Origin of the sequence: Legionella feeleii, from assembly GCF_001467625.1 — a bacterium.
GTDB classification, from domain to species: Bacteria; Pseudomonadota; Gammaproteobacteria; order Legionellales; family Legionellaceae; genus Tatlockia; species Tatlockia feeleii.
The window spans coordinates 358,271-467,695 of record NZ_LNYB01000080.1 but is presented as its reverse complement, the minus strand read 5'-3'; the positions used below and the strand labels follow the sequence as shown (position 1 = coordinate 467,695).

Sequence of the window (109,425 nt, the reverse complement as noted above, 5' to 3'; positions counted from 1 at the left end):
CTTTTGATTTCATTTCCAGCTCCTCGTTTGAGAAAGCTTAGTTTAGAAAATTTAAATTTCTCAGGTAGGTGTATTTGCCCGAACGAATACCATTAACAGAGTGGATCGACCCGATTTAAACTACCCGCCACTGACGGTGCAATATCCCGAATATATTCACGAAAAACGTAATTTATTCAATGTATTAGATGAACAGGATATTTTACTTCATCATCCTTACCAGAGCTATGGTGTCGTGATTGATTTTATTCACCAGGCAGCTGCCGATCCCAATGTTTTGGCGATCAAGCAGACTCTTTACCGCACCCATTCTGAATCAGTAATGGTTAAAGCATTGATAGAAGCGGCTCGTTCCGGTAAAGAAGTCACGGCAGTCGTTGAACTGCGCGCACGCTTTGATGAGGAATCAAACTTAAAACTTGCTAATCATTTACATGAAGCCGGTGTACTCGTTCTTTATGGTGTCATGGGTTATAAAACTCACGCAAAAATGACCCTTGTCGTGCGTAGAACGCATGGAAAATTAAAGCGCTATGTCCATTTGGGTACGGGTAATTATCATGAACAAACGGCGAAACGTTATACTGACCTCGGCTTATTAACCAGCGAACCAACCATTACCGCCGACACGCAAATTATCTTCCAGCAACTGACTGGCCTTGGAAAAACAGTAAAACTTAAAGCCTTATGTCATTCTCCTTTTACCTTACAAAAAAATCTTTTACAGTTAATAGAGGAATGTAGTCAAAGTGCTCTCGAAGGCCATGAGACTGAGATCAACATTAAGGTCAATGGGTTAACTGACAAAACCATGATTCAGGCTCTTTATCGCGCCTCTCAGGCAGGGGTGAAAATTAATCTTTTAGTACGGAGTGTTTGTTGCCTTAAACCCGGTATTCCAGGGGTCTCTGATAATATCCGCGTTATCTCAATTGTAGGTCGGTTCCTGGAACATCACCGCGTTTATCATTTCTGTACCCACAATGCAGAACATTACTATTGCTCCAGTGCTGATTTGATGGAACGGAATTTGTACAATCGCATTGAAATTATGTTCCCTATTCTTGATGAAAACTGCCAGAAACGCATCAAGCAAGAAATTTTTAAAAATTACTTACGCGACAACTGTAATGCCTGGGAGATGCAGGCAGATGGCAGTTATAAACCAATGACTAATGGTAATTACTGTGCTCAAGATAAGTTACTACAGCTCTATGCAAGCTCAACGCAATAGCCTCCCCGGTTCAAATTAGATTAAAAGTGTTTTACTGGCTTTTCCTGGTTCTTCTCGCGCTAGACGAGGAACCAGATAGCCCGGTAATTGTTTTTGTAATTGTCTATAAATTGCTAAAGCGGCTGTTTGCGGTAGGTCAAAATGTGCAGCGCCTGCTACTGTATCTAACAAATGTAAATAGTATGGCAGCACTCCACAGGCAAAAAGACGCTCACTTAATTCGGCCAAAATAGTTGCTTCATCATTAATGCCTTTTAGAAGAACAGATTGATTAAGTAAATGGCACCCAGCCTGGCGCAAAGCCGAGCATGCCTCTGCAACCTGTTCATCAAGCTCTTGCGCATGATTGCTATGTAAAACAATAACTTTTTGTAATCTGGTTGTTCCAAGTAATTTTAATAAATCCTCATTAATCCGTTCCGGCAAAACAATCGGAATACGAGTATGAAAACGCAGAGTTTGCACATGGCAGATAGCCTCTAATTGCTGTATCAATTCAGCCAATACTGCATCAGCTGCCAATAGCGGATCGCCACCACTGAAAATGACTTCCCGGATGCTAGTATCAGCACGGACATAATCAAGCACCGGCTGCCAGCCATCACGCCCCGGATTATTATTCTGATAAGGAAAATGCCGTCGGAAACAGTAGCGGCAATTGACGGCACAAGCGCCTGTTAAGGTCAGCAATACACGCCCCTGATATTTGTGTAAAAGGCCAGGAAGTGGATTACCTTTGCTTTCACTAAGTGGATCCACAACGTAACCATCCGCAACAGATAATTCATCGTCAACAGCAAGCACTTGCAAAAGAAGTGGATCGCGGGGATTTCCGCGTTGCATACGTGCAGCAAAACTGCGTGGGACCCTGGTTTTAAACTGTTTATCAGCAGCAGTACTACCTAAACCAGAAGGTAGTGCTAAAAATTCCAGCAATTCATTGACGGAGGCAAAGCCTTGCGCCAGAATCTTCTGCCAACTTATAGAGTAATCTCGCATTAATTGTACAAAATTGATAAACTGCGAACTCTAACGAAATTGCAACAAAATCTCAACAGTGGAGCACTGATGGCAATCTACAGTACCAATGAATTTAAGAATGGTTTAAAAGTTATGGTTGATAATGCACCTTGCAGCATTGTCGATTGCGAATTTGTTAAACCAGGTAAAGGACAGGCATTTACACGTGTGAAAATCCGGAATCTGAAAACAGGGCGTGTCGTTGAACGTACTTACAAAACCGGTGAAACCCTACCTTCAGCAGATGTTGCTGATGTCGAAATGCAATATTTATATACTGATGGTGAACTATGGCACTTTATGGTTCCTGACAGCTTTGAGCAATATGCTGTAACGTCTGAAGCCTTAGCTGATGCAGTACAGTGGTTAAAAGAACAGGACCTCTGTGTGGTTACGTTATGGAACAATGAACCTATCCAGGTCACTCCCCCTAACTTTGTTATTCTTGCAATCACAGAAACCGATCCTGGCCTTAAAGGCGATACTTCTGGCGGTGGCGGCAAACCGGCAAAACTGGAAACAGGTGCTGTGGTGCGTGTTCCTTTGTTTGTACAAACGGGTGAGTTGATTAAAGTTGATACCCGTAAAGGTGAATACGTATCCCGCGCAAAAGAATAGTGATTGTCTGGCTGCAGGAGACGAATTCAATCCCAATCTTGCAGCTTACTCTCATGGTAAGACAGTAAAATGACTGTCAAATTTTTGCAGCCATCTTTGTTTCTTTAACAACATATTTAAGTATTTGCCGGGCAATATCTCCTCCTGTTGCCAGCTCCATTCCTTTAAACCCCGGCGAAGAATTGGCTTCACAAATTTTAAAACCCTGGGTATCAAACAACAAATCGATTCCAGCGATTTGTAAATTAAACAAAGCAGCACAGTCTATCGCCAATTTCTCTATTTCGGGGGTAATGGCAAAGGGAGAAACTTCGCCACCTAAAGAATAATTCGCTTTAAAGCTATTTTTAGCCGTACGTTTCATACAACCAATTACCTTAGCACCCAATACAAAAACACGTAAATCACGTCCATAACTGCTAGCAACAAACTCTTGTAAAATCATCTGATGATCGCCACTATGAGTACCAATCAGTTCCATCAAATCCCTAAAACTATCTGCAGTTTCGCATAAATGAATCCCAATGCCACGCGCACCGGAAATATTCTTGATCACTAAAGGAAAACCAATTTCACGTTCAACAAGATCGATAGGAACTGGAAATTTAACCAGCATCGTTTTCGGAAAGGGTAAATCGCTTTGCGCAAATAGTTGGCTAAGGAGCATTTTATCTTTAACTATTTCAATAGCAGCAGAATTATTACAGGTATATACCCCCGATTTTTCCAATTGACGAATAATTGCTAAAGCAAAATAAGACGTTTCAGCACCTAAACGAGGCAAGAGAAAATCAGGCAATGCCACTCGTGCACCATCCAGCAAAATACTTTTCTTATCATGTTGAGTAATAACCAATTCAAATTGTTCAGGCCTATAAACATCAAGCTCTATCTGTAAACTAGTAGCAGCCGCTAATAGCCGATTAACACCATGATCGGTTGGCAGCAATTCTTGCTTGTTACGTTTGTATAAGATCCAGCCTTTCATGTAACCTCGCGCCCTGGGTATATCAAATTATATACAACAAAATCTATCTTCCAAATTGGAAAAAAAACACAGGATAGACTTCGTCCATTTTTTTGTGAGCAGATCATGACATTCTATTTTCAAAATCAATACCACTCGGCAACAAATTCATAAGTCGTTTGCTAGAGCTGCAGCAATCGTGCCAGCATATAAATATTAAAGAGAAAATGGTACAAAAAAATTAGGCAGGTTTATACCGTACTTCCCCAAACTTGTGAACCTATAAGTGATGATATAGTCGATGCTTGTAATGATGAGCAGGATTCATATGACAAGGGAGGTAGTGAGCAACTCAGAGGAGCAAAGCTGCTCACAATAAAACTTAATTGCCACAACTCGTTGCGGCATTACCAACCGCGATTATACCAGCCCCGATAGCCATAAACACCACGGTGGCCAGGCCAGCTAATATTACGCCAACCGTAACTAGAACCCCAGTAATAGGGTCTGCCCCAATAGAGAGGCTTGTTCCAGTAATAAGGTCTGTAGTTATAATAACCAACAGAATAAACATAATCGTTGTTATAACCTGGGGAATAAACTGTTGTTGGCGCACAACCCATTAAAAACAGTGTTGGAAAAAATAGACCTAAGGCAATAATTAGTTTTTTCATAGTTGCTTCCTTGCCAATAAATGCACTTTAATTATATCATAAGAATTATTTTTGAACAAAATCATGACCAATGACTTCTTGCGTTTAAACGGCAATAACCTCGCAATAAGTGCATCAAGGTGATTAGCAAAACTACTATTCGTCAATGAAGCGCCACTGCCAAACCCACTCCAAACCAATAGGCGGGCTGGTAAGTTTCGGGTTGATTGGGCTAAAACAATAGTTCAGCCTGTCGAGGTTGCGAAAAGAAGGAAAAATCTTGCAATATGACTAATCAATTATTTAATACAGGCAACGACTTCCTGAGTATCTGAGCCTTCAATGACGCTCATGGTGGCGATCTATGAAGTACTTTAGGTTTCCTGCACCACAAGCAGGTATACACACCGCACCCCAAACCAATCTCCCTATACTGAAATTACATTTTGGTTCAGCCAGGGATAGTCATTACCCATATGGTTTATAATAGACCATTCGGCGCATTTTTTGAAGCGCTCCCAAGCTATTCCTGCCTCTGTTTTAAAGCTAACTAATAGTTCAAATCAGAGGCTCTGCATGTTCTAAAGGAGAAGGATTTCTAATTTATTGAAATAAAATTGCTTTTTTAGACATTTTTTCGCCGAAAAAATTATTTGCAATCGTCGTTACGTTTGCAAATAATTTTTCCTTCGCAGTCATCATTAAAAACAAAACTGCCCAGCTAATCGCGAAAATTTTCAAACTGCAAAGGTAACTCAATGTCTGATTTCTTTAGCAAAGCTATTGTTTCTTGCAAATCATCACGTTTCTTGCCAGTTATCCGTACTTTATCCCCTTGAATAGAAGTCTGTACCTTTGCCTTACTCTCTTTAATTAACTTTACAATATCTTTTGCTGTTGGTTGATCAATACCCTGTTTAAAGGTCATTGACAAAGAGTACGTTTTACCACTATGAACGGGTTTATCTTCCATATCAACACCGGCAGCACTCACACCCCGTTTAGTACAATGGTTACGAAATAAATCTTCTAATTGTCTAACCTGAAATTCAGATTCCGATTTAAGTGTCACTGTTAAGTCCTTCAGTTCTATACTGGATTCTACACCTCGGAAATCAAAACGTGTGCCCATTTCCCGCACCGCATTTTCTACTGCATGCCTTAATTCAACTTCATTAATTTCTGAAACAATATCAAAAGATGGCATAATTGACCTATTTAAATACAAGACGCACAACACTAAGAATTTTCTAGCATTGCTGCATCGGTTTAAAAAAAGTTATTGTAACTAAAATAACTGGCTAAGGTATACCCCGTTATCTTTCCGTGGATAAAGAATATCCGCTAATATACAGAATAACTATGCCACAATTAGACGAGGGATTTTTTAATTAAATCAGGGAGTAAGATATGTCTATTGGTGAACCGGATGTTATTGAGCTTAGTCATTGCTTTCACTCGAATGCCATGGAAAAAAGCACGGCGGCATTCTTTTCTATCCTGAAGCACGAATCGTTATCTTGCAACTTTAATGCATTCATTTTTTTACCGGATTCAATGGCTATTAAATTTTAGCCCTGTTCGTCTTGATGAGAAAGAAATGGCCAAAGGCAATTAACTCGATTTATATCAATAGCAGGTAGATCATGCCGGTATTATTAGTTAAAGGACATAAGGAAGTTCTTGAACCACTGCCTAAATCCCCCGCCATAAGCTTAGGGGCTGCTCAAAAATTTTTTCTAAAGGGGGCTGCTGCAGCTAGTTATATAGTGAAAAAGCCTCGGTATCGTACTCTCATCGGTATTTTTAAAGATTCATTTCCAAGCGAGTTAACCCGCTATAAAGAATGGACTTATCTGGATTTTGAGAGTCAGCAGCCCAATATGACAATCTTGGACAAAACAAAACTTGAACCCTATGTTCGTCACCTCAAGGACTTAGCCGTTGAAGCCGCTTTCGGTGAAGTTGTTTATATGAAAATTCTCCGAGCCTTGTTCCCAAACAGTATGGAAGTCCCCGATAATTATTTACATATCGATCCGGTCACAGGCGAACCATGGATAATTTCCCGTTTGATTCCAGATTTCAACGAGTTTATTGAGAAAAAATTAACCCTATTTCTGGGCAGCTCGATGAAATCTGCTGCGGAATGGGACGAGAGGGCAAAACCCAAAAGAGCTCATTTAAATTTCAGCAATAACGAACTTTATTTACTAGGCAAACTTTATTGCACAGCACTGATAACTCATGATTGGGATGTCGTTAATAACATCATGTTATCGAATTCTGGTTGCCTGGGTGATTCTTTAACAGCAAAAAAAGTTGTAGTAGTGGATGGAGGCAATAAATTTCACTTTGGCTTTGGTGGACTTACCTGTGCTGAATCAGCTAACGAAAACCCCCAATTTAATTCCGATGCTAAACCTATTCCTGCGCACAGAGGTTTTAATTTTACCCTTCCCTTCGACATCGAAGTTTTTTTAACCTTACCCAGGCAAATTGTTGGTGATCTGTTTACTCCTGATAATGAATTTTTCATGCTAGGCGTAACCGACATGCTCAGGGAAGCAAAAGCCTCACTGGAAGCTAATCCTTCCTGTATCCAGGAAGCCGTTAATCTGGCTTATGAGCAGATTAGCGAAGATTCTGACAAGACGACCAAAGAGCGTTTAACCAATAGGGAGTCGACCCTTTTAAATCATAATTACTATCGCGGCGGCAGGCGATCTGGCTATATATTGGAAAAAATTCTTATTGGCCGTATAAACTCTTTGGATAATTTGCTAAAGCGCTTATCAGAAGGACATTCTGTAGAAACACTTAATCAGGAAACTTTGGAGTGCTATCAATCGGCACAGCGCTTTTCTTAACTATCATTCATTATAAAAATACATCTTATATAAACTGAGAAAAATACCATCCTGTTCCATTTGCTGTAATTGTTGATTGATTCTTTGAATAAAAATCATATTTTTAGGAAGAGCAACCATCGCAACACCCGCACCTAAAAGAAAAGTATCTCCGAGAGTTTGAAATTGATTATCACCATTCACTACCCAGTAATTTGCTGCGGATCGGTGAAGGAAAGCTGCTGCAATAGAACCATCTGTCAGTGCATTAATGAGGTAGTCCATATCGCGATATTCTTTAATATCAAACTGCTCTGTTCCGGTGCATAAATAATCATAAAAAACATTGTTTTGAGCCTTATCAACTAATATAACACCAACAGATTTACCATTTAGATCTTCCATGGAGTGAACACCACTTCCTTTTAGAATTAAAAATTGAGCTTTACTTATCATGTAAGGCAAACTGTAAATATAAGGCCCCAGTTGGTTTTTAGGAATAGGGATTCCAGCAAGAGCAATATCAATGTCGCCCTTGTCTAACGCGGGATAAAGCTCATCAAAACTCATAGGTACAAATTGACAGTCCTCTTGCAAATTTCTGCATAGCATGTGCATCAGATCGATATCAAACCCTTCCTCGGTCGATATTACGTAGGGCGGGTAGAAATAAACTGTGCCCACCTTAACATTGGCATAAACAACAATGGGTAACGTTGCAAGGCAAAGAAATAGTATCACTCTTAGAAACCACATTTTCAGCACCATCCGTTGTGTGTTTCATTTGCAGGTCATATTTTGTGCTTAGTTATAATATAGCCCAACTAAACGACTTACCGGTTCTAGCGAGTAATCTAAGTAAACAAACTTATATTAAGCACAGACTTCTTTATTAGGTGCTCTTTTTTCTTGTAGAAAATGATTAATTGATAATTGCAGTTCCTCTTGTAATGAGTAAGGGGGAACCCAATTGAGTAAGGTTTTTGCCTTGGTAAAATCTATTTCGATGTTATACAGCAGTTGGTCTGCCAATCGAGATAGCCCTATTATTTTAAGCATTAGCTCTAAAAGTTTGTGTGGAATCGGAATTAAATAATTTTTTTTATCCATAGCCCGACCAATTTGATTAACTAGAGCCGTTGTTGATAAAGCTTCACTATCTGCGACAAGAAAAATCTCATTTTTTGCCTTTTCTGCCCAAACACACAAAATAATAAAATCAACAAGGTTATTGATACCTATAAAATGACGTTTATTTTTTATCGCACCTAACGGTAAGGGTAATTTCTTATACACTAATGAAAATAGCTTTTTGAAATTGCCTTTCACTCCCGGGCCATAAACCAATGGTGGTCTTATAATGACTAATTCTATCCTATCGGAAAGTTCCTTTAATGCTTCTTCAGCCCTTAATTTCGAGATCCCATAAGGTGTTATTGGCAACAATGCTGTTTTTTCAGTAAAGGGAATATATCGTTTCATATTACCAAAAACACTCATGCTGCTTAGAAATATAAAACGACGAACTCCATATATAGCCGCCTTATTAGCCAAATTCATGGTTGTATCATAATTGGCTTTCATGAACTGTTGCTGAGAGTTTTCAATGTTTTTTTGAGGGTGGGTTTGCGCCCCACAATGGATAACTGCATCAATCCCATCAAATAATTTATCCCACAGATCATTATCGATGACTGTCTGTATACAATAAACATCGAGATCAGGAGACACTTCTGTTTTTAAAATAGCTGCAGACTTTGTTGAATGAGTAAGAATACGAATTGGCTGCTTATTTTTTAAAAATGAGCAAACTAAGGCTCGACCAACAAAACCATTAGCCCCAGTAACCAGTATCGTATCTTTGCTCATAATGATAATCCCTTTTTATAACACTTTGATTTCATTAGTATTAATTTATCGCGCAGGCTCAGCCAGTCTTGCGTCTAAAAAAATCTCATACAGGACAAAATGGAACTCATTCCAACCATTGCTAGTCTCTCATAACAATCTTGTCATTATGAAACGGGCTTGATTATACCGTAGAGCGATAAAAAGGATAGAGATCTGAAAATTAAAATTTTCCTGCCCCAGATGCTAATCAGGTAGCACACTGATTGCTCATATCAGGGCGATTAATAAACTGCCCGTAATTGATGGGAATATGAATTTTACTCCATATTAAAAATAAAACAAACCAAAGGTAAATAGCAAAAGAATTAGAAAAACCAAATGGCGGAGAAACGAAGCTGATCAATATCGAATAACTCCAAAACACGTAACTCAGCGCCGTCAACAAATTAGGGTTGCGGTAAAAATTTCGCCATGACCTTCCGGCCACAACGCCCCATATCAAGGCAGCTAAAAAGCTAAAATAGCCAAGATCAATGAACAATGCCCCCCAAGCGCCAACAAAAAAACCATAAATATTGGCATTCAGGAGAATTTGGTAGCCGGGCTTTAAAAAATCATCTCCTCCTGGTGCAGCGCGTAATGCAGCAGCAAGAATGTCAATATGGTACCCGCCATATAAAAACTTGATATCATGCATTGAATCTAATAGCCGCTCTATCATGGATAGATTCTGAATGAAATAAAAAACAGAACTCACAACAGTTTGTGGAAGTTGCGGTTTATTTAAAGACTTGCTTATTTCTATTAAGCCATCTGTTGGCTCTACACCCCAAACCCTGGCTGCATGAGACATAAAAGCAGCCGTGTCCAAACCAGTTTTTTGTGAGCGTACTGTCCAAAGAATACTGCTATATGCAACAAATGCTATGAACAACACAGCAATACCATAACGAATAGATAACGATTTAGGCAAGAAACTTTTTCCTAAATATTTTCTTGTATAAAATGCAATCCCTGTAAATAGCAGTAAAACAAGAATAGGGCTTCTGCCACCTGCTAAAATGGCAACACCCAAGATGGTAAAAACAAAGCCAATCATCAAGAGTTTAGTGATGCGCGGCATATTTTCATAATAAAGTATACCGCTCACTAAACCTACAAAACCTGCTGGATAACATAAAAACGCTCCAGCTGAAGCAAGACCGCTATGAACCTCTTCTACACCAAGTAAGCTTTGAGCACGCAAAAGTCGCAAACTGTATATAGAAGCAAGACTAAACTCGGTCAACTCGGCAAATTTACTATAAATACTAACTAAACCACCTAGCATGCCAATTAGTAAAACGGTATTTATTCGTCGTTGTAACCGCCTGGAAATACAGCCATCCACTGTAGAATGGTGAGATTTGCCTTTACCTGGCAAAAGATGTGTGTAAAAAATGGAGCCGATAACAAACAGTAAAATATGAGCGGTCAAAAACATAACCCCACCCAGAGTAGGGGCTGGCGTTAGAATGACAGGTGCTAAAAAATAAGTAAGGAAAATTAACAACCAAAAGGAAATCATTAATACAGCTGGATGAATAAATCGTCTCATACTGACTCGGCTCTCACATTAGCATCCATGATAACTCTCCCCTTATATGTTCTGACTATCAAGTACATCAGCGCTTTAACCTATCACACAAGTCAGTACTATCCTTTCTTTCTCCAAAACCATACCGCCACGATGAATTCCCTTAGAATCAAAAATTACAGCATGACCTTTACTTGCCATTATCTTCCACTCCGCAGCTAAAATTTGTTGTGCTACGTCAGACTCTGTTTGCAGATCATTTCCAAAAGCACATTTTTTCCGTAGGAAGGCAGGTAGGGCAGAAAACAGCTGACGCGCTTTAGGATCCGTGGAAGAAAAACCAGAGGTATCGTTGATTTCCTGTATCAGATTGGCAAATCTGCCAGGCCGATTGCGGTGAGATCCTAAAATAAAAGAGAACGGTCCATTCTCTGAACCCACATCACTTAGATAGATTATTACTTTGACATCTCCTCCCGAAGCATCGCGATGGCAATAAGCTGTTGAGGGTTTTTCAATCGCTAAATCAGGAAAGAAACGCTGCCAAAAATCATCGCTGCTATCATTAATTTGTGGATTGATATCAACTACACTCACTGGGCGTCCGAGGTATTTTGCAATACCCGGCAGAATACCGCTTGCAGTCAATGCAGCTTCAACTGCGTGAAATAAATCTTTATTGACCGACCGCAGCGCCGTACTACGTGATTCAATAAACTCACGGCTCCCTTCTTTTTTTTGGTCACGAATCTGGCGTAATTTTTCCAGTAAAGGTAAGGCCAAAACATCAATTTTGTCGAACTGGTAGGAATTAATATCAACAACACAGATGCCTTGTTTATCGAGGCTAGCGGAAATCTGCTCACCTGTCTTGCTAACAGGTTTATTCTGTCTAGGCAAAAATTTATACCCAATATTCAAGGCGATCTTTTTTAAAGTTACAATAAAATCAGAGAGCGTTTTTGGATTACGCTGATCAGCCGGGATCAATTCGTAAGAGATCACTCGTTTTATTGCAACAATAAAAAAATACTTCCCAAAAAGAAGCAACGAATGAATTTTACTGCGAAAATCGGCTGTCTTAATAAAATCAGCATAGGCCAAATGAGTTTTATAATTTACCCTATCAGGTATTTTTTTACTCACGTTACTAGTAAAATTAGCCTTGCCTTGCGGTGGGGAAATGAGATTTTGAGCATTGTTTTCTATAATTCCCTCTAGATTCTGATTCATATAAATCCCCATGATATCCATTGTAACGAAGAGGTGGTTTCTCTTGTCTGTTGCATTGAAACAGCGCGATTTTACCGAGATATTGAATAAAAATACACCTTTATAAAGAAAATATTAACCATGTAAACCAATAAGCAAACGTTTAATTGAGTCTATTTATCTGAAAAAAAGCATTCTGAAAATACTAATTTTGCTTATTCTTGGCTTAGATAACACAAGGCTTCTTATATTTCACATTCAAAAAAACAAGAAAATTATCCGCCAAAAGCTCGATGAGAAACGCATCCAAACTCAACCTATCATCGCGAAACCCTCATTCCTGCAATTGCTTTTTCTGCAATTGCTGCGGAATCAAATTAAATATACTGATAATTAGCGCAGAAAAAGCAGCAATAATGTGCATTCCAAGTGCACAAGATAAACCAACAGCGACAGTTCCCCACATGGTAATCGCAGTAATCATCCCCATAAGACGCTGCTCATTGCGAAAAATAATGCTGCCGCCAATAAAACCAATTCCCGTTACTAAACCCGTTATCCCGGACATAAAATAGGGGTTATTCAAGGAAAGAGAACCATGAAGCATGGCTGCACCAAATACAGCAGAACTGCTCGCAATAGCCGCATACATTAAAGGGCCAATTCCTTGTTCGCGATGATGAAATAAACCAATCATAGCGCCTAATACCGTAGCGATAACAAGACGGAAAACGTAGACTAATTCCGTACGAGTATCACTACCACTCATAAGCGTAGAATATTCATTTAAATTTGGCTTGGTTTGCAGGGCAAAAAGCAACGAAGGTAAAAAAACCAACAGTAAGATACCCAGCACTTTTTTTATAGTCATAGTGGTATTCCTTTCCTTTTAACTAAAATCCTAAATCTGAGTAATATTTTTAATTAACCCACATGATTTTCATCGCAATTATCGAATTATTATTTTTATAAGTCTATACAATTAATTCCTCTTACCATTACCCTATTGGTAACTAAACAAGCAAGAGGGTCTATATATGCAACCTTTCAAAATACGTACATTGCTCTTAGCTTTTTTATTCATGACCACTGCAACTCTCAGCGCATGTAGTGGAACCCTATCTAATACTAGTCCTGACACAACAGCAGAAGAAGGTTATGGTGGCGGGGGACGTTAATAGAACCCCACCGTACAGGCTGTTTTCCTATTAATCCTCGTGGGGACTATAGTTGAGCAAGCCCAAGCAGAATCGCAAGTCCGAATTTGATCGCCTTGGAAAAGCTGGCGTGAAAGCTCGCCTTAAAACCACTGCGGCTTCACGTCAAGGCTTAAATACACTTGAAAAGCTACTCCTCTGACTCTCTTTAAACTCACGCCTGGCTTTCACCCATGCTTATAAAATCGGCTCATTCTGGCAAGAGGCGACCCATAATTTATTGCTATCTATCCAAGAGTTACCTGATGACAAGTGCAATGCTGTTTTGAGTGTTGGAGCAGCCGCTATAGTGACTATCCTGGCTACTACAGTGTTGGTTTGACTGCTGGCCTATAGACAGGACCAGGTGCTTTTATCACCGCATTTATGGCAAGTGAAACAGCAGCAGTAGCTGTTGTTGCAGCAAGCAGCTCTCTCGGTCTAATTCGAGGTGGTCTAACTGCCCATGGCCTATTTAAAGAATTTAATCCGTGAATTGCAAGAAATGGGCGCCTTAAATAATTTTGTGGCTGCAACAAGGGATTACACGCCCGCCCTGAAGGCCTCAATAAAATCGCTTCACAAAATTCATTATCAAATTATTTTTAATGCTATTATCTCGCTAGCAATGCTAGCGGGATAATCAGGATTCCATAACTGACAGGGAGATAGCATGTTCAGTATTTATGATATAAAACCAACGTTTCAAGCGCTGCTAAGGCCCTTGGTTAATCAAATTCATATCAAGGGATTCACTGCGAATCAAGTTACTGTTTTTACTTTCATTTTTTCAATTCTTTATGCCTTGCTTTTAGCAATTTTTATTGAATCTTCCTGGCTGTTAATCCTTTTCCCTATTGTTCTATTTTTGCGTATGGCACTTAATGCCATTGATGGTTTACTTGCCAAAGAACATCATCAAAAAACACCTTTGGGGGCAATTTTAAATGAGTTGACCGATATGGCTGCTGATGCTGCACTCTATCTACCCTTCGCGCTTTATCCCGGAATAAACAATTTTTTAATTATTGCTATTGTCGTATTGGCCCTGCTTAGTGAGGCAGCTGGTTTAAGTGGTTTACTGGTTGGTGGTTCAAGACGCTATGATGGTCCAATGGGCAAAAGCGATCGCGCTTTTATTTTTAGTTTACTGGCAATTTGGCTGGCCTTATTTGATTTCTCGGCATGGATTAATTGGCTGTTATTGATAATCTGTTTCCTGATCCTGTTAACCATTGTGAATCGTGTACGCCAAATTTTGCAGGAAGTGGAGACCCTAAATGGCACTTAATTGGACGAACCTCATTGCATTCGCCGCGCTGTTTATCATCTTGTGCATAGCCAATACCATTATTTATTTAGTTAAAAACCGTATTGACGAAAAAAATTATGTTGAACTAACCCAACGGATGCAATCCTGGTGGGTCATGGTCTTACTGCTCATTGCCGCACTCAGTATCAATCCCATGACAATGATTGTATTTTTTATGTTTGTAAGCTATCTCGCCTTGAAAGAGTACTTTACGATCATTCCCACCCGCCGCGTGGACAGGCGAGTGATTTTTATCGCCTATTTATCTATCCCTTGCCAATATTTATGGGTCGCTATGCAATGGTATGGCATGTTTGTCATTTTTGTTCCGATTTATATGTTTCTAATAATCCCTATGCGCATGGTGATGTTGCAAAAGACAGAGGGCTTTTTAAAAGCCTCTGGCACATTACATTGGGGTCTCATGCTTACCGTCTATTGTATTAGTCATATTGCTTATCTTGGAGTGCTTCCTGCCGGTAATGATTGGCGTAATGAGGGAATCAGTCTAGTTATCTTTTTAATTTCTTTAACGCAATTTAATGATGTCAGCCAATATGTTTGCGGTAAGCTGTTTGGCCACAAGAAAATCATTCCTGCAATAAGCCCAAATAAAACCAGAGCAGGTTTTTTGGGAGGAGTAATAACGACTTCTTTGCTAGCCATTCTGTTAAGCCCTTTTTTAACTCCTTTTACCTGGGCAGGCGGGTTATTTTCCGGCTTATTAATTGCCATTAGCGGTTTTCTTGGGGATCTTACCATGTCTGCAGTAAAGCGAGATTTAGGCATTAAAGATACTGGACAATTATTGCCCGGACATGGAGGGATTTTAGATCGCCTAGACAGTATTATTTTTACTGCACCCCTCTTTTTTCATTTTGCGAGGTATTTTTATTACTGATGAATACTTTATTACGTTTCCTTTTCTTTCAATTCTTTGTCAGACCAATCATTGGTATTTTGCTCGGCTTAAATGTTCGCCATCGTGAGCGTTTACCCATAAAAGGCCCTGCCATTCTGGTAGCTAACCATAACAGTCACTTAGATACCATGGTCTTAATGACTCTATTTTCATGGAAATTACAAAAAAATATCTATCCTGTGGCCGCTGCTGATTATTTTCTGAAAAATAAACTCCTCGCTTGGTTTTCACAACATATCATCGGTATTATTCCTATTCAAAGGAAAACGAAAGCCGGTAAAAATCCCTTTGCCTTGATTCAAACTGCACTCGACAAGGATAAAATTATTATTTTTTATCCCGAAGGCTCACGAGGCGAGCCGGAAAAAATGAGCGAAATCAAAAGAGGCATCGCCCATCTGGCCAAAAGTAATCCTACTGTCCCTATTTACCCCATCTTCATGTATGGTTTAGGCAAAGCGCTCCCTAAAGATGAATCATTACTTGTTCCCTTTGTTATTGACGTGGTCATTGGCACCCCCGTACTATGGACCGGCGATGCAACAGAACTATTAGACATAATTAAATCCCACTTTGAAGAACAAAAGCAGGAATTAGTCATTAATGAATGGAATTAAATGAATACTACTATGCCAGCAATAACACGGTATTTTTATACAACATAACTTAAAATTCTTTAGTTTTTTGAGGTCCATCCAAAGCCTCGACTAATGCTTGGTAACGCGGATAAACGTGACTAAACGAAGCCATCTTCCCAGGAGAAAAAAAGGTGTTATGACTTGGCTGTCCTTTTTTTAACAATAAACTTACCTCTTCTTCCAAATTAACTTCCGTTTCCAACCAGCCAGATGCATCGTGTACCAGTATGGGAAAAGCAGTAGGCTGAGATGACAACGCTTGATTTAGCTGACGAGTATATACTCGTAATTGAAATTTCATTGGATCCGCTTCACAAGTTTGCACATTATAACCTAGTGTATGCAATGCATTCGTTTGACTAGGGTTAACTCCAGGTGTTGCAATTTCTTTAAACTCGTTAAACAAAAAAAATTGCGGAACACCCTTTATGTAATTGTACATTACGGTTCCTTCATCCGTTTCAAGAACCCTGCTTCTGCCAGAGAACTTAGTATTAGAAAGCCTTTCCTCATCAAGCAAGCCCAGGATCTTTAAATCAAGCTCCCCCCAGTCCCGTTGCTTGACCAAATCAATGGTAAATTCGCCATCCATAAATTCTACTTCCCTACTAATGAAGGATAAATCGGTATCCGCGTCAGCGTGGGTTAAGCTTACATTTCCTTTTTTATCAGCGATGATGACAGCAACACAACCTTGTAGACCTACTGTTGCTGGAAAACCGCTTTGTGCCGCAGTTTTTCTGACAGTTTCATTTTGACCAGCAATCAACATTGTTCTTGGTGGGCGCTCTGATGTTTTACTACTATACATTTTTAACTCTTTGTCAGTGAATTAGTAATATAATAGCATTTTGTTTATCAAATAAACACGTTGGGTGAAAAAGAGTAGTCTCCTTTGCGGGTGGGTAGCGGAATATCAGCATAAATTCGCAAATCATCAATCGCGCAAGGACTCATTTCTACAGCGTCTAGCGTGCCATCGGCATCTCGAATCCAGACACCGGTTGCTTTAGCCGCATGGATATCGCTTTGAAAACTCCCTGCGCAATTTATTACAATGGCAGTGTCCTTCGCTACTTTATTGGGAATAGTATAAATCGTGTTTGCCACAATAAGATGTACATCCACCACTTGACCTGTTCTTCTTTGCTCAGACACCAAAACACCCTCTTTGTGATCAGCGCAAATTTCAATGCCAAAGCGAATACCGTTTTGGGTAAAAAATGGCTCTCCATGCCCAGGGTAGAACATACCTATAAATGGCTCCAAAAGCTCATTTGCTTCTATTCGCTTGCTATAACGTTTGGGTTTATGCGTTACATCTCCCGAATGGAAGAATGCAGTACTGGTATTTTTTACCAAGGTCATCCCTGCAATTTCTTGCTGAAAATCTTGTGCTGGCTTGAAATTTCTAAGTTGCCACTTTTTTATTGTGTCAGCATATTTTATCTTTTTCTTTGCATCGGCCAGATCTAGTGTTTTTTCCAGATAAGTTGTACCTGGAATAATAATGGCATTAGGAAAATCATTAACTAACTTTTGTAAGCGTTCCCCAGCCTTTTGAAACGCCTGTTTTGAATAAGAAAAACTTTTCTCAGAAGCATCCATATTAAGCAGGGAAAATTCAGGACATAAGAAAACAAGCGTATTGTCTTTATCAGGATCTCCAGCCATGGCTAATTGATAAGCCTGCTTAAATTTGGCTTCAATCAATGTAATCTTTTCATCCAGGCTCTTATTAACTAAATCATCACCTGGGTCCCACATAACAGCAGTGATTGTTTTCATAAATAAACTCAATAGCTAGTCTAAGTATAGCCAAACTGAATAATGGATTGTGTAAAGTAATATTCAACCCAATTAACAACGACCAAGAGTATTATCGTGAACAACCGTATAACCTTTTTCACCGGTAAAGACTGCTTCAAAAAATTGCCATTCAAACTCTGCCGATTGCGTAAAAGATGAAATAACTCGCTCTTGTTGTAAAGGACACATTATAGACTCAGTTAATTCTTGCGTAATTTGGGTTATAGTTTTGGTAGCAGATATAAAATTGTCGCTGGAATAAGAGGCCATCCACTTTCGATAAGGGTGATCTAAAGCACAGGTTGTAAGATCTATTCGCTTTCCTAGCTCCCTATAGATCATAAAGCAGGGAAGAAAGCTGACCACTGCTACTTCTACAGGAGCATGTTTCGCGTTAGCAAGAAGATAATCGGTATAATTAGCAATAACAGGAATTTTTTTACGAATTGCTTTATGGTTAAAAAAAGTTATTGCTGGGGACTCTGCAAGATACTTAAGATGAAATTTACGCTCTGTTTCCTTAATATAGGCTGATACCCCTCGCAATTGCTTTGCATGAACTGGATTAGAACATCGCAGTGATGTTAATCCCAGTGCATAAGAAAGCTCACGTAAATAAAGTTCATCTTGTTCTAAATAAAGCCTGAAGGTTTTCCTCGATAGGGAGCCCTCATAGAGTTTTTGATTAAATGGATGGTGGTATATTTTTGGAAAAACAGTCGAGCATCTATGCATTATTCTTGAAAATACCATCGTTTACCTCCTCAAAATAAATCGGAGGAAGTACCCAATGAGTTAATACAGAGCCCAAAAAACTCAGTTTTATCAATCTCACTCTCCCTCCGCAGGCATTACCCAGTGCAGGTTATAAGGGTCTTTCTCAGCTTTGGTAGAAACCAAAGCACCCCTGGTGAATCATTCATCACGAGTCTAACGAGCCAAGATCAGTCTGTCAATAAACATGCTTTATTAATGAATAGGTGGTCATGATGTTAAAAAAATGAATTACTTGCTTTAACTTATGGGGCAGCCGTGTCATTCAGCTTGGCTTTGCAGGACAAATTGCTGCGCTTAAGCAGATATTTTATCGCTAATAATCATCGTGACAGGTTTTCCCAACCAGATTTCTATTTTGGCTAGACAGGCTCTGAGGTGGTTAGCTTGCCTATGTTGATCAAGATGGGCTCTACTTTCCCATTTTTCAAAACAGACAAATTCGCAAGGATTATCTTGCCCCTGATAAAAATGATATTCAATGCAGCCTGATTCTTGACGCGTGGGTTTCACTAATGCTAACAACGCTTCTTTTACCTCTGACTCCCTGCCAGCTTTGGCCGTCAATGTAGCAAACACTGTAATCATCTTTTAATCCTCTTAAATTCAGGAGTTAATCTCTACTTAAGCTCCATGTGATATCATATTCGCACAAAGAGTGTAAACCAAATTATATCGAGGCAACGATTATGGCTCTGTCACTAGCAGAACAAGGCAAATTGGATGAGGAATATGATGATTTAAGCCAGCTGGTTATTGAACAAGAGCAAGACCAGTGGGCAGCAAAAAAAGAAGCTATCATCGCCCTTTGCACCGAAAATGATATTCCGTTATACAATATGGCTGCACTAAATGTTATGAAAGCCAGTGGGCTTTTAAGCCGCTTACTAAAGCTTATGGCACAATACGAAAAGTTAGAAGAAGCCAATGTCGTATGGGATCAGGAATTCCTAACCTGGAAACAGACCTTTGACACAGAGGTAAAAAAAGCAACCTTGGCTTTAGTTACTCTACATGATCAGGCTTATCTAAGCATCGCTGATCAATACCAAAAAAGAGGGGAGGTTTCTGCGCAAACCTTACTCACTATAAAAGATATGACCGATCTCTTGGAAGATCCTGATTTTATTTCTGACGACGTTTTAGTCTCAGCCCCCTTTTCACTCCTGGAAATGTCTACAGACCAGGAAGAGCAGGTAAAAGCCTTGATAGAGCGAGCTGCCAGAGAAGGAAAGAAAGTATTTTTACCGGTTAACTATGATGGACATTGGTTTTATTTACTAAAAGAAAAAGAAGGCGAGGAAGACGTCTGGTCGATACAAGACGAGCAACCTTTTATAGACGATGAAGCAGCACTTTCAATCAGACAAAAAGGAATGCTGAAACACAGCACTGCTTTGCTCGATAAATTGATTGGCAAAGACAATTATAATGAATTATTGGTGTACTCTACTGAAGATCAATTCAATGATTTTGATTGTGGCACTCGGGTAATTAACGCGTACCGAACAATAGCAGATTCCGATTATCTGGAGCATAGCCACGCAGACATCCTGGTCGAACTGCTTGAAAAACAACTTTCGCAAGAAGAATATGAAGCACTTCCTGAATTGCTTTTTAGTGAAGACATAGAACTTAGTGAAAAAGTCGATCAGGTTATCGAAGCGACTGTAGCGACTCAAAATTCAGAGCATGAGCAATTTGAGAACTATCAAACATTTGTAAAGAACACCGTTTATGACGTAATCAATAGACAAGGTTTCTTCGCCAACCTGCAAAATAGAATTCCTGTTCAGGATCTTGAAAAGGATCTGGACATCGATCTAACCCATCGAAGCGCAGAAGAGATAGAAGAAATTGACGAGGAATTTGCAGCAGCCCTTCAAGAGGCTGAATGCATAAAAGCAGGCCTTTAATCAAGGCCTGACCACAATCTTACCAATTTGTTCATTTGACTCCATATAACGATGCGCTTCGACAATCTGTCCAAGAGTAAAGGTTCGAGCAATTTTGGGCTCAAACGAGCCATTTTCTAAATGATCAAAAATATATCTTTCGGCTTTGGCACGAACTTCAGGTAAGCTAACAATTTCAAAGAGGGTGTAACCCCGCATTGAAATGCCTTTGTTTAATGCTGTAACAAGTGGAAATGGAGTCATGGGCTCCATCGACAAATTCCCATAAACAAAAAGAACTCCCCCTGGGGCCACTGTCTCTGCCAGTAGTTCAACACCCTTACCAGCAATAGGATCGAAAACTATCTTCACGCCTTTCCCATTGGTGATTTCTTTGATACGAGCAGGTAGATTTTCGTCATTTGTCACAATAACATGATCGGCGCCCAAGGCTAATAATTCTGCTTTTTTCTTGGTAGTTCGCGTCGTTACAATACTGATTGCCTTCTGGGCATGTGCAATTTGAATGGCAGCAAGCCCTACACTACTGCTTGCAGCCGTAATCAAAACGAAATCATTTTGGGCAAGTTTCCCATAATGGATTAAAGCCCCATATGCAGTCAGGTACTGCATCCAAATAGAGGTTCCTTCCTCATAGGACAGTTTCTTTGGGTATTTTGCAAGGGAAAAAGCGGGTACTATTGCCACTTCTCCATATACCCCATATTTACCAAGATTAAAACAAGGTACCGTACTGTATACCTGACCAATCATTTTTTTGTCCCCATGAGGACCAACTGCTTCGACTACACCAGACGCCTCGTAACCGATCTTGGAAGGCAAATCAGGTTGTATCAAATAGTTTCCTGTACGAAACATGATCTCAGCGCGGTTTAAACCAATCGCGTGAACACGTAAGCGCACCTCTCCCTCGCCTGGTTCTGGTAGCGGGATTTCTTCTACCTTTAGTACTTCTGGAGCTCCAATTTTGTGAAAACGGACTATCTTGACAGATGAATTCGACATGAGATTTCCTTCTATTTCTGTTGCTTGCTCAGTGTCGGCCTCCAACGCCTACATGCTTCAGCTAAGCTCTTCACTATAATACGAGCTTACTCTTATTAATCAACACATTGAATTTTTTAAATGCCGATTCTAATTTGAACATACCTCGGATAAGTGTCGAAGTACCTGGGCAGACGAGGCCATTTGTCAGCACACGCCAATATACAAATCCGATACAAAAAAACGCTAGTCAAACCCGCCTGTCACTTCATGAGGGTATTCAAGCGGCAAACTCGCAAAAACCTTGTCTAAAATAGCTGCTTTATTATCAATCAGATGATTATGATTGGCTATCACATAATTTTTACCTCTGGCAATAAATCCAAGATCTGCGAGTTTACTCGCAAAGGGTGAATCAGCGCTTGCCAAAGAGTTTAATTCAATACGTTCTGCCTTGTTTTGCCAAGCATCATAAACCAGGGCTTTTACTAGAGAATCTGCTATTTCAATCGAATCGGCATAAAGAGGTGACACGCGGTAGCATAAAGAGGTTTCACCCTCTTTATCACTCTGTTTACAGACTGTTAAAACACCATAGCCTCTAACAACTCCCTGTTCATAATAGGCAAGAATAATTGCATCAGCTCGGGCAACCCAATGGTGAATGAAATCACAAAAACCCGCCCCACTTGCACCATTGAATAATGTTTCTGTATAACCATCAATCTCGTGAAAGGAGGTAATCCTTTTAAGTACCCCCTTTTCAATAAGCGGAATAATTGCCGCTAATGGAGCCTTGTTAATTTGTTTGAGCTGAAGAGAATAAAAAATATTGACCAGCGATGTTCTTAGAAAACCTAGCCGCTCATAAAAATTAACTGCCCGAGGTACTGCATGAAAACAAACCAACATTTCTCTGGAAATAGACGCTGTGATGGCATTCTGCCATAACAGCGGACCAACAATTCGTTGGCCGCGGTATTTTTCTTTTACCAAAAAAAATCCTGCTGAACGCAGCGGGCTTCCCTGTACCCGACTTAGACTTTCATGTAAGAGTACACAGCCTGCCAATTCATCATCGACATGAATCGCATAAATTCGATTAAGGGGATAATTAAAATAACAATCTACATCATAGGTACTGTAGAGCCATCCTTCTTTAACAGCGTCTTCCAGCATTAGGGCAGATAACTCGTCTACTTTAATTGGGGTAATTGTTAAATTCATTGTATTTTCTCTAGTTAACACCTAATCACTAATATCAACAGCCCCTAATAAAATTCAGCCAATAATTTAACAACCAATTCTGTTCTATTCTTAGCATTAAATTTATATCTTAATGAATCAACTCTATCTTCAATGGTACGATAGGAACGCTCCGTTAATTGCGCTATCTCCTTTACTGTTTTTCCCTGAATAAGTAAATCAGCACAGATTTTCTCCTTTGTTGTTAATTGCTTATTATCTGATATTGATAGCGCTTTTAAAAAGGTGGTTCTCTTTTTATGCTTATTCTCAATGAAATTACTAGTATCAACTGAAACACAGGCTTTCTCTTTATCGGGATTAAAAGCAATTTCATATGCTACTGCCAGCTCCCTTCTTTGTTTTATTTGCTTATCAAAAAAAGAAATGAAATGCGTCAATAAATCAAGATTATTAATATAGATCTGATTAATGGATGGATTTAAAAGGTGCGTTCCAAAATGATAAAAATCAGTGAATTCAGTTTGGCTTTTTATAATAGTGAATATATGTTTGAAATCAAAATCAGCTGCATCTTGCATCATCGCCGCTGTTTTACCATAGCACTCAACTGCATCCCATACTAAATATTGCCCAAAATCAATCGTTTCCGGTGTAATGTTAATGCAGGGATCAGCATCGTAATATTTTCTCCTGGCATAATTGAGCATAAAATCAGGATGATTACATAATACTGTTAAGCGCTGATCCCTATAAACTCTGACATGAGAAAAAGTAGTAATATCAATGGACTCAAGAGGCTTGCATAATTTTTTTAATTCTTGCGTATAAAGCAAGGTAGGATGGCGTTGTAATTCCGCCAAGATTTTTCCCATAAAAATACCTTTATTTACTTCATTTTTGGCTACTAACTAAAGCACTAATTATAATCAACAGCTGACATACTGAACGCCGTATTAATACGGTATTTACTCTGCTAATAGCCTCTCACTAGTAATTGGATTTTTACAGGGGGAAATTTCTATCAATCATTATGCCTGCCACTTTCCAGATGAATTTTACGAAAAAACTTGTGGATGACTGGTGAAAGCATAATAACGACGATGGCAATAAAGGCAAGACCACTGAACAATGCATATAAACCAGCAAATAGCTTACCTGCGGAAGTAGTAAGTGTAGCTGCAGGCCCCATTCCTGACAGAATCATCGAAGCATTGAGAAAGGAATCAACCCAGGACATTTGCTCAAAAACATGATAGCCAAGCATACCAATAAAGAGAGCCGCGATGATAAGTATGAGACCGATAGAAGTATTACGAAGCAGGTGTAAATAAACATTTAACGGTGTATTGTATTCTTGCTGTCTTGCAGACATTATCACTCCTTTTAATCATCGATGTATACAGAATATCCTATCAATTGTTCAATCACCTCAAAATTTCGAATCCTGGGCGATCCTGCCAGGGCAAATTTTCTCGCGTACATTCACTGACGTCAGCGAATCGCGGCCCCTGCTGCAGCCAGGCGTAAAATAGCTCTAGTTGGTTTTCATTCCCACAAGCAAAAACCTCTACTCGCCCATCGCTTAAATTACGTACCCATCCTTTAAGTCCAAGCCTGTCAGCCTCACTTTTCGTAGAGGATCGAAACCACACGCCCTGAACTTTACCAGAAACATAACAATGCATAGCGAACTGTTCCATCATCCTGCCCTGTTGATTTAATGGTAAAAAATTTTATCTTATTTTGCCTATAACATGAATAAAATCTTTCCAATGCTAACTCTTGTATGTTATTTATAATTTGTGCATTCAAAAATCGTCCTATTAAATTTAATTTTTTTTCATTTTAGCCGTTAATAGAGCAAATCTATTCCATATCCTAATAGGAATTTTACGAAATGGATAACATCCACCAACTGACAGCAATAGAAATCATTCAGCATATTCAGAAAAAAACGCTTTCTGCCAAAGAAGTGATGCTGGCGCATTTGAAACAAATCGACAAAGTTAATCCTGCTCTTAATGCCTTAACCCAGCGTTTTACTCCCGAGGAATGTTTGCAGCAGGCCGTCAATGTCGATAAGGCAATTGCTGCTAAGAAATCATTAAAAAAATTAACAGGTCTCCCAGTTGCAATCAAAGATGCTTTAAATGTGGAAGGCTTAATTTGCTCTTCTGGCAGCCCTGGTTTTTATAAAGCAGGAAAGGCTCAGCAGGATGCAACGCTTGTCGCGCGATTAAAGGCAGAAGGCGCCATTGTTATTGGATTAACCAATGTTCCAGAAATGTGTCGCGGTGGGGATTCCGACAACTTAATCTACGGGCGGACTAATAATCCCTATGATCTGGATAAAACTTGTGGTGGAAGTAGTGGTGGTTCTGCCGCGTTAATTGCTGCAGGCGGTGTACCTTTTGCAATAGGCTCAGATGGAGGCGGTAGTCTTGTCCAACCTGCACATTGTTGTGGAATTGTTGCCTTAAAACCCACTCATGGACATCTCCCATCCACAGGTACTGTAGGAGGAGATTCGCCAGGCCTCATTGGTTCTATGCTCACTTATGGTCCTATGGCCCGTTCCGTCAATGATCTCCGCTTGGGTTTGTCAGTGCTTGCAGGCCCTGATCAGTTTGACCCATATACAATACCCGTCCCGATTGAACCAGCACCCCCACTAAAAAAACTGCGTGTTGCCTATTTCACCGAAAATGGTTTTACTCCCGTAGCACAGGAAATACAACAGGTTGTTAAAGCGGCAGCTTTAGCCCTGGAAGATGACGTTGCTGTCGTTGTTGAAGAACGCCCGGACTGTGTCAGTCAATCCTATGCGCTGCATTGGGATCTTTTTCTGGGAGGGGATCATGGAAGCGGCTTCAAGCAGGTATTACACCAGCTGGGTATTGAAACACTCTCCTGGGAGTTAAGAGAATTTCTCCGCCAGGCAGAAAACTGTCAATTTTCAATGACTCAATTATATAGTCATATGAGAGAAATCGATTTATTCCGCATGGAACTTTTTTCTTTCATGCACAAGTATGATGTATTAATTAGCCCAGTCTTTCCGAAAGTAGCCAAACCACATGGTATCGGGATTAAAGAAATCAGCGATTTCTCCTATGCGATGACCCATAATTTGAGCCGATGTCCAACGGTGAGTCTACGATGCGGCACCTCAGCTACAAGATTACCCATCGGGGTGCAAATCGCTGCAAATCGGTGGAAAGATACCACTGCTCTGGCAGTTGCCGAGCGACTTGAAGAATTATTAGGTGGATATCAACCCCCTATTATTTTTTAATATATAATTTTGAAATAAACAGAATGATTTGTTTCTGGGTTTATTAGAAGGCGTGGTTGCCAATTAAATTTGAGAGCCGTGAATGACCGGATGCTGTGCATAAGCACAGCATGTAGGTGAGCGAAGATAAAATCTGCAACAATGAGACAAACTGCGCCCTGTCAGATTCAACCAGGCAATTTAGCTATTTGCCCCTCTAGATGCAAAACGCATAACAGCCTTTGCCTCATCCAAATCATCTGCATTGAGTTCTGCAGGTTGGGGAAGATCTTGATTAGGCCATATTGCCTGCGAGATTTTGTTGATAATATGTTGCAGCAACTCCCTCACTGTCCTGGGATCAAGTATTTTAGCAGCCGCGCTATTTGGACAATCGATCGTTAAATCCTGCACATGAATACCTTTGGTGGTAAAGCTCATTTCACAATGAATTTTTGCATGATAAGTAGACGTGGTATTTTTTTTGTTTCCTACCACGACTGTTGGATAAGTATGATCTGCGATAATAGAAACACCACCTTTAATTGGTACAATGTTTACCTTAGATACTTCATTAGGAAATTTAATCTGTGTGTTTTTCTTTAATTGCGCATTCACCAAACAATGGTGACTCGCAAAGGGAAGTCCGCCTTGATGAAAATGAGACAAAGCATGATTAGCCAATATCTCTTTTTCTTCTGGGATTGCTTTTGAGAACAATTCCGTCGCAAAAAAAGTACGTAGTTCGTCCTGACTCTCAAACTCCTTTCCCTGTCTTAACTCACCTATAGGTCTTCCATTGATTAAAATTTGAGTGCCTTTGCCAGCTCGAATTTCTCGGTTCCAGTCACTTAGAGTTGATTCTAATGATGCGAAACCGCCCCCTTGTTCCTTATTACCATAAAAGAATCGTTGAGTAGCGCTATATTGCCAAAAACTTGCCATTGTAAACCTCTTAAAAATCAAATTGCATTATATATGATCTAATGCGCCATTAACACCCTTTTTGAATAATATTTGTTCTAAGCCATGCCCATCAAAGGTTGGCTATTTCTATCAGTCTTCATAGTAGGAAAGAATTCACCACCCACATTGGAAGCAATAGAAGCCCCCGGAGTATCCGACAGATTTCTGTCCCTAATAGACTCTTGCCCAGTAAGAAGCGCCGTTATTTGCTGATTATTGATAACTCCGGCTACTTCGAGAGGCGTTCCCATTTCCAGAGCCTGGGCGTTTCTATCTGCCCCCAACTCAAGAACTGACTGACAAAGTTCTGTTTGTTCATTAATAATTAATAGGTGTAGCGCGGTTAGGCCGTCCTTATTTGCCAAATTAACATTAATCCCTTCGTAGGCCAGCAAATAATGAACGATGTGCCAATGCTTATTGTAACAAGCGAGTAGTAATAAGGTGGTTCCATCTTTGGATTGCTGATTAATATCCCGTTGACCAGTGCTCAATAACGCCTTAACAATGTCAATATGGCCATTTTCACAGGCAACATAGGCAGGATCCAAACCCTTCGATACGGAGGTTTGACCAGGGTTGGCCCCCAAGGTAAGCAAGTGTTTTACTTTGTCGAGATTCCCATAAAAGGCTTCCATATAGAGTAACCCAACCCCATCTGCATTGATCATTTGGGCTCTCTGTTCATCCATGTCGCCTAAATTACCGAGACAACACTTAAACCTAGAAAGAACAGTCGTAGTAAAAGTCGCAGATGGGCCAATTAGCTTAATCCTCATTAAACTGGTTTCCTCATCATTAAAGCAAGCAAGTACTGCTTCAGCAATCTCCTCCCGAGTATACTCCATATAATAGTCGTTCGTTTCTTCCTCAAAATCATTGATATCTGTTAACTGCCAAAACCCTGTAGACACGTTATAACAAAGAAAAACGTCATGATCATGCGACTCTATGCAAAAACAAAGTTGTGGATAGTCTTTAACGAACTGTTGCAAATTTGCGAATAGTCTTTCTGCTTCCCTTTTCTGCATAACAAGAGTTTCCTCCTGACTTCTTAAACCACCTTTTTCTTGTGTGTGATGCGTAAATAACAATTTCTCTCGGTGATATGCCTGATACGCAAATGAACAATGGAAGACCTGAAACTGCAGTGAGTTGATCTTCGCAATAGAAACTAAAAAATTATAAATTGAAAGCAATTTCTTATCGCCATCTTTACCTTTGCCCAGGCCGACTCGTAACCGAGCCTCATTAATCTCGGCAGCAAGACTTGTCATGCTTTTATAACGGCCAATCCTGTCTAACAGACTATCCCATGCATCTTGTTGATCACTCAGATAAGCCATTGCTAAAACGGCATCAAAGCCCAGACAGGGCCCAACACCAAAATCTATTTCTAATTCAGCAGCCAAGGAAACTAGTTTTGTGATTGAAAAAGCCATTACACTATTGCCAGTAAAAAAGCCTGATTATACTTAGCAAACATTAACCAAATATTAACCACCGAGAGCTATTTATTTGCATCAGGCCACTTTATTTGCGTCGTTGACTTACTTTGACGATGGAGCTGTGTTTCAATTTCCCCCCTTAAAAGTCAAGCCATTGAGCCAGCACTCTATTGGCGCATTGATTACTATGGTTCAGACCCACATATTACAGTTTTTACCCCAGCAGCCTACAATGATGATTCAATGAGCTATTACTTTGGAAAAACAATTTATTTCTCTAAGACTAGATTAAAGGACTCTTATTATGCGCAGGAATAAAACAGATAAAGCAGTGGATAATACCCCCCAAAATAGTCAACAGGGGAAGCCAAAATATGCTTTCTTTACTGGAGAAGCAGAGAGCTCACCTGGCAAAATAAATATCTTCGTTCTGTTAGCTGAAATTAATCTATCATTTGCTCAATTTCTTGCTGAAAAAGATAAAAGTGTTTATCAAGACGGGGTTACTAAATTGAACCTTTTTCTTAAAACACTTGCGCCTATCCTGGAAGCTAATGCCATGGCAATTCACTATGTATTGGGGGCTCAAGGATATTATCTAAAAGCAATCTGCTGCCTGATTGAAGCAAGCGAAAAAAAAGCTAAGGTAAAGTATTGTGATCAAGGGAAACAATACCTTGAAAAAGCCATTCACTACGGCCTCGAAAAACACAAGGAAATAGCGATTTTCAGTGATTTTTCTAAGACCCTTAAAAAATATCAGACTGACTTAGATAAAACGGTTGGTTGTTATAATAAAAAAGTCGCACAACAAGAAGAAAAACGAAAAAACAAACAACCTCTGCTGCGAGATAAGTCAATGCGGGTCGCAGTATGTGAAGATAGATTTTTTGCTAGCTTAACAGAACATTGTGCAGTAGGCTCTCTCACACTCAATAACGAGATTCACAGAAAAGCAATAGAGATGATGAGAGAGGCGCTCACTGCCTGTAAACCACTAACACCAGAAATAATCTCAACATCGGAACTGACAATAACACCCCGCTGACAACTTGAGAGCATCGGGATGCAATCATAGCCGCAAGCCTCAGAGCATTGACCTGGGGGGTTAACTCCTTTTTTGCTTTTCCAACCAACTCTCAATTTGGGTTCTCAATAAAGGTAAACTGACGACCCCATTTTTTAGCACTTGATTGTGAAATTGGCGTATATCAAAACGACTTCCCAATTGTTCTTTGGCTAATTGACGCAAACTTTCTATTTCATTTTTTCCCAGCATATAAGCAGTAGCCTGCCCTGGCATCATAATATAACGATCAACCTCGCCCTCAATAATGTTTTCGCTCAGAGCTGTATGCTGTTTTAAATAAGCCACTGCTTTTTCTCGACTCCAATGAAAAGCATGTATGCCTGTATCAACCACGAGGCGTGCTGCTCTTAGGGTTTCATTCGACAACATTCCCAAACGAGAAATATCATCCTGATATAACTCCATCTCATCAGCCAGGCGTTCGACATACAAAGCCCAACCCTCACCAAAACCAGCATTAAACAAATACCGGTTTAGCGTAGGTATCGCTTTGTTTTCATAAAGCAGGGCTATTTGAAAATGATGACCCGGTATCAATTCATGAAAGAGAGTTGCCTCTTGATCGATACGACTACGTTTTTCAGGCTCATAGGTATTGATATAAAAAACACCAGGCTCTGTCCCCTCCTCATTAGGCGGATGGTATTCACCAGAAGCCCCTGTTTTTGCTCGATGGGCAGGATAAGGTCGTAGAATACCTTCCGTTTTTGGCCTAAGGTCAAACCAATCAGAAACTTTAGCTTTGGCCCGTTCCAGAGCGGCGACATTATAATCCAAGATATCTTGTTCCGTAGAAAAATAATTCTCTGACTCTTCTTTTGCACGCTGAAAAATTACGGTCATATCGTCAGTACCATATTTTTTCATACCAATTTCAGCAACCTCTCCAGATAATTTTTGTATTGCTTGTAAACCCAATGCATGAATTTCATTCGGCGACAGCCCCAGGGTGGTTTCTTGTTTGATTTTAGCCTGGTAGCATGCCAACCCTGCTGGTAATGCCATAACACCTATTTCATTTCTGGCTTTAGGCAAATAGTCCTTCTCCAGATAATCCACATATTTTTTAATAGCAGGATTTATAACTTTTTGAATTAAAAGGGTAACTTGCGTTTTAAACGATTCATCACCATCCCGGCGAGCAAAATCAAAATAAGGGGATGCGCCAATGGGACTATTGAGTACTATTTTAAGTTGCGCTAATACTCTCGTTACAGCAGGCTTTGGCGCAGTATAGCCAAGGCTCAATCCCAATTTTAAATTGTCGATTTGATTATCGACCACTTTATCAAAAGTCTGCCAGCGGGTAAGAGCAAATTGGCGAGACTCCGGGGTTCCAACGGGTTGTTTCTCAGCTACAATAGCCATTTTATTATGCCAACCAAAGCTTGGATTAATATCCCAAAGCTCTTCTCTACAAATTCGACTTGCTTTTTTCGCTTCCAGTGTTTCTTTTAGAAGGAGATAAGTCAGGTATTGCGACGACCCCTGCAATGCCTTTTCATCTATTCTGTACAGGGCTAATAAGAAATCGTCTTCTTTTTGCAACCATTGGTTATAAGCTTCTATAGAAGCATCCATAAAACGATCTTGTGCTACATTGGTTTTTCCCCAAAAGAGACCTAATTCCGGCGAATAATCGAATAAGCTCTTTTCATAATCGTCTGCAAGATCGGCAAATTGCTGCGACATCTTTTTTCTCTCGGTAGCTGGATAGGAGTAAGCCATTGACTTTAAAAATAATAGCGAAACCAATAGACAGAATAAGACACGTAGAAGGTTTCTTTTTAGAGACATCTAAACGAATCTCCATTAATCAGAAATAGTGAATTAGATCAATCCTACCGGTTCCCAATTCTTAAGCCAAATAAATTTTTTTCATTCGCCTTATTGATGTAAATTGGGACGAAATAAACGACTTGTTCTTTTGCAATTTAAATTGTTTTCCAAATATACTAATTCAACCTTTATCTTCTATAACGACGACCACTATGAGCCATGCACAGGATTATGTTGATGCCTTAAGATCGGGTTGTTATTTCAAAGCGCTCGAGTTGGCTGCTTTTGTTAGCCAAAAATATCAATCAATGAAAAAAGATCTCATGGGTGCTGATGAACTTGTACAATTGGGAATTTATGAATTAAGCCAAACAGATATTGATAAGAATGACATTCCTGCTATTAATTTTATATACAATTACCTGCAATACCACCGTTATCTTGTAAATGGTGAAAAGGGCTATACCCTAATGACCTTTCTATCTTTAGCCAGTCTTGTTTTGGCGGTTAAAGAAGATGAGGAACTGGAAGAAGTTACTGCAGCGACTACCATTGAAAATGCCAATCAACTGAAATCTTTTCTTCAAGATGACTCTGATTTTTCCAGATTAATAGCAAGCAACGCTGATCGCGCCAGAAAATGGATAGAACTCATGAGCCAATCTTTGGCGGAAGTAGAATTGGCTAAAAAGATAGCAACCATGGGGACCCAGAGTTTTGCTAATTTAGACAAGGAGCTTGAGCAACTGGGACAGCAACTTGCGAAAGAAAAAGTTCATTTTTTCTGCCCCTTGATACAACGAAGAAAACAAGCCCAAATGGTCAAAGAGGCTCTTGCCGCGTTTAGGGATCATTTACAGGACAAGCTTGAAAAAGAAGGGGTCATCTTCTCCACTGAGGGGGGAATGGCATTACTCGTCGAACCAACCACCAAACAGCAAAAGTTAATGAATCGCTATCAAATTATTGCTGTTCTGGTGGAGCAGATGAAAGAGAAAACTGTTTTTAGCTATGGTGACAAGCAGGTTATAGTTAAAGCCATGGAAATTTGTTACTACAATTCACCCTGCTGGCAGGAAAGAGTTTTTTTTCAAAAAGCCACCGATATATTCAGTGGTGGTCTAAAACCACTTTACCGCAGCCTATTTTCCCAGGAAAAATTCTATAAACAGAGCATAGAGGCATTAATAGCGCTCGATGAAGAAGGCGCAGGCATGCTGACACCAAATTAATGTAAATAGTGTTAGGTGACTAAGGAAAAGGGGCTTAGAAGGTGTAAGAGCCAGGTTACCAAGACAATTATCAATAGACTCACTAACAAGGGTGGTGTGTTTTTCTTGCTAAAGAAGCGATAAATACCAAACAGCAAAGCGGTGAGTAATAATAAAAGCACCCCCGTAAGCAAAATTGTCGATAAGGCTAAATACAAACAACCTGCGTTAAAATAAAAAGGCACAAAGGTTGTGGATAATCCAGCGCCCTTACGATAACACAAACTAAAAAAATAATGCCGGTCATAAAGAATTAAAAAAACCATAGCATAAACTCTAAGCGCATTGACATTGCTTAATTTTTCTCTGTAATTCATCGTCCTGCCTGCCTGATGAAATTAGTATGGAATCATACTGCCATATTCTTCCATGTCTGGAGAATACTCCGCTTCCATTGCATTTTTTATTGCCTGCTCTGTTTTTCCATGCCCGCTGATACATTGCTCAAGAACAGATTGCCCCGAGAAGTCGTTACTAAAAGCTGCTAACATTTCCCTAAACTCTTGCTGCTCATGACTACCCAACGGCTGATTGACAAAAATATCTGACAAATCTACCCGCTTTCTCTCTGCAATCTCTTTGGCAAAAGATAACATGTCAGCATAAGTTTTCGCGGAATTATCACCAATAAAAGTCGACCAAGCTGGCGGATTGCCTTGAATGTATTTCACTAAAATCTGCTTACCATTTCTAAGATTCTCGACAGTCTTTTTACACTGTGCAGGATGAGCTCCTTGTATCATTAAAGGGCGACCATAATGGTCAGTGAGCGAATTTCTTAACGCCTTGGTATCCCGTGCAGGCTCTATATCAACCATTTTTAAAGTAGAGCAAATTGTTTTTTCTGTACAGTGCAAGTAATCCAGGGGAGATAAACCATCCTTATCGCGAATTTGGGTAGATACACCCAGTTCTATAAGGCGGCTAGCCACGTCTGCACGGCCAAGGATAACCGCATAGTGAAGTGCTGTTCTACCTTTGTCATCCTGATAGTTGACGCGTAGCTCCTCTTTATAGACATCAATAAATTTATGTATTAATAACCCGCTAGAGGGCAATAGCGTCAACAGAATGAGGAGGGATTTTTTGCCGTACCGGGAACCATCACACAGATTAGGGTCAATACGTCTCGACATTAAGCTAAATAACCGTGCTACATCAATAAACCGTTCATTAGCTAGCAGGAAATGTAAAACAGGATTGTCAGGCGCCCAATCAGCATTGGGATTAAAATGATTTAAACGGATAAAAGACTGTAGCTTCTTATCAGAAAGACGCATAAAACTCAGTGAATTAAATCGCTTATTTGAGTAATAAAATGAATGCATGTATACTTTTTATTCAAAATGATTTGTGCACATTCTATGCGATTTAAATACTCCATAGCAAATGCAAGTATGAATTAGCAACAACCCATTGGGGAGCAGCCTCCATACTCGTCAGCTCAATCAACATCTCAGTATGATGATGTCCAGTATGAGCAATAAACATTTTTCCTTTGACAATCACTTTCTTGGTTAATAGAACTTTTTTCTCTTTATATTGCTCCGCCGTGAGTACCAATTGAAATTTAGTGGTACGCCGTTCAAGGCGATATAACTTATCGTTGTCGAGGCTTCGGCCTATTCCACAATAAGATTTTCCAGTCGTCAAAATCCAGTAGGTTTCAGGCTCATCACCTTTTTGGATACTTTCATAATTAGGAAGACCAGGAAAAGTTTGCACCCCAAGCTTACCTTCCAATTTGATTTCCTTTCCTTCCATCAGACAATTTTCAGCACTGGCTAATGGGCTGAAAATGAGGAAAAGATGGAGGAGTAAACAAGCTAAAATCTTCATTGATTTCTCCCTTTTACAACACTTAAATTAACGACATCTGCAGGCTCCTCTATAGAAAACAAAGGATCCTGATTCCCCATGAATGATGAGTGTTTTTGCGCCAGTTAAAATGAATTGCTGACTTTGCTCAAGAACATAGTCGACCATATCCTGGCAAGTTGTTCGCTTGCTTAACAACAATGACTTTAATATCGACTACCTCTTGTAAATGATTCATTTGATGTTGCCATAAACCGCTATCACCACTTACTCCAGGACTTAGGACCAGTGTTTGTTTCATGGCAGGCCTCCTTGCGAAAATCGGACCTTTTATGGCAACGCAGCTCAAAACTAGTATAGGTTATAGCAACTTTGCTAGCTAACTTTGCTTATTGTTAGAAGGAGTTGTTGGAATATTTTCTTCTATTCTCTTAATCATATAAGGAAAAAATGGATTCGATGAAAGACGCAGAATCGAATCCAGGCTAACAATCAGTACATTGCGTTCCCCACGAGTAGCTGTTGCTCCTAACTGAATGCCATAATTTTCAGTTGGATCAGGTTGTAAGCCATAAAGCCCATCCGTGATTGGAAAAGGTATGGCAACATGCGATAAAGAATAAACCTCTTTGGGATAAGATAACCCCAAAGGACGGCTTTGTTCATTAACAGCCCCCGCTTCTGTGATAGATTCGACCACCGCTTCACTTTCTTCGTTAACATTGGTGATAATTGTTGTCCGAAATTTCCTGGGGGGTGGATTTAGAAGGCGCGTCAATGCAGCATCCGCCGCAGGACGCAATAAAATACCGAATTTTGCAGCTCTATTGAGGTCAAACAATACCAATTCACTGCCATTAGCGGGAAGTTGAGCATAAAAAGCAGAAACAATAGCACGGGTGCTGACCGTAAAATCCATGACTGATTGGAAAGTAAGTATCGGAGGAAGTTGACTAAGTTGCCCACGGCGAATCAAGCGCAGAATTTGTTGCTGTAACTCTGTTGTTAGACAGTAAGATTGTCGCGCACCATTGATAGGAAAAGAATTATATTTAAATGGATTGAATTCAGGAAGTATGCTAAGCCATGCTGCTTTTGCAAAAGCAGGTAATAGAGCAGGCAAACCTGCAAGTCCGGCAAAACGAGCAAAACGGGTAATACCAATCATCGGCGAAATCAATATAATTTTGTCTGGGCGTGTTAGTTTTTCATCTTCAAGCGCATCGAGAGTGTACTTTAATGCCAGTGCTCCCCCATTAGAAAACCCGACAAGATGCAAAGGCCGAGACGGACCTACACGTTTCCGAGCCTCCCTGATTGCTAATCGTGTTGCTGCTAACCAATCCTCCCATTTAACATCGGTCAAAGCAGCAGGAACGGTACCGTGCGCCGGTAATCTAATCGCAATAGCCACGTAACCATGCTCACGATAACGCCGAGCAATATGGCGAAGGCTATAAGGGGAATCTGTTAGTCCATGTAAAAATACAACAGCCCCAACCGGGGGCCCCTGCGGTTCAAGTATATAAGAATGATTCCAATCATGAGGAAGTTTTCCAGGGTAAACTGGACTACCATCAAAATATCGATTTACCGGAACACGCTCTTCCCTGTTTAATTTGAGAGTAACTTCTCTCCGGACAGATTCAAATAGCGTATTCTCAGCCTTGATATATTGTGACCAATCCAATTGTTCAAGTTCTTCCGCCTTTAAGTCTTTAGGAATGTAGGTGTGCCAAATTTCCAGAGGAGGGCCACGTAGCGAATCATAGCTCCGGATGGCTAGCAACGTTACCAGGACAATGCAGAGTAATTTAAATAATGATTTTAATATCTTAAAAAATTTGGTGCGCACTGGTTCAACTCACTTTGACCATCTGGAATTACAGGCATTAACTGTTCGTTTAACCGCAACTCCACACATCCTGTTTTTAAAGATACTACCATACTTCCACTTTAAAAAACTTCCAAAATCGAGCGATGTTAAACCCTGGGATTGAAAATTTGATTCAACAACAATAGGAGATGAATCGTGGAGTTGGGGGCAGAGGAGAGACAATAGGCAGTATAACCAATCTCAGCAAGGTCCCTCCTGAAAAGTCTTAGAGCTTCCCTTATAGTCCAAATCACAAAAAGCATAAGCACAACCTATTGCTGTCCTAAATACGTCTTCTGGACAATGAATATCTTCACGTACTTGTGGTTTTTGATGTGGGAAATGGGATAACCATTCATTTATGACCTCACTACTATATTTTAGCCAGACACCTTGTTTAGAGAGATCAAAATGTTTAGTGCGATCAAGCGAAGGGGCCATGCCAGACTCTGGCTGAGAGAAAGGGGCGATGAAAACAAGGTATTTTTTACGTCACTTTTATCTTGATTAATTTCCGTGTTTTTAAAATAGTGATAACGTATCTCTTTAAAAACACTACGTGCGATGAAAATCTATCAGGAGCCCCCTTGTTTACACAATTTTTCACTATCGGGTTACTGATGTTACTGGCCGTGATGTCACCCGGACCGGATTTTGCCCTTGTTACTAAAAATACAGTATTACATTCTCGTGAATCCGGATTCTTCACCGCGCTTGGTGTAGCCCTGTCCAATTTGATTCACATTAGCTACTGTTCTCTAGGACTTGCTTTTGTTATCTCCAACTCCATCTTACTATTCAGCCTTATTAAATACCTTGGCGCAGCTTATTTGCTGTATCTTGGGGTCACCTCCCTACTCTCCAAACCTGCTATTCATTTTGTAGACAAAAAAAGAATGCAAATTAAGAAAACATCATTGCCAAAAGTCACCGCTTTTCGCCAAGGTTTCTTGTGTAATCTGCTAAATCCCAAAGCCACTTTATTTTTCCTTGCGTTGTTTACTACCATTATTAAATCGGAAACGCCAACTGTGTGGGTTTTGATTTTTATTGTTGAAATGTTTGTTATCATCGCGTTGTGGTTTTTTACCTTAACGATGATTTTGTCCCATCCTAAAGTAATAAAACTACTGGAAAAGAGCGAAAAATACATTGCCAGGATTTTAGGGGTATTCTTAGTGAGTTTTCGAGTTGCCCTAGCATTAGTAAAACGATGAGAGATGACTCGATGATAACCGTTACCGTTATTGGTTCTGGGGCAATAGGCAAATTTTATGGAGCCCTGTTTACTCTTGCAGAACTTCATGTCTGTCATCTTGAGCGTTCTGACTTCTCAATTTTACAGCAACAAAAATATTATGAACTTGAGCTGCCAGATGGCACTGTCATAGAAGTTACACCGAAACAAATTGAGAAGGATTATAAGCAACTACCTAAATCTGACATCATTCTTATTGCACTCAAAACCACTGCAAATGAAGTATTAAAAGAAATCCTGCCTTATGTTCTTAAACCTGAAAGCAAAATTCTTGTTTTGCAAAATGGGATTGGCAACGAAGAATATCTCGCCTCTTTCATCAAGGAAAACTGTTCTATTCTGTGCGGTGTAACGACAACAGGCGCCACTCGCATTAGGCCAGGATATATCAAGATAAAATACCTTGGTGAGTTAAAGTTAGCCCCTTTTCTAACTGGGCAATCAAGTGGAGAAGAGATTAAGCAACTACTTAAGTCTTCAGTCAATCATGCTATGTATCCCAAAATTCAACTCGCTGAAAACCATCGTTTTCTTCGTTGGACAAAATTATTATGGAATACTCCTTTTAGCAGTTTAGCGGTACTATTTAATACCTCTGTTGATGCCCTCGCTACACAAAGCCATTATCAAAAAATTGTACGTGCACTCATGTATGAAGTTTGTCTAGTCGCTAAACTGGATGATGCCGAAATTGCGAATAACATTGAGAAATTGCTGGCAGCGACCGCAACATTGCACGGCTTTTATCCCAGCATGTACGTTGACTTTCAAGAAGGCCGGCGGCTTGAATCTCAATATATTGTGGCTAATGTTATCGATTATGCAAGAGCACATGGACTGGATACACCCGTATTGTCCTTTATTTATGAAACACTATTAAAGCTGGAAAAAAATGGCAGAATATTCACATGCAGTGAACAGAACGAAATTTTTCGGTTAATCACACCGTTAATAGAAAGATCCAACTCCTAACTGCGCGTCTTCTGAAAAAGAAATTACCGTATGCAATGCTTACCGTTAAAACTGTTACTGTGTTCCTGGCTCCTGGTTACCAGAGAGCCAGGAAACTTAACGTGATGAAACACTGTCTTTAATAAAATAAACCAACAAAATAGCGAGTAAGAGGAAGAATGGCAGTATCCACAGATAGGTAAAAAAATCCGTAGAGAAGGCTGTTAAAAATAAAAAAGGAATAAAGAGCAACAAGGTATTAAATAAGAAAACGGCTGTATTCAATACACTAACAGCAACCCCTCGTGTTAACGCGGTTGAAATCTCACTTACTAGTGTAAAAAACAGCATTGAACCCGATAGAAAAAACCCTATAAAAAACGAGACAATTTTACTGATGACGAGGGTATTAATATTGAAATGCGGCAGATAAAGGCCTAGTAATAATAACATCGTCCCTACACAGAGAGTAACGTGTATGATCATAACTCTCGATTTTATTTTATTAGAGAGATAACCCCATAGGGGAGTTCCGACTCCAGTCCCCCCAAAGATCATACCGCCAACAATAACGGCTTGAAGATTATCTACAGCATAATAGCTCTGTACCCGCAAATACCAAAGACCTGCATAGGCTAAAAGCACCCCAAACGAAGTTGCAGCAGCAATAGAGCTCAGTAAAATTTGTCGGTTATTAAGAACAACTGCTAACGATTGCTTGAGGGAAAGCGTTGCTTCCTGCTTATAACCTGAAGGGGATTTAAGCAGGAATAAAGAGAGGAGTAATAAAATAAAGCCAAAGCCTGCTAAACCATAATATAACTCATTCCAGCGATGGGTAATTAAGGCCAACGTGAAATAATAATGAATAATAGCTGCGAAAATACAAGACAATGTTTGCGTAAAACCAAATAAAATAGGAAATTTTTCTGCCGCAAACCATCGAGCGATTAATACTGCAGCAGCTACAAAGGCAAAGGAAGCGCCTATTCCTTGTAAGAAATTGGCCAGAGTATAAACAGTCAGTGTCTCCGCGAATGAAATAATAATATTGCCCATAGTCAACAAAAGCACCCCGCTACTTACGACCAGGCGCGCGTTCCATTTATCAAGTAAATAACCTGCCGGGATTTGCATGCATGCAAATCCTAAAATAAATGCGCCACTGGCAATTGACACACCTAAATTGCTGGTATGCAGAGAGGCTTTAATTGATTCGGAAAAAACAGCAGATGCCGTATTTAAACAAAAAGAATAGACAACAAATAGGGTTACAACGAACCACACAATATATCCATAATATTTTTGCATACATTCCCTTATAAAATTAGCGCTATATTCTCTCTCTCACTTTTTTCACTCACTTCCCTCACCCAGGATCATTTAAGGCACAATTGGAAGTATTCATTTCGTACAATAGCACCTCATTTAAAATGGGCATGCGGGTAATTGATTAGCATCTGTCAACCAAAATTGATGATGCCACTTGTCATAGATTGAGACCGGCATTTTACTTTGTTTAAACTCAGCAAAAGGCAGATCACATAAAAGCCATTTCAGGAAAGCAGCACAAACCGCTGGACTAATGAGTTGGCCTTTTTGATAAATTTCTTCAAATTTTTGATGCAAATGAAAAGAGGTTGTTTCTCTTAAGATTTTTTGAATATGGGTATCAACCTCTCCCGGAATCACCGAAGAAACCCCGATATTTCTTTCCTCTAACTCTTGTCTCACGATTGCAGCTACTTCATCCAAACCCGCTTTGCTTGCACAATAAGTGGAGCCATCTTTAAGCTTCAACGTGGCAGCCCTTGATGTAAGGTACAAGATGCGGGATTCTGACGGCATTTGGCTAGTAAGCAGCGCAGTTAATTTCATTGGCGCCAGCAAATTAACCATGAGCACTTCATCAATACTCCCGCAAGTATATTGCTCCAAAGGTCGTGGCGGGCTTTTCATTCCCGCATTTTGCACAGAAAGATGCAGGGGCAAACCAGTCTTCTTAATTGTTGTTGCTACATTCTCTATATCATCATTCTGGGTAAAATCGGCCTGAATAGGAATGAAATCGGGAAAAAGAGCCTGTGTAGTTTCCAAACTCGCAAGATCACGCCCTGTCCCAAAAACAAGCCAGCCATTGCTTAATAAATTCTTACTAAGCGCCAGTCCGATTCCATGAGTAGCACCTGTGACTAAAGCTGTTTTTTCCATGGTTAGTAATCTAGTCAAAAGATACAATCTACGAAGTTTAAAATAGAAAATCAAATTTTAACCATCGCTCATACTGTTACCCAATGTTTGTATTTATCCTCCCAAGGAAAAGGCAGATTTCTGCCTATTTATGGATATTTTGCATGGATTTTAATCTTTTCTAACCATAAAATACGCGCTGCAACTATTTTCTCGCCACAACCAATAGAATTCTCCGGATAAACAGAGGAATACTTTTTTATCTAGCCTAACTCAGAGTATAATCCTCGGTTAAGCCGTTACCATCAGGATGATCATGAGCTGTTTATTTTGCAAAATTGTAAATGGAGAAATTCCATCGAAGATGGTATTTGAAGATCCGGAAGTTATCGTCATTCATGATATTAGGCCACAAGCGCCAACACATATGCTGATAATTCCCAAGCAACACATTGCAACAATTAATGAAGCCGATAGTAAGGATGAGCAATTATTAGGCCGCATGATACTTACTGGAAAGAAAATGGCTAAAACTGAAAAACTAAGTGACGATGGATATCGATTAGTTTTCAATGTTAATTCCGGTGGCGGGCAGGAAGTTTACCACATTCATTTACATCTACTGGGCGGTCGTCAGATGACGTGGCCCCCGGGCTAGGACTCATTACAATGCAGGAATTATATAAAGAAATTATTAAAAGACTGGGTGAGGACGTGAACCGCGAAGGCCTGCGCGACACCCCTGAGCGTGCTGCAAATGCCATACGCTACCTTACTAAAGGGTACAATGAAAATCTTGAGGACATTATCAATAATGCCTTGTTTGAATCCGATATGAGCGAGATGGTCATTGTAAAAGAAATTGAAATGTATTCCATGTGTGAACATCACTTATTGCCCTTTTTAGGAAAATGTCATGTAGGCTATTTGCCTAATGGTAAGGTTTTGGGTTTATCTAAAATCGCACGTATCGTTGATTATTTTGCTCGCCGTTTACAAATTCAAGAACGCCTGACTAGTGAAATTGCTTATTGCATTGAATCAATAACAGGTGCGCGTGGTGTAGCAGTAGTGATGGAAGCAAAACATTTATGCATGATGATGCGAGGTGTAGAGAAGCAAAACTCAATTATGACAACTTCAGTTATGCTTGGTGAAATGCGTGATAATCCCGCCAGCCGAAGTGAATTTTTGCGTCTTATTAGCCGAGCCAGCAGTTTATACTAAGCCCTCGTTTACACTGAATAAATTTAAAAAATATAAAAATAGCAGCGCGCTTCAATAAACACGCTGCTGTACGATTTACTCTTCTTCTGTTGAGGAAGGCTGAACTTCGCTATCTAAAGATTCGTCGTCCACTGCTTCCACTGGTACTGATTTTTCATTACCAGCCGCAGCTGCTTGCGGTTTGTCTTTCCACTCCAGCTTGACTCGTCCTTGCTTATCAACACCTGCCACAAAGACTTCTATTTCCTGGCCCTCACCTAATACAGATTCAACCTTCTGAGAGCGATCGGAACAAATCTGAGAAATATGTAAGAGACCATCTTTACCAGGCAATAAATTGATAAAGGCACCAAAATCGACAATCTTGCTGACTTTACCTTTATACGTTTGCCCTACCTCTACTTCAGCAATCAGCGCCTTGATTTGGCGTTGTGCTTCTTCCAAGGCTTCAGCGTCAGGAGAAAATAGTTGAACAGTACCACTATCATCAATATCAATAGCTACACCAGTACTTTCAATCAAGCCTTTAATTGTAGCACCACCTTTCCCGATAATAGTGCGAATTTTATCTTCAGCAACTTTCATAGTGGCAATTCTAGGCGCATGCTGGGACAATTCTTCACGGTGCTCAGACAAGGAATTGTTCATTACACCAAGAATATGAATCCGTCCAGCTAAAGCTTGATCCAGAGCCTGCTCCATAATCTCTTTGGTAATCCCGGTAATTTTTATATCCATTTGCAGCGCAGTAATACCTTTTTCGGTACCTGCAACTTTAAAGTCCATATCACCTAAATGATCTTCATCACCCAGAATATCAGTTAAAACTGCAAAACGATCACCTTCTTTAATCAACCCCATGGCAACACCAGCAACAGGTGCTTTCAGAGGTACACCAGCATCCATTAAAGCCAAGCTGGTACCACACACTGTTGCCATCGAACTTGAGCCATTGGACTCGGTAATTTCAGAAACAACACGCAACACATAGGGAAACTCAGTCGCAGTTGGGAGCACCGCTATCAGGCTGCGTTTAGCTAAACGGCCATGACCAATTTCTCGTCGCTTGGGACTACCAACCATTCCTGTCTCACCAACTGAATAGGGAGGGAAATTGTAATGCAGCATGAATCTGTCTTTGGATTCACCACTCAAGCTATCCAAAATTTGGGCATCACGCTCATTGCCCAACGTTGCCGCAACGATCGCCTGCGTTTCTCCACGAGTAAACAACGCTGACCCGTGTGCTCTCTCCAGGCATTTTGTGCGAATCGCAATGGGACGTACAGTTTTCTGATCGCGCCCATCAATACGTGGCTCTCCATCCAGAATACGGTTACGTACAATCGCTTTTTCCAAATTCCATAGTATATCGACCACAGCGTCTTTATTAACTTCCTCTTGTTCGCTGCTGATTTTTTCAACGATTTCTTGTCTTATTTCAGCAAGACGCTGATAACGTTGTTGCTTATCCTTCAACAAATAAGCCTGGGTAACTGCGGAAGTAGCCAATTCGGCAACTTTCGATTGCAAGGCTGTATCTGTCGGAGGCGCAACCCAATCCCAAGCAGGTTTACCAACTTCTTTGGCGAATTCCACAATTGTCCTGATAACAGACTTCATCATTTCATGGCCAAATAATACCGCGCCAAGCATCACTTCTTCGCTTAGCTCTCGTGCTTCTGATTCAACCATCAAAATAGCATCATGTGTACCTGCAACAACCAAATCAAGCTCAGATTGTGCAATTGCTTTATACCCCGGATTTAACAGATAGACACCATCTTTATAACCCACACGTGCGGCACCAATAGGCCCTTGGAAAGGGACACCTGAAATCGCGAGGGCTGCGGAAGCAGCAATCATTGAAACGATGTCAGCTGGTACTTCAGGATTCAACGACATGACCGTTGCAATAATCTGCACTTCATTGTGGAAACTCTCCGGAAATAGGGGACGAAGAGGTCTATCCATCAAGCGGGAAGTCAAGGTTTCACTTTCGCTGGGACGTCCTTCACGTTTATTAAATCCACCAGGAATCTTTCCTGCTGCATAAGATTTTTCCTGATAATTAACAGTCATAGGGAAAAAATCATTCCCTTCAGCCCCATCTTTCTTGGCAACTACAGTAACGAGAACCTGCGTTCCGCCCATACTTGCAAAAACAGCGCCATCCGCTTGTCTAGCTATTTCACCAGTTTCAAGTACTAGCGTGTGTTCACCGAATCGTATTTCTTTAGTGATTTTAGCCACGTAACTCACCTCTTTGAATTGTTATAATGAAAAAAAAGGCGCAGAAAACTGCGCCTTTCATTTGACCTGAGAATCGAGCAGACTAGTCCCATTAGCATTGTTCCAAACGCTCAATAGGAATCCCGTAAGCCCAGATTTTGAATCAATGTTTGATAACGAGCCTGATCTTTTCTCTTCAGATACTTCAGCAACTTACGGCGCTTGTTTACTAATTCTTGCAAACCACGTCGTGAGTGGAAATCTTTTTTATTGACTTTAAAATGATCGGTTAAGTATTTAATCCGACTACTCATTAGAGAAACTTGAACTTCAGGCGAACCAGTATCTTTATCAGCTCGCTTATATTCGTTAACAATTTCTGCTTTTTGCGCGCTAGTTAGCGACATTATTCACTCCTGAGGATAAGCTAAGTGTTCATTCAAAGGGGAGCATTCTATCAAGGCCAGCCCTTTGACACAAGTATTAGCAGAGAATTTGTGCAATATTTATTGACCTTTCCCTGCATAAAAAATCTATAAAGCCATGACACAACCGATTCTCGTTGTTGGCAACATTGGGCTTCTTTCAAAGCTTGCTGGCAGAATATTACTCAAGTCCTGCAACAGTCTCGCTAGTCAATAAACGTTTTACTGTTAAAATACCTGTCGCCTGAATTTCTCCCAATCCCACAAACCGGTCCTCATCATCGTGAAGGCGAATACAGCTGCTATTCAAATTGGAAACCTTCTTATCAACAAGCACTTTTCCCTGCCTTAGAGCAACGACTTCTTCTCTATTTAAAACTAAAACAGGTAAATAGGATACCGCTCGTTCCATGGGCAAAAGGCAAGCTAATCGTTGTTCAGCTGTTTTATTCTGTAAATCATCTATATCGTACATTGGCTCATCAGCAAACCCTGCTGTATGCACACGATGAAGCCTGGTCACATGCGCTCCAACCCCCAGTCTATCACCAATGTCTTCAATCAGATTACGGATATATGTTCCTTTGCTGCACGATACTTTAATATCAAATTCCTTATTGTTAAATCCGGTTAAATCCAATTGATGAATAATAATCTCTCGTGCAGCACGCGCAACATCCACACCTTCACGTGCATATTTATAGAGGGGAGTACCATTATGTTTCAAAGCCGAAAACATGGAAGGGACCTGTTGAATCTTGCCTTTGAATTGCTCAAGGACAGTCAATAGTTGAGCGTCTGTCACTGTAAAATTAGAGATTTCCTGGGTGATCTCACCACAAGCATCGGCAGTATTCGTTTTGATACCCAATAAGCCGCTCGCTTCATAGCATTTGTCAGCATTGAGAAGATATTGGCAGAATTTGGTCGCCTCACCAAAACAGATCGGCAACATACCGGTAGCCAATGGATCCAAACTACCTGTGTGCCCCGCTTTTTTTGCTTGAAATAATCTTTTAACCTGCTGTAACACAGCATTAGACGACAATCCTTGTGGTTTATTAAGCAGCAAAATACCGTTTACAGACTGCTTATTCTCAATCTTGTTCATCATCAGCGTCTGAGGGATTAGCTTCATCAATCAATCGACTTAACCGCCTGCCATATTCTATTGACTCATCATATACAAAATGAAGCTGAGGAACCGTACGCAATTTCACTGATCTTGCCAAGGCAGAACGCAAATAGCTTGCAGCCGCATTTAGAATTGCTGCAGTTTCCTTCACGTCATCGTTGAACACGGTAAAATAGACCTTTGCGTGTCCCAAATCCGCAGAAACCTTTACAGCTGAGATAGTAATAAAAGCAGGCAATCGCGGATCTTTGATTTCCTGCTGAATAATTTGCGAAAGCTTCCTCTGCATCATCTCTGCAACGCGGTCGGTTCGCTTAAAATCCTTACTCATAAATCACGCTTTATTTCAATTGTCTCAAATACTTCAATCAAATCGCCGGCCTTAACATCATTGTAATTCTTCACCCCGATACCGCACTCAAATCCTTGGCGAACTTCAACAACATCATCTTTAAATCGTCTTAATGATTCCAGCGTACCCTCATAAATAACGACGTTATTTCTGAGTACACGAATTGGATTATTACGCTTGATCATACCCTCAACAACCATACAACCAGCGATAGCTCCCAGCTTGGGTGAGCGGAATACGTCGCGTACTTCTGCAATACCGATAATCTCTTCTTTAAATTGGGGCGCCAGCATACCCGATAGCGCACCTTTGACTTGATCAACGATGTCATAAATGACGCTATAGTAGTGCAAGGAAACAGCTTCCTGTTCAGCCAATTTCTTAGCACCGCTGTCAGCCCGGACATTGAACCCAATTAAAATTGCATTGGAAGCGATAGCTAAATGGACATCAGATTCCGTAATACCACCAACACCACTTGCAATAATTTCAACTTTCACTTCGTCAGTTGATAATTTAACCAACGCATCAGCAATTGCTTCAACTGAGCCCTGTACATCAGCCTTCAAGACCACATTCAACACTTTTGCTTCTGCAGTCGTCATGGTTTCAAAGAAACCATCCAGAGAAGATTTTTGTCGTCTAGCCAACTTAACATCACGGAATTTTCCTTGACGGAATAAAGCCACTTCTCGGGCTCGTTTCTCATCAGGGACAACAACTGCTTCATCTCCAGCGTGTGGAATAGCCGATAACCCAAGTACCTCAACAGGAATGGAGGGACCAGCACTGTCCACCAGGCTGCCATTATCGCTGACCAAGGCGCGAACACGACCATACTGCAAACCAGCAAGGATGATATCCCCTTTATGCAAAGTTCCATTTTGTACAAGCACAGTAGCCACAGGACCACGTCCCTTATCGAGTCGTGACTCAATAACTACCCCTTTTGCTGCACCATCAGTATTTGCTGTTAATTCCAACACTTCCGATTGCAACAAAACAGCATCCAGTAATTCGTCGATACCTAATCCGGATTTAGCCGAAATTTTTACGAACATTGTGTCTCCGCCCCACGACTCAGGAATTACATCATAGGCTGATAGTTCGTTCATAACCCGATCAGGATCAGCATCAGGTTTATCCATTTTATTAACTGCGACAATAATTGGCACATTAGCCGCTTTGGCATGTTGTACTGCTTCAACAGTTTGTGGCTTAACACCATCATCTGCCGCTACAATCAGAATGACGATATCAGTAGCCTGCGCTCCACGAGCACGCATTGCGGTAAAGGCAGCATGGCCGGGGGTATCAAGAAAAGTAATTTCACCTTTAGGTGTGCTCACATGGTAAGCACCAATATGCTGGGTTATTCCACCCGCTTCGCCGGCAGCAACCTTGGTACGTCTGATATAGTCAAGCAAAGAAGTTTTACCGTGATCCACATGACCCATAATGGTTACAACGGGAGCACGAGCTTCTGTTTTACTTCCTTTATTCAAGACATCGCCAAGTGTATCTTCTATAGCATTTTCTTTTACTATTTTTGACTTATGACCCATTTCTTCAACAACAATGGCAGCCGTATCTTGATCGATAACCTGGTTGATAGTAGCCATAGCACCAAGGCCCATCATCACTTTAATCACTTCAGCAGCTTTTACCGACATGCGTTTAGCCAATTCAGCTACAGTAATTGTTTCTGGTATTAATACTTCATGTACCATAGGTGCAGTCGGCATAGCAAAACCATGGGTCAATGCCTCTTCGGCCTCACGATATTTCTCTGATTTTTCACTACCCTTGCGCCTTTTAACTTTATTACGCTTATGACGCATTACAGAGCCTTCATCATCCTCACGCTCAGGAGCCTGATATTTACCTCTCTTGCCAGCACGCCCTTTCTTGAAATCTGACTCAACCTCAGAATCAGTCTTCTCGCTTTTATCACCGTGCTTCTTTTTAGAAGCCTTCTCAACCTTTTCTTCAGCAACAGGTTCCGGCAGAATTTGATCGGCTATGGGGAGAATTTCTGGGATAATCGCTTCTTCTGCTTCAGCAACTAATTCCGGCTCTTCAGCAGCCAGCTCTACTTGCCCATTTTGCTCTTCAGGTAAAACTTCAATTTCAGCGCCAGACTCAGCAATCGCTTCAGCTTCGGAGATTTGTGCAACGTCTTTCGTTACAAGATCTTCAACTGGTGCAGCAATATCCTCTTCATGCTCAGTTTCACTTTGCTGATCAAGCAAGCTACTTCGTTTGACGTAAGTTCGCTTTTTACGGACTTCGATATTTACTGTTTTGCCACTGTGTACGTCATGGCCAACAGTCACTTGAGAAAGGCTCTTACGGCGAAGAGTAATTCGCTCCGGAGTTGTGCGTGTTTCTCGGTTAGAGCTACCTTTAAGATGAGTTAACAGAATACGTTTCTGCTCTTCGTTGACTGTCTGTTGTTCATCACTAAAAGATAACCCTGCTTCCTGTAACTGGTTCAATAGGCGTTCAACAGGGATACCAACGACTTGAGCCAATTGTTTAACCGTCACATCCGCCATAATTTAATCCCCTTTCAGCAATCCCACATAGAAACTGCTCTAATTCTAAATACTATGAGCTCAAAATTCACTGTATAATCAACGCATTATAAGCAAACGCCTTGATAATCTGGTAATGCATGAAGTTGAAATTTTCCAACCCCGAACAATCTAATTAATTCTTATCGAAACCACGGCTCTCGTGCTGTCATAATCAGTTTGGCAGCTTGCTCTTCTGTCATACCATGAATATCAAGCAACTCATCAACCGATTGTTCGGCAAGCTCATCCATTGTTGTAATCCCTTTAGCTGCTAAGCTAATAGCTAAAGCCTCCGTCATCCCATCCATTTCCAAAAGTGACTCGGTGGGAGTGCCTGACAGGCCTTGCCCAGAAGTTAACGCCTGGGTCAATAGCGTATCATTTGCCCTGTTTCTTAGTTCATCAACAATTTCTTCGTCAAATTCTTCAATAGCAAGTAATTCTTCTTTGGGAACGTACGCAATCTCTTCCAGAGAAGAAAATCCATGTGTCACCAAAAGATTGGCAATTTCTTCATCAATTTCCAACGTTGTGGTAAAGAGATTAACAATTTTGCTCGACTCTTCCTGGCTCTTGTTATTAAACTCCTCAACCGTCATTACGTTCAAAGTCCAGCCTGTCAGTTGACTGGCCAACCTTACATTTTGCCCGCTTCGGCCAATTGCCTGTGATAACTGATCTTTCTGTACTGCCAGATCCATTGTATGGCTATCTTCATCAACAACAATCGAGGTGATATCTGCAGGTGCCATCGCATTAATGACTAATTGTGCTGGATTGTCGTCCCATAAAATGATATCCACACGCTCACCACCCAATTCACCAGAAACAGCCTGAACGCGAGCGCCACGCATTCCTACACAAGCACCTACTGGATCAATACGACCATCATTGGTCTTAACAGCAATTTTAGCGCGATTGCCTGGCTCTCGGGCAGCAGCTTTAACCTCAATAACATTCTCACCAATTTCAGGTACTTCGATACGAAACAGCTCTACCAACATTTCATTGCGAGTACGGCTAACATACAATTGCGGCCCACGTGCCTGAGGTGTTATCTCATATAAATAGGCACGTACTCTGTCATTCGGTCTAAACATTTCATTAGGTAGCATTTCGTTACGCGGCATAAAGGCTTCTGCTTTACCGCCCAAATCAATAATGATGTTATCTCGTGTGACTTTTTTGACTGTACCATAAACAAGTTGACCCAGTTTATTCCTGAATTGATCAACCACTTGTTGCCTTTCTGCCTCACGTACTTTTTGCATAATAACTTGACGTGCGGTTTGCGCGGCGATGCGACCAAATTCAACTGAAGGCATCGGCTCTTCAATACGTCCACCGATCTCAATTTTTGGCTGGCGCTCCTTGGCTTGAGCAAGCGTTAATTGCCGCTCAGGGAACTCCATCTCTTCATCAGCAACAACATCCCAATAACGGAAAGTTTCATATTCGCCAGAACGAGGATCAAGCTTTACTCTCACCCCAATATCTTTATCAGTGAGTTTACGAGTGGCAGATTCAAGCGCTGCTTGGATTGCTTGCAATACAACTTCTTTGCTCACACCCTTCTCGTTAGATAATGCCTCAGCAACTAATAACAATTCTTTGCTCATTGTTCGCCTCACTCGCCTGTCAAATTTGCTTTTACTATTTGTGAAAATAGTACTTCCAGTTGCTCATCACCCACTTTTAATATCAACTGATCATCACTAACAGTCATAAGAGTACCAGACAGTTTGCGTCTACCTGCTACGGGTTTAAACAATTTTACCTGGATATCGCACCCCAGATAACGCTTATACTGCTCTTTATTAAACAGCGGGCGAGGTATTCCTGGAGAAGATATCTCTAAACTATAATTTCCCGAGATGGGATCTTCCACATCGAGGAGCGCACTAACCTGTTTACTAACTCGCTCACAATCCTCGATACCAATGCCATCGACTTTATCTATATATATACGCAGCAGCGAATGTTTCCCCTGTGATAAGTACTCACATCCCCAAAGCTCGTAACCCAAATCCTCAATCACCGGCTTTAATATTTGTTCAATTTCGCTCTGTATCATATGCTACCCGACCACCTACTTTTCCTGGATTGACATTGATTCAGGCATATTTTTCGAAATGACTATTTTGGGAACTACTCTATGAACATCATTGCCCACGGCCCCAAATATAATCTTAAAACAGAGCTTGAGTAATTCACCATCGCCTGACTGATAGCTTTATATTGCTCATTACCTGTTTGAGCATAATAAAAAACCCCAATGATGGGGTTTTTAATAGTGGTAGCGGGGGCAGGATTTGAACCTACGACCTTCGGGTTATGAGCCCGACGAGCTACCAGGCTGCTCCACCCCGCATCAACTGAGGGCAAGTATACTCACCCTCCCTTTATTTATCAAGCTTTTTTTATCAGTTGGAGGATATTAAGAAATTAATTATTCCTTCAGTATTTGGCTTGTTGCGATTTCGCTAGCCTGAGTGCTTATAGCCTGATATTGGGGCACCTCAGCCGTATCCCCTTGACCGACATGCTCCCATGGACCATTGCGCGAATCCTCCAACCTGCACAGCTTATGGCTTGATATTAGAGCTTCGCAGCGAAGTGCAGAAAATCAAGCCATACCTGACAAGGTAGAAATCTCAACAGCCTCTAACCAGCAAACGCGTTAATACAAGCGGTTATTAGCGCTGAAGGGAATATACCCAGGAACAGAAGAGACAGGCAATTCAAGGAAAATATAATTTGGGTTGGCATAGAAAATCGCACTGGGGTGCTATCACTAGCCTCATCAAAGTACATCACTTTAACAATACGCAGATAATAATAAGCACCAATGACAGCGAAGAAAAGGCCAAGTACTGCAACCCAAGTCATGTTAACATCAACCAACGCCTTCAAAACCAGTAATTTGGTAAAAAAGCCCACGGTAGGTGGAACTCCTGCCATTGAAAACATGACTATCAAGAGCATAAAGGCAATCCAGGGATTTCTCTTATTTAAGCCTTTCAAATCATCGACCTGATCTATTTCGACACCCTTATTTGATAAAATCACAATCAATCCAAAGGCAGCAACCGTCATTAACGAATAGACCAGTACATAATAAAGCGCTGCAGCATAACCAGCATCACTCGCTGCCAAGAGACCAAAAAGCGAGTAGCCAATATGGGAAATAGCAGAATAAGCCAAAAGCCGCTTAATGTTAACTTGAGTAATTGCCAACAAATTACCTAGTCCGGTTGATAGCAAAGCCATTATCAGCAGTAACTGTTGCCATTGCGGTGAAATACCCGCCAAACCTAGCGTTAACAAGCGCAATGCCATGCCAAGCGCGGCTATCTTAGGCGCAGCACTAATAAAAAGGGTGACTGCACTTGGCGCACCTTGATAGACATCCGGTGCCCACATGTGAAACGGCATTGCAGCTAATTTGAACCCTACACCCACCATAATAAATACTAAAGCAAACGACAATAAAGTACTGTCCTGCTGCCAATTGGCAGCAACAGCATTAGCAATATCAAGCAAATCGAGTTTCCCTGTAGCACCATACAACAAGGATAAACCATACAAGAGCATGCCAGAGGCAATCGCACCCATCACAAAATACTTCATGGCTGCCTCTGATGCGTCGCTGTTAGTGCGACGGATTGCAGTCATCGCATATAAAGGTAAGGAAAGTAACTCCAGACCTAGATAAATGGTCAGTAATGAATGAGCTGAAACAAGTACCATCATTCCTAACATGGAAAACAGGCCAAGGACATAGTAGTCGCCTGCAGGCATCTGACGCTCATCGATATAACGCTGCGAATAGAAAAAACAGAGAAAAACGCTAAGATAAATAAATAATTTCATCAGCTGTGCAATATCGTCACTAACATAAAGACCGCCAAGGATTACTGTCTTGAAACTACCAAGTAGCATAAAGCTTACACCAGCAGCTAAAGCCAGCCCTGCAATTGCGCAGGCAAATGCAATCGAAGCGTAGCGATGTCGGAAAAAAAGATCACCCAACAAGGCTATACAGGCGGTGACTAACACAATCATCTCAGGTAATGCGATGTGTAGATTCTCAAGTAATGATACTGTCATGTTTATTTAACCTTGCTAGTTATAATTTTGATTTATCAGCCTGAGCCAAGGTGTAGCTGACTGTTTGATGAATATAATTAAGTACGGGCTTTGGATATACACCCATTGCTACCACCATAAAAGCAAGGAGTGCATAAGCACTGATTTCGAAGCCGGATATATCACGTAAGGATGCAACCTTTTGATTAGTTATCGGACCAAAAATGACGCGTTTGTACATCCACAAAGTATATGCGGCACCAATAATCAATGTTGTAGCAGCCCAAAATGCGATCCAGAAGCCTGCTTTAATGCTTCCTAAAATCACCATAAATTCACCAACAAAACCTGAAGTTCCGGGCAATCCTGCGTTTGCCATAGCAAAAAGCATGAAAAAGGAAGCGAATATTGGCATGGAATGGACTAACCCACCAAAATCTTTAACTTGACGAGTATGCATTCTGTCATAAATATAACCTACGCCGGCAAACATGGCACTGGAGACAAAAGCATGGGAAATCATCACAATAATGGCTCCTTCAAGAACCAAACCCGCATTACTCAGTCCTGACTGTTTCGCTATAGCAAATACAGCAAAACAACCAAGGGTTACAAAACCCATATGGGATATTGATGAGTAGGCAATAAGTCTCTTCATATCCTTTTGGATAATAGCGACCAAGCCCACATAGACTACCGCTATTAATGAGAGGGCAATCATAACCATCGCGTATTTACTACAGGCATCAGGTACTATCGGCAAGGAAAAACGAATAAATCCATAAGCACCCAGCTTCAACAATATTGCCGCCAGAACAACTGAACCACCGGCAGGCGCTTCGGTATGGGCATCTGGTAACCAGGTATGCACGGGGAACATTGGAATCTTGATTGCAAAACCAAGGAAAAAAGCAATAAAGATGAGCGTTTGGGCAGTCATCCCTAATTTTACGGCATAAAAAGCTTCAATTTTAAATGACCCTGCCTGATAGCCTATATAAAGGAACGAGGCCAGCATAAGCACAGAACCCAAGAAGGTGTATAGGAAAAATTTTATTGCTGCATAGACGCGATTATCTGAACCCCAAATACCGATAATCAAATACATAGGGATAAGCGTTGCTTCCCAGAATATATAAAAAACAATTGCATCAAGTGCTGAAAAGACACCTACTAACAAACCCTGCATAATTAAGAATGCAGCCATATATTGGCCAACACGCTGATGGATACTGTCCCAGGTTGCGAGGATCACAATAAGATTGGTAAAGATGCTCAGGATAATTAATAGCAGTGACATACCATCAATTCCCAAGCTATAGTTAATTCCTAAAGCTGGCATCCAGGTTATTTCATCGAGATGTTGCATACCCGGGGTATTGACGTCAAATCCGGTTACCAATGGTATACAGATTAGTAACGTGAGTATAACCGTAAATAAAGATAAATAACGTGATACATTCGGGTTATTATCATCGCCAGTGAGGAATACAAAAACCCCTCCGATAATGGGTAACCAAATCAATAAATTGAGCAAATGATACATACCTTCACCTTATAATCAGCCTAGCAATAACCAGCATAGGAAAACAAAAAGACCAAGTACCATCACTGTTGCATAATGGTACAAATAGCCACTTTGGATAGCGCGACCTTTTTGTGCGAACCACCTAATCGTACGACCTGCACCATTTACGAGCATGCCGTCAATAAGCCGTTGATCACCTGTTTGATAAAAGAATTGCCCCATAGCTTTGGAACCACGCACAATGACGAGATCATTGAATGCATCAAAACCATACTTGTTCATCAGAATACGGTATGGCCAAGCTAAGGTCCTGGCCAAAACGCCAGGGATTGAAGGCAAGGCAATATAGCAAACCCAGGCAATCACAATACCGGCAATAGCTAACCAGAACGTTAGTGAACCGACTGAATGCAAGGCTGCTTGCCAAGGGGAAGAGACTTCCTTTGCTAATTCAGCAAGCACATTATGCTCAGGTAAAACAAACAAGGATTTTCCAAGGAGCGTCGGTGTATCATAAAGCATTGGCATATAAAGGATATATCCGATAATGACTGAAGGAATTGCCAACATCACTAATGGGAACCATACCACCGAAGGCGACTCATGCAAGTGAGAAAGCGTATGCTCATCCGCGCGAGACTTTCCATGAAAAGTCATGAATAAAGCACGGAAAGTATATAGCGCGGTAACCATGGCACCTAAAGCCACACAAAAATAGGCATAACCACTGCCAGGAATTTCTGAGAGTTTTGCTGCTTCTATAATCGTATCTTTAGAGTAGAAGCCTGCAAAAGGAGGGATAGCACAAAGCGCTAGACTGCCAATGACAAAAGTGGCATAGGTAATTGGCATTTTACACCATAGACCGCCCATTTTGCGCATATCCTGCTCGTGGTGCATACCAATAATGACCGAGCCTGCGCCTAAAAATAACAGGGCTTTAAAGCAAGCATGCGTCAATAAGTGGAACATTCCAGCACTATAAGCAGAAGCGCCCATCGCAACCATCATGTAACCTAATTGTGATAAGGTAGAATAGGCAACAACTCGCTTGATGTCATTCATCACCAAAGCCAAAATTCCAGTAAACAGAGCCCCTGTAGCACCGATAATCAGAATGGTGCTCAGTGCGGTAGTTGACAATTCGACCAAGGGGGAAATACGGGCAATCATGAAAACCCCGGCGGTAACCATTGTTGCCGCATGGATCAATGCGGAAATGGGAGTAGGACCTTCCATTGACTCTGGCAACCATACGTGCAGGGGAACTTGAGCTGATTTACCCATAGCCCCTACATAAAGCAGCAAACAAATCACCGTAAGCAATGACCACGGATGGCCGGAAAATAGCTCCACAGTAGTGCCAGACAGATGATTTGCACTTTGGAAAACCGTGTCGTAATCCAAACTACCGGTATAAGCCAAGACCATGGCTATCCCCAGCACAAAACCAAAATCCCCTACCCGGTTGACTATAAAGGCTTTCAAACCGCCTTCAATAGCTGACTCTTTGTCGTACCAAAAGCTGATAAGTAAATAGGAAACCAGACCTACGCCTTCCCAACCGAAAAACAGCTGCAAAAAATTATTGGCGGTAACCAGCATCAACATCATAAAGGTAAAAAGGGAAATATAACTAAAAAATCGCTGGTAACCATCATCATCGGCCATATAACCAATACTGTAGATATGAACTAGCAGAGATACAAAATTTACCACAACCAGCATTACTACAGTCAGGGGATCAATTAAAAACCCAATATGGAACGCATATGGGAACAAATCTCCGCCGCTAGCCCATGTATAAACATTACTATTAACCGAATCAGCCGAACCAGTTAATATGAGTACAGCAACATAAAGCGATAATAGAAAAGATAAACCAACACCAGCAATGGTTACGGAATGTGCACCCGAACGACCAATCTGGTTGCGGAAAAACCCCGCAATGATTGAACCGAGCAGCGGTGCAAGAACAATTATAAGACATAGTTGTTGAATGCTCACGTTGTTAACCTTTTAAATGATTCATCTTATCGACATCGATATTGCCCCTGTTACGGTAGAGCAACATCACTATAGCCAAACCTATCGCTGCTTCAGCAGCGGCAACCGTTAGGATAAAGAATACAAATACTTCACCAGCAACCCCACCATAGAAATGGGAAAAGGCGACAAAATTGGTGTTGACTGCCAGCAGCATCAGTTCAATACAAACCAACAGCAGTATTATATTTTTGCGATTAAGCATGATGCCTACGAGGCTCAAACCAAACAAAATCGCAGCCAATATCAAATAATTGTTTACTGGTATCATCTATGTTCCTAGTGTTTATTTCTCGGGCTTCATTTTGACAAGTTTGACCCTATCCTCGCGACGAGTCATAATCTGCCCAACAATATTCTGTCGTTTAGAACGAATCGCTCCCCGATGCGCCAAAGTAATTGCAGAAATAATTGCCACTAAAAGCAGGACTGCGGCAAGTTCAAACGCAAAAACATAATCTGTATAAAGGACCATTCCTATTTTTTCAGTATTGGATAATGCTTTCACTGGCTCAACTACATTACTCTCGTCTATTGTTGTGTTTGGGCTTGTTTGTGCACTCAGTGCAGGTTGTTCAATGTCAGTTTTAAAAGTGTCTTCAGGGACGGCAATCAAGAGCAACCCTGTCAGCAATGCAACCAAAATCAAACCAAATGGCAGATAGCGAACAAAATGTGCTTTCATCGACTCTGTATCGATATTAAGCATCATGACCACGAATAAAAACAGGGTCATCACAGCACCAACATAAACCAAGACAAGTATCAGTGCCAAAAACTCAGCTTCAACGAGTATCCAAAGCACAGAGCTTGCAAAAAAGGTCAAGACCAAAAACAAGACGCAGCGTACTGGATTATTTTGTGTAATAACCATCAGGGCAGATAGTATCGACAACCCTGCAAATACGTAGAAAACTATGTCTAAAAATAATTGATGCATTTCTTACCCCATTAGCGCCATTCTTTATCAGCGTCTCTGTCTGCGGCCAATCTCTTTTCCATTAGGCTACCCACTGCAAGCAGTTTCTCTTTCGTCATAATATTCTGACCACGCTCACTAATATGATAATGGTGGATCGGTGTTACCACGATTGAATCGACAGGACAGGACTCCTCGCACAAACCGCAATTAATACATTTAAACATATCAATATCGTAGCGGGTAGTCCGACGCGAACCATCCTCTCGTGGCTCTGATTCAATGGTAATAGCAAGTGCAGGACAAACTGCTTCACATAATTTGCAGGCTATACACCTTTCTTCGCCATTGGGATACCGCCTTAATGCCAACAAGCCGCGAAAACGAGGAGATAGCGGTGTCTGTTCCTCAGGGAATTGCACTGTCACTTTCTTTTTAAAAAAATATTTCCCTGTTAGCTTCAAACCGGATAGTAATTCCAGAAGCAGGAAGCTACGAATATAATGTCTGATATATCGATATACTTGTTTCATTCGTTTGCTCAGTTGACTGGTTAAAACCAAGGTTTAAGTTCAGCTACAACCATTAGGGCTGTAACAATAACCCATACAATGGTCACCGGGATCAAAACTTTCCATCCTAAACGCATGAGTTGATCATAGCGATAACGTGGGAAAGTGGCGCGGACCCATAAATAAACAAAAAGAAAGAATGAAATTTTTGCGAGTAACCAAACAAACCCGGGGACAAAAAAGAAAATGTCACCAAGTACCGGCATTCCCTCAAAAGGTGATAACCAGCCACCCAAAAATAAAATAGCCATGACCGTGGAAAGTAAAATCATGCTGGCATATTCGGAAAGGAAGAATAAGGCAAAACCAATTCCTGAGTATTCCACATGGAACCCAGCAACGATTTCTGATTCTCCTTCTGCCAAATCAAAAGGTGCTCTGTTTGTTTCAGCGATCCCCGCAATCCAAAAAACAATAAACAGGGGCAGTAAAGGTAGAAACCACCAATGCCAAATGCCGCCACGTTGTGATAGAACTATCTCACTTAGATTCATGCTGCCAGCTGCCAGTAAAACGCCAACAAAAGCGAACCCCATGGCAATCTCATAAGATACAGTTTGCGCCGCGCTACGCAGCGAACCAAACATGGCATACTTTGAGTTTGAAGCCCAGCCGGCTATCAATACTCCGTAAACACCAAGGGAACTTAGTGCAAAGAGATATAAAACACCAGCATTAATATCAGCTAAAACGATTCCCTGCGAAAAAGGTATAACAGCCCAGCCTGCCAAGGCAGGAGCAAGTGCAAAGAGGGGTGCTATAACAAACAGGTATTTATTTGATCTGCTAGGAACAATAATTTCCTTAGTGATTAGCTTGAATAGATCGGCAAAAGGCTGCAGTAACCCCAATATACCAACACGGTTGGGTCCTATACGGACTTGAATATAACCGATTACCTTGCGTTCAGCATAGGTTAGATAAGCAACTCCAATAAGGAGTGGAATCACTATAACCAGGATCTTGATAATGATCCAGAGCAAAATGCTGATATCTTGTAGCATATTTTTACCTGTTTAGCGCTTGATAGTTATTGCAGCAAAAGAGTGCCCTAAATCTGCTGTTTCCGGCATTGCGTTTGCTACCCATACAACATCGGGTGCCATGCGCTCGTCACGTTTAAGCGGCAATGTTATCTCAATATCACCTTGAGATACAGTGGCAACCTCATCTAATTTCAATCTGTTAGCAGTCGTTGGATGAATTCTTATGCAGGCCGATTCAGATGCTGCACATAACTGCAGTGCCTGTGCATGACGCACGATGCTGTCACAGCGGTATAAAGGCCATTCACCCACACGCACCAACTGCTTATTGATCACAGGCAACGATTCCGGATAGTACGGTTGATATTTACTTTCCGCAACCATTCCTGCCAATGATTTTATTTCTGCCAATACTTCTTCAGAGGAAACCTGCTGGAAATCTTTGCATTGCAATAAATTTGCAAGTACACGCAAAATTTTCCAGGCTGGTCGGGCTTCGCCATGTGGCAACTTTGCACCCTTCACGGTTTGCCATAATTTATCAATATTAATATAAGTACCAGACGTTTCAGCATAAGGTGCCATTGGCAAAATGACATCTGCGTAATCTTGCATGGACTCATTTTGGAATGCCGAAAGCATCACTACAAATTCAGCACCAAGCATAGACTGCCTGGCACGATAAGGATTAGCAAAATCAAATCCGGGCTCGACTGCAAGTAAAAAATATCCTTTTAATTTGGCATCCAGTGCAGCTTGCACATCCATGCCACTAGTCTCTACAGCTTTTCCTGCAACAGTACGGTGCGGTAACATGCCTGCAAGACATGCACCTGCGCTATTTGCGCCCTGGGTAAGCCTTAAAACGCGGACACCAGCCTTTTCTTCAAGTAAATAAACCAAAGTGCGCAGCAAAGAGGCATCAGGATGGTTTTCACATAACGCGCCAGTAATTATGGCAGCATTGGGTTGGCTCAGTGCGTTAGCCATTGCCTTGGTTGTCTCATCAATTTCTAAGCCAAGCAGGAGTTTCTGTACTTCTTCCGGTAATTTTTTGACGTCTTCAGTCATTGCCAATACTAATTTGGCAAGTTGCATAGGCATTTCCTGTGGAGAAACAACCGCTTTACCGGCGAGATCAAAATGGTAATCATAATCCACTGGATTGATGGCAAACAATTTAGCTCCATTTCTGAAAGCCTTACGTGCCCGAATACCAGCAAGTGGTACTTCCCGGTGAATGTTACAACCCAGCAACAAAATCGCCTGCTGATTTTCCAACTCAGCATATTTCAGAGAGCTGGTAGGCATCGTTCCTTGATTGTTTTGATCACGGAAATCGGTTTGTTGTAGACGATGATCTAAATTGTTAACCCCTAATTCCCGCATGAATTTTTGCAACAGATAAAGCTCTTCCAAGGTGGAGGAAGGCGACGCAAAGGCAGCAAACTGCTCTGGACCATGCTGTTTAATAATGCGACTTATTCCTTCAGCAGTAAATTTAAGCGCAGTTTGCCAATCTACCGTTTCCCATTGACCGTTTCTTTTAATCATCGGCTGGCTTGCACGTGCTTCGCTGTTCAGCCCTAAGTAGCTAAATCGGTCTCTATCAGATATCCAGGTTTCGTTAATCGCTTCGTTTTCTTTAGGCACCGCACGCATTAACTCTTCACGACGGATATGCAAATAAACATTTGAGCCCAAACAATCGTGAGGAGCCAAGCTATCGTGCTGAGTCATTTCCCAGGCTCTGGCAGTATAGCGATAGGGTTTGGAAGTCAGTGCGCCCACTGGGCAAAGATCGATAACATTGCCTGATACCTCTGAAACCAGGCTGTGCTGAATGTACGTGCCAATCTGCATTTTTTCACCGCGCCCTGTCGCACCCAACTCAGGGACCCCAGCAACTTCATCCCCAAAGCGTACACAGCGAGTACAATGGATACAGCGAGTCATTTCGGTAGCTATCAATGAACCCAAATCATCGTCGACGACAGAACGCTTGGTTTCTTCATACTCGGAAGCATCATAACCAAACCCCATGGAGATATCTTGCAATTCGCACTCGCCACCCTGATCGCAGATAGGACAATCCAGGGGATGGTTGATCAACAAAAACTCCATCACTGCTTCTTGCGAACGGATAGCCTCTTCTGATTTTGTAAACACTTTCATGCCGTTAGTAATCGGCGTCGCACAAGCAGGGACTGGTTTACGTCCGTTTTCGACTTGGACTAAACACATACGGCAGTTAGCTGCTACTGATAATTTCTTGTGATAGCAGAAACGGGGAATATAGATTCCCGCCTCATCAGCAACCTCGATGATCATTTTGCCGTTTTCGACTTCAAATGTTTTACCGTCAATTTCAATGGTGGCCATTGTTTAAACCTTCTTCAATTATGCTGCGACGACCGAGCGTTTATGCTTAATGAAATAATCAAATTCATGATAAAAATGCTTTACGAAACTTTGTACCGGCCACGCTGCCGCTTCACCAAGTGCACAGATAGTACGACCTTCAATTTTATCGGCAACGTTTACCAGCTTTTCGATATCACCTGGTTCACCGTGTCCTTCTTTGATTCGGTGGATTAAGCGAACCAGCCAACCTGTACCTTCACGGCAGGGTGTACATTGTCCACAGGATTCGTCCATATAGAATTCGGAAATACGATAAAGAGCATCGACCATACAGGTGGTCTCATCCATTACAATGACTGCACCGGAACCCAAACCTGAACCCGCTTTTTGGATACTGTCATAATCCATATCCAAGTTCATCATAATATCACCTGGTAATACTGGCATCGATGTCCCACCAGGAATGACTGCTTTGATTTTTCTCCCTTCACGGACGCCGCCTGCCAATTCCAATAAGGTTTTAAATGGAGTCCCTAAAGGTATCTCAAAGTTTGCTGGCTTGTTAACATGGCCGCTGACACTGAAACACTTTGCGCCGCCGTTATTCGGTTTACCTAACTGGAGAAACCACTCGCCCCCTTTCTCCATAATGACCGGAACAGAAGCGAATGTTTCCGTATTATTAATCGTTGTGGGTTTACCATAAAGGCCATAGTTGGCTGGGAAAGGCGGTTTAAATCGCGGCTGTCCCTTTTTGCCTTCCAGGGAATTCAATAAGGCTGTTTCTTCACCGCAAATATAAGCACCAGCGCCCAGATGATTATAAAGATCAAAATCAACGCCAGAACCTAAAATATTCTTGCCTAACAATCCTGCTGCATAAGCCTCTTTCAGCGCGGATTCAGTTCTTAGGAAAGGCTCCCAGAACTCGCCGCGAATGTAGTTGTAGCCTACGGTTGCGCCCATCACATAGCCCGCAATAGCCATTCCTTCGATTAATTGATGCGGGTTACGGCTTAAAATCTCTCGATCCTTACACGTACCCGGCTCTCCTTCATCAGAATTACATACCACGTATTTTTGGATCTGCGCATTACGATTCATAAAACTCCACTTCAGGCCAGTGGGAAATCCTGCACCACCACGACCACGTAAAGCAGACGTTTTTAATTCATCGATGATCTGTTGCGGAGGTGTCTGTTCTTTCAGAATACGCCGCCATGCACTATAACCGCCGATACTTTGATAGGCAGCCAAAGTCCATGGTTCTTGCAAATGGAACGTACGGTAACAGACTTGATTTTGTTCAACCATGACAACCACCTCTATCATTCATTGGTATTGTTCCAAGACTTTATCAATCTTATCAGTGGTCAGATTCTCGTGATAATCTTTATCTACCTGCATCATTGGCGCATTTACACAAGCACCAAGGCATTCAACTGACCTTAACGTGTATCGACCATCAGCAGTAGTTTCACCCAAGTTAATCCCTAGTTTTTTCTGCAAATGCTCCACAATCTTTGATGAACCACACAGTTTGCACGAAATATTGGTGCAGACATTTACCAAATGCCGTCCCGTGGGTTTGAGTTCATACATCGTGTAAAAACTTGCTACTTCGTAAACTGCAATAGCCGGCATTTCCAAATAATCTGCTACCGCATCCATGAGCTCAGGAGTCAACGACCCTTGCTCTTCTTGGACAATCATCAATGCACGCATCACAGCAGATTGTCTTTGATCTGCTGGATACTTGGCGATCCAATGGTCAATTTCATCCATACCCGTGGATGAAACAAATTGACGAAGTAATTTAGCTGAATTCTCAGACATTCTTTCTAACCTTTAATGTGTTAATAATGAGACCACGCTCATTAGACTTCTTTCGAAACTCTACTTCATTGGAGCATTGCTTCGTCGATACGTTGCTCGAATCCTCATGTACTCGCATGCTCGCTGTTGTTCTGCGCGCCGTTTTCTTCTCCCCTGCTTTCAAGGCAGCCAGTTTCGAGAGAAGTCTATTAATCTATCGGTCAATCTCACCAAATACAATGTCTTGACTTGCAAGAATCGCAACTCCATCAGCAAGCATATGCCCTCTCACCATCGCATCGAAACTTGATAAGTGAGCAAACCCCGGCGCACGAATCTTCATACGATAAGGCTTGTTAGCGCCATCTGACACCAAATAAATACCAAATTCACCTTTGGGAGCCTCAACCGCACTATAGACTTCACCTTGTGGCAAACAAAACCCTTCCGTGAAAAGTTTAAAATGGTGAATCAATGCCTCCATATCATGCTTCATCTTTTCACGCTTTGGTGGCGTAATCTTGTTATCATCAATTTTTACCGGGCCAGGATTATCACGCAACCATTCAATACATTGCCTTATAATGTTATTTGATTGCCGTAATTCTTCTACTCGTACTAAGTAGCGGTCATAGCAATCACCTGTTTTGCCAACCGGAATGTCAAAATCCACTTGATCATAAGCAGCATAAGGTTGTTTTTTACGCAGGTCCCACGCCACACCTGAACCACGTAACATGGGTCCAGTAAATCCCCATTGTAATGCCTCTTCAGGTGAAACAACACCAATATCCACTGTACGCTGTTTCCAAATACGGTTATCAGTGAGCAGGGTTTCATACTCATCAACACATTTTGGGAAACGTTCGGTAAAAGCCCACAAGAAATCCAATAAACTACCTTCTCGGTGGACATTCATTTTTTCAACTTCACGCTCATTATGCCAACGCGATGGTTTGTACTTTGGCATCGTATTGGGTAAATCACGGGCCACACCGCCGGGACGATAATAAGTAGCATGCATGCGGGCACCGGAAACAGCCTCATAGCAGTCAAACAAATCTTCACGCTCGCGGAAACAGTAGAGAAATACAGTCATTGCGCCAATATCTAAGGCAATAGCTCCTAACCAGAGCAGATGATTCAGAATACGAGTCACCTCGTCAAACATAGTGCGGATGTACTTTGCTCGTAAAGGGATATCTATACCCAGCAATTTTTCCAGAGCAAGAACATAGGCATGTTCGTTACACATCATGGAAACATAATCAAGCCTATCCATGTAACCTATGCTTTGTATGTAAGGCTTGGTTTCAGCCAATTTCTCAGTGGCGCGATGCAGCAATCCAATATGTGGATCGGCACGAGTAATGGTTTCACCTTCCAACTCAAGAACAAGGCGCAATACCCCATGAGCTGCCGGATGCTGTGGACCAAAATTGAGCGTGTAATTCTTTAATTCAATCATTGCTCGCTCCGTTTTTGTCAAGATAGCGATTGTCGTTTCGTATTACCTTAGGAACCAGAATTCTTGGTTCGATATCTACTGGTTCGTAGATTACTTTTTGTAACTGTGCATCATAACGCATTTCTACATGGCCACTAAGTGGAAAATCTTTACGGAAAGGATGACCAATAAATCCATAGTCAGTAAGAATGCGTCTTAGGTCAGGGTGGTTTTCAAATAAAATTCCATATAAGTCATAAGCTTCACGCTCAAACCAATTTGCACCCTTCCAAATATCATGTACTGAAGGAACAACTAAATGGGTTTCCTCAACAAATGCTTTTACGCGCACTCGGTGGTTCTTTTTAGTAGATAATAAATGGTAAACGACTGCAAAGCGTGGCTTGGTCAATGCGTAAGCTTTTGCTTCCTGTCGTTCTACCCCACGCGAAAAGCCACTTTCTGTGGCTGACTCTGTCTCCCAATCGTATTCGCCGTACGACAAATAATCGACAGCGCACAGATCAATGAGTTGATCAAACAAAAATAATTCATGACTACATAGTTGCTGTAAGGTCGTCTTAAGCTTGCTAACCTCACACTCAAGGGTAATCTCATCGTTGGCTACAATAATCGAAGAAAACAAGCCATTCAATTCTGAAGTTAATTTTTCAGCCAAATCGGTTAATTTTGTCATCTGATATGCACCTGTGCTGGTCTCAAGCCTCAATTATCTGTTTGCGCCTGATTTTGTTCTGTAGCTGAATAATGCCATAGAGAAGCGCTTCGGCAGTTGGCGGGCAACCTGGTACATAGACATCCACTGGGACAATGCGGTCACAACCTCTCACTACCGAATAAGAGTAATGGTAATAGCCACCACCATTTGCGCAAGAGCCCATAGAGATAACCCATCGTGGCTCCGGCATCTGATCGTATACTTTACGCAAGGCAGGCGCCATTTTGTTACATAAAGTTCCAGCTACAATCATGACATCTGATTGTCGCGGGCTAGGTCTAAAAATAATGCCAAATCGGTCCAAATCATAACGGGCAGCCCCGACATGCATCATTTCTACGGCACAACAGGCAAGACCAAAAGTCATAGGCCACATTGAACCGCTACGCGCCCAACCAAGCAGTTTATCCACCGAGGTTGTAACAAAGCCAGTTTTTTGCAATTCTGCAACCGCCATAGCAAGCCTCTAAATATTCTGGGTTAACAAATAATAACGTGGTGTTACTTTTCTACAAAACGAAAACACTCACTCCCATTCAAGTGCGCCCCGTTTCCATTCATAGATGAAGCCAATCACCAACAGGCCAAGGAAGATCATCATCGCAGAAAAACCAAACCACCCAATCTTGCGCAACACCAAGGCCCAAGGAAAGAAAAAAGCAGTTTCCAAATCAAATATGATAAATAATATAGCAATTAGATAGAATCTTACATCAAAGGGTAAATGCGAACTTTCGAAAGCACCAAATCCGCACTCATAAGGCGAATTTTTGGCAGAGTCAGGGTTATGTTTGCCAAGCAAAGAACCTGCGGTCAACATTGCAAGACCTATAACAAGCCCGATTATAATAAAAATAAGTACTGGTAAGTATTGTGATAGCATCATTTCGCATTGCTCGGATTAATGGTGCCGAAGGCCGGACTCGAACCGGCACGGCTTACGCCACCGCCCCCTCAAGACGGCGTGTCTACCAATTCCACCACTTCGGCATGTTAGTTATTATTTTCCGCTCTTACTGCTATCAACCGGTACTGGAATTTTATTTTCCGGCACACTGGTTTGATGAGGGATAACTTGTTGTTCCGCTTTTTTATACTGTGTTGACACTATGTATGACAATGACAAACTAGTGACAAAGAAAGTCAGAGCCAAACCACCGGTTAATTTGAACAGAAAAGTACCTGTCCCCTGGCTGCCGAACACAGTATTAGATGCCCCGGAACCAAATGCTGCACCGATATCGGCACCTTTCCCATGCTGAATCAAAACCAAGCCAATTAAGACCAGGGCGACCAGCATATGAACCATTAAAATTAATTGATACATTTCAAGATATCCACAAACTGTTGGGCATTAAGGGATGCTCCACCAACTAAACCACCATCAACATCCGGCATCGCAAACAGCGAGCGCGCATTCTTTTCATTCACACTACCACCATAAACGATGGTTAAATGTTTCGCATCATCAATATCAAACTCAGCGACCAAGGTCCTGATTGCAGAATGCACTTCTTGCACCTGCTCGGGGGAAGCTGTTTTCCCAGTTCCTATTGCCCATACCGGCTCATAAGCAACAACACACCCGTTAAAACATCGCTTGCCAACACTTGTCACTGCGAGTAATTGTTTGGCAAGAACTTCTTGCGTAAGCCCTTGCTCACGCTCTTTGATAGTCTCACCCACACAAAGAATCGGTATCATACCATGTTCTTTTACATGGTGGAATTTATCTGCAACAAATTTTTCATCTTCACTAAATAGGTGTCTACGCTCTGAATGCCCTACTAAAACATATTGGCAGGCATAATCGGTAAGCATAGGACCGGACAATTCTCCAGTAAACGCTCCGGCATCTTTTGGGTAAACATTCTGAGCGCCCCAACTGATGTTGCTGCTGTGCAGATAGTCTTTAACCAATGGCAAATAAATAGCGGGTGGCATAACAACACATTGAGCCCCTAATGCCTCTCCCTGGGTAAGTGCTAGTAATTGTTGCAATAGACGTTTTACCTGATCGCATCGACCATTCATTTTCCAATTGCCAGCTACAATTTTTTTCCTCATTTGCCCCCCAAATCACCGTGCGGAATATACAACAAAGTACTGTGAAATCCTAGCGTTAGATTTGCCTTTTATTAAACTGTGTTGATTCTTTAGTAATTACAGGCTGCTTGCCTCTTAAATCAGTTAAAATTTGCGCGGATTAATCAACTTGCCCACTCAAAGAGGTGTTCCAGCAATTTTTTGCTCAATATGCCTTATTTCAGCGCTCAATTGCTCGGCCTGCGATTTTACTTGATGACTATCAATACCTTCAACCATCACACGTAATAAGGGTTCAGTCCCTGAGGGACGTAATAAAACCCGCCCTTCACCCTGTAATTGGTTGCTTAAAGCAGCAACAATTTCTAAAACCCGGGGATCTTCAGCCAGTAACACTGCTTTTTCGGTTTTAATATTGACTAGTGATTGCGGAAATAATTGAACACCCTCTACTAACTGTTGTAGGGTTTTTTCCTGTTTTACCATACAAGCCAAGACTTGTAAGGCAGCAATGATACCATCACCTGTGGTTGTTTTATCGAGACAAACAATATGGCCCGAGGATTCGCCACCAATTTTCCATTCTTGTCTTTTCAGGGTTTCCAACACATAGCGATCGCCGACTTTTGTACGCAAAAAAGGTACGCCCATCGCTGTAATTGCCTTCTCTAAACCATAATTACTCATTAAGGTCCCAACAACACCACCTTGCAATGACCCTCTTTGAAACCGATCTTTAGCAATAACATAAATAACCTGATCACCATCCACTATATTGCCGACTGCATCAATCATAATCAGTCGATCGCCATCACCATCTAAAGCAATCCCAAGATCGGCACCTTTGGCCAAAACATGCCGTTTCAAAGCCTCTGGCTCTGTTGAACCACACTTCTGATTGATATTAAAGCCATCAGGCTTATCCCCGATAGTAATCACTTCCGCTCCAAGCTCACTGAATACATTGGGAGCAATGTGATAAGTCGCACCATTAGCGCAATCCACCACTATTTTAAGACCCGACAAGCGAGTCAATGAAGGGATAGTCGATTTACAAAATTCTATATAGCGGCCAGGCGCATCATTAATACGCATAGCTTTTCCTAATTTTGCTGAGGCAACCGTTTGTAATGGTTTTTCCATTTCAGCTTCAATTGCTAATTCCACCTCATCCGGTAATTTACTACCATCAGCAGAAAAGAATTTAATTCCATTATCTTCGAAGAGGTTATGTGAGGCACTTATTACGATTCCCGCATTAGCTCGCAGGGTTTGGGTAAGGTAAGCAACCGCTGGAGTTGGCATTGGCCCTAGCAAGCTAACATCAACACCTGCCGCTGAAAGCCCAGCCTCCAGTGCCGACTCAAGCATGTAGCCGGAGATACGCGTATCTTTCCCAATAATCACTTTTTTACGCTGCCCATTCGCAAGGACCCGCCCTACAGCCCATCCCAGCTTCAACATAAATTCTGGGTTAACATTGGATAAACCAACCTGTCCTCGAATCCCGTCTGTACCAAAATATTTTCGTTGATTCATCCGCATTTCCTCTTTCGTTATTCTTTATCAGCCTGATTAATAGCGTGCATTGTTAGTAGGGCTTGATAGGTTTCAGCAACATCATGGGTTCTAATAATGCCAACCCCCTGTAACATGGCAAAAAGAGCAATTGCCAAGCCACTGGCCAAACGTTGGTTAACTGGCTTGCCCGTCAAATAGCCGAGTGTACTTTTGCGCGATGCACCGAGCATCAAAGGCAAATTATGTTGCTTAAAAGCAGCAAGACGTTTAACCATGAATAGATTATGCTCCGGTGTCTTTCCAAAACCAAAGCCAGGATCAAGAATAAGGTGCTTCGTTTTGATTCCAGCCGCAAGACAACATTCTACACGTTGCTGAAAAAATAAGTTCACCTCATCGACGACATTCCCACTGTAATGGGGATTATTTTGCATACTGTCAGGCCTCCCCTGCATATGCATCAGGCATACGGGTACGCCTAAAGTAGCGGCTGTTTCCAATGACTCATTACCTGCTAAAGCACTGATATCGTTAATCATAGAAGCGCCCGCAGCAACTGCATGTGCCATAACGTCTGCTTTAGTAGTATCGATAGAGATACACACATCACTTTCTGCTCGCAACGCTTTGATTAAGGGAATCACTCTTGCCAATTCCTCGGCACTGCCAACAGGCGAAGCACCAGGTCTTGAAGACTCCCCCCCGATATCAATAATATCGGCACCTTCTGCAATCATTTGTTGCGCGCGGGCGACTGCTTTTTGCGGTGCATTATAGTATTGTCCGCCATCTGAAAAAGAATCAGGGGTAATATTCAAAACGCCCATAATCAAAGGTTTTCGCAACACCTCTCTGTTATTGGTAGATTGGTGAAATTCGCACCATTGTTCAAGCTGTTCTCTATTCACTATAATATTTCTCAAAAAAAAAATTCATCAAGCCCTTTACCAGCAGCTTGATGATAATAATGATTAAGATTGGATTTAGTGTTCCCCAGCCGGGTGATCCACTGGTTTGCCATTTACCGGTTTTGATGTGGGATCTTCGCCTTTTTTATCCTTCTGTGTAGCCTTGGTTGCTTCCCAATCATCTGGTGGAGAAGGCTCATGACCTGACATAATTTCCTGTATTTGCTTCGCATCAATAGTTTCATACTTAATCAAACCATCAGCCATCAAATGCAACTTATCCAGATTCGCATTAAGAATTTCTTTAGCCCGCTGATAATTCCTGTCTACAATCTGTCTGACTTCTTCATCAATCTGTTGCGCTGTTTTGTCAGAAATTTCCTTATGCTGACTAACACTTCTACCGAGAAATACTTCACCTTCCTCTTCGCCAAAGGTCAGCGGACCAAGCGTTGACAATCCCCAAGTTGTAACCATCTTACGAGCAATTTCAGTCGCACGCATAATGTCGTTTGATGCCCCTGTCGTTACGCTTTCAACACCAAAAATTATTTCCTCCGCGATACGACCACCAAACAAGCTGGATAACTGGCTTTCCAAACGCCGTTTACTATGGCTATAGCGATCCTGCTCGGGCAGAAACATAGTTACACCAAGTGCACGACCACGAGGAATAATGGTTACCTTATAAACAGGGTCATGTTCAGGAACCAACAAACCCACAATAGCATGACCCGCTTCATGGTAGGCTGTTAATTTTTTCTCGTTCTCATCCATGACCATTGAACGGCGTTCAGCACCCATCATGATCTTATCTTTTGCTTTATCAAGCTCAATCATGCCTACCTTGCGTTTATTAGCACGCGCAGCAAATAATGCAGCCTCATTTACCAAATTCGCTAAATCTGCGCCAGAAAAGCCTGGTGTACCTCGAGCAATAGGCATTATTTCAACTTGCTTATCGATAGGCACTTTTTGTAAATGCACTTTCAGAATCTGTTCACGTCCACGAATATCCGGTAAAGGAACAACAACTTGACGGTCAAAACGGCCAGGACGCAACAGAGCAGGGTCAAGGACATCAGGTCGGTTCGTCGCTGATACGACTATCACACCCTCATTGCCTTCAAAACCATCCATTTCTACCAGTAATTGGTTCAAGGTTTGCTCACGCTCATCGTGCCCTCCACCAAGGCCGGCTCCACGATGTCTACCCACCGCATCGATCTCATCAATAAAAATAATACAAGGCGCGTGTTTTTTTGCCTGTTCAAACATATCTCGGACACGTGAAGCACCGACACCCACAAACATCTCGACGAAGTCAGAACCAGAAATAGTGAAAAAAGGAACTTTTGCTTCGCCAGCTACTGCTTTCGCCAACAAAGTCTTCCCGGTACCAGGGGGACCAACCAATAAAACCCCGCGCGGGATACGGCCACCAAGGTTCTGAAATTTACTGGGATCACGCAGAAAATCGACAAGCTCTTTCACTTCTTCTTTAGCTTCATCAACGCCAGCTACATCAGCAAAAGTAACTTTAACCTGATCTTCACCCAACAGGCGGGCGCGTGAACGGCCAAAAGACATTGCTCCGCGGCCACCACCACCTTGCATTTGGCGCATAAAGAAAATCCAAACGCCAATTAAGAGGAGCATTGGGAACCAGTTGATAAATAAATGAAGCAAGAAACTTTCCTGTTGCTTTTCCTGACCACTAATATCAACCTTTGATTTTAGCAATTCACCCAGCAAGGCATCATCCTGCATAGGCATATAAGTCACAAAACGATGATTATTTTTGGTCACCCCTTTGATAATTTTATTATCCTCAATGGTGACGGAATTAACCGTGCCTTGCTCGACTTCCCTTAAAAACTGACTATAAGAAAGTTTCTCGGCGGAAGTATGGCGGGGGCCAAAATTACTGAACACGGAGACCAGCACAATTGCTATAATCAACCACAAAAATAAATTTTTTACCATGTCGTTCAAAGCATTAACCTCGATTGTGACGTATTTCTACGACGTTAGAACGATAAAGTTACTATAAATTATAGCCCTTCGCCAGCAAATAGGTTTCTCGTGAGCGGGCACGAGAAGCTGCAGGCTTACGAATGACCACTTTGTCAAATTGCCCGCGAGCTTGTTTTACGAGCTCGTCAAACCCTGTTCCGTGAAATATTTTCATGAGCAATGTACCTCCTGGTTTTAACATTTTATTGCCAAAATCGAAAGCTAGTTCTGCCAAATACATGGCACTGGGGATGTCCACTGCTGCCGAACCACTCATATTTGGGGCCATATCTGATAAAAGCAAGTCCACCCCACGCTCTGGGACTAAATCCATCAGCTGATGCAAAACAGCATCCTCACGAAAATCACCCTGAATAAAATCGACACCTGGCAATGCATCCATAGACAATAGATCCAATGCAATAATAGTACCATGTCCATCCAATTTTTCAGTCACATACTGTGTCCATCCACCCGGAGCCGCGCCTAAATCAACGACTGTCATACCGGGGCGCAACAATCGCTCCTTCTCATCGACTTCTTTTAATTTGTATACTGCACGGCTACGGTACCCTTCAGCCTGGGCTTTTTTGACATAAACATCATCAAAATGTTCTTGCAACCAGCGTTTACTACTTTTGGAACGAGGCATAACAATTTAATCACTAAAGGAATTAGTGCATGATACTGAAATTTGCTACCTTTTCCCAGCAAAACGTGCAATAATTTGTCATTTTAATAATCAGGATGGCCATTATGGACACTGCATTCAAACAATCTTTAAAAGCAAAGGCCCATCATTTAAGGCCAGTGGTTCTTTTAGGCGCTAAGGGACTTACACCAGCAGTCGTTGAGGAAACAAATATAGCATTGCTGGCCCATGAACTCATAAAAATTAAAATTGCCGGTGCTGAAAAAGAAGATCGACAAAAAATGGCAACTGAGCTTTGTACGCAGCTGCAGGCTGATTTAGTGCAATTAATTGGCAACACAGCCATCATTTACCGTCAAAACGAAGAATAACTTCACTCCATTTATCGTAGCCTGATAAGCAGCGTGGTAACCCGATATAAACGGGTTATCTGCTACGACAGTTTTTTTTAATTGATTATTTATCCCTTGTTGTTTTTAATTTAAACAGTACGCATTTTTTGGTTATGTCTTAGGGCTAGTGTTTCCACCATCCAGTTATTTGCAAAGCGAATCTGTTTTCTATCACCCCTTGCAAATGAGAATGATTATCATTTATATTGAATTCAATTCTCGTTGTATCGCCTAAGCAGGAGTGAAGCATGGCCTTGGCTCACAATAATTTTCAGGAATTAAGTCATCAATTACGCTTTCTTCTTTTTGAAGTAGGAATTGGTTTACCACAGCGTGCGATTGAGCATTATATCTCTCTTGCTCATCGTCAATGCTTGCAGCGTCTTCAGCAGACAGTAATGATGGAGGGTCTTATGGCAGAACCAGTCGTAAGCCATCATGTGCACGATTTTCTCACCCAATTACAAGCAAAACTTAAAACCAATCAACCAGCTTCTGCTTTTTTTCACTGGCAGCGTTTACGAGATGAACTGGATGAATCCATTGCTAACGATGCGATGGCGCAAGCTTATCATCAACACTGGCAAGCAGGATTAAAACAGCAAGCAAAAGGTTACGCTAGTTTCTGGATGTGGCTGAGCAATGAACAAAATTGCCAAGATACAATACAGCTGCTCGAACAATGGGGTTGCCTCGGCCATCCCAGCCAACCTCACTTTCGCGCCAAAATAGGATTCAGTCGTCGTGAGGTATTACAATACTCACCAGAATTTAATGCACAAATCAGCCTGCACTGGTGTGCTCTACGTAAACAACAAGCCCAACTCACCACCAATCAAATAAACTACTCTGAATTTATGGCCAACCAATTCCCCAAAGAATATAAACTGTGGCAAGAAAAGCTGCGTTTCAAGCAAGTCGACATCACAGAATACTACCCTATGCCGATGCATCCCTGGCAGTGGCGCAATCAAATACAAAACACCTTCTCTTCGCTAATTGACAAGAAGGCACTGATTTTAATACCCCATCATCAACTGGTAAAACCATCCATGTCTTTTCGATCAACGATGCCATTAAGGAATAACGCTTGCCATATAGAATTTGCTTCTACAGCGCACACCGATCTGGCATTATTATCAACATCAACAACTGACAGTTTCTCTTTCTCGGTATGGCTTAGCCAGTTACTCCACCAGAATCAGCATTATCAACAAAGTCTTTTCCTTGCCGAAGAGCTGGCGGGATTAAATATCCAGGAGAACCCCATTTCTACAACACAAGATAAACAATTTGTTTTAACCCTGCGTAAAAACCCCGGCAGTTTTCTGCAGCCGGGGCAAAAAATGGTTCCATTGGCGGCTCTTTTTACGCAATCCCCCCTCAGTAATCTTCCTCTACTGATTGAGATTATAAATAGTAGCGGTTTAAACCCCATTGATTATTTTAGATTGTACTGTCGCCAGGTTTTAACAGGTCAATTACATTTGCTACTTGATTACGGTGTAGCTATCGACTCGCATCAACAAAATACTCTTGTAATATTTGCTGACAACAAACCAGAAGCACTCGTCGTGCGGGAGCAAGCCAAAGGTCTTGTTTGTATCCATCCCTCTTATCAGCACGTCGTTAAACCCGTTTTTCACACTGGCTCGGTAATAACAAGCGATAATTTAGCCATACTCTGCCAACAATTTATTGAAGGTAATTTGCAAAATAATCTGGCTTATTGGCTGTCCCTGCTCAATCGTTATTTTTCTCTTAAGGCAGAAACGCTATGGCGGGTCGTTTATAATGAACTGCAAACTGCGTTAAAGAAACTCGCCCCTTCAATTGAATCAGGCATTTTCAAGCAGCAAAGCTACCGCTTATTAGCAGAACCCTGGCACTGGCAGTGCCAATTGAGCCTGTTTCTAAATAATCGCAGTGAGCGTCTGTCCAAACTCATTACCAACCCTTTACAGGCATTCTATAACTGATTGTTTTTAAACAAATAATTTAATTACAGCCTTTGTTGTTCAGCAAAATCAGGCCATCAAATAGACAGTACGCCCCTAAAACCTTGGCATCCAGTTTCGTAAATGAATGTCAACAGCGTGACAGTAGCGAGACTATTGTATACACTTTATAGCAAAATACCGTCACAGGCGCCAAGGCGCGTTGGCGTAACCCTTAATGCTGTCGGGACGGATGAAGGCATGTTAAATTTACCGTTTTACCCATGATACTAAAACACATACCGAATGCACTTACCCTATTTCGTCTGGTATTAATAGTGCCCTTTTTAATGCTTCTTTACCAACAGGAATATGTAAATGCTTTTTACGTATTTCTGCTAGCGGGCCTAACTGACGGCATTGATGGCTGGTTGGCAAGGCATTTTCACTGGCAAAGTTTTTTTGGTTCATTCATCGATCCTTTAGCAGACAAATTGCTCGTTGCATCGAGTTTTATTTCGCTAGCTCTTATCGGGGAATTGCCTTGGTGGCTGGTTATTCTGGTTTTTCTTCGTGATTTAACCATCTCTATTGGTGTTATAGCTTGGTATTGGCTCATTCAGCGTAAACTGGATTTTGAACCAACCTTGTTGAGCAAAATTAATACTACCCTTCAGATAACACTGGTCATTTCCTGTCTATTTGAATTGGCTTTTTTTGCTTTTTCACCTTATTTAATCAATGCACTCATTGTGCTCGCAGCGCTAACCACGGCCGCTACTTACATTGACTATGTGTTTACGTGGGGCAGAAGAGCGTGTTCAATCAATCATCTCGCCAAATGAATCGTCAACTGGCCCTGGCAATTCAACTGAATGATGAAGCAACCCTAACCGATTTTTGTTGGGGGTCTAATACGCTATTACAACAACAATTAGCAATGGCCCTGCAGGGGAAAGGGGAACGCTTATTCACCATTTGGGGCAATCCCGGTTGCGGTAAATCACATTTATTACAAGGCTGTTGCCAGGCAATGAGCACTCATGCAGCAGCAACCATTTATTTGCCTTTGAAAATTCTTAAAGAATGGGGACCAGAGAGTATTGAAGGAATAGCAGAGCAAGACTTGATTGCCATCGATGATATCGATGCAATTGCAAATGATACAGCCTGGGAAGAAGCGCTATTCCATCTCTATAATAAAGTTCGTGATAATGGAAAAACTATTCTGTTGATCACGAGTCAACACCCACCGTCTTCTTCACCCATCCATTTACCAGATCTTCGCTCTCGCCTTGCCTGGAGTTTGGTTGTACAACTTAATGAGTTAGAAGATGATTTAAAAATCAAAACACTACAACAACATGCAAGTAAACGCGGTTTTAAATTACCGATCAGTGTTGGGCAGTTTCTGCTTAATCGTTGCGCACGTAATATGCATGATTTACACGCTATACTTGACCAGCTCGATGAAGCGTCTCTAATAGCACAACGAAAAATTACTATCCCCTTTGTTAAGTCAATTTTGAGTATTTAACGTTAGCCACGCTGGTCTGTCTGGAGAACGTGTTTTATAGATACACTCCAGCGGAGGCGTCTACTTGAGCAGTTATTGACTGTGTGGAAGACATGCCAAGCAAATCGCCCGTTGATGCCACTCTTCTTATTCCCAATTTATTAGCAAGAAAACCATGGCGGCTACTACCTAAGACTATCTCGTCATTAATTGCAGGCAGTACTCTTGCTTGAGAGACAGGCTCTGAATCTTTGTGATGGACTACTTTCACTGGGTCTTTAAGCTTTTCTGTAGCAGCACCGAGCTCTCTTGTAAGACGGCTGCTTAAGTTCGTCAAATTTTTCTTTTCTTTTGCCACGCTTTTTTCCCCGCATAATTCATCAATTTTTTCTTGATCCAAGCCAACATAGCTCGCAATAAGGTTTTCGATACCCAGACGTTCGACATACCAATAAACACTAAACGCGGCTGCACCGGCCAAAAGACTCATAACAACAATAGGTAGGGAGCTGGCAACAACTGGTATGAAACAGAGTTCGGCAACTTTTAAAGCAACCGTTTGACCAGCAAAAAACCCCCCGCTAAAAAAGATAATTCCTGCTACAGCCGCCGTGATTGATTTTGCCGCTTGCAAAGCTGGGCGGCGACCTAACTGTTGCATCGTAGCGCGTGCGACGTCCAAATCATCCTGTTTTGCCTGTAACATCTTCACAAGCTCAAGATTTTCTCGCAGCGCCTCTACAGACATCACTTCTGCCGTGAGGTACTCGGCAAGAATGATCTCTCGAATCTTAGTGATTAATTTAACTTCCCTTAAGTAAATATCCAGGAGTTGCGGTGCGTTTTTATTCTTTATCCCCAGGTTTTTCGCAATTTCAACCAAATCAAAGGCACAAAATACAGTAATTGCAAGCAATGCAAAAACCACCCCCGTAGCCAAAATTACCGCAGGGGTGAGTGTAAATACTTCAAGCATCGCGGTAATACCATCAAAGCCTTCGCAACCGAAAAAAAATATTCCAGCAATTGCCAACAACCAATAGGTTCTCTTGGACCTATTATCGGGTTTCTTTTTATGTTGTTCTTGGGGCTTTAATAACGTGTTATGCAAATCATTTAATAATGAGGCAGATAATGACTCAAGCAGAAATTCATTTTTTTTATCGCCTTGTGGTCTTGTATTCAGCCATCGCACTAAATCCGCTTGCTCGATTATGCTGCTGTCTTGCGCTGCAATTAATGCCGGGGAAAGAGCTTGAGTCTCAGCTAATTTAACCATTAACTGCTTCGTTTTATCGCTTAGAGCTATTTTTCTCGCCACTTCATTACCTCAATTACATAAAATGGGGGATTTACTGCTTAGGAGCAAATCGGCAAACAATGATAGCACTATAGTAATGACGCTTTATTAATCAGAGCTTAAGGATTTGTAACAATAGTGCAAATAATGAAGGCTAAAACGAAAAGAACCGAAAATTCAGCCTTTCTGGTTAGCTTGCTATACTGTTAGAAAAGTTTACAGGCTACTTGAAGCTTGCGAGCCCGACATTTCATCATGAAAGGAACCTACATTATGGAAAAAAAAATTATTGCCGCCAAAAATGTCTTTGATTATGCCCATTATGGCTTCTCCAATTGTGTAGTTTATAATGGCATCGCCTATGTCACTGGACAAGCAGGCATCGATGAGCAAGGGCAATTAGTGGGCCCTGATATAAAACAGCAGGCTCTTAAAACCTTTGATAACATCCGCACATTGCTTCTTGCCGCTGGCTCTGATTTGACCAACATGCTTGCAATGACCTGTTTCATTGTGGATATTGAAAAAAATGGCCCTGATTTTTTTGCCACCCGTGCAAAAATAATGCCTGTCAATTCCTACACGAGTGCATCCATTGGGATTTCAAAACTTGCCATGCCTGGCTTACTGGTAGAGGTTCAATGTACAGCGGCAATAGGCTGAGCGGCAGAACAACACCAACTTAGCAACTAGCCTGGGTCAACGAAGTGAAACCCGGGTTACGGTCTTGCAGACCTTCTCCCAGGCTACTTATCTCTTTTTTAAATAATTTTGGATTAAATTAACTTGAGCTTCGGTAGAAAGAAGACCATCAATGAGTAAATTGGCACTCTTCTTTAACGCTTCATCAAAAAAAAGTTTCCTTGTGCCAGCAAGATAACATTCCAACTCAGCAAGCAAATCCTCTTTAGATGTATTCACTTCCTTAAAATCTCGAAGCAAACGGCGAGCTAGAGAGACATCTAAAGGGGTCACAATATGAAAACAACTATTAATGTAACCAGCCGTTTGTTGATGTAACCGCCCTAAAGGAGCATCAAAAATAATATAGTCTGTTGGTAGCAACTGTTTTTTTAGTACAGGGTGTTCTACGGGTTGATTCGCTTTAAGTTTATAAAGAACCTCAGCAAGTGCTGTGTAATCCCATTCCGCATAATTTTGGCCGCGCTCGTACCAGTCAAGATAATCGTCTGGACCACTTGCAAGCTCATCAAAGTCATCCCAGAAAAGACAGGTTGCATCCAAAGCTTTTGCTAATGCCTTCGTTAAAGTAGTCTTTCCAACACCAGAAGTACCACTAATTGCAAGGATTTTACTAGACATAGAAGTCAACAAATTAATAATTAAAATGGAATATTGATATAGGAAAATAACATTCTCCATCCTCCTAAGGCTGCCCCGATTTGATATAACGACTCAAAAAAGCTGCCCCCAACCACATTAGGCCCCCAATGCCCAGTGTTACTAAGCCTATATAAGCAAAAACCTTCGTATAAATCGCCAATGATTCCATTCCCGGTTTTACATTTGCTGGTAAAGCCGTTAAAGAAGCCACCGATGCCCCTACAAACCCTGCGATAGAAGAGGTTAAAAACCACATGCCCATTACAAAGCCGGTAATGTGGACAGGAACTAATTCAGCAACCATTGCTACACCTAAGGCGGACACAAACAATTCCCCGGTGCTCTGAAAAAAATAACTGGCTACCAACCACCAGGATGAGACCATACCACCGTTATCATGTAAATATCGGGCAAAATACAATAAGGTAAAACTTAAACCGCAACAAAGCATACCTACTGCAAATTTATAGGGAATGGAAAAAGCCAAACCTCTTTGTTGTAATTTATGATAGAGCATCGCCAATACAGGGCTCATTATTATAATCCAAATTGGATTTAGGGCTTGAAAACTCTGTGGATCAAGAGTTATACCTAACAAGATCGGCCTAACATTATTAACAGCAAATAAATTTAAGGAAGTGGGCATTTGCTGGTACAGAGTGAAAAAGACAATTGCCTCCAACATCAAGACCAAGGCCACCAGCATTCGAATGCACGCCCTTTTGTCTTCACGGCGCATATAGAGCAAATAAATAGCAACAACCACTGCTGTAATTAGCCATACCAAACTTTGGGCAAACAATACATGTTGCAATAAGTAAGCAGCTATAAGCGTGGCAAGTACTATTCCAAGTACCACAAAGCACCAGTACACAAATGGAATAGTTTTGTTATCCGCATTGGTATTGATATTAGCGACATGCTGGTGTTGAAACCAATAGTTAGCCAAACCCAAAACTAAACCTATAAAACTAATAAAATACGCATAGGCATAACCAAAACTGCTCGCTAAGGCAGGTCCGATAAATAACGCAAAGGTAGACCCTAAATTGATAGCCATGTAATAAAGAGTAAATCCCCCATGCAAGCGCGGATCATTTTTTTCATAGCATTTTGCCAACAGGCTGGAAGGATTCGCCTTAAATAAGCCATTACCCACACAAACAAGGCCCAAGGCTAAAAAGACCTGTTCTTTATTCACCAAAGCGAGCGCCAGATAACCCAGAGCAAGTGTTATTAGCCCTAATACAATAGTGCGTTTGGTACCTAATATTTTGTCTCCAAGATAACCACCTAAAGCAACCATCCCATAGACCAAGGCTGAGAAAGCCCCAAAGGTATAGTAGGCCTCGCTGTCGTTAAATCCCAGAAAACGAATGAAATACAACGTCAAAATACCTTGAACAGTATAAAAACCAAAACGCTCCCAGACCTCTAACATAAAAATCATGCGAAAAGCGGGCGGTTGTGTACGAAACAAGGCCAGCATTTTTCCTCTTTACCTGGGAAGTTAAAATCAAAACGCTATACCACTTTATCAACGAATGCAAACCGGTCACCGTTTACATTTCGCTAGCTTGAATAGTTATACGTTGATTTTTGAGCATCGCAGCGGAGTATACACGCGAGCAGGTGAGCCCCGAAGCACTGAAAATCAAGGCATAAGTGCCAGGATAGTAGAAAATGTAACCAGCCCCTCCTTCTTTTCTAATTTTTGACTGATAAGACTGTTCAGCACTCTTGCCAACCTCCCCGTGAGTCACTATATTTCTATAATCTATCAAAAAAATAAGTAGTTATGGCTAAAAAAGCCCTTTATTTAGCAGGTGGTGGTGCCCGTGGCGCCTATCAAGCTGGTGTACTAAAAGCCATCGGCCATATTTTACAAGTCAAAAAACTTCCTTTTGAAATGATTAGTGGTGTCAGCGTCGGTAGTATTAATGCTGCAATCTTAGCCGAGCAAGCCCACGATTTTCCTGCAGGACTTGAAAAACTGGAAGCTATTTGGAGCGATATTCACTGTCAAAAAATTTTTAATGCCAGTAATTATGAACTCGGCAAATCCGTGTTACGTAATCTGAGTCATTTAATCGTAAAACAACGCCAGTCGGGGCACCTTCTTGACACGACACCTTTGCGAGAGTTTATTACCAATAGTATTAATTTCGAACTTATAGAGACTAATATAAGCAGTGGCCAATTAGAGGCAATGGAAGTAATTAGTCATTGCTATGAAACCCAGCAAACTATTTCTTTCTATCAGCATGATCATCTTTCATTTGAGGATTGGCATTATCCCCGTCATATCAGTCAACGTGCGACACTGAGTATGGAGCATATTTTAGCCTCCAGCGCACTGCCCTTATTTTTTCCCACAGCAAAGATTGATGGTTTTCACTATGGCGATGGGAGTATAGGGTTAGTTTCCCCCTTACGCGGAGCAATCCGTTTTCAAGTTGAGCGTATTCTGATTTTAGGTACACGCCCATTGCCCGCATTTACTGATCCTCAATTATTACGCAATGGTGATATTGGTTTTGCCCGTGTTTTAGGTGGGATGTTAAATGGCTTATTTCTCGATAACCTTGATCGTGACATTGAAATGGTAAACCGAATGAATGATATCGCGCGTCTACTTTCGATGTGGAAAAAGCGCCATTCACCTTGGCGTCCCATAGAAACGCTTCATCTGAGACCAAGTGTTGATGTCGCAGCCATGGCACAAGCACAGTACCTTAACATGCCTGCTTTGCTTCGCTTTTTGCTGAATGTTCTCGGCGCCAAAGATCATTCCGGTGATTTACTCAGCTTTCTACTCTTTGAAAAAGAATTCACACGTGAATTAATCGAATTAGGGTATCAAGATACGCTTGCAACTGCGACTGACGTCATCAAGTTTTTTGCTTAGCTTTTAAAGCCGTGAACACAGGCCTTGTATCGGGCCTTATGCCATGCCAAATAAAAAACGACTCAGCAGCTTGCTCTACCAACATCCCCAAGCCATCCACTGCCTGTCGGCAACCCTGTGCACGTGCCCAAGCAACAAAGGCAGTCTCTCCTGTAGCACTATAAGCCAAATCATAACAACAGGTTGCTGCCTGAAATAGCGCGGGAGCTAAGGGTATCGCTTCCCCTGTTAAGCTAGCTGAAGTAGCATTAATCAGCACCTCATACTCCGCTTGAAGTTCAGTCAGGGGACAATAGCTTATCTCGGGAAAATCCGTCTGCAAGATCGTTGCTTTTTCCTCTGTTCTATTCGTTACTGTTAGCCGAGCGATGTTGGCCGCTAATAATGGAGCAATAATGCCACGCGCAGCCCCACCTGCGCCTATCAGGAGAATTTTCTTAGCATTTAAATCGAGATAACGACTTAAATCTTTTATCAAACCTGCACCATCAGTATTATCCGCATGCAGACGCTCCTCCTCCATCCATAAGGTATTAGCCGCTTTGGCTTGCTGACAACGGGGGGTGCTCAGGTCTGCCATAGCAAAGGCTTGTTGTTTAAAGGGTAAAGTAATATTTAATCCCAGCCCACCTTGAGCAAAAAAAAACGTTACCTGGGACTCAAAAGTGTCTTCCGCGACTAAAATTTTTTCATAGCTCAACTGCTTCCCGGTTTGTTCAGCAAAATACTGATGAATGAAGGGAGATAAACTATGGGCTACAGGATTCCCCATGACAGCACAACGGCTTGACATATCCCTTTCCTCTCTAGTTATTTATGGAAGAATTCCTAGTGTTTCGTCATGGAATTGACGAAACACTAAGCCTAACAATAGGCTAGCTTTCGTTAAGCCAAACTTTTCATAACAACTTCTCGAAGATCACGTGATAAATCCAGCTTAGCCAACTCTGTCAATTGTTGCTTAATCAAGGCTTGTCTTTTTTGATCAAAACGACGCCAGCGGGTAAAAGGCGTTGCCAACCGTGCGGTAATCTGTGGATTTATCTTATCCAATTTAGCAAGCATTTCACCCAAAAAAGCATAACCACTACCACTAATTGCATGAAAATGACGCGGATTAGCCTGGCAGAATGCGCCTAACACTGCCCGCACCTTGTTCGGATTCTTGATGTGGAAAGCAGGGTGTTGCAGCAAAGTTTTTACTCGTGCCAACGTATCGGGCAGTTCACTACTGGCCTGCAGGGCAAACCATTTATCAAGGACAAGCTCATCTTGAGACCATTGACGGTAAAAACTATCAATGGCTTGTTCACGAACAGTACCCTGCATACAGTTATTTAATAAGGCAAAACTAGCAATCTGATCAGTCATGGTGTGTGCTGTAACAAATTGCTGATGACAGCGCTCCAGGGTGTTTTTCTCGTCAGCTTTCATCATTAACCACAAACAAAGATTCCGTAGTTTTCTTTGTCCAAAAGCACGAGCATCCATAGCATGTTTCTCTTGTTGCCATAAGCTCTCATAGATTTCAGATGCTTGTTGTAAAAGATTTCTGCCCAATTCAGCGCGGAAGAAATCGCGTGCTTTCTCTACAGCATCAACATTAACCAAGGTTAAATCAGCAATAACCTCTTCAAAACTTGGCGGCATTAAAATTTCAGCACGCAACGCTAAATCCAATGATTCATCAACCAATACGTGGCGATAAGCCGCAATAAGCGGCACTGGAATTTCCCATGATTTTTCCGGGGTGTTGAGATAGCCATGGATACATTTCAGTGCTAAACACTGAGCGGCATCCCATTTTGCATAACCATCGGTTTCAAAACGCAGTAAAGCAAGCAGCTCTTCCTGGCTTATTTCGCGTTGTAATTTCACCGGCGCTGAAAAGTCGCGCAATAAGGAAATAATCGGTTTACAGGGCAAACCGTCAAAATGAAATATTTGCTGTGTTTCACGTAATTCCAAAACGTCTTCCTTTAAAGGGATACGTTGACCATTAAGATCGAAGAGTGCTATCCGCAAAGGAATATGAAAAGGCTTTTTATCCTGGCACTCCGGTGTTGGAAGGCACGATTGGCTAAGCGTCAAACTCAGGCGACCGTGACTATAATCACTCTTTAATTGCACTTCCGGTGTTCCAGCCTGGCTATACCAGCGTTTAAATTGGCTAAAATCAACACCATTGGCATCTTCCATGGCAGCAACGAAATCATCTATTGTGACTGCTTGCCCATCATGGCGTTGGAAGTATAAGTCCATTCCGCGGCGAAACCCTTCTTTACCTAGCAAGGTATGTTGCATGCGGATTACTTCAGCGCCTTTATTATAAATCGTTGCGGTATAGAAATTATTAATTTCTTGATAAGATTCCGGGCGAACCGGATGAGCCATCGAACCAGCATCCTCAGGGAACTGGGTATTGCGTAGCATTTTAACATCCATAATGCGATTAACGTCACGGGAGTTCATATCACGTGAAAACTCCTGATCACGAAAAACCGTCAATCCTTCTTTCAAACTTAACTGAAACCAGTCCCGACAGGTAACGCGGTTACCAGTCCAATTATGAAAATATTCATGTCCCACTACACCTTCAATATCGGCAAAATCCTGATCAGTTGCTGTATCAGGCCGAGCAAGAATGTATTTAGAATTAAAAATATTCAATCCTTTATTTTCCATTGCCCCCATATTGAAATCACTGACAGCAACGATCATGAAAATAGCGAGATCATATTCTCGACCATATACCTCCTCATCCCAACGCATTGCTTTCTTTAAAGAATGCATGGCATGTCCACATTTATCTTCATTCCCTGGTTCTACATAAATGCGTAAATCAATTTTTTTCCCTGAACTAGTCACAAACTCATCTTTGACACACGCCAAATTACCGGCAACCAAAGCAAATAAGTAAGAGGGCTTCTTGAAAGGATCCTGCCAAACAACCCAATGCCGGCCATTTTCTGAATCACCGGCATCAATCAAATTGCCATTAGAAAGTAAAACCGGGTATTTGGTTTTATCGGCACAAATACGAGTGGTATAGGCCGCCAACACATCCGGTCGATCAGGAAAAAAGGTGATGCGGCGAAATCCCTCCGCTTCACATTGAGTACAAAACAGTTGATTTGAGCGATAAAGACCTGACAACTTGCTATTATCCTGTGGGCGAATTCGAGTCACCACTTTTAAGGTGAATTCTGCCGGACATTGCTCAATTAACAAATCGCCATCTTGCAAACGGTAAGCAGCGTTGCCAAGAATTTCCCCATTCAGATGCAAGCTGATCAACTCAAGTTCATCACCGTACAAATGCAAAGCCCCTTCACCTTGCCGTTTTAGTTGCATTTGATTGGTGATCAACGCATGATCATCATGCAAATCAAATTCAAGAGCAACTGTATCTACCGTGAAGGCAGGGGCTTGATAATCTTTCAGATAAATAGTCGTGTCTGGCATGAACTTTGCTCCGGTATGGAAAGGGTAACAAACAAAAAAAATAATAGTTTGATTATGTGTAATTTTTTAATATTTTTATATAAAAAGACTCTATACTAAAGCTAGGGAGACAGTATCTCGCTTTTACAAGTCTAAGAGTTTATGAGCGAAATGCAAAATTATAAAGTAAGAAAGAGCGTTTTTTCCCACAAAGGGATTCAGTAAAAGGGGATGACTTTATGAGCACACAAGAGTTTTTAGCAGGTTACACAAGACGCTTTGTGGACAACAAAGAAGAGGAGCTAAGTCTGGATGAGTACCTGGAACTGTGTCGTACAGACCCTGCCGCTTATGCCAATCCAGCTGAACGACTATTATTGGCTATTGGTGAACCAGAGATAGTCGACACCCGCCACGATCCAATATTATCTCGCTTGTTTTCCAATAAAATTATTCACCAATACCCTGTTTTTAAAGAATTTTTTGGCATGGAAGAGCCCATTGAACAAATCGTTGGTTTCTTAAAACATGCCGCACAAGGCCTGGAAGAAACGAAACAGATCCTCTATCTATTAGGTCCGGTTGGCGGTGGAAAATCATCACTGGCAGAAAAATTGAAAGATTTGATGCAGAAAATTCCTTTTTATGCCATCAAAGGCTCTCCCGTTTTTGATTCGCCACTATCTCTGTTTAACCCGGAAGAAGATGCGGAATTACTCTATGAGCGCTATGGTATTCCATCACGCCATCTACGTTATATCATGTCGCCCTGGGCAGTGAAGCGTTTGCAGGAGTTCAATGGCGACATCAGCCAATTTCGTGTAATAAAAGTTAAACCCTCGCGCCTGAAACAAATTGCCATCGCCAAAACTGAACCCGGAGATGAAAACAACCAGGATATTTCCTCGCTGGTAGGCAAGGTAGATATTCGCAAACTGGAAGAATTTTCCCAGGATGATCCGGATGCTTATAGTTATTCTGGTGGCCTGTGTAGAGCCAACCGCGGCCTGTTAGAATTTGTCGAGATGTTTAAAGCCCCGATTAAGGTATTGCATCCTTTACTGACCGCTACTCAAGAAGGAAATTACAATGCCACTGAAGGGTTATCTGCGATTCCTTTTGAAGGCATTATTCTAGCGCACTCGAATGAATCAGAATGGCAATCATTCCGTAACAATAAAAATAACGAAGCGTTTATCGACCGGATCAATATCGTTAAAGTGCCTTATTGCCTGCGCGTTTCTGAAGAAATAAGGATTTACCAAAAATTGCTGGATAACAGTTCGCTAAAAGAGGCGCCCTGTGCCCCAGGAACACTTGATATGCTAGCGCAATTTTCAGTTTTGACTCGGCTAAAGGAACCACAAAATTCGAGTATCTATTCCAAAATGCGTGTGTACAATGGCGAAAGTTTAAAAGATACCGACCCTAAGGCAAAATCTTACCAGGAATATCGTGATTTTGCCGGTGTTGATGAAGGTATGAGTGGAATTTCCACCCGTTTCGCCTTTAAGATCCTGTCAAAAGTATTCAACTTTGATCATTCTGAAGTTGCCGCCAATCCTGTCCATTTACTCTATGTACTTGAGCGGCAAATTGAACAGGAACAATTCCCTCAAGAGTTACATGAAAAATATTTAACCTTCATGAAGGAGCATCTGACTGCCAAGTATGTCGAATTCATTGGCAAGGAAATCCAAACTGCTTATCTCGAGTCCTATTCTGAGTATGGACAAAATATTTTCGACCGCTACATTACTTATGCTGATTTCTGGATCCAGGATCAAGACTATCGTGATCCGGATACTGGCGAAATTTTTGATCGCGGCTCACTTAATTCTGAGTTGGAAAAAATAGAAAAACCAGCTGGTATTTCCAATCCGAAAGATTTTCGTAATGAGGTTGTCAATTTCGTTTTACGGGCACGCGCTAATAACCATGGCAAAAATCCCGTATGGAATAGTTATGAAAAATTGAAATCAGTTATTGAGAAAAAGATGTTTACCAATACAGAAGATCTATTGCCGGTGATTTCCTTCAATGCTAAAGCCTCTGAAGATGATAAGAAAAAACATGAGGAATTTATTGCACGCATGGTAGATAAAGGTTACACCCGCAAACAAGTCAGATTGCTCTGTGAATGGTATTTGCGAGTGCGTAAATCGCAATAACAAAATCTAAGTTTGTCTTGTAACGCCAATTTAATATGGGCTTACAAGACAACAGCTGATAAGGATGTAGTTATGTCGCAATTGATTGACCGACGACAGAACGCCGGCAAGAAAAGTACGGTTAATCGCCAACGCTTTCTTCGGCGCTACAAAAACCAAATTAAACGTGCCGTATCCGATGCGGTGGGTAAACGCAGTATTACCGAAATTGATCAAGGCGAACAAATCAGTATCCCTGCCCGTGATATTTCCGAACCACGCTTTCACCGTGGACAAGGTGGACGAGTAGAAAGGATCTTACCGGGGAATGATGAATTCATGACAGGGGACCGGATTAAACGCCCCAGTAGCAACAGCGATGGCGGCAGTGGCAGCCAAGCCTCTAACAGTGGTGAGGGTGAAGACGAATTTGTTTTTCAATTATCACGAGAGGAGTTCCTGGAATTATATTTTGAAGATTTAGAACTCCCTGATCTTGTAAAAAAAGAATTGGCGCGCATGACTACCTACAAAACCGTACGTGCCGGGGTAACTAGCAGCGGTATTCCTTCTAATATTAATGTCGTCCGCTCTATGCGCCAGGCGACCGGGCGGCGGGTGGCTTTAGCATCGCCCTACAAACGTGATCTGCGCCTTGCAGAAGAAGAATTAGCCCGTCTGGAAGCATCCCCTAATCCAGATAAATTAGAGTTGCTGCGTTTGCAAAGCGACATTGAGTTTTTAAAAAAGAAAATCGGTGCTGTCCCTTTCATTGATACAATTGATTTACGCTATAATAATCGAGTCAGAATTCCTGCCCCATCAACACAAGCCGTTATGTTCTGTGTAATGGACGTTTCAGGCTCTATGGATGAAGCCAAAAAAGATATCGCTAAACGTTTTTTCATTTTGTTGTATCTATTTTTAACTAAAAATTACGAGAAAATTGAACTGGTTTTTATTCGTCATCATACCTCTGCCAAAGAAGTGAATGAAGAAGAGTTTTTCTATTCACGAGAAACAGGGGGTACCGTCGTCTCCAGTGCCCTGGAATTATTGAGTGCCATTATTGACTCACGTTATCCAGCTGCTTCCTGGAATATTTACGTTGCGCAAGCGTCTGACGGCGATAATTGGAACGCTGATTCGCCCTATTGCCAGGAATTACTACAAGAAAAAATCATGCCCTTGCTGCAATATTTCGCTTACATTGAAATTATGCCTCGCCATCATCAAAGCCTGTGGGAGGTTTATCAGCAAGTACGTAATCAATACCCTAATTTTGCCATGGAAAATATCGATAATATCGCTGATATTTATCCTGTATTTCGCGAATTATTCAAAAGGAAAACCGCATGAGAAAGAAGCCTTTATCCACCGGCGCTGAATGGACCTTTGAATTGATTCAAGCCTATGATAAAGAAATTGCGCGCCTGGCCAAAGAATTCAAATTAGATACCTATCCCAATCAAATTGAAATCATCACGGCCGAGCAAATGATGGATGCTTACGCGTCAGTGGGCATGCCCATTGGTTATCACCACTGGTCTTTTGGCAAACACTTTGTTGGTGTAGAAAAGAGTTATAAACGAGGACAAATGGGTTTAGCGTATGAACTGGTTATTAACTCCAATCCTTGTATCTCTTATTTGATGGAAGAAAATACCATGGCAATGCAAGCGCTTGTGATAGCTCATGCCTGCTATGGACATAACTCCTTTTTTAAAAATAATTATCTGTTTAAAATGTGGACCTCTGCAGATGCCATCATTGATTACTTAGTCTTTGCCAGAAACTATATTAGCGAATGCGAAGAACGTCACGGCATTGACGAAGTAGAAGCCATTCTTGATGCCTGCCACGCCTTAATGAACTATGGTGTCGACCGCTACAAACACCCAGCCGTTTTATCGATTCAAGAAGAAAAAATTCGCCAACAAAATCGCGAAATGTATATGCAATCCCAGGTCAACGAATTATGGCGCACTATTCCACAAAGCAAACAGGTTGATGCCAATGGCCGCAAAAAACGCTTTCCGGAAGAACCGCAAGAAAACATTCTCTATTTCATTGAAAAAAATGCGCCGTTACTGGAATCCTGGCAGCGTGAAATTGTTCGTATTGTCAGAAAAATTGCGCAATATTTTTACCCTCAAGGGCAAACCAAGGTTATGAATGAGGGTTGGGCTTGTTTTTGGCATTACACGCTTTTACATGCACTCTATGACGAAGGTTTAGTAACCGATGAATTCATGCTGGAAATTCTGCAAAATCACACCAATGTTATTATGCAACCAGCTTTCAATAGCCCTTATTTCAGTGGCATTAATCCATACACCCTCGGTTATCATATGATGCAAGATATTAAACGTATCTGTGAAAATCCTACTGCTGAAGATAAAGAGTGGTTTCCTTACCTAGCCAATACCGATTGGCTAGGTAGTCTTGATAGCGCTATGCGTAATTTTAAAGATGAAAGTTTTATCGCTCAATATTTATCACCGCGTCTAATACGCGAAATGAAATTATTCCATATTGTCGATGATGACAGACATCCTGATTTAATGGTCGGCGCCATTCATAATGAACAAGGTTACCAAATGATCCGTGAAGCCCTTTCTCGCCAATATAATCTGAGCTATCTGGAGCCAGACATTCAAGTCTACTCTGTTGATATGGAAGGAAATCGCTCGTTGACTTTACAGTACAAACAGCAAAATCGTACTCCTCTCGGGGACAACACCAATGAGGTATTAAGACATCTCCATTCGCTGTGGAAATTTCCGGTCATTATGCAGGCTGTCGATACACAAGGACAAATTACCGCTGAATACCACTGCCCTCCTCTCCCCAACACGAAGCGTCATCAGCAAGATACTCATTAACCATTTTGGACTGGATGCAACCGCATCCAGTTCCCAGAGAAATACCTTGATTTGATTAGTTATTATTGTTGTAAAATAATTAGAAACAGTACTGAAAAAAAGAGTCCGCTCATCACTAATAGTGAATCCAGGGGAATTAATTTACGTCAACCGCTCAATAGTAAGGGTGTGACTTCCATTTATATTGATAACTGCGCACAACAATTTATTTAATATTCTCCGCAGAAAGTTTACGCGGCTGATCTTCCCAATGATTTGCAGTTGGATGGCCGTGAAGGCCTTTTCACAATTGCCAGAAAACCCGATAAATAAACAGCAAGCAGAACTTATTGTATTATGAACAAAAATGCAAAGTGTTATTATCAAAGCGCCATACAACTTAATCTTCCAGTAGAGCAAGAACCCCCATAAACTTTGGAGAGTGTCTCCGTTATGGTTCAAAAAAAATAATACACAGCCTGATCTATAGACATCCTTTTGCCTATTTTAAGATTCTTTATAAGAACAGACATACCACTATCTATATAAAAAACGCGTTGCTCTTTATCTTATTAACTCTAATTTATTCCTTTACCGGTTTAATTTATTCTATACTTATCTTCTAATATGGATGAATTTCTAAGCCATGCTATCATCCGCTCGACAACTAACCCATAAAAGAACCCTCACGCTTTGGGGATTATACCAACATGACTGCAGTGAAAATCTCTGATTATCGGTATCTTGCTCAACAGAAAATTTCCAAAGAAATTTTTGATTTTATTGAGGGCGGTGCTTGTGATGAAATTACCAGAAAAAATAACAGGAATGCTTTTGACAAAGTAGATATTCGCCCCTTTTGCTTAAGAGATGTTGCAACAATTGATTCTACAGCCAAGTTAATTGGTTATCCAATTCCAACCCCATTATTGCTCGCACCGACAGCTTTTCATCAGCTGGTAGACGCATCAGGTGAACTGAGTACTGCCAAAGCTGCCAAATCTCTCGGGATACCAATGGTTGTGAGTTCGATGTCTAATAAGCCACTGGAAGAAATCGCAGCACAATCAAAGCATCAGCAACTATGGTTTCAAGTTTATATTTTCAAAGAAAGAGCTATCACAGAAGAGTTGGTTCGTCGTGCTGAACAGGCAGGCTATAAAGCGATTGTATTAACTGTTGGCGTTCCTTTCAGTGGGAAACGGGAAAGGGACATAAAAAACCTCTTTTCGCTGCCCAAACAACTGACCACTGGAAATTTTAAAAGCAATGTTAACGCAGAAGTGATTTACGATTTTACTGCAGCACAGCTCGATCCCTCCATTACCTGGCGTGACGTTGAATGGCTCAAAACAATTACCCCATTACCTCTGATTCTTAAAGGCATTCTTAATCCCTTAGATGCCAAGGAAGCCTGTCAATTAAATGTAGATGGAATTATTGTGTCTAATCATGGCGGGCGGCAATTAGATACAACAGAGGCAACATTATTGGCCTTGCCTGATATCTCTAAAGCGGTAGGCGGCCGAACGATGATCCTATTAGATGGCGGGATAGAGCGGGGAACTGATATTTTTAAAGCCATTGCATGGGGGGCAGATGCGGTCATGCTAGGACGCCCGGTATTATGGGCTTTGGCGGTTGACGGAGAGCGAGGAGTATTGACTATGCTAAGCATGCTTATTAGTGAATTGGAAATGGCCATGAAATTGGCGGGATGCAATACAATCAAAGCGGTTAAGGACTTTGGCCCTCATCTTAGACTTAGAAATTTTTAACCACTTTATGAAAAAAAAAGTACTTCCTCAGAGTGAAAGGGGATTATATAAATCTGGCTTGGATCGTGAACGTGAAGCCGTTATTAGTGCACATTTTATGCACAAAATTAATCAGGAATCGACTTCCCAGTTATACAATGCTAAAACTTTTTCACAAAAAGCCATAGTCTGGGATTTTAAAACCATTCAGGAACAGTTAATTCCCGCCATTCTTGGCGCTTCAGAACAATTTATTAAGGAACGCGCCGCTGCTATAAAGGCAAGAGCAAAGAAAAATTATAAAGAATATGGCCTGAAGAATGAAAATGAGATAGGCCTGGTAGAAATGATTGCTGAGATCATGGTCGACAGGCAATTTTTAAAAGGCTCCAAATCCAATTACCCTCGTCTTAATTTAGCAAAAAAAATAAACGACCTGCTAGAAAAACAAAAACCACTAAGGATGGTCATCCCAGCCTTACCCTATAAGACTTCCTCGCCATTAAAATCAAGAGGCACCATGCCTGATTTTGCCGAAGTTAATTTTTTGCTGGCTTTGGCTGAAGTTGTTAAAACCATAAAATGGATTTGTAAAGAGTATTACCCCAATGAGTTAGTACAAATCAAGGGCTTTACCATTGTTACAGACGGAAGTCGTTTTAACCATTTTTTAAACGAACCTTCACATAATTTATCAATTTACCAAGAGCAGCTAAATAATTGGTTAGAAATTCTACAAATAACAGAAGATGTTGAAATAAGGGATTACCAAAAACTCATTACCCTCTCCCTTCCAACACAACTCTATGCAAATAAAACTAGCATAAGGGAGCAGGTACGCCAGCTTTATCTCCAATTAATGTTACCACTGCTCGATTTCTATGATATGGACCGCACCATACACAAAGCAATAGACATGGATCCAGAGCCTGAATCCAGTAACTTGGAAGGAAGATTTGTTCCTTTATTTAAATCGCTTATCTATATTGTTAATTATAAATGTCTATCGCATTATGCTGATTTATATGGAGAAAGCTATTCCGATTTATATAGCAAATTATCCAAGCATATTTTTGTACCTTATACCGTTTTAACTTCGGATGTTAAAACTAAAATAGAGCAATCGATTTCCTGTGTAAGTCAAGTTAACGACTTTTCCAACGAAAGCCTCATGGAGTATCTACGACAATCCATGTTGGAAGAAGCCTGGATGGCAGCCATTAATTACATTGCTGAAATTCGTAGTGATAGAGATTTGAAAGAAGATCCGATATCAACTTGTCTTCCTGATTATATCCGCTGGACTATCCATGCCAAACCAGGTCAGCTGGCTATTCTCACTACAACGGCTTTTGGCGATCCTGTACAACCCTGGCACGGCGCTGGAGTCTTTAAGCGAACTAAAAATAATAAGATCAAGTTATATACTTTGCCTGTCTTAGCTTTGGAAGGCATGGGAGCAATACCGGTAATCATTGAAAATGAGCCAAATTACTTAAAACAGCCATTATTTTATATCGATCCTGAAATAGCTTTTGAGAATGCTGAAGATTTTATCAGCCTCATCAAAAATCAATTAACTCGTAAAAGAAAATTTTAGTTAAAATGGGTTAAGAACTTATATCTTGATCGGTGGGCAGTGCAACTCAGGACATCAAACCATACCAGCCAAGAGAGTGCCCCATACTGTTGAAGAAACTCTTTAAGCATATCTTGCTTTGTTGATTCGCTAATGCTTTGGTTGTCGGCATTTTACGACTACATGGATAACAATTAAAAATTAATGCTTAATTTTAGTTTAAACGTTGTACAAGAAACAGGATCTGTTTACCAACGCTAACCTTGCTAGTTTGCTGAATTTACACAATAATTCAGTATACCTTCCAAGGAGTATAGGTTATCTGACTTGTGAATCATTATGAACAAAAATGCACGTTATTACTATGAAGCCGCCTTAGAACTCCTTCTTCCTGTTGAAGAAACACCTGAAATAGATGGATTTACTTTAAAGCTAGGTAAAAAGAATTATTTTTTTTATGGTAGTGCCACCCCCATTAATGACAGTGGCAGCATGCTTGTAGCCCGCAACAAATATTGTATGAATAAAACGCTTGAGAGAGCTGGCCTGCCCGTCCCTAAGAGCGACTTTGTGCATGTCAGTGAATACTTGCAAGAAAAAATGGAAAAAAAAATAGCCCCTCTCTCTTATCCACTCGTGGTAAAGCCTCAAGAAGGCAAATTAGGCAGAGGCGTGTTATGCAATATTAAAACACTTGCCCAGTTAAAGAATTATATGTCCAAGGGTTTTCTGTCTGATGACTACCTACTTGTTGAGGAATTTCATGGCAATCTAAACTCTTATCGTGTCCTGGTATTGAATGGACGTGTTCTGGCTGTTATCCAGCGCTATCCTTCGCATATTATCGGTGATGGTGTTCATACTGTACAGCAGTTGATTGAGCTAACAAACATCGAACGAACGCAAATCAGTGATGCATATGGTCCAATTACTGTTGATGAGGAGTGTCTGATTAGATTAGATGAATTAGGGATTACTTTAGACTATATCCCTTTCGCCGGCGAATGGCTTACCTTAGGTTATACCTGTAATGCTACGCGGGGAGGCACCTACACCTCTCTAGGCAACAAAATATGCAAAGAAAACCGCCGCCTGATGGCTACCGCAGCAAAAGCGCTGTCTCTTGAGCTGGTAGGATTTGATATACAATGTGCCGATATTAACCGCCCCATCCAATCCACTGCTGGTGTTATTATTGAGGCTAATGCAGTAGGCCCAAGTATCCGCATTCATGAATCGCCTGTATCAGGCATACCAGTTAAAGTCAGTAAAAAAATAATTCGCAGACTGATTTACCGCCATCCACTCTCCTATTTAGCAGCGCTGTATAAAAATCCTCGTTCTGGCGTCTACCTGAGAGCCTTGATTTTGGTAGCCATCTGTGGACTCGGTTATTATGGATTCATCGGTTTTTGAGCTGTAGAATCAATAAAAAGGCAAGGTTATCTTCACCTCGCCTCGAGATGCTACCCCTAATCGCTAGCCAGTTCTATTGCAAAGGCTAATCCCAGTTTAGTGAAATTAACCATATGATCGGTGTTCAATAAATCTATCGTATCCGCTGCAGAATGGATATAAGGGTTATGCCGTTCAAAACTGGTTTCACAGGGAAAAGCAGCGGGAATACCTGCAGACATCCAGGAGGCATGATCACTACAACCATAGCCACAACGGGAATAAGCGACAGGTACCTTGATGTAGGTTTTGATAAGTTCAGCAATGTAATCACTCAACATCTTATCGGTATAATCGCGAAAGACCCACATGGTGGGATCATTGGCTTCATTGCGAAACCCTGTCATATCAAATTGAATGACTGCTTGAACCGGAATCTCTTTACGCAAGAACTCTCGCACTACATATTGGGAGCCAACCAAACCACGCTCCTCCGCTGCATACCAGATCAAATAGATTGGCCGCTTAAATGTCAGCGATGAGGCCAATAGCACTCGAGCCACTTCCATCAGTGAGGCGGAGCCACTTCCATCATCGCCTGCACCTGGCATAAAACCGTCCAAGGTATCCATATGCGCACCAAGTACTATCGCGGGCGCGTGGATATCCTTGCCAATGACAGTAACTAAGGAAGGTTGAATGTAATTTCCTGTCTTTACAAAATAGCTTTTCGTATCACTACGACCATAGGCATGAGCTGATCCATCAAATTGTTTCTGTAACCATTTTGCTGTTTCTACGCCGCTATCCCCAGTCGCAGAACGATTGTAATAGTTACTCAAATGGGATACGACTTGAATAATATTGTCAGCATCAATTTTTGCCAAAGCTTCATTAACTTTTCTTTCCTGATTTATTTTATAAGGCGGCGAAGAGATAAACGCTGTTTTAAAGACTGGTGGTTTTGCTAATAACTGCCGGGCAATTTTTTGTTTGTCAGTCGATTTGCTGGTAACAAAATAGTGACTCACATTCACAAAACGACCACAATGTGCTTCATCAGCTAATAAAGCAAGTTTATCCAATTCCTTTGTATGAAGCTCAATAACTTTAAAATTCCTATTTTGAGCGAGTACGCTGAACTCTCCAGATAATTTGGCTGCCAGGCATTGGGGTATCTGAAGTTGCTCCAGTATAGGCTTGGCTTCTGCAAACAACGGCTTGGCTGAGAAAATAAAGACAACTGTCAGAAAAATCATCCGTGAATAAAAACGCATAGTAACTCCCTGTTAAGTCAAACAGGCTAGATCCTACAGAAAGGCTCCCAGGATGCAACTGTTATTTTTATGGTCGATAACGGGTAATATTGGTCATCTATTATTTTTTATACTCATTCTTTATCGTGATAAATCTCTCTATAAAACAATATGATTTTTTTTTGCCCTTAAAGTTATTGATAATCATTTTCATTTGTTATAAAGTTCCACTTCCTTTGGTTTGCTTGTGTGGTGAACAATGAAAGTAAAAGCAAAAAAAATTCCCTATTACCTCCTCCTTCTGCTTCTTGCTACCGGCGCGAGCTTGATTTTAGGCTTATTAAGCTTTGGCGGCATGTTCGTTTTATTCCCCACCCTGACTGTTGCAGGAATGGCTCTTACTTTATCAGTCGCCTACGAGGGTGAAATTTATTTACAAAACATCAGTGGCGCTCTAAAAAAATTATTTTTTAAAAGCGATTTTTTACAAAATCATCTCGCCAACGAATATCTTTTAGAAAAATTCCCTAATACGAAAGAAAAATGTCCACAATTTTTCAAGGATTACGAAGCCCAATTACATTTATTACATAAATTTGGTCATAAACGGCTAAGCAAGGAAGATGCAGCCAGAAAAAAACTGATAGAGAAAACCTTAGGTGACATGGAAAAATGGTTCGCTACCCAATTATTCCCCAAGGCAGGTGACCACAGGGAACTCAGCCAATATGAGCAAGAGCTACGTGATTGGCTGGCTCTAAATGGACAAACCGAACAAATTCAATTATTGGAACAGCGCCGTGCTACCTACAATGGAGTAAAAATATTCAGCCTACTCGCCGGTTTGTTTATGGGCTATGGTACTACTTACCTGCTCGTCGAAGCCTTTGAGGTCATTCCATTCCTGGCGGCTATCCCTGCCGCGAGCTTACCGATGTTGATCGTTCCCATGGCTATCATTGCTGGTAGTGCCTATGGTTTTCTAACCTTTAACGCTGTTACCGATATGATTAATAATGATACTGTACGCAAGTGGTATCATAAAATTAAACGAAATGTTCAGGAAGAAGGATTCACGCCACGCAACATGTTTATTACGGGAACGGCACTCTTTCTCCTTAGTCTTACCCTTGCTCTGACTGCTTGCACGGCAGGTACCTGGTGGACCGTTGCGAAAAATACACGCCCTCTTTTCGCATGGATGGGAAATGTACCCAGCTATGTAATGGGTTTTTTCAATCCCCTAATTACCAGTATGTCAGCGCTTGTTTTTAATATGGAAAATACTAGCGAATCGCTGGAAATGATTGAGGAAATAACGGAGTCTAAATTCCCGAGGAATGCTTATCTTTTGGAGAATTTCCCTAACATTAAAGAGAAGGATTGCCCACAATTTTTCAAAGACTATAAAGCGCAATTGAAATTATTGCACCAATACAGTTACAAACATCTAAGCCAAGACGATCTGGTTCAAAAAAAGCAAATTATCAACGAATTGAATAGACTGGAAACCTTTCTTGCCAAACAATTGGCTCCAACAGAAGGTGAGCTGGTTAGTGAGGATGAACAAAAGTTACGTACATGGCTAAGGGAACATCCTCTAAAAACCCAATGGGAAAAAATCGTTCAAGCGTTTAAGGCCTTTAGAGAACGAGAAAACTGGGGGCAAATAGTTAACCCTGCCCGCTTAGTATTAGCTGTTACGATCATACCTCTACGTATTCTACTATTTCTTGGTCACTTAGTCAGTATCGGAGTTACTGCTGATAGGATGCCAGGGATTCCAGAAATTGTCTCTGCAATTCTGGGCATTGTCAGCGAAGGCTTTGAAGATGTCCATTATTTCGTCCCTTATGAGCATGTACATAGCCACTCAACCAAAGGACTTTTAGAAGAACGTCTGGAAGCTGGCCATGGCCATGATCACAATGCCGATCTACCAACACGCATACTCAAATTGATTACTTTTCCAATCTATGGTTTAGCAACACTCTGGGATAGTGCATTCAGCCAATTCAACCATCCTAAGCAACGATTGGGGTTAAGTACAGCCTGGGATAAACAAACTGGCCAACCTGCTGTTGCGCCCCGCGTGGAACTGGATAAAAAAGATATTGACACAATTTCTGAAGATTGGCGCCGTCATCAAGCTGATTTCCGCATTAAACGCTTCAAAGATGCTCATTTGAGTCATGTAGTGATGGGACAAAGCCTAGCTAAAGGCAAAGCTGAGCAGTTGACCTCATTACAACAAGACAAGTTACGTCAAAAGGGAGGCGATCAGACTGCTGCAGCAATAATTAGAGAGGAAGCCCAACAACCTATCTATAAGATACATCGCACGAATGGTATTTTTGGATTATTTTCCCATAAAACAACAACTACGGAAGATTTCCTGGCAGATTTATCTCACCGGGTTAGCTCCCCAGCCGCATAACAATTAAAAGGCAGTATGGTAAACCAATACTGCCTTTTAATTTTCATTCAGCCTGCTTTTTAGCTAATTCCTCAGCCAAAGTCGGCCAATCAGTATAACCATGTGCCCCACCACCATACCATAACTCCCGAGGCGCTTCGTTCAATATCGCCCCAGTTTGCAAACGTTCGACTAAATCAGGATTAGCGATAAAAGGGCGACCAAAACAGATTAAATCAGCCAGATTTTTCTCACGAGCTTGCATGGCAAGCGGCAAATCATAACCATTATTGGCCATATACTGGCCTTTGAATAAAGAGCGCAGGGTAGCAAAGCTAAAATCTGCAGGGATCGTACGCGGCCCAATAGTAACACCTTCAACACAATGGATATAAGCCAAACCAAACTCATTAAGCGCACTGACCATATAAGAAAAAGTAGCCATTGGATTACTATCAGCAATATCATTAGCCGGGCTAACTGGTGAGAACCGAATACCTATTTTATCCCCTGGCCAAACCTGTTTTACTGCATCGACCAGTTCTAATAAGAAGCGAGCGCGATTCTCCAAACTACCACCATAACGATCCGTTCGTTTGTTGGTTTTATCGCGCATAAATTGATCGATGAGATAACCATTTGCTGCATGAATTTCAATCCCATCAAAGCCTGCTTTTTTGGCACAACGAGCCGCATGGGCATATTGTTTGACTATGCCCGGAATTTCCTCTGTCTCCAGGGCACGAGGGGTAACAAGATCTTTAAAACCGGTTTCCGTAAACGCTTTTCCTTCAGGCTTGATTGCAGAAGGAGCAACCGGCAATTGATGGTCAAGCTGCAAATCAGGATGGGAAATACGCCCCACATGCCATAATTGCGCAAAGATAAGGCCTTTTTGGGCATGCACGGCGTCAGTAGACAATTTCCACCCGGCAATCTGTTCTTCAGTATAAATACCAGGCGTAAAGGCATAACCTTTACCTTGTTGCGAAATTTGAGTTGCTTCACTGATGATTAACCCTGCACTGGCCCGCTGCGCGTAATACTCCGCATTCATCAGCCCTAAAACATCCCCTTTACCTGCACGACTACGTGTTAGCGGTGCCATAACAATACGGTTAGCCAGCTTAAGTGAGCCTAAACCAGTAGGCTGAAATAAATCCGTCGACTTCGCACTTTGCTTCATTGATCAGGTCCTTCTTTTCACAGTAATTATTAAGAGTAAAGGGCTTACTTAAAACTCCGCTCACTTCGTTAAATTTGATTTTATTTCGATCATTTACTAATGACGAGACTCTCTCATTAAAAGCAAATGTTGCCTCGACCACAAATTTTCGTAAGCCCTGAAATAGTGAGACTGATAACCAATGTAAGATTATTTAAGGACTAAGCCAATAAGTTTTTTAATCCTGCCAAATGAGACTGCGCCAGGGCCTTTGATTTGGCCTCGTTACGCTCACCGCTCTTACCATACCATTCCAGGCTATCTTGCGGTAATTCATCCAAAAAGCGACTGGGTTGGCATTCCTGCAATTCACCGACACGACGACGCTGTTTCGCCAACGTTAAACAGAGACTCTTTTGTGCACGGGTAATCCCGACATAAGCTAAACGCCGCTCTTCTTCTATTTGCTCTGTATCAATACTCACTCGATGTGGCAATAATTCCTCCTCCATGCCTACCAGATACACAAAAGGAAATTCCAAACCTTTTGAAGCATGCAGCGTCATTAGTTGCACTGTATTAGCGTCTTGTTCATCTGCTTGCTCTAAAATATCAATAAGAATCAATTTATTAATCACATCCGCTAATTGCTGGGTAGTATCTTTAGCCAGTAAACGCCCAACCCATTCTATTAACTCCCAAACATTGTCCATGCGTTTTTGAGCTTTGGCCGGTGTATCACTTTGCTCATAAACATAAGCTTCATAACCACTGTCTTCTATCATTTCACGTAAAATTTCCAATACTGGCTCGGTCTGAATACGTGTTTTTATGGTATCCATCCATCCTTTAAATACTTGTAAAGCCATACGTGGCTTATCGGCAATCTGGCTGCCAAGTGCCAGATGATCGCAGCATAGATAAAGACTTTGACCTCGCGTTTGAGCATAGTGCCCTAAGGCATCCAAGGTTGTCTCACCAATACCCCGTTTGGGCGTATTGATTACCCTTAAAAAAGCCGCATCATCAGCCTCATTACAAAGTAATTTAAGATAGGCAAAAATATCCTTAACTTCCGGGCGTGCAAACCAGGATTGCCCTCCACTAATATGGTACGCAATACCATGATGACGTAACATTTTCTCAAAAATTCGTGATTGGTGATTGCCGCGATACAAAATGGCGTAATCCCCATACTGAGTGCCCTGACGTAATTTTTGACTGATTAAATCAGCGACCACTTGCTCGGCCTCATCATTTTCATCCTTACAACACAAAACACGTAACAGTTCACCATGTCCCAATTCGCTCCATAATTTTTTACTAAACAGATGCGTATTATTGGCAATTAAATGGTTGGCAGCATGCAGGATTCGGCTAGTGGAACGATAATTCTGTTCCAATTTTATTAGTTTTAATTGAGGGTAATCGCGTTGTAACTGGGCAAGATTTTCCGGCTTAGCCCCTCGCCAGGCGTAAATAGATTGATCATCATCACCTACTACCGTAAAGTGGGCACGTACACCAACCAGAAGTTTGACCAGACTGTACTGACTGGTATTGGAATCCTGATACTCGTCTACCAGTAAATGACGAATTCTATTTTGCCAATATTCTCGTAGCTCAGCATGATGACTTAAAAGACGTACCGGCAAACGAATTAAATCATCAAAATCGACGGCATTATAGGCTTTTAAAGCTTGTTGATAACGAGGGTAAATTAAAGCAGCTTCTTCGTAAATCGGCAAATCAGTAGTACCACCACTCACCTCATGAGGCTCCAGTAAATCATTTTTCCAACGTGAAATTTGTTGTTGTATCTGCATAAGATAATCACGCTCATTGGCTTTACCAACGGGTAAAAATCCACGCAACAATTGCAGACAGTCCTCACTATCAAAAATGGAAAATCCGGTTTTTAAATCACATAAGGCCACATGCCGTTTAACAATACTCAAGCCCAGGGTATGAAAGGTAGCGATTCTTAAACCATGCCGCTTAGCGGCTGGCAAGACAGCAGCGACTCGCGCACGCATTTCATTAGCCGCTTTATTGGTAAAGGTAACGGCACAGACCGTATTGGCTGCATAACTGCAGTGTTCAATAAGATAGGCTATTTTTTGAGTAATCACTCGCGTTTTACCACTACCAGCACCAGCCAGCACTAATAAAGGCCCATCAATATATCGGACAGCCGCCTTTTGCTGTGGATTAAGCATGCCTTACTCTCGAACAAAAATGAAACATTTAGCTCCTTCGAAACCAACGCGTTTCGAAAAAGGCTATTATCGCTTGTCACTCGCAGGCAGGCAAGCAATCTACTTTATGGTAGAATTAATCGATTTGTTGTTCTTAAGGTCCAAGATGAAAGAAACTGACTCTCTTCAACGTTTTTTATTTGAGCATGCCAGTATTCGCGGTGAAATAGCTCACGCCAAAGAAAGCTATCAAACCATCATGGCTCAACGCCCCTATCCAGCTATGGTAAAACACTTACTCGGGGAGGCATTGATCTCTTGCCTGCTTTTAGCAGGCAGTATCAAATTCGAAGGGGAATTAAGTTTACAATTCCAGGGTGACAAACGCTTACCGCTGTTATTAGTCCAATGTGATAATCAATTGCAGCTACGTGCTTTTGCCAAGTATGAAGAAAATCTTGAGGTAAAAGATTATGCTGAGGCCTTTTTAAATGGACAGATGGTATTAACCATTAATCAATACAAGCAAACTCAAACTTATCAAAGTGTTGTCCCCATTCATGCTACTTCGATGAGCGAAAATTTAATGCATTATTTTGCGCAATCAGAACAGGTTGCCAGTCGAGTCTGGTTGGCTATTGGTGATGACATGGCGGCCGGTATGTTGCTGCAATTAATGCCAGGACAAGATACTGTCCAACGTGAACAATTTTGGGAGTATGCTGTCCAATTGGGTCAAACTGTGAGCGATAACGAGCTATTAACACTCGATAATCAAACCCTGTTATATCGTCTTTATCATGAAACCGAATTACGCCTTTTTGACAACCGTCCCGTGTACTTCAAATGCCGCTGTAGCGAAGAAAAAATGAAACAGGTTTTAACTATTCTTGGTGAAGAAGAAACCAAGCAATTACTGGCAGAGCAAGGAAACATCGAAGTAAGTTGTGACTTTTGTAATAAGCATTACCGCTTTGATGCCATTGATATTACACTCCTATTTCGCAAATAAGCTCTTTTCAACAGGAGCGGTGCAAGCGGTGTTGATGATTGGCCTCTAACGCCTAGTTTAAAAGATAATGTTGTAAACCTTGGCATATTGCTTGTATAAAAGTTAAGTTACCTATTGATTGCCGAGAGCCAGTTATGCAGATGCGCTATGCTTTGCTTAACCTGTTGCTAATTTCTTCTTTACATGCAACCAAGGTACACATTATTGCCGTAGGGGATGTGCTTTTACACCCTCCCTTACAACACAAAGGTCTTGCTGATGGATTTAGTACGCTTTGGGAGCCGGTAATACCTGCCTTGAAAGAAGCTGATGTGACTTATGGGAATTTGGAAGGACCTGCGGCAGAAATGCTTGACCAGCACGGCAATACAACAACCAGTCTCCGTAGAGCATATACCGCCTATCCTATGTTTAATTACCCACCGGCATTGATTAGTGCCTTAAAAGCCTCTGGCTTTGATATTGTTTCCACAGCCAATAACCATACTCTGGATCGCTTCGCTATTGGCATTAACAAAACCATTGCGGCCCTCCATGAGAACGAACTGGCTTTTACAGGCACTCGCAGGCAGAACAGTGAAGATGCCTGGTATACAGAAACCAAAACAAACGATCTTTCAATAGCCTGGTTAGCTTGTACCCAAGACACCAATGGTATTGCTGATAAACATCGACAAGTATTGTTATGTCAGCGCGATAAAGAACAGGTCTTACACCTAGTAGCAGAACTTGCTAAAACACATGATGCCGTTATTGTGACTCCCCACTGGGGTATCGAATATCAAAGCCGTCCCAATAAAATCCAGCAACGATTTGCTCAAGAATTGGCAGAAGCTGGTGCTTTGGCTATTTTAGGCTCCCATCCACATTGCGTACAGCCCTTTGCCTGGTTAAATACCAGGGGTAAACAGGTCTTTGTTGCTTATTCATTAGGTAATTTTATTTCTAATCAAGGCAGCTTGAAAAACCGTACCAGCGGTTTGCTATCGCTCTATTTGGAAAAACGCGATGAAACTACCGTGATTAACAAGGTAAGCTATCAACCTACTTATATGGAAAATCGCGGCGGACAATTGCAGTTAAAAAAAGTTAGCTCGAAAAAACATCCTGCCTACCAATTGTTAAAAACGGTTGTAGGCGAAAATTATTTAACCATTAATCATTAATTTGTATGTACTCCAATCCCCCCGTAAGTTAGCGAAATACAAAAAAATTCGCTAACTGAGAAGAACTGATTTTTATTGTAAAGGTGAATTAATCTTCAGCATTCTATCATTGCTATATTGCAAAAAATCACCGCGCATTGCCCGTAAAATTTGTTGGAGATGAAGAAATTGCGCACTTAATTGCAGATACAGATCCCCCTCTTGCCTATCCTGCAATTCACCAATCGTTAGATAAGCAGCCTGCCCCATATCGGCAAAATAATCAAGACTGAGGTGGCGGCGCTCAGCTATACCGGGAAAGAGCCCACAAAAAAGCAAGCTTTTATCACCTACATCTCTTAATAATTCGAGCTGGCGCCGTCTTGGATTATTCATTGACTCAAGAAAATCAAGAGCAATAACCGATTCAATTAATTTGGTCCCCTGGGAAAAACGCATTAACAGAAAAACCAAATAACTCTCGGTATTTTCATTGAGTACAAGACTAGTGGAAGCCTGCGCCTCATTCACTAAGGCATGCCACTGGCTAAGTTCGGTGGGATGTAGAATCAAAGGCTTCATGGAGATCCCCCATTTCTTTTACTTTTTATAATAGTTTAGCAAACAACGTACCAGATGTTTTTGATTTTTATTAAATTCATGTCCTTCAGAAGCCGATGACAACGAAAACCTAGTGACCTGTAGTTTCTACTTGTTTGCCTCCATTCTTTTGATCCTGGCAGAGCGTGGGTGGAAATAGTGGTAATCCACCCGCAGAAAAAAACTAAGGCAAGAAATTAAGGTTTTAGCTAGCCTTCAATCGTATCGATTGCTTCAATACAGCAAGCAATCGGATCAAGTTCCGAATAAGGATTTGCTGGTAAAAATTCATTACTATAACAATGACGAATGTCAAACGCCTTATCAATAATTTGCAAATGCTCACTATAATCTCTGACTTTCTTCCAATCACGGGAAACATTGAGCAAGGTTCGGGAGAAAAAGGGTAAAGTACGGATGAATACTCTCTGATACATCTCTTGCCGCAGTTGGGGTTGCTGCTCGCATAGCAATTCAAAAGCGTCATCTGGATATTCAGTTGTATAAGCGGCACCGCGTTGAGTCGCTCTTAAAAACCCTTTAATCAACTCTGGCTGCTGTAGTGTCGTCTCAGGCACAATAAATTGAATAGAGCAAAAGCAACAGCAACCAAGCCCAGCCAATTGATCGAGACGTAAAAAAATGGTTTCCCCGCATAAATAGTCCAATTCAACACGTTGAAAATTAATAAAACCAATTCCCACATCGACTTTGTTACGGTAAATAGCGTCCGTAAGATTCATACCAATACGGACTGTTTCATAACTTGAGGGGGCAATCCCTGCTAGTTTTGCTAAATCATCAATAATTTTTTTGCCAAACTCGCCAATATAACCAACTCGCTTGCCTACAATGTCATGAAAGGTCTGAATACCACTCGATTTTAAGGCAATAAGGCCAGTAGGTGGTTCATCAAGCAACGTGCCAACGGAACTTAGATTATAACCCTTAGCTCGCGCCGCTACGGTGTGGATCATTGCTTTGACACCAAAATCCACTTTGCCCAAACCAACAATCTCCGTAACATCACTGGGATCATTAGGCTCCATAATAGCCAAGTGTATACCCTCCTGACGATAATATCCCTTTGCCTGAGCGACAAAAATCGGAGTATGGTAAGGATTAGCGCGCCAATTTAGAAGAAGGGTAGTTCTTGAATGAAGTGTCTGCATTGCTCGATCTCCTGGGTAAAAAAGAAAGGGAGATGGCAAAAGGGCTCCATTACCCAGGAGCCAGTTATATTTCTCAAGCCAAAGAAATATAAGCAGCCCTAATCGGGTAATAGACTTTTTGAAGGCATCCTTACGCTGGTATTATCCAGTTCAAGTTCAACGAGTATTTCTCAGCCGGTAAACCGGCACCCCGTGCCATCTTTAAAAATCGAATTTATCCTAATTTACTCATTGTTCTTTGTCAAACAGTACTACAAAAACTCAATTTCACCACTAGGCTCAATCACCATTTAAATTGAATACAATAAAAAAATCCGTAAACTGTTATTTTTCACAATTTCAAGGGAATAGTAGTCAAATGCCAGCGCGGTATGAATTAACAGCGGAGCAGTGGCGTAAATTAGAGCCATTTCTTCCAGGGAAAGCAACGGATAGGGGTCGAACAGGGACAGATAACCGTTTATTTGTAAATGGCTGTTTATGGGTGATCCGCAGTGGAGCGATGTGGCATCACTTGCCGGAGAGATATGGGCCATGGAAGAGGACGTATAATCGTTTTCGTCGCTGGGCACATGCGGGCGTATGGGAAAAAGTATTTGAAATTCTGCTGTCAGATAGTAAAAACCGTTATCGCATGATAGACAGCAGTATCGTACGTGCACATCAGCATGCAACGACTGGAAGAGGTGTAAAAAAAACTCGACTGTGGGGCGAAGTCGAGGAGGATTAACCACAAAGCTGCATCTTGTCACAGACGGGACAGGCAAGCCGGTCAAGTTTCAACTGACAGCGGGACACACGGCTGACTGCACCCAGGCTGAGTCTTTGCTGGAGGGGCAAACAGCAGAGGCTGTACTCGCAGACAAAGGTTATGACACCGATAGTATTGTTCATTATGTTAAGCACTGTATGAAGGCAGTAGCCGTTATTCCTCCAAAACGGAACCGTATTGTGCAGCGCCTGTATGAAAAAGATACCTACAAAATGCGAAATCTCATTGAGAGAGCATTTAATCGATTCAAGCACTGGAGGAGAATCGCAACTCGATATGACCGTTGTGACTCCATTTTTATCTCGTCCATTGCTCTCGCTGCCATTGCTATTTGGGCATAATTAAATGGTGATTGAACCTAGGGATAGCTGATCAAATAATTAACTTTTTAAAAAGTAATAATACGAATCCGATTATCATTGAAACGAGTGAGCTCTATTCTGAGGAGCAAGGTGAGTATTTTAAAATAAATCCCTCTAATAAAAATCATTATATAAAAGTTATTAGCGCAATCGGCAACAGACTATATAATCCCATAGTTTTACATTGTCTTACTTGTTCAAATACAGGAAAAGGCATGCTTTCACATAGGGAAATTGATGGGCAGCTTGAATTAGGTTTTTATAGCATATTGTTTTTAGCTCAATCTTATCTAGAGTGTGTTGGTGATCAAAGAGCTTTAAAAACACTTATCATTTCTGCAGGTACACAACAGGTTGTTGGTTCAGAAAGCCTAATTCCTGTTAATGCAAGTCTCATGGGACCTTGTCGAGGGCTTAACAAAGAACATTCGTCCATACAATGTAAATTAATTGATATTAATCCAGACGAACCTCTTTTTTCTTTACAAAATTTATTAAATATCGTTTTCAGTGTTTGCTTGAATGAGGCTTGGAGCGAAGAGTCTTCTATTGTCGCTTATCGCAATAATTATCGGTGGGATTTAACATATGGATTAGCAAAATCACATAAAAGTGTATTTCGATTGAAAGATGGGGGAACTTATCTTGTTACTGGAGGGCTTGGAGGCATTGCTTTAGTGATTTGTGAAGCAATCACAAAAAGCATCAAAAATCCGCGATTTATTTTACTTTCCAGGACTTCAATGATTCCTGAGGAAGAATGGGAGCATGTCTTAGAAGATCCAAATCACGCTTTTTATCAAAAAATTAGTGAATTAAAAAAAATGCAAATACTTGGTGCCCATTTTATTTTTCATCAAGTAGATGTAGCTGAGTTTGAATCTTTATCTCTTATTATCAATCATTATACAACTACTGAAAAAATTAATGGAGTTATTCATGGAGCAGGGATTGCTGGTGGCGGTTTAATGACGCTTAAATCCCAAAAAATGATGCACGATATACTCTTACCTAAGATACATGGAACTTACAACCTTGCAAAAGCTTTTCAGGATTACCCTTTAGATTTTGTTGTCTTACAATCTTCTATTGCCGCTGTTACAGGCGAACCAGGGCAAATAGATTATTGTGCAGCTAATTCCTGTTTAGATGCTTTCTCAGTGAGTAAACTTTTTTCAACTTCTTTTATACTTAGTATTAATTGGAATACTTGGCGCGACATTGGTATGGCAGTTGATGCTGCACGGATATATAAAGAAAATTTCTTAACCCGCGGAAATGACATTTCTCCAGCACAAGGGCAACAACTATTTTTGCAGGCAATGCAAAGGCAAGACCCTAATCTTGTCGTTTCTAATTTTGACATAGAATATTATTCTACAAAGACTAATCAGAAAATCGCTGGGGAAAAGAACGTTCTCCCAAAACAAGCCCGTCAAAATTTGAATCCCAATGTTGATTATGCACCACCGAGTAATCCCATCGAAAAACAGCTTGCCCAGTTATGGCAAGATAACTTAGGTATCGAACAAATCGGTATAAATGATGATTTTTTTATGCTTGGAGGGCACTCACTTAAGGCGATCAATTTAATGGGGAAAATTAATAAAATTTTTAATTGCAATTTCCCAGTAACCCAAATTTACTCTGCTCCAACAATCAGGCAACTTTGTTCAACTATATTAAATAATTCAGAGAGCATTTTGCCATATACTGCGATTCTTTTAAAAGAGAAAAAAAATTATCCTAATCTTTTTCTATGTCATCCAATTAGTGGGCTAATTAATTCCTTTCAATCTTTTGTTTCGCAAAGTAAATTACCTATGTCTATTTATGGACTTCAAGATCCGAGCATAGAAAAAAATAAGATGTTGTATGATAGTTTACTTTCTATGGCAGAAGATTATTTATTGACTATAAAAAAGATTCAACCTGTTGGCCCCTATTTTTTAGTAGGCTATTCTTTCGGAGGAAATGTCCTGTTTGAAGTTGCAAATAAGTTGTTACAGCAGGGAGAAAAAGTCAGTCTACTGGCCTTAATTGACAGTTGGGCAATAAATTCTCCTATTCTACATAATAAAATTTTTTTTAAAAAACATCTCGAAGAAATTAGTGGATTATCAGAGGAAGTAACAAACCTTGCGTGGGAAAGACAACAGTTTTTACTTAATCATTCATTGAGTACTATGGATCAAGAAATCTTATTATTTAAAGCATCCTATCTATCCGATGTTTATCAGACTATTGATCACCCTACCAACGGATGGTCTAAGTATAATAAGGGAAAAATCATATGCCATACCATTAATAGTAATCACGAGAATATTCTCGATGATGAGAATAGCGGAATTATATTACAATTAATTATGCAGTATTTGAAGAAATATGGGATAGCTAATGAAACTCTCGAAAAATGCACTGATTGATTTTGGGGAAATACAGTCATTGTTAGAAACTTCTGTAATTGCTGTTAATGAAAAGC

96 protein-coding genes, 2 tRNA genes, 2 pseudogenes and 2 riboswitches are annotated in these 109,425 nt (G+C 41.3%); of the genes and pseudogenes, 32 read left to right on the top strand and 68 right to left on the bottom strand.

Annotated elements, in window-relative coordinates:
* Positions 1-85: 85 nt before the first annotated feature.
* Positions 86-1,234: pseudogene (gene ppk1, locus Lfee_RS09800) on the top strand (polyphosphate kinase 1); the annotation flags it as partial.
* Between the two features lie 15 nt (positions 1,235-1,249).
* On the opposite strand, the gene epmB reads toward ppk1, so the two are convergent.
* Positions 1,250-2,233, bottom strand: a complete 984-nt coding sequence (gene epmB / locus Lfee_RS09795) for an EF-P beta-lysylation protein EpmB (protein ID WP_058446252.1) — start codon at positions 2,231-2,233, stop codon at positions 1,250-1,252.
* Positions 2,234-2,302: 69 nt separating this feature from the next.
* Here epmB and efp point away from each other — a divergent pair, with 69 nt between their 5' ends.
* A complete protein-coding gene (gene efp / locus Lfee_RS09790; RefSeq protein WP_058446250.1) occupies positions 2,303-2,872 on the top strand; it encodes an elongation factor P in 570 nt (189 codons plus the stop codon).
* A gap of 76 nt (positions 2,873-2,948) precedes the next feature.
* Here the strand turns inward: efp and Lfee_RS09785 are convergent, their stop codons facing one another.
* From Lfee_RS09785 to Lfee_RS09775, 3 genes are all read right to left on the bottom strand, one after another.
* A complete protein-coding gene (locus Lfee_RS09785) occupies positions 2,949-3,860 on the bottom strand; it encodes an ATP-grasp domain-containing protein (protein WP_058446248.1) in 912 nt (303 codons plus the stop codon).
* A 386-nt stretch (positions 3,861-4,246) separates the two neighbouring features.
* On the bottom strand, positions 4,247-4,513 hold the full coding sequence (locus Lfee_RS09780; protein ID WP_058446246.1) for a hypothetical protein: 267 nt from the start codon (positions 4,511-4,513) through the stop codon (positions 4,247-4,249).
* A 700-nt stretch (positions 4,514-5,213) separates the two neighbouring features.
* The gene (locus Lfee_RS09775; RefSeq protein WP_058446245.1) at positions 5,214-5,699 is read right to left on the bottom strand and encodes a YajQ family cyclic di-GMP-binding protein; all 486 of its coding nucleotides are present in this window, start codon (positions 5,697-5,699) and stop codon (positions 5,214-5,216) included.
* A 203-nt stretch (positions 5,700-5,902) separates the two neighbouring features.
* Here Lfee_RS09775 and Lfee_RS17030 point away from each other — a divergent pair, with 203 nt between their 5' ends.
* Together Lfee_RS17030 and Lfee_RS09770 are read left to right on the top strand one after the other, a co-directional pair.
* Positions 5,903-6,067, top strand: a complete 165-nt coding sequence (locus tag Lfee_RS17030) for a hypothetical protein (RefSeq protein WP_156413384.1) — start codon at positions 5,903-5,905, stop codon at positions 6,065-6,067.
* 71 nt (positions 6,068-6,138) lie between these two features.
* The gene (locus Lfee_RS09770) at positions 6,139-7,362 is read left to right on the top strand and encodes a hypothetical protein (RefSeq protein ID WP_058446244.1); all 1,224 of its coding nucleotides are present in this window, start codon (positions 6,139-6,141) and stop codon (positions 7,360-7,362) included.
* A 3-nt stretch (positions 7,363-7,365) separates the two neighbouring features.
* On the opposite strand, the gene Lfee_RS09765 is transcribed toward Lfee_RS09770, so the two are convergent.
* The 5 genes from Lfee_RS09765 to Lfee_RS09745 all read right to left on the bottom strand — a co-directional run bounded on the left by Lfee_RS09765 (position 7,366) and on the right by Lfee_RS09745 (position 12,851).
* Positions 7,366-8,097, bottom strand: coding sequence for a transporter substrate-binding domain-containing protein (locus Lfee_RS09765; RefSeq protein WP_058446241.1), 732 nt, complete (start codon positions 8,095-8,097; stop codon positions 7,366-7,368).
* Positions 8,098-8,214: 117 nt separating this feature from the next.
* A complete protein-coding gene (locus Lfee_RS09760) occupies positions 8,215-9,210 on the bottom strand; it encodes an NAD-dependent epimerase/dehydratase family protein (protein ID WP_058446239.1) in 996 nt (331 codons plus the stop codon).
* Between the two features lie 229 nt (positions 9,211-9,439).
* Positions 9,440-10,789, bottom strand: a complete 1,350-nt coding sequence (locus Lfee_RS09755) for a hypothetical protein (RefSeq protein ID WP_058446235.1) — start codon at positions 10,787-10,789, stop codon at positions 9,440-9,442.
* 75 nt (positions 10,790-10,864) lie between these two features.
* Positions 10,865-12,001, bottom strand: coding sequence for a phytanoyl-CoA dioxygenase family protein (locus Lfee_RS09750; protein ID WP_058446233.1), 1,137 nt, complete (start codon positions 11,999-12,001; stop codon positions 10,865-10,867).
* Positions 12,002-12,314: 313 nt separating this feature from the next.
* A complete protein-coding gene (locus Lfee_RS09745; RefSeq protein WP_058446231.1) occupies positions 12,315-12,851 on the bottom strand; it encodes an MgtC/SapB family protein in 537 nt (178 codons plus the stop codon).
* Between the two features lie 998 nt (positions 12,852-13,849).
* On the opposite strand from Lfee_RS09745, the gene Lfee_RS09740 reads away from it, so the two are divergent.
* The 3 genes from Lfee_RS09740 to Lfee_RS09730 are packed head-to-tail and all read left to right on the top strand — an operon-like array spanning position 13,850 to position 16,027.
* Positions 13,850-14,467: a CDP-alcohol phosphatidyltransferase family protein gene (locus Lfee_RS09740; protein WP_058446229.1), complete on the top strand. Its 618-nt coding sequence runs from the start codon at positions 13,850-13,852 to the stop codon at positions 14,465-14,467.
* A complete protein-coding gene (locus Lfee_RS09735) occupies positions 14,457-15,389 on the top strand; it encodes a phosphatidate cytidylyltransferase (RefSeq protein WP_058446226.1) in 933 nt (310 codons plus the stop codon). The genes Lfee_RS09740 and Lfee_RS09735 overlap by 11 nt, the downstream gene beginning before the upstream one ends.
* Positions 15,389-16,027, top strand: coding sequence for a lysophospholipid acyltransferase family protein (locus tag Lfee_RS09730; protein WP_058446224.1), 639 nt, complete (start codon positions 15,389-15,391; stop codon positions 16,025-16,027). The genes Lfee_RS09735 and Lfee_RS09730 overlap by 1 nt, the downstream gene beginning before the upstream one ends.
* A 49-nt stretch (positions 16,028-16,076) precedes the next feature.
* Here the strand turns inward: Lfee_RS09730 and Lfee_RS09725 are convergent, their stop codons facing one another.
* From Lfee_RS09725 to Lfee_RS09710, 4 genes are all read right to left on the bottom strand, one after another.
* Positions 16,077-16,859, bottom strand: a complete 783-nt coding sequence (locus Lfee_RS09725) for a hypothetical protein (RefSeq protein ID WP_058446223.1) — start codon at positions 16,857-16,859, stop codon at positions 16,077-16,079.
* A gap of 47 nt (positions 16,860-16,906) precedes the next feature.
* The gene (locus Lfee_RS09720; RefSeq protein WP_058446222.1) at positions 16,907-17,836 is read right to left on the bottom strand and encodes a hypothetical protein; all 930 of its coding nucleotides are present in this window, start codon (positions 17,834-17,836) and stop codon (positions 16,907-16,909) included.
* Positions 17,837-17,908: 72 nt separating this feature from the next.
* Positions 17,909-18,610, bottom strand: coding sequence for a TenA family protein (locus tag Lfee_RS09715; RefSeq protein ID WP_058446220.1), 702 nt, complete (start codon positions 18,608-18,610; stop codon positions 17,909-17,911).
* A 66-nt stretch (positions 18,611-18,676) separates the two neighbouring features.
* Positions 18,677-18,776: riboswitch (TPP riboswitch) on the bottom strand.
* A 152-nt stretch (positions 18,777-18,928) separates the two neighbouring features.
* The gene (locus Lfee_RS09710) at positions 18,929-19,219 is read right to left on the bottom strand and encodes a putative quinol monooxygenase (RefSeq protein WP_058446218.1); all 291 of its coding nucleotides are present in this window, start codon (positions 19,217-19,219) and stop codon (positions 18,929-18,931) included.
* 101 nt (positions 19,220-19,320) lie between these two features.
* On the opposite strand from Lfee_RS09710, the gene Lfee_RS09705 reads away from it, so the two are divergent.
* Complete coding sequence (locus tag Lfee_RS09705) at positions 19,321-20,547, top strand: hypothetical protein (protein WP_058446216.1); 1,227 nt, start codon at positions 19,321-19,323, stop codon at positions 20,545-20,547.
* Here Lfee_RS09705 and Lfee_RS09700 read toward each other — a convergent pair whose 3' ends face one another.
* The 5 genes from Lfee_RS09700 to Lfee_RS09680 form a co-directional block, all read right to left on the bottom strand.
* Positions 20,548-21,552: a zinc-dependent alcohol dehydrogenase family protein gene (locus tag Lfee_RS09700; protein ID WP_058446214.1), complete on the bottom strand. Its 1,005-nt coding sequence runs from the start codon at positions 21,550-21,552 to the stop codon at positions 20,548-20,550.
* A 225-nt stretch (positions 21,553-21,777) separates the two neighbouring features.
* Positions 21,778-22,758, bottom strand: coding sequence for a GNAT family N-acetyltransferase (locus tag Lfee_RS09695; protein WP_058446212.1), 981 nt, complete (start codon positions 22,756-22,758; stop codon positions 21,778-21,780).
* A gap of 44 nt (positions 22,759-22,802) precedes the next feature.
* Positions 22,803-23,612 (bottom strand): helix-turn-helix transcriptional regulator, encoded by an 810-nt coding sequence (locus tag Lfee_RS09690; RefSeq protein WP_058446210.1) that lies wholly within the window; start codon positions 23,610-23,612, stop codon positions 22,803-22,805.
* 149 nt (positions 23,613-23,761) lie between these two features.
* Positions 23,762-24,112: a hypothetical protein gene (locus tag Lfee_RS09685; protein ID WP_058446209.1), complete on the bottom strand. Its 351-nt coding sequence runs from the start codon at positions 24,110-24,112 to the stop codon at positions 23,762-23,764.
* Between the two features lie 52 nt (positions 24,113-24,164).
* The gene (locus tag Lfee_RS09680) at positions 24,165-24,443 is read right to left on the bottom strand and encodes an acylphosphatase (protein WP_058446208.1); all 279 of its coding nucleotides are present in this window, start codon (positions 24,441-24,443) and stop codon (positions 24,165-24,167) included.
* 194 nt (positions 24,444-24,637) lie between these two features.
* On the opposite strand from Lfee_RS09680, the gene Lfee_RS09675 reads away from it, so the two are divergent.
* Entirely contained in the window at positions 24,638-26,035 is a 1,398-nt protein-coding gene (locus Lfee_RS09675) for an amidase (protein ID WP_058446201.1), read from the top strand.
* Positions 26,036-26,215: 180 nt separating this feature from the next.
* Here Lfee_RS09675 and Lfee_RS09670 read toward each other — a convergent pair whose 3' ends face one another.
* Entirely contained in the window at positions 26,216-26,959 is a 744-nt protein-coding gene (locus Lfee_RS09670) for a hypothetical protein (RefSeq protein WP_058446200.1), read from the bottom strand.
* Between the two features lie 77 nt (positions 26,960-27,036).
* Positions 27,037-28,422, bottom strand: a complete 1,386-nt coding sequence (locus Lfee_RS09665) for an ankyrin repeat domain-containing protein (protein ID WP_058446199.1) — start codon at positions 28,420-28,422, stop codon at positions 27,037-27,039.
* 310 nt (positions 28,423-28,732) lie between these two features.
* Between Lfee_RS09665 and Lfee_RS09660 the strand changes: the two genes are divergently transcribed.
* A complete protein-coding gene (locus tag Lfee_RS09660; protein ID WP_058446198.1) occupies positions 28,733-29,476 on the top strand; it encodes a hypothetical protein in 744 nt (247 codons plus the stop codon).
* 60 nt (positions 29,477-29,536) lie between these two features.
* Here the strand turns inward: Lfee_RS09660 and Lfee_RS09655 are convergent, their stop codons facing one another.
* Entirely contained in the window at positions 29,537-31,315 is a 1,779-nt protein-coding gene (locus Lfee_RS09655; protein WP_238584908.1) for a DUF885 domain-containing protein, read from the bottom strand.
* 194 nt (positions 31,316-31,509) lie between these two features.
* On the opposite strand from Lfee_RS09655, the gene Lfee_RS09650 reads away from it, so the two are divergent.
* Entirely contained in the window at positions 31,510-32,529 is a 1,020-nt protein-coding gene (locus Lfee_RS09650; protein ID WP_058446194.1) for a hypothetical protein, read from the top strand.
* A gap of 11 nt (positions 32,530-32,540) precedes the next feature.
* Here the strand turns inward: Lfee_RS09650 and Lfee_RS09645 are convergent, their stop codons facing one another.
* The 6 genes from Lfee_RS09645 to Lfee_RS09625 all read right to left on the bottom strand — a co-directional run bounded on the left by Lfee_RS09645 (position 32,541) and on the right by Lfee_RS09625 (position 36,703).
* The gene (locus Lfee_RS09645; protein ID WP_058446191.1) at positions 32,541-32,885 is read right to left on the bottom strand and encodes a hypothetical protein; all 345 of its coding nucleotides are present in this window, start codon (positions 32,883-32,885) and stop codon (positions 32,541-32,543) included.
* Positions 32,886-32,906: 21 nt separating this feature from the next.
* On the bottom strand, positions 32,907-33,848 hold the full coding sequence (locus Lfee_RS09640) for an ankyrin repeat domain-containing protein (protein WP_058446189.1): 942 nt from the start codon (positions 33,846-33,848) through the stop codon (positions 32,907-32,909).
* A gap of 91 nt (positions 33,849-33,939) precedes the next feature.
* A complete protein-coding gene (locus tag Lfee_RS09635) occupies positions 33,940-34,407 on the bottom strand; it encodes a DUF4431 domain-containing protein (protein WP_058446187.1) in 468 nt (155 codons plus the stop codon).
* Positions 34,408-34,534: 127 nt separating this feature from the next.
* Positions 34,535-34,687 (bottom strand): hypothetical protein, encoded by a 153-nt coding sequence (locus tag Lfee_RS17025; protein ID WP_156413383.1) that lies wholly within the window; start codon positions 34,685-34,687, stop codon positions 34,535-34,537.
* Between the two features lie 78 nt (positions 34,688-34,765).
* Positions 34,766-36,241 carry an alpha/beta hydrolase gene (locus Lfee_RS09630; protein ID WP_058446185.1) on the bottom strand — a complete coding sequence of 492 codons (1,476 nt, stop codon included), beginning with the start codon at positions 36,239-36,241 and terminating at the stop codon, positions 34,766-34,768.
* 222 nt (positions 36,242-36,463) lie between these two features.
* Positions 36,464-36,703 carry a hypothetical protein gene (locus tag Lfee_RS09625; RefSeq protein WP_058446183.1) on the bottom strand — a complete coding sequence of 80 codons (240 nt, stop codon included), beginning with the start codon at positions 36,701-36,703 and terminating at the stop codon, positions 36,464-36,466.
* Between the two features lie 146 nt (positions 36,704-36,849).
* On the opposite strand from Lfee_RS09625, the gene Lfee_RS09620 reads away from it, so the two are divergent.
* Positions 36,850-37,479: a LysE family translocator gene (locus Lfee_RS09620; protein ID WP_058446181.1), complete on the top strand. Its 630-nt coding sequence runs from the start codon at positions 36,850-36,852 to the stop codon at positions 37,477-37,479.
* Positions 37,480-37,490: 11 nt separating this feature from the next.
* Positions 37,491-38,492, top strand: a complete 1,002-nt coding sequence (locus tag Lfee_RS09615) for a ketopantoate reductase family protein (RefSeq protein ID WP_058446179.1) — start codon at positions 37,491-37,493, stop codon at positions 38,490-38,492.
* Between the two features lie 96 nt (positions 38,493-38,588).
* Here the strand turns inward: Lfee_RS09615 and Lfee_RS09610 are convergent, their stop codons facing one another.
* Positions 38,589-39,782 carry an MFS transporter gene (locus Lfee_RS09610; RefSeq protein WP_082646615.1) on the bottom strand — a complete coding sequence of 398 codons (1,194 nt, stop codon included), beginning with the start codon at positions 39,780-39,782 and terminating at the stop codon, positions 38,589-38,591.
* Between the two features lie 117 nt (positions 39,783-39,899).
* Complete coding sequence (locus tag Lfee_RS09605) at positions 39,900-40,682, bottom strand: SDR family oxidoreductase (RefSeq protein WP_082646614.1); 783 nt, start codon at positions 40,680-40,682, stop codon at positions 39,900-39,902.
* A 295-nt stretch (positions 40,683-40,977) separates the two neighbouring features.
* Here Lfee_RS09605 and Lfee_RS09600 point away from each other — a divergent pair, with 295 nt between their 5' ends.
* The gene (locus tag Lfee_RS09600) at positions 40,978-41,319 is read left to right on the top strand and encodes a histidine triad nucleotide-binding protein (protein WP_058446175.1); all 342 of its coding nucleotides are present in this window, start codon (positions 40,978-40,980) and stop codon (positions 41,317-41,319) included.
* Positions 41,320-41,330: 11 nt separating this feature from the next.
* The gene (gene folE, locus Lfee_RS09595; RefSeq protein WP_058446173.1) at positions 41,331-41,888 is read left to right on the top strand and encodes a GTP cyclohydrolase I FolE; all 558 of its coding nucleotides are present in this window, start codon (positions 41,331-41,333) and stop codon (positions 41,886-41,888) included.
* Between the two features lie 174 nt (positions 41,889-42,062).
* On the opposite strand, the pseudogene pnp reads toward folE, so the two are convergent.
* The 29 genes and pseudogenes from pnp to rlmE all read right to left on the bottom strand — a co-directional run.
* Positions 42,063-44,141 (bottom strand): annotated as a pseudogene (pnp, locus tag Lfee_RS09590) (polyribonucleotide nucleotidyltransferase); the annotation flags it as partial.
* A gap of 110 nt (positions 44,142-44,251) precedes the next feature.
* Positions 44,252-44,527, bottom strand: a complete 276-nt coding sequence (rpsO, locus tag Lfee_RS09585; protein WP_058446169.1) for a 30S ribosomal protein S15 — start codon at positions 44,525-44,527, stop codon at positions 44,252-44,254.
* A 199-nt stretch (positions 44,528-44,726) separates the two neighbouring features.
* The gene (gene truB / locus Lfee_RS09580; RefSeq protein WP_058446167.1) at positions 44,727-45,656 is read right to left on the bottom strand and encodes a tRNA pseudouridine(55) synthase TruB; all 930 of its coding nucleotides are present in this window, start codon (positions 45,654-45,656) and stop codon (positions 44,727-44,729) included.
* Positions 45,643-46,011 carry a 30S ribosome-binding factor RbfA gene (rbfA, locus tag Lfee_RS09575; RefSeq protein WP_058446165.1) on the bottom strand — a complete coding sequence of 123 codons (369 nt, stop codon included), beginning with the start codon at positions 46,009-46,011 and terminating at the stop codon, positions 45,643-45,645. Before rbfA ends, truB begins: the two co-directional genes overlap by 14 nt.
* Positions 46,008-48,590 (bottom strand): translation initiation factor IF-2, encoded by a 2,583-nt coding sequence (infB, locus tag Lfee_RS09570; RefSeq protein WP_058446164.1) that lies wholly within the window; start codon positions 48,588-48,590, stop codon positions 46,008-46,010. The genes rbfA and infB overlap by 4 nt, the downstream gene beginning before the upstream one ends.
* Positions 48,591-48,751: 161 nt before the next feature.
* On the bottom strand, positions 48,752-50,230 hold the full coding sequence (gene nusA, locus Lfee_RS09565) for a transcription termination factor NusA (RefSeq protein WP_058446163.1): 1,479 nt from the start codon (positions 50,228-50,230) through the stop codon (positions 48,752-48,754).
* An 8-nt stretch (positions 50,231-50,238) separates the two neighbouring features.
* Entirely contained in the window at positions 50,239-50,685 is a 447-nt protein-coding gene (gene rimP, locus Lfee_RS09560; protein ID WP_058446162.1) for a ribosome maturation factor RimP, read from the bottom strand.
* Between the two features lie 220 nt (positions 50,686-50,905).
* Positions 50,906-50,982, bottom strand: a tRNA-Met gene (locus Lfee_RS09555).
* 293 nt (positions 50,983-51,275) lie between these two features.
* Complete coding sequence (gene nuoN, locus Lfee_RS09550; RefSeq protein WP_058446161.1) at positions 51,276-52,721, bottom strand: NADH-quinone oxidoreductase subunit NuoN; 1,446 nt, start codon at positions 52,719-52,721, stop codon at positions 51,276-51,278.
* A gap of 19 nt (positions 52,722-52,740) precedes the next feature.
* Complete coding sequence (locus Lfee_RS09545) at positions 52,741-54,246, bottom strand: complex I subunit 4 family protein (protein ID WP_058446160.1); 1,506 nt, start codon at positions 54,244-54,246, stop codon at positions 52,741-52,743.
* A gap of 15 nt (positions 54,247-54,261) precedes the next feature.
* A complete protein-coding gene (gene nuoL / locus Lfee_RS09540) occupies positions 54,262-56,235 on the bottom strand; it encodes an NADH-quinone oxidoreductase subunit L (RefSeq protein WP_058446158.1) in 1,974 nt (657 codons plus the stop codon).
* Positions 56,236-56,239: 4 nt separating this feature from the next.
* Entirely contained in the window at positions 56,240-56,545 is a 306-nt protein-coding gene (nuoK, locus tag Lfee_RS09535; protein ID WP_058446156.1) for an NADH-quinone oxidoreductase subunit NuoK, read from the bottom strand.
* A 15-nt stretch (positions 56,546-56,560) separates the two neighbouring features.
* Positions 56,561-57,214, bottom strand: coding sequence for an NADH-quinone oxidoreductase subunit J (locus tag Lfee_RS09530; RefSeq protein ID WP_058446154.1), 654 nt, complete (start codon positions 57,212-57,214; stop codon positions 56,561-56,563).
* An 11-nt stretch (positions 57,215-57,225) separates the two neighbouring features.
* A complete protein-coding gene (gene nuoI / locus Lfee_RS09525) occupies positions 57,226-57,726 on the bottom strand; it encodes an NADH-quinone oxidoreductase subunit NuoI (protein WP_058446152.1) in 501 nt (166 codons plus the stop codon).
* A 20-nt stretch (positions 57,727-57,746) separates the two neighbouring features.
* On the bottom strand, positions 57,747-58,769 hold the full coding sequence (gene nuoH, locus Lfee_RS09520) for an NADH-quinone oxidoreductase subunit NuoH (protein ID WP_058446150.1): 1,023 nt from the start codon (positions 58,767-58,769) through the stop codon (positions 57,747-57,749).
* Between the two features lie 12 nt (positions 58,770-58,781).
* On the bottom strand, positions 58,782-61,133 hold the full coding sequence (nuoG, locus tag Lfee_RS09515) for an NADH-quinone oxidoreductase subunit NuoG (RefSeq protein ID WP_058446148.1): 2,352 nt from the start codon (positions 61,131-61,133) through the stop codon (positions 58,782-58,784).
* A gap of 18 nt (positions 61,134-61,151) precedes the next feature.
* Positions 61,152-62,429, bottom strand: coding sequence for an NADH-quinone oxidoreductase subunit NuoF (nuoF, locus tag Lfee_RS09510; RefSeq protein WP_058446325.1), 1,278 nt, complete (start codon positions 62,427-62,429; stop codon positions 61,152-61,154).
* An 18-nt stretch (positions 62,430-62,447) separates the two neighbouring features.
* Entirely contained in the window at positions 62,448-62,951 is a 504-nt protein-coding gene (nuoE, locus tag Lfee_RS09505) for an NADH-quinone oxidoreductase subunit NuoE (RefSeq protein WP_058446146.1), read from the bottom strand.
* Between the two features lie 193 nt (positions 62,952-63,144).
* Positions 63,145-64,398, bottom strand: coding sequence for an NADH-quinone oxidoreductase subunit D (locus Lfee_RS09500; RefSeq protein WP_058446144.1), 1,254 nt, complete (start codon positions 64,396-64,398; stop codon positions 63,145-63,147).
* Positions 64,391-65,074: an NADH-quinone oxidoreductase subunit C gene (locus Lfee_RS09495; protein ID WP_058446142.1), complete on the bottom strand. Its 684-nt coding sequence runs from the start codon at positions 65,072-65,074 to the stop codon at positions 64,391-64,393. The genes Lfee_RS09500 and Lfee_RS09495 overlap by 8 nt, the downstream gene beginning before the upstream one ends.
* 22 nt (positions 65,075-65,096) lie before the next feature.
* Positions 65,097-65,573 carry a NuoB/complex I 20 kDa subunit family protein gene (locus tag Lfee_RS09490; protein ID WP_019215905.1) on the bottom strand — a complete coding sequence of 159 codons (477 nt, stop codon included), beginning with the start codon at positions 65,571-65,573 and terminating at the stop codon, positions 65,097-65,099.
* 69 nt (positions 65,574-65,642) lie between these two features.
* Positions 65,643-65,999 (bottom strand): NADH-quinone oxidoreductase subunit A, encoded by a 357-nt coding sequence (locus tag Lfee_RS09485; protein WP_058446324.1) that lies wholly within the window; start codon positions 65,997-65,999, stop codon positions 65,643-65,645.
* A 22-nt stretch (positions 66,000-66,021) separates the two neighbouring features.
* Positions 66,022-66,106, bottom strand: a tRNA-Leu gene (locus tag Lfee_RS09480).
* 10 nt (positions 66,107-66,116) lie between these two features.
* Entirely contained in the window at positions 66,117-66,443 is a 327-nt protein-coding gene (secG, locus tag Lfee_RS09475) for a preprotein translocase subunit SecG (protein WP_058446140.1), read from the bottom strand.
* Positions 66,431-67,183 carry a triose-phosphate isomerase gene (gene tpiA / locus Lfee_RS09470; RefSeq protein ID WP_058446138.1) on the bottom strand — a complete coding sequence of 251 codons (753 nt, stop codon included), beginning with the start codon at positions 67,181-67,183 and terminating at the stop codon, positions 66,431-66,433. The genes secG and tpiA overlap by 13 nt, the downstream gene beginning before the upstream one ends.
* Before the next feature lie 156 nt (positions 67,184-67,339).
* On the bottom strand, positions 67,340-68,701 hold the full coding sequence (glmM, locus tag Lfee_RS09465) for a phosphoglucosamine mutase (RefSeq protein WP_058446136.1): 1,362 nt from the start codon (positions 68,699-68,701) through the stop codon (positions 67,340-67,342).
* Positions 68,702-68,718: 17 nt separating this feature from the next.
* Positions 68,719-69,591, bottom strand: a complete 873-nt coding sequence (gene folP, locus Lfee_RS09460; RefSeq protein ID WP_058446134.1) for a dihydropteroate synthase — start codon at positions 69,589-69,591, stop codon at positions 68,719-68,721.
* 75 nt (positions 69,592-69,666) lie between these two features.
* Positions 69,667-71,577: an ATP-dependent zinc metalloprotease FtsH gene (ftsH, locus tag Lfee_RS09455; RefSeq protein WP_058446132.1), complete on the bottom strand. Its 1,911-nt coding sequence runs from the start codon at positions 71,575-71,577 to the stop codon at positions 69,667-69,669.
* 61 nt (positions 71,578-71,638) lie between these two features.
* On the bottom strand, positions 71,639-72,259 hold the full coding sequence (gene rlmE / locus Lfee_RS09450; RefSeq protein ID WP_058446130.1) for a 23S rRNA (uridine(2552)-2'-O)-methyltransferase RlmE: 621 nt from the start codon (positions 72,257-72,259) through the stop codon (positions 71,639-71,641).
* Positions 72,260-72,363: 104 nt separating this feature from the next.
* Here rlmE and yhbY point away from each other — a divergent pair, with 104 nt between their 5' ends.
* The 4 genes from yhbY to hda all read left to right on the top strand — a co-directional run bounded on the left by yhbY (position 72,364) and on the right by hda (position 76,125).
* Complete coding sequence (gene yhbY, locus Lfee_RS09445; protein WP_058446128.1) at positions 72,364-72,630, top strand: ribosome assembly RNA-binding protein YhbY; 267 nt, start codon at positions 72,364-72,366, stop codon at positions 72,628-72,630.
* A 269-nt stretch (positions 72,631-72,899) separates the two neighbouring features.
* Positions 72,900-74,630, top strand: a complete 1,731-nt coding sequence (locus Lfee_RS09440) for an IucA/IucC family protein (RefSeq protein ID WP_058446125.1) — start codon at positions 72,900-72,902, stop codon at positions 74,628-74,630.
* A 242-nt stretch (positions 74,631-74,872) separates the two neighbouring features.
* Positions 74,873-75,433, top strand: coding sequence for a CDP-alcohol phosphatidyltransferase family protein (locus Lfee_RS09435; protein ID WP_058446123.1), 561 nt, complete (start codon positions 74,873-74,875; stop codon positions 75,431-75,433).
* On the top strand, positions 75,430-76,125 hold the full coding sequence (hda, locus tag Lfee_RS09430; RefSeq protein WP_058446121.1) for a DnaA regulatory inactivator Hda: 696 nt from the start codon (positions 75,430-75,432) through the stop codon (positions 76,123-76,125). Before Lfee_RS09435 ends, hda begins: the two co-directional genes overlap by 4 nt.
* Before the next feature lie 34 nt (positions 76,126-76,159).
* Here the strand turns inward: hda and Lfee_RS09425 are convergent, their stop codons facing one another.
* Complete coding sequence (locus Lfee_RS09425) at positions 76,160-77,425, bottom strand: hypothetical protein (RefSeq protein ID WP_131753147.1); 1,266 nt, start codon at positions 77,423-77,425, stop codon at positions 76,160-76,162.
* A 252-nt stretch (positions 77,426-77,677) separates the two neighbouring features.
* On the opposite strand from Lfee_RS09425, the gene Lfee_RS09420 reads away from it, so the two are divergent.
* Positions 77,678-78,067, top strand: coding sequence for a Rid family hydrolase (locus Lfee_RS09420; RefSeq protein ID WP_058446117.1), 390 nt, complete (start codon positions 77,678-77,680; stop codon positions 78,065-78,067).
* Between the two features lie 87 nt (positions 78,068-78,154).
* On the opposite strand, the gene Lfee_RS09415 is transcribed toward Lfee_RS09420, so the two are convergent.
* Together Lfee_RS09415 and Lfee_RS09410 are read right to left on the bottom strand one after the other, a co-directional pair.
* Positions 78,155-78,727 carry an AAA family ATPase gene (locus tag Lfee_RS09415; RefSeq protein ID WP_058446323.1) on the bottom strand — a complete coding sequence of 191 codons (573 nt, stop codon included), beginning with the start codon at positions 78,725-78,727 and terminating at the stop codon, positions 78,155-78,157.
* Between the two features lie 64 nt (positions 78,728-78,791).
* Positions 78,792-80,237 (bottom strand): oligopeptide:H+ symporter, encoded by a 1,446-nt coding sequence (locus tag Lfee_RS09410; RefSeq protein ID WP_058446115.1) that lies wholly within the window; start codon positions 80,235-80,237, stop codon positions 78,792-78,794.
* Positions 80,238-80,546: 309 nt separating this feature from the next.
* Here Lfee_RS09410 and Lfee_RS09400 point away from each other — a divergent pair, with 309 nt between their 5' ends.
* Positions 80,547-81,656 carry a patatin-like phospholipase family protein gene (locus Lfee_RS09400; protein ID WP_058446111.1) on the top strand — a complete coding sequence of 370 codons (1,110 nt, stop codon included), beginning with the start codon at positions 80,547-80,549 and terminating at the stop codon, positions 81,654-81,656.
* Here Lfee_RS09400 and aroE read toward each other — a convergent pair.
* Together aroE and pepN are read right to left on the bottom strand one after the other, a co-directional pair.
* Positions 81,640-82,449 (bottom strand): shikimate dehydrogenase, encoded by an 810-nt coding sequence (aroE, locus tag Lfee_RS09395; protein WP_058446109.1) that lies wholly within the window; start codon positions 82,447-82,449, stop codon positions 81,640-81,642. The genes Lfee_RS09400 and aroE overlap by 17 nt on opposite strands.
* Positions 82,450-82,541: 92 nt before the next feature.
* Entirely contained in the window at positions 82,542-85,121 is a 2,580-nt protein-coding gene (gene pepN / locus Lfee_RS09390) for an aminopeptidase N (RefSeq protein WP_058446107.1), read from the bottom strand.
* Positions 85,122-85,339: 218 nt separating this feature from the next.
* Here pepN and Lfee_RS09385 point away from each other — a divergent pair, with 218 nt between their 5' ends.
* The 6 genes from Lfee_RS09385 to Lfee_RS09360 all read left to right on the top strand — a co-directional run bounded on the left by Lfee_RS09385 (position 85,340) and on the right by Lfee_RS09360 (position 94,866).
* Positions 85,340-87,271, top strand: a complete 1,932-nt coding sequence (locus Lfee_RS09385) for a PrkA family serine protein kinase (protein WP_058446105.1) — start codon at positions 85,340-85,342, stop codon at positions 87,269-87,271.
* 72 nt (positions 87,272-87,343) lie between these two features.
* Positions 87,344-88,609 (top strand): YeaH/YhbH family protein, encoded by a 1,266-nt coding sequence (locus Lfee_RS09380; protein ID WP_058446103.1) that lies wholly within the window; start codon positions 87,344-87,346, stop codon positions 88,607-88,609.
* Positions 88,606-90,135 (top strand): SpoVR family protein, encoded by a 1,530-nt coding sequence (locus Lfee_RS09375; RefSeq protein ID WP_058446101.1) that lies wholly within the window; start codon positions 88,606-88,608, stop codon positions 90,133-90,135. Before Lfee_RS09380 ends, Lfee_RS09375 begins: the two co-directional genes overlap by 4 nt.
* Before the next feature lie 689 nt (positions 90,136-90,824).
* On the top strand, positions 90,825-91,892 hold the full coding sequence (locus Lfee_RS09370; RefSeq protein WP_058446099.1) for an alpha-hydroxy acid oxidase: 1,068 nt from the start codon (positions 90,825-90,827) through the stop codon (positions 91,890-91,892).
* 7 nt (positions 91,893-91,899) lie between these two features.
* Complete coding sequence (locus Lfee_RS09365; protein WP_058446320.1) at positions 91,900-93,471, top strand: L-tyrosine/L-tryptophan isonitrile synthase family protein; 1,572 nt, start codon at positions 91,900-91,902, stop codon at positions 93,469-93,471.
* 318 nt (positions 93,472-93,789) lie between these two features.
* A complete protein-coding gene (locus tag Lfee_RS09360) occupies positions 93,790-94,866 on the top strand; it encodes a UDP-N-acetylmuramyl peptide synthase (RefSeq protein ID WP_058446097.1) in 1,077 nt (358 codons plus the stop codon).
* 56 nt (positions 94,867-94,922) lie between these two features.
* On the opposite strand, the gene lapA is transcribed toward Lfee_RS09360, so the two are convergent.
* On the bottom strand, positions 94,923-96,122 hold the full coding sequence (gene lapA / locus Lfee_RS09355) for an aminopeptidase LapA (RefSeq protein WP_058446096.1): 1,200 nt from the start codon (positions 96,120-96,122) through the stop codon (positions 94,923-94,925).
* Positions 96,123-96,360: 238 nt separating this feature from the next.
* Here lapA and Lfee_RS17815 point away from each other — a divergent pair, with 238 nt between their 5' ends.
* Entirely contained in the window at positions 96,361-98,538 is a 2,178-nt protein-coding gene (locus tag Lfee_RS17815; RefSeq protein WP_058446095.1) for a hypothetical protein, read from the top strand.
* Between the two features lie 43 nt (positions 98,539-98,581).
* Here Lfee_RS17815 and Lfee_RS09345 read toward each other — a convergent pair whose 3' ends face one another.
* Together Lfee_RS09345 and Lfee_RS09340 are read right to left on the bottom strand one after the other, a co-directional pair.
* On the bottom strand, positions 98,582-99,703 hold the full coding sequence (locus Lfee_RS09345; protein ID WP_058446081.1) for an alkene reductase: 1,122 nt from the start codon (positions 99,701-99,703) through the stop codon (positions 98,582-98,584).
* 200 nt (positions 99,704-99,903) lie between these two features.
* Positions 99,904-101,901 (bottom strand): UvrD-helicase domain-containing protein, encoded by a 1,998-nt coding sequence (locus Lfee_RS09340; RefSeq protein WP_058446079.1) that lies wholly within the window; start codon positions 101,899-101,901, stop codon positions 99,904-99,906.
* Positions 101,902-102,046: 145 nt separating this feature from the next.
* Between Lfee_RS09340 and hslO the strand changes: the two genes are divergently transcribed.
* The gene (gene hslO / locus Lfee_RS09335; RefSeq protein WP_058446318.1) at positions 102,047-102,892 is read left to right on the top strand and encodes an Hsp33 family molecular chaperone HslO; all 846 of its coding nucleotides are present in this window, start codon (positions 102,047-102,049) and stop codon (positions 102,890-102,892) included.
* Between the two features lie 134 nt (positions 102,893-103,026).
* Positions 103,027-104,058, top strand: a complete 1,032-nt coding sequence (locus Lfee_RS09330) for a CapA family protein (RefSeq protein ID WP_058446077.1) — start codon at positions 103,027-103,029, stop codon at positions 104,056-104,058.
* A gap of 72 nt (positions 104,059-104,130) precedes the next feature.
* Here Lfee_RS09330 and Lfee_RS09325 read toward each other — a convergent pair whose 3' ends face one another.
* Together Lfee_RS09325 and Lfee_RS09320 are read right to left on the bottom strand one after the other, a co-directional pair.
* Complete coding sequence (locus Lfee_RS09325) at positions 104,131-104,619, bottom strand: hypothetical protein (RefSeq protein WP_058446075.1); 489 nt, start codon at positions 104,617-104,619, stop codon at positions 104,131-104,133.
* 227 nt (positions 104,620-104,846) lie between these two features.
* On the bottom strand, positions 104,847-105,809 hold the full coding sequence (locus Lfee_RS09320) for an ABC transporter substrate-binding protein (RefSeq protein WP_058446073.1): 963 nt from the start codon (positions 105,807-105,809) through the stop codon (positions 104,847-104,849).
* A gap of 110 nt (positions 105,810-105,919) precedes the next feature.
* Positions 105,920-106,012: riboswitch (TPP riboswitch) on the bottom strand.
* 155 nt (positions 106,013-106,167) lie between these two features.
* On the opposite strand from Lfee_RS09320, the gene Lfee_RS16725 reads away from it, so the two are divergent.
* A protein-coding gene (locus Lfee_RS16725; protein ID WP_112854547.1) for an IS5 family transposase occupies positions 106,168-106,922 on the top strand; the annotation gives its coding sequence in 2 pieces (ribosomal slippage) (positions 106,168-106,498 and positions 106,498-106,922; 756 coding nt in all).
* Positions 106,923-106,933: 11 nt separating this feature from the next.
* On the top strand, positions 106,934-109,369 hold the full coding sequence (locus tag Lfee_RS09305; protein WP_058446066.1) for an SDR family NAD(P)-dependent oxidoreductase: 2,436 nt from the start codon (positions 106,934-106,936) through the stop codon (positions 109,367-109,369).
* The last annotated feature ends 56 nt before the right edge of the window (positions 109,370-109,425 follow it).

Bases quoted from the DNA above. Each gene is read 5' to 3' on its own strand.
- epmB (WP_058446252.1), bottom strand. From the start codon at position 2,233: ATGCGAGATTACTCTATAAGTTGGCAGAAGATTCTGGCGCAAGGCTTT.
- efp (WP_058446250.1), top strand. From the start codon at position 2,303: ATGGCAATCTACAGTACCAATGAATTTAAGAATGGTTTAAAAGTTATG.
- Lfee_RS09785 (WP_058446248.1), bottom strand. From the start codon at position 3,860: ATGAAAGGCTGGATCTTATACAAACGTAACAAGCAAGAATTGCTGCCA.
- Lfee_RS09780 (WP_058446246.1), bottom strand. From the start codon at position 4,513: ATGAAAAAACTAATTATTGCCTTAGGTCTATTTTTTCCAACACTGTTT.
- Lfee_RS09775 (WP_058446245.1), bottom strand. From the start codon at position 5,699: ATGCCATCTTTTGATATTGTTTCAGAAATTAATGAAGTTGAATTAAGG.
- Lfee_RS17030 (WP_156413384.1), top strand. From the start codon at position 5,903: ATGTCTATTGGTGAACCGGATGTTATTGAGCTTAGTCATTGCTTTCAC.
- Lfee_RS09770 (WP_058446244.1), top strand. From the start codon at position 6,139: ATGCCGGTATTATTAGTTAAAGGACATAAGGAAGTTCTTGAACCACTG.
- Lfee_RS09765 (WP_058446241.1), bottom strand. From the start codon at position 8,097: ATGTGGTTTCTAAGAGTGATACTATTTCTTTGCCTTGCAACGTTACCC.
- Lfee_RS09760 (WP_058446239.1), bottom strand. From the start codon at position 9,210: ATGAGCAAAGATACGATACTGGTTACTGGGGCTAATGGTTTTGTTGGT.
- Lfee_RS09755 (WP_058446235.1), bottom strand. From the start codon at position 10,789: ATGAGACGATTTATTCATCCAGCTGTATTAATGATTTCCTTTTGGTTG.
- Lfee_RS09750 (WP_058446233.1), bottom strand. From the start codon at position 12,001: ATGAATCAGAATCTAGAGGGAATTATAGAAAACAATGCTCAAAATCTC.
- Lfee_RS09745 (WP_058446231.1), bottom strand. From the start codon at position 12,851: ATGACTATAAAAAAAGTGCTGGGTATCTTACTGTTGGTTTTTTTACCT.
- Lfee_RS09740 (WP_058446229.1), top strand. From the start codon at position 13,850: ATGTTCAGTATTTATGATATAAAACCAACGTTTCAAGCGCTGCTAAGG.
- Lfee_RS09735 (WP_058446226.1), top strand. From the start codon at position 14,457: ATGGCACTTAATTGGACGAACCTCATTGCATTCGCCGCGCTGTTTATC.
- Lfee_RS09730 (WP_058446224.1), top strand. From the start codon at position 15,389: ATGAATACTTTATTACGTTTCCTTTTCTTTCAATTCTTTGTCAGACCA.
- Lfee_RS09725 (WP_058446223.1), bottom strand. From the start codon at position 16,859: ATGTATAGTAGTAAAACATCAGAGCGCCCACCAAGAACAATGTTGATT.
- Lfee_RS09720 (WP_058446222.1), bottom strand. From the start codon at position 17,836: ATGAAAACAATCACTGCTGTTATGTGGGACCCAGGTGATGATTTAGTT.
- Lfee_RS09715 (WP_058446220.1), bottom strand. From the start codon at position 18,610: ATGGTATTTTCAAGAATAATGCATAGATGCTCGACTGTTTTTCCAAAA.
- Lfee_RS09710 (WP_058446218.1), bottom strand. From the start codon at position 19,219: ATGATTACAGTGTTTGCTACATTGACGGCCAAAGCTGGCAGGGAGTCA.
- Lfee_RS09705 (WP_058446216.1), top strand. From the start codon at position 19,321: ATGGCTCTGTCACTAGCAGAACAAGGCAAATTGGATGAGGAATATGAT.
- Lfee_RS09700 (WP_058446214.1), bottom strand. From the start codon at position 21,552: ATGTCGAATTCATCTGTCAAGATAGTCCGTTTTCACAAAATTGGAGCT.
- Lfee_RS09695 (WP_058446212.1), bottom strand. From the start codon at position 22,758: ATGAATTTAACAATTACCCCAATTAAAGTAGACGAGTTATCTGCCCTA.
- Lfee_RS09690 (WP_058446210.1), bottom strand. From the start codon at position 23,612: ATGGGAAAAATCTTGGCGGAATTACAACGCCATCCTACCTTGCTTTAT.
- Lfee_RS09685 (WP_058446209.1), bottom strand. From the start codon at position 24,112: ATGTCTGCAAGACAGCAAGAATACAATACACCGTTAAATGTTTATTTA.
- Lfee_RS09680 (WP_058446208.1), bottom strand. From the start codon at position 24,443: ATGATGGAACAGTTCGCTATGCATTGTTATGTTTCTGGTAAAGTTCAG.
- Lfee_RS09675 (WP_058446201.1), top strand. From the start codon at position 24,638: ATGGATAACATCCACCAACTGACAGCAATAGAAATCATTCAGCATATT.
- Lfee_RS09670 (WP_058446200.1), bottom strand. From the start codon at position 26,959: ATGGCAAGTTTTTGGCAATATAGCGCTACTCAACGATTCTTTTATGGT.
- Lfee_RS09665 (WP_058446199.1), bottom strand. From the start codon at position 28,422: ATGGCTTTTTCAATCACAAAACTAGTTTCCTTGGCTGCTGAATTAGAA.
- Lfee_RS09660 (WP_058446198.1), top strand. From the start codon at position 28,733: ATGCGCAGGAATAAAACAGATAAAGCAGTGGATAATACCCCCCAAAAT.
- Lfee_RS09655 (WP_238584908.1), bottom strand. From the start codon at position 31,315: ATGTCTCTAAAAAGAAACCTTCTACGTGTCTTATTCTGTCTATTGGTT.
- Lfee_RS09650 (WP_058446194.1), top strand. From the start codon at position 31,510: ATGAGCCATGCACAGGATTATGTTGATGCCTTAAGATCGGGTTGTTAT.
- Lfee_RS09645 (WP_058446191.1), bottom strand. From the start codon at position 32,885: ATGAATTACAGAGAAAAATTAAGCAATGTCAATGCGCTTAGAGTTTAT.
- Lfee_RS09640 (WP_058446189.1), bottom strand. From the start codon at position 33,848: ATGCGTCTTTCTGATAAGAAGCTACAGTCTTTTATCCGTTTAAATCAT.
- Lfee_RS09635 (WP_058446187.1), bottom strand. From the start codon at position 34,407: ATGAAGATTTTAGCTTGTTTACTCCTCCATCTTTTCCTCATTTTCAGC.
- Lfee_RS17025 (WP_156413383.1), bottom strand. From the start codon at position 34,687: ATGAAACAAACACTGGTCCTAAGTCCTGGAGTAAGTGGTGATAGCGGT.
- Lfee_RS09625 (WP_058446183.1), bottom strand. From the start codon at position 36,703: ATGGCCCCTTCGCTTGATCGCACTAAACATTTTGATCTCTCTAAACAA.
- Lfee_RS09615 (WP_058446179.1), top strand. From the start codon at position 37,491: ATGATAACCGTTACCGTTATTGGTTCTGGGGCAATAGGCAAATTTTAT.
- Lfee_RS09610 (WP_082646615.1), bottom strand. From the start codon at position 39,782: ATGCAAAAATATTATGGATATATTGTGTGGTTCGTTGTAACCCTATTT.
- Lfee_RS09605 (WP_082646614.1), bottom strand. From the start codon at position 40,682: ATGGAAAAAACAGCTTTAGTCACAGGTGCTACTCATGGAATCGGACTG.
- Lfee_RS09600 (WP_058446175.1), top strand. From the start codon at position 40,978: ATGAGCTGTTTATTTTGCAAAATTGTAAATGGAGAAATTCCATCGAAG.
- folE (WP_058446173.1), top strand. From the start codon at position 41,331: ATGCAGGAATTATATAAAGAAATTATTAAAAGACTGGGTGAGGACGTG.
- rpsO (WP_058446169.1), bottom strand. From the start codon at position 44,527: ATGTCGCTAACTAGCGCGCAAAAAGCAGAAATTGTTAACGAATATAAG.
- truB (WP_058446167.1), bottom strand. From the start codon at position 45,656: ATGAACAAGATTGAGAATAAGCAGTCTGTAAACGGTATTTTGCTGCTT.
- rbfA (WP_058446165.1), bottom strand. From the start codon at position 46,011: ATGAGTAAGGATTTTAAGCGAACCGACCGCGTTGCAGAGATGATGCAG.
- infB (WP_058446164.1), bottom strand. From the start codon at position 48,590: ATGGCGGATGTGACGGTTAAACAATTGGCTCAAGTCGTTGGTATCCCT.
- nusA (WP_058446163.1), bottom strand. From the start codon at position 50,230: ATGAGCAAAGAATTGTTATTAGTTGCTGAGGCATTATCTAACGAGAAG.
- rimP (WP_058446162.1), bottom strand. From the start codon at position 50,685: ATGATACAGAGCGAAATTGAACAAATATTAAAGCCGGTGATTGAGGAT.
- nuoN (WP_058446161.1), bottom strand. From the start codon at position 52,721: ATGACAGTATCATTACTTGAGAATCTACACATCGCATTACCTGAGATG.
- Lfee_RS09545 (WP_058446160.1), bottom strand. From the start codon at position 54,246: ATGTATCATTTGCTCAATTTATTGATTTGGTTACCCATTATCGGAGGG.
- nuoK (WP_058446156.1), bottom strand. From the start codon at position 56,545: ATGATACCAGTAAACAATTATTTGATATTGGCTGCGATTTTGTTTGGT.
- Lfee_RS09530 (WP_058446154.1), bottom strand. From the start codon at position 57,214: ATGCATCAATTATTTTTAGACATAGTTTTCTACGTATTTGCAGGGTTG.
- nuoI (WP_058446152.1), bottom strand. From the start codon at position 57,726: ATGAAACAAGTATATCGATATATCAGACATTATATTCGTAGCTTCCTG.
- nuoH (WP_058446150.1), bottom strand. From the start codon at position 58,769: ATGCTACAAGATATCAGCATTTTGCTCTGGATCATTATCAAGATCCTG.
- nuoG (WP_058446148.1), bottom strand. From the start codon at position 61,133: ATGGCCACCATTGAAATTGACGGTAAAACATTTGAAGTCGAAAACGGC.
- nuoF (WP_058446325.1), bottom strand. From the start codon at position 62,429: ATGGTTGAACAAAATCAAGTCTGTTACCGTACGTTCCATTTGCAAGAA.
- nuoE (WP_058446146.1), bottom strand. From the start codon at position 62,951: ATGTCTGAGAATTCAGCTAAATTACTTCGTCAATTTGTTTCATCCACG.
- Lfee_RS09500 (WP_058446144.1), bottom strand. From the start codon at position 64,398: ATGATTGAATTAAAGAATTACACGCTCAATTTTGGTCCACAGCATCCG.
- Lfee_RS09495 (WP_058446142.1), bottom strand. From the start codon at position 65,074: ATGACAAAATTAACCGATTTGGCTGAAAAATTAACTTCAGAATTGAAT.
- Lfee_RS09490 (WP_019215905.1), bottom strand. From the start codon at position 65,573: ATGGCGGTTGCAGAATTGCAAAAAACTGGCTTTGTTACAACCTCGGTG.
- Lfee_RS09485 (WP_058446324.1), bottom strand. From the start codon at position 65,999: ATGCTATCACAATACTTACCAGTACTTATTTTTATTATAATCGGGCTT.
- secG (WP_058446140.1), bottom strand. From the start codon at position 66,443: ATGTATCAATTAATTTTAATGGTTCATATGCTGGTCGCCCTGGTCTTA.
- tpiA (WP_058446138.1), bottom strand. From the start codon at position 67,183: ATGAGGAAAAAAATTGTAGCTGGCAATTGGAAAATGAATGGTCGATGC.
- glmM (WP_058446136.1), bottom strand. From the start codon at position 68,701: ATGAATCAACGAAAATATTTTGGTACAGACGGGATTCGAGGACAGGTT.
- ftsH (WP_058446132.1), bottom strand. From the start codon at position 71,577: ATGGTAAAAAATTTATTTTTGTGGTTGATTATAGCAATTGTGCTGGTC.
- rlmE (WP_058446130.1), bottom strand. From the start codon at position 72,259: ATGCCTCGTTCCAAAAGTAGTAAACGCTGGTTGCAAGAACATTTTGAT.
- yhbY (WP_058446128.1), top strand. From the start codon at position 72,364: ATGGACACTGCATTCAAACAATCTTTAAAAGCAAAGGCCCATCATTTA.
- Lfee_RS09440 (WP_058446125.1), top strand. From the start codon at position 72,900: ATGGCCTTGGCTCACAATAATTTTCAGGAATTAAGTCATCAATTACGC.
- Lfee_RS09435 (WP_058446123.1), top strand. From the start codon at position 74,873: ATGATACTAAAACACATACCGAATGCACTTACCCTATTTCGTCTGGTA.
- hda (WP_058446121.1), top strand. From the start codon at position 75,430: ATGAATCGTCAACTGGCCCTGGCAATTCAACTGAATGATGAAGCAACC.
- Lfee_RS09420 (WP_058446117.1), top strand. From the start codon at position 77,678: ATGGAAAAAAAAATTATTGCCGCCAAAAATGTCTTTGATTATGCCCAT.
- Lfee_RS09415 (WP_058446323.1), bottom strand. From the start codon at position 78,727: ATGTCTAGTAAAATCCTTGCAATTAGTGGTACTTCTGGTGTTGGAAAG.
- Lfee_RS09410 (WP_058446115.1), bottom strand. From the start codon at position 80,237: ATGCTGGCCTTGTTTCGTACACAACCGCCCGCTTTTCGCATGATTTTT.
- Lfee_RS09400 (WP_058446111.1), top strand. From the start codon at position 80,547: ATGGCTAAAAAAGCCCTTTATTTAGCAGGTGGTGGTGCCCGTGGCGCC.
- aroE (WP_058446109.1), bottom strand. From the start codon at position 82,449: ATGTCAAGCCGTTGTGCTGTCATGGGGAATCCTGTAGCCCATAGTTTA.
- pepN (WP_058446107.1), bottom strand. From the start codon at position 85,121: ATGCCAGACACGACTATTTATCTGAAAGATTATCAAGCCCCTGCCTTC.
- Lfee_RS09385 (WP_058446105.1), top strand. From the start codon at position 85,340: ATGAGCACACAAGAGTTTTTAGCAGGTTACACAAGACGCTTTGTGGAC.
- Lfee_RS09380 (WP_058446103.1), top strand. From the start codon at position 87,344: ATGTCGCAATTGATTGACCGACGACAGAACGCCGGCAAGAAAAGTACG.
- Lfee_RS09375 (WP_058446101.1), top strand. From the start codon at position 88,606: ATGAGAAAGAAGCCTTTATCCACCGGCGCTGAATGGACCTTTGAATTG.
- Lfee_RS09370 (WP_058446099.1), top strand. From the start codon at position 90,825: ATGACTGCAGTGAAAATCTCTGATTATCGGTATCTTGCTCAACAGAAA.
- Lfee_RS09365 (WP_058446320.1), top strand. From the start codon at position 91,900: ATGAAAAAAAAAGTACTTCCTCAGAGTGAAAGGGGATTATATAAATCT.
- Lfee_RS09360 (WP_058446097.1), top strand. From the start codon at position 93,790: ATGAACAAAAATGCACGTTATTACTATGAAGCCGCCTTAGAACTCCTT.
- lapA (WP_058446096.1), bottom strand. From the start codon at position 96,122: ATGCGTTTTTATTCACGGATGATTTTTCTGACAGTTGTCTTTATTTTC.
- Lfee_RS17815 (WP_058446095.1), top strand. From the start codon at position 96,361: ATGAAAGTAAAAGCAAAAAAAATTCCCTATTACCTCCTCCTTCTGCTT.
- Lfee_RS09345 (WP_058446081.1), bottom strand. From the start codon at position 99,703: ATGAAGCAAAGTGCGAAGTCGACGGATTTATTTCAGCCTACTGGTTTA.
- Lfee_RS09340 (WP_058446079.1), bottom strand. From the start codon at position 101,901: ATGCTTAATCCACAGCAAAAGGCGGCTGTCCGATATATTGATGGGCCT.
- hslO (WP_058446318.1), top strand. From the start codon at position 102,047: ATGAAAGAAACTGACTCTCTTCAACGTTTTTTATTTGAGCATGCCAGT.
- Lfee_RS09330 (WP_058446077.1), top strand. From the start codon at position 103,027: ATGCAGATGCGCTATGCTTTGCTTAACCTGTTGCTAATTTCTTCTTTA.
- Lfee_RS09325 (WP_058446075.1), bottom strand. From the start codon at position 104,619: ATGAAGCCTTTGATTCTACATCCCACCGAACTTAGCCAGTGGCATGCC.
- Lfee_RS09320 (WP_058446073.1), bottom strand. From the start codon at position 105,809: ATGCAGACACTTCATTCAAGAACTACCCTTCTTCTAAATTGGCGCGCT.